Origin of the sequence: Microbispora sp. NPDC049125, assembly GCF_040802045.1 — a bacterium.
Taxonomy (GTDB): Bacteria; Actinomycetota; Actinomycetes; order Streptosporangiales; family Streptosporangiaceae; genus Microbispora.
This window is the reverse complement of the sequence record NZ_JBEZDW010000006.1, coordinates 120,075-230,544: the sequence shown is the minus strand read 5'-3', so window position 1 is coordinate 230,544 and position 110,470 is coordinate 120,075. Positions and strand designations below refer to the sequence as shown.

At 70.5% G+C, this 110,470-nt stretch carries 113 protein-coding genes, 1 tRNA gene and 1 pseudogene (2 of these 115 only partly in view); 49 read left to right on the top strand and 66 right to left on the bottom strand.

All coding sequences use genetic code 11. The annotated features are described in order from the left end of the window. From AB0B72_RS10225 to AB0B72_RS10210, 4 genes are all read left to right on the top strand, one after another. Positions 1-185, top strand: partial view of a response regulator transcription factor gene (locus AB0B72_RS10225; RefSeq protein WP_367738281.1) — the 3' portion only. The gene continues 514 nt to the left of window position 1, outside the view; the window shows 185 of its 699 coding nt (coding positions 515-699); its start codon lies beyond the left edge, outside the window; its stop codon occupies positions 183-185. Next, on the top strand, positions 185-1,570 hold the full coding sequence (locus tag AB0B72_RS10220; protein WP_367738280.1) for an ATP-binding protein: 1,386 nt from the start codon (positions 185-187) through the stop codon (positions 1,568-1,570). Before AB0B72_RS10225 ends, AB0B72_RS10220 begins: the two co-directional genes overlap by 1 nt. A gap of 44 nt (positions 1,571-1,614) precedes the next feature. After that, a complete protein-coding gene (locus AB0B72_RS10215; RefSeq protein ID WP_367738279.1) occupies positions 1,615-3,489 on the top strand; it encodes an acyl-CoA dehydrogenase family protein in 1,875 nt (624 codons plus the stop codon). A 339-nt stretch (positions 3,490-3,828) separates the two neighbouring features. Further along, on the top strand, positions 3,829-3,981 hold the full coding sequence (locus tag AB0B72_RS10210; protein ID WP_367738278.1) for a hypothetical protein: 153 nt from the start codon (positions 3,829-3,831) through the stop codon (positions 3,979-3,981). Between the two features lie 65 nt (positions 3,982-4,046). On the opposite strand, the gene AB0B72_RS10205 is transcribed toward AB0B72_RS10210, so the two are convergent. From AB0B72_RS10205 to AB0B72_RS10185, 5 genes are all read right to left on the bottom strand, one after another. Beyond that, positions 4,047-5,192, bottom strand: a complete 1,146-nt coding sequence (locus AB0B72_RS10205; protein WP_367738277.1) for an acetyl-CoA C-acetyltransferase — start codon at positions 5,190-5,192, stop codon at positions 4,047-4,049. A gap of 92 nt (positions 5,193-5,284) precedes the next feature. After that, positions 5,285-6,376: a hypothetical protein gene (locus AB0B72_RS10200; RefSeq protein ID WP_367738276.1), complete on the bottom strand. Its 1,092-nt coding sequence runs from the start codon at positions 6,374-6,376 to the stop codon at positions 5,285-5,287. Between the two features lie 86 nt (positions 6,377-6,462). After that, on the bottom strand, positions 6,463-7,287 hold the full coding sequence (locus AB0B72_RS10195) for a class F sortase (RefSeq protein ID WP_367738275.1): 825 nt from the start codon (positions 7,285-7,287) through the stop codon (positions 6,463-6,465). A gap of 80 nt (positions 7,288-7,367) precedes the next feature. Beyond that, a complete protein-coding gene (locus AB0B72_RS10190; protein ID WP_367738274.1) occupies positions 7,368-8,279 on the bottom strand; it encodes a hypothetical protein in 912 nt (303 codons plus the stop codon). Positions 8,280-8,396: 117 nt separating this feature from the next. Continuing rightward, positions 8,397-9,626, bottom strand: a complete 1,230-nt coding sequence (locus AB0B72_RS10185) for a hypothetical protein (RefSeq protein ID WP_367738273.1) — start codon at positions 9,624-9,626, stop codon at positions 8,397-8,399. Positions 9,627-9,773: 147 nt separating this feature from the next. On the opposite strand from AB0B72_RS10185, the gene AB0B72_RS10180 reads away from it, so the two are divergent. Further along, the gene (locus AB0B72_RS10180) at positions 9,774-10,649 is read left to right on the top strand and encodes a hypothetical protein (RefSeq protein ID WP_367738272.1); all 876 of its coding nucleotides are present in this window, start codon (positions 9,774-9,776) and stop codon (positions 10,647-10,649) included. A 71-nt stretch (positions 10,650-10,720) separates the two neighbouring features. On the opposite strand, the gene AB0B72_RS10175 is transcribed toward AB0B72_RS10180, so the two are convergent. Continuing rightward, positions 10,721-11,752, bottom strand: a complete 1,032-nt coding sequence (locus AB0B72_RS10175; RefSeq protein ID WP_367738271.1) for a class F sortase — start codon at positions 11,750-11,752, stop codon at positions 10,721-10,723. Between the two features lie 14 nt (positions 11,753-11,766). Beyond that, entirely contained in the window at positions 11,767-13,116 is a 1,350-nt protein-coding gene (locus AB0B72_RS10170) for a hypothetical protein (RefSeq protein ID WP_367738270.1), read from the bottom strand. 262 nt (positions 13,117-13,378) lie between these two features. Here AB0B72_RS10170 and AB0B72_RS10165 point away from each other — a divergent pair, with 262 nt between their 5' ends. The 3 genes from AB0B72_RS10165 to AB0B72_RS10155 all read left to right on the top strand — a co-directional run bounded on the left by AB0B72_RS10165 (position 13,379) and on the right by AB0B72_RS10155 (position 15,809). Continuing rightward, the gene (locus AB0B72_RS10165; RefSeq protein WP_367738269.1) at positions 13,379-14,524 is read left to right on the top strand and encodes an acyl-CoA dehydrogenase family protein; all 1,146 of its coding nucleotides are present in this window, start codon (positions 13,379-13,381) and stop codon (positions 14,522-14,524) included. 61 nt (positions 14,525-14,585) lie between these two features. Next, entirely contained in the window at positions 14,586-15,389 is an 804-nt protein-coding gene (locus tag AB0B72_RS10160; protein WP_367738268.1) for an alpha/beta fold hydrolase, read from the top strand. A gap of 225 nt (positions 15,390-15,614) precedes the next feature. Next, complete coding sequence (locus AB0B72_RS10155; protein WP_367738267.1) at positions 15,615-15,809, top strand: hypothetical protein; 195 nt, start codon at positions 15,615-15,617, stop codon at positions 15,807-15,809. A gap of 60 nt (positions 15,810-15,869) precedes the next feature. Here the strand turns inward: AB0B72_RS10155 and AB0B72_RS10150 are convergent, their stop codons facing one another. The 3 genes from AB0B72_RS10150 to AB0B72_RS10140 form a co-directional block, all read right to left on the bottom strand. Further along, on the bottom strand, positions 15,870-16,712 hold the full coding sequence (locus AB0B72_RS10150; RefSeq protein WP_367738266.1) for an alpha/beta fold hydrolase: 843 nt from the start codon (positions 16,710-16,712) through the stop codon (positions 15,870-15,872). A 69-nt stretch (positions 16,713-16,781) separates the two neighbouring features. Continuing rightward, complete coding sequence (locus AB0B72_RS10145; protein ID WP_367738265.1) at positions 16,782-19,007, bottom strand: SpoIIE family protein phosphatase; 2,226 nt, start codon at positions 19,005-19,007, stop codon at positions 16,782-16,784. A gap of 119 nt (positions 19,008-19,126) precedes the next feature. Then, the gene (locus tag AB0B72_RS10140; protein WP_367738264.1) at positions 19,127-19,831 is read right to left on the bottom strand and encodes a metal-dependent transcriptional regulator; all 705 of its coding nucleotides are present in this window, start codon (positions 19,829-19,831) and stop codon (positions 19,127-19,129) included. A 79-nt stretch (positions 19,832-19,910) separates the two neighbouring features. Between AB0B72_RS10140 and AB0B72_RS10135 the strand changes: the two genes are divergently transcribed. Continuing rightward, a complete protein-coding gene (locus AB0B72_RS10135) occupies positions 19,911-20,522 on the top strand; it encodes a UdgX family uracil-DNA binding protein (RefSeq protein ID WP_367738263.1) in 612 nt (203 codons plus the stop codon). Positions 20,523-20,575: 53 nt separating this feature from the next. Here the strand turns inward: AB0B72_RS10135 and pdxH are convergent, their stop codons facing one another. Then, on the bottom strand, positions 20,576-21,220 hold the full coding sequence (gene pdxH, locus AB0B72_RS10130; protein WP_367738262.1) for a pyridoxamine 5'-phosphate oxidase: 645 nt from the start codon (positions 21,218-21,220) through the stop codon (positions 20,576-20,578). A gap of 171 nt (positions 21,221-21,391) precedes the next feature. On the opposite strand from pdxH, the gene AB0B72_RS10125 reads away from it, so the two are divergent. Beyond that, on the top strand, positions 21,392-22,498 hold the full coding sequence (locus tag AB0B72_RS10125; protein ID WP_367738261.1) for a citrate synthase 2: 1,107 nt from the start codon (positions 21,392-21,394) through the stop codon (positions 22,496-22,498). Between the two features lie 75 nt (positions 22,499-22,573). On the opposite strand, the gene AB0B72_RS10120 is transcribed toward AB0B72_RS10125, so the two are convergent. Continuing rightward, the gene (locus AB0B72_RS10120) at positions 22,574-25,231 is read right to left on the bottom strand and encodes an ABC transporter substrate-binding protein (protein ID WP_367738260.1); all 2,658 of its coding nucleotides are present in this window, start codon (positions 25,229-25,231) and stop codon (positions 22,574-22,576) included. A 177-nt stretch (positions 25,232-25,408) separates the two neighbouring features. After that, entirely contained in the window at positions 25,409-26,026 is a 618-nt protein-coding gene (locus AB0B72_RS10115) for a LysE family translocator (RefSeq protein ID WP_367738259.1), read from the bottom strand. Between the two features lie 229 nt (positions 26,027-26,255). On the opposite strand from AB0B72_RS10115, the gene serC reads away from it, so the two are divergent. After that, on the top strand, positions 26,256-27,368 hold the full coding sequence (gene serC / locus AB0B72_RS10110; RefSeq protein WP_367738258.1) for a phosphoserine transaminase: 1,113 nt from the start codon (positions 26,256-26,258) through the stop codon (positions 27,366-27,368). A 75-nt stretch (positions 27,369-27,443) separates the two neighbouring features. Here the strand turns inward: serC and AB0B72_RS10105 are convergent, their stop codons facing one another. From AB0B72_RS10105 to AB0B72_RS10070, 8 genes are all read right to left on the bottom strand, one after another. Beyond that, positions 27,444-28,076, bottom strand: coding sequence for a rhomboid family intramembrane serine protease (locus tag AB0B72_RS10105; RefSeq protein ID WP_367738257.1), 633 nt, complete (start codon positions 28,074-28,076; stop codon positions 27,444-27,446). A gap of 133 nt (positions 28,077-28,209) precedes the next feature. After that, positions 28,210-28,989 (bottom strand): crotonase/enoyl-CoA hydratase family protein, encoded by a 780-nt coding sequence (locus AB0B72_RS10100; protein WP_367738256.1) that lies wholly within the window; start codon positions 28,987-28,989, stop codon positions 28,210-28,212. Positions 28,990-29,005: 16 nt separating this feature from the next. Continuing rightward, on the bottom strand, positions 29,006-29,785 hold the full coding sequence (locus AB0B72_RS10095) for an SDR family NAD(P)-dependent oxidoreductase (protein WP_367738255.1): 780 nt from the start codon (positions 29,783-29,785) through the stop codon (positions 29,006-29,008). Between the two features lie 33 nt (positions 29,786-29,818). After that, entirely contained in the window at positions 29,819-30,163 is a 345-nt protein-coding gene (locus AB0B72_RS10090; protein WP_367738254.1) for an STAS domain-containing protein, read from the bottom strand. Positions 30,164-30,201: 38 nt separating this feature from the next. Beyond that, positions 30,202-30,972 carry an energy-coupling factor ABC transporter ATP-binding protein gene (locus AB0B72_RS10085; protein ID WP_367738253.1) on the bottom strand — a complete coding sequence of 257 codons (771 nt, stop codon included), beginning with the start codon at positions 30,970-30,972 and terminating at the stop codon, positions 30,202-30,204. Further along, positions 30,969-31,730, bottom strand: a complete 762-nt coding sequence (gene cbiQ / locus AB0B72_RS10080) for a cobalt ECF transporter T component CbiQ (RefSeq protein WP_367738252.1) — start codon at positions 31,728-31,730, stop codon at positions 30,969-30,971. Before cbiQ ends, AB0B72_RS10085 begins: the two co-directional genes overlap by 4 nt. A gap of 22 nt (positions 31,731-31,752) precedes the next feature. Further along, the gene (locus AB0B72_RS10075) at positions 31,753-32,784 is read right to left on the bottom strand and encodes an energy-coupling factor ABC transporter permease (RefSeq protein WP_367738251.1); all 1,032 of its coding nucleotides are present in this window, start codon (positions 32,782-32,784) and stop codon (positions 31,753-31,755) included. 148 nt (positions 32,785-32,932) lie between these two features. Then, positions 32,933-34,759 (bottom strand): glycosyltransferase family 2 protein, encoded by a 1,827-nt coding sequence (locus AB0B72_RS10070; RefSeq protein WP_367738250.1) that lies wholly within the window; start codon positions 34,757-34,759, stop codon positions 32,933-32,935. Between the two features lie 302 nt (positions 34,760-35,061). On the opposite strand from AB0B72_RS10070, the gene AB0B72_RS10065 reads away from it, so the two are divergent. Further along, the gene (locus AB0B72_RS10065) at positions 35,062-35,922 is read left to right on the top strand and encodes a hypothetical protein (RefSeq protein ID WP_367738249.1); all 861 of its coding nucleotides are present in this window, start codon (positions 35,062-35,064) and stop codon (positions 35,920-35,922) included. A 7-nt stretch (positions 35,923-35,929) separates the two neighbouring features. Here the strand turns inward: AB0B72_RS10065 and AB0B72_RS10060 are convergent, their stop codons facing one another. The 3 genes from AB0B72_RS10060 to AB0B72_RS10050 all read right to left on the bottom strand — a co-directional run bounded on the left by AB0B72_RS10060 (position 35,930) and on the right by AB0B72_RS10050 (position 38,214). After that, positions 35,930-36,190, bottom strand: coding sequence for a hypothetical protein (locus AB0B72_RS10060; RefSeq protein ID WP_367738248.1), 261 nt, complete (start codon positions 36,188-36,190; stop codon positions 35,930-35,932). Between the two features lie 20 nt (positions 36,191-36,210). Continuing rightward, on the bottom strand, positions 36,211-37,041 hold the full coding sequence (locus AB0B72_RS10055; protein ID WP_367738247.1) for a hypothetical protein: 831 nt from the start codon (positions 37,039-37,041) through the stop codon (positions 36,211-36,213). Positions 37,042-37,287: 246 nt separating this feature from the next. Beyond that, positions 37,288-38,214 (bottom strand): S8 family serine peptidase, encoded by a 927-nt coding sequence (locus AB0B72_RS10050; RefSeq protein WP_367738246.1) that lies wholly within the window; start codon positions 38,212-38,214, stop codon positions 37,288-37,290. Between the two features lie 214 nt (positions 38,215-38,428). On the opposite strand from AB0B72_RS10050, the gene AB0B72_RS10045 reads away from it, so the two are divergent. From AB0B72_RS10045 to AB0B72_RS10035, 3 genes are all read left to right on the top strand, one after another. Next, positions 38,429-38,860 carry a hypothetical protein gene (locus AB0B72_RS10045; RefSeq protein WP_367738245.1) on the top strand — a complete coding sequence of 144 codons (432 nt, stop codon included), beginning with the start codon at positions 38,429-38,431 and terminating at the stop codon, positions 38,858-38,860. Positions 38,861-38,916: 56 nt separating this feature from the next. Next, positions 38,917-39,135, top strand: coding sequence for an EF-hand domain-containing protein (locus AB0B72_RS10040; RefSeq protein WP_367738244.1), 219 nt, complete (start codon positions 38,917-38,919; stop codon positions 39,133-39,135). A 147-nt stretch (positions 39,136-39,282) separates the two neighbouring features. Continuing rightward, positions 39,283-39,762 carry an AAA family ATPase gene (locus AB0B72_RS10035; RefSeq protein WP_367738243.1) on the top strand — a complete coding sequence of 160 codons (480 nt, stop codon included), beginning with the start codon at positions 39,283-39,285 and terminating at the stop codon, positions 39,760-39,762. Positions 39,763-39,864: 102 nt separating this feature from the next. Here AB0B72_RS10035 and AB0B72_RS10030 read toward each other — a convergent pair whose 3' ends face one another. Beyond that, a complete protein-coding gene (locus tag AB0B72_RS10030) occupies positions 39,865-40,368 on the bottom strand; it encodes a DUF5709 domain-containing protein (RefSeq protein WP_367738242.1) in 504 nt (167 codons plus the stop codon). Between the two features lie 65 nt (positions 40,369-40,433). Continuing rightward, entirely contained in the window at positions 40,434-41,456 is a 1,023-nt protein-coding gene (locus tag AB0B72_RS10025; RefSeq protein WP_367738241.1) for a helix-turn-helix transcriptional regulator, read from the bottom strand. A 44-nt stretch (positions 41,457-41,500) separates the two neighbouring features. Between AB0B72_RS10025 and AB0B72_RS10020 the strand changes: the two genes are divergently transcribed. Together AB0B72_RS10020 and AB0B72_RS10015 are read left to right on the top strand one after the other, a co-directional pair. Continuing rightward, positions 41,501-41,974 carry a hypothetical protein gene (locus AB0B72_RS10020; protein ID WP_367738240.1) on the top strand — a complete coding sequence of 158 codons (474 nt, stop codon included), beginning with the start codon at positions 41,501-41,503 and terminating at the stop codon, positions 41,972-41,974. Continuing rightward, entirely contained in the window at positions 41,971-42,420 is a 450-nt protein-coding gene (locus AB0B72_RS10015) for a hypothetical protein (RefSeq protein ID WP_367738239.1), read from the top strand. The genes AB0B72_RS10020 and AB0B72_RS10015 overlap by 4 nt, the downstream gene beginning before the upstream one ends. Before the next feature lie 4 nt (positions 42,421-42,424). On the opposite strand, the gene AB0B72_RS10010 is transcribed toward AB0B72_RS10015, so the two are convergent. From AB0B72_RS10010 to nthB, 4 genes are read right to left on the bottom strand one after another with little or no spacing between them, the layout of a single operon-like run. Further along, positions 42,425-43,126 carry a GntR family transcriptional regulator gene (locus tag AB0B72_RS10010; RefSeq protein WP_367738238.1) on the bottom strand — a complete coding sequence of 234 codons (702 nt, stop codon included), beginning with the start codon at positions 43,124-43,126 and terminating at the stop codon, positions 42,425-42,427. A gap of 57 nt (positions 43,127-43,183) precedes the next feature. Next, positions 43,184-43,552, bottom strand: a complete 369-nt coding sequence (locus AB0B72_RS10005; RefSeq protein ID WP_367738237.1) for a nitrile hydratase accessory protein — start codon at positions 43,550-43,552, stop codon at positions 43,184-43,186. After that, the gene (gene nthA / locus AB0B72_RS10000) at positions 43,549-44,139 is read right to left on the bottom strand and encodes a nitrile hydratase subunit alpha (RefSeq protein WP_367738236.1); all 591 of its coding nucleotides are present in this window, start codon (positions 44,137-44,139) and stop codon (positions 43,549-43,551) included. The genes AB0B72_RS10005 and nthA overlap by 4 nt, the downstream gene beginning before the upstream one ends. After that, complete coding sequence (gene nthB / locus AB0B72_RS09995) at positions 44,136-44,801, bottom strand: nitrile hydratase subunit beta (protein WP_367738235.1); 666 nt, start codon at positions 44,799-44,801, stop codon at positions 44,136-44,138. The genes nthA and nthB overlap by 4 nt, the downstream gene beginning before the upstream one ends. A gap of 187 nt (positions 44,802-44,988) precedes the next feature. Here nthB and AB0B72_RS09990 point away from each other — a divergent pair, with 187 nt between their 5' ends. From AB0B72_RS09990 to AB0B72_RS09975, 4 genes are all read left to right on the top strand, one after another. Beyond that, positions 44,989-45,399: a VOC family protein gene (locus AB0B72_RS09990; RefSeq protein ID WP_367738234.1), complete on the top strand. Its 411-nt coding sequence runs from the start codon at positions 44,989-44,991 to the stop codon at positions 45,397-45,399. 72 nt (positions 45,400-45,471) lie between these two features. Next, positions 45,472-45,936 (top strand): helix-turn-helix transcriptional regulator, encoded by a 465-nt coding sequence (locus tag AB0B72_RS09985; protein ID WP_367738233.1) that lies wholly within the window; start codon positions 45,472-45,474, stop codon positions 45,934-45,936. 5 nt (positions 45,937-45,941) lie between these two features. Beyond that, entirely contained in the window at positions 45,942-46,565 is a 624-nt protein-coding gene (locus AB0B72_RS09980) for a glyoxalase (RefSeq protein ID WP_367738232.1), read from the top strand. 563 nt (positions 46,566-47,128) lie between these two features. After that, complete coding sequence (locus AB0B72_RS09975; RefSeq protein ID WP_367738231.1) at positions 47,129-50,749, top strand: LamG-like jellyroll fold domain-containing protein; 3,621 nt, start codon at positions 47,129-47,131, stop codon at positions 50,747-50,749. A 227-nt stretch (positions 50,750-50,976) separates the two neighbouring features. Here the strand turns inward: AB0B72_RS09975 and AB0B72_RS09970 are convergent, their stop codons facing one another. The 4 genes from AB0B72_RS09970 to AB0B72_RS09955 all read right to left on the bottom strand — a co-directional run bounded on the left by AB0B72_RS09970 (position 50,977) and on the right by AB0B72_RS09955 (position 53,426). After that, on the bottom strand, positions 50,977-51,213 hold the full coding sequence (locus AB0B72_RS09970) for an antibiotic biosynthesis monooxygenase (RefSeq protein WP_367738230.1): 237 nt from the start codon (positions 51,211-51,213) through the stop codon (positions 50,977-50,979). A gap of 111 nt (positions 51,214-51,324) precedes the next feature. Then, entirely contained in the window at positions 51,325-51,891 is a 567-nt protein-coding gene (locus AB0B72_RS09965) for a hypothetical protein (RefSeq protein ID WP_367738229.1), read from the bottom strand. A 206-nt stretch (positions 51,892-52,097) separates the two neighbouring features. Beyond that, positions 52,098-52,400 carry an antibiotic biosynthesis monooxygenase gene (locus AB0B72_RS09960; protein WP_367738228.1) on the bottom strand — a complete coding sequence of 101 codons (303 nt, stop codon included), beginning with the start codon at positions 52,398-52,400 and terminating at the stop codon, positions 52,098-52,100. Between the two features lie 147 nt (positions 52,401-52,547). Further along, the gene (locus tag AB0B72_RS09955) at positions 52,548-53,426 is read right to left on the bottom strand and encodes an aldo/keto reductase (protein WP_367738227.1); all 879 of its coding nucleotides are present in this window, start codon (positions 53,424-53,426) and stop codon (positions 52,548-52,550) included. Between the two features lie 95 nt (positions 53,427-53,521). On the opposite strand from AB0B72_RS09955, the gene AB0B72_RS09950 reads away from it, so the two are divergent. Both AB0B72_RS09950 and AB0B72_RS09945 read left to right on the top strand, forming a co-directional pair. After that, positions 53,522-54,103 carry a TetR/AcrR family transcriptional regulator gene (locus AB0B72_RS09950; protein WP_367738226.1) on the top strand — a complete coding sequence of 194 codons (582 nt, stop codon included), beginning with the start codon at positions 53,522-53,524 and terminating at the stop codon, positions 54,101-54,103. A 128-nt stretch (positions 54,104-54,231) separates the two neighbouring features. After that, positions 54,232-55,488 carry an endo-1,4-beta-xylanase gene (locus tag AB0B72_RS09945; protein ID WP_367738225.1) on the top strand — a complete coding sequence of 419 codons (1,257 nt, stop codon included), beginning with the start codon at positions 54,232-54,234 and terminating at the stop codon, positions 55,486-55,488. 104 nt (positions 55,489-55,592) lie between these two features. Here the strand turns inward: AB0B72_RS09945 and AB0B72_RS09940 are convergent, their stop codons facing one another. Then, the gene (locus AB0B72_RS09940) at positions 55,593-56,027 is read right to left on the bottom strand and encodes a nitroreductase/quinone reductase family protein (protein WP_367738224.1); all 435 of its coding nucleotides are present in this window, start codon (positions 56,025-56,027) and stop codon (positions 55,593-55,595) included. 555 nt (positions 56,028-56,582) lie between these two features. On the opposite strand from AB0B72_RS09940, the gene AB0B72_RS09935 reads away from it, so the two are divergent. The 5 genes from AB0B72_RS09935 to AB0B72_RS09915 all read left to right on the top strand — a co-directional run bounded on the left by AB0B72_RS09935 (position 56,583) and on the right by AB0B72_RS09915 (position 61,046). Next, positions 56,583-57,122 carry a hypothetical protein gene (locus AB0B72_RS09935; RefSeq protein ID WP_367738223.1) on the top strand — a complete coding sequence of 180 codons (540 nt, stop codon included), beginning with the start codon at positions 56,583-56,585 and terminating at the stop codon, positions 57,120-57,122. A 442-nt stretch (positions 57,123-57,564) separates the two neighbouring features. Continuing rightward, the gene (locus AB0B72_RS09930) at positions 57,565-58,035 is read left to right on the top strand and encodes a DinB family protein (protein ID WP_367738222.1); all 471 of its coding nucleotides are present in this window, start codon (positions 57,565-57,567) and stop codon (positions 58,033-58,035) included. A gap of 163 nt (positions 58,036-58,198) precedes the next feature. Further along, positions 58,199-59,350 (top strand): hypothetical protein, encoded by a 1,152-nt coding sequence (locus AB0B72_RS09925; protein WP_367738221.1) that lies wholly within the window; start codon positions 58,199-58,201, stop codon positions 59,348-59,350. A 335-nt stretch (positions 59,351-59,685) separates the two neighbouring features. After that, positions 59,686-60,318, top strand: coding sequence for a hypothetical protein (locus AB0B72_RS09920; RefSeq protein WP_367738220.1), 633 nt, complete (start codon positions 59,686-59,688; stop codon positions 60,316-60,318). 527 nt (positions 60,319-60,845) lie between these two features. Then, the gene (locus tag AB0B72_RS09915) at positions 60,846-61,046 is read left to right on the top strand and encodes an alpha/beta hydrolase (protein WP_367738371.1); all 201 of its coding nucleotides are present in this window, start codon (positions 60,846-60,848) and stop codon (positions 61,044-61,046) included. A gap of 27 nt (positions 61,047-61,073) precedes the next feature. Here AB0B72_RS09915 and AB0B72_RS09910 read toward each other — a convergent pair whose 3' ends face one another. From AB0B72_RS09910 to AB0B72_RS09895, 4 genes are all read right to left on the bottom strand, one after another. Next, positions 61,074-62,345, bottom strand: coding sequence for a serine hydrolase domain-containing protein (locus AB0B72_RS09910; RefSeq protein WP_367738219.1), 1,272 nt, complete (start codon positions 62,343-62,345; stop codon positions 61,074-61,076). 524 nt (positions 62,346-62,869) lie between these two features. Beyond that, positions 62,870-63,232, bottom strand: a complete 363-nt coding sequence (locus AB0B72_RS09905; protein ID WP_367738218.1) for a hypothetical protein — start codon at positions 63,230-63,232, stop codon at positions 62,870-62,872. Between the two features lie 304 nt (positions 63,233-63,536). Next, positions 63,537-64,808 (bottom strand): ISAs1 family transposase, encoded by a 1,272-nt coding sequence (locus tag AB0B72_RS09900; RefSeq protein WP_367738217.1) that lies wholly within the window; start codon positions 64,806-64,808, stop codon positions 63,537-63,539. A 693-nt stretch (positions 64,809-65,501) separates the two neighbouring features. Next, positions 65,502-66,380, bottom strand: coding sequence for an SDR family NAD(P)-dependent oxidoreductase (locus AB0B72_RS09895; RefSeq protein ID WP_367738216.1), 879 nt, complete (start codon positions 66,378-66,380; stop codon positions 65,502-65,504). Positions 66,381-66,645: 265 nt separating this feature from the next. Between AB0B72_RS09895 and AB0B72_RS09890 the strand changes: the two genes are divergently transcribed. Further along, positions 66,646-67,044 carry an ArsR/SmtB family transcription factor gene (locus AB0B72_RS09890; RefSeq protein WP_367738215.1) on the top strand — a complete coding sequence of 133 codons (399 nt, stop codon included), beginning with the start codon at positions 66,646-66,648 and terminating at the stop codon, positions 67,042-67,044. A gap of 241 nt (positions 67,045-67,285) precedes the next feature. Here AB0B72_RS09890 and AB0B72_RS09885 read toward each other — a convergent pair. Beyond that, positions 67,286-68,792, bottom strand: a pseudogene (locus tag AB0B72_RS09885) (ISL3 family transposase). A 144-nt stretch (positions 68,793-68,936) separates the two neighbouring features. On the opposite strand from AB0B72_RS09885, the gene AB0B72_RS09880 reads away from it, so the two are divergent. Continuing rightward, positions 68,937-69,062: a hypothetical protein gene (locus AB0B72_RS09880; RefSeq protein WP_367738214.1), complete on the top strand. Its 126-nt coding sequence runs from the start codon at positions 68,937-68,939 to the stop codon at positions 69,060-69,062. A gap of 74 nt (positions 69,063-69,136) precedes the next feature. On the opposite strand, the gene AB0B72_RS09875 is transcribed toward AB0B72_RS09880, so the two are convergent. The 4 genes from AB0B72_RS09875 to AB0B72_RS09860 all read right to left on the bottom strand — a co-directional run bounded on the left by AB0B72_RS09875 (position 69,137) and on the right by AB0B72_RS09860 (position 72,225). Beyond that, positions 69,137-69,212 (bottom strand) — tRNA-Thr (locus tag AB0B72_RS09875). Between the two features lie 50 nt (positions 69,213-69,262). Beyond that, positions 69,263-70,219, bottom strand: a complete 957-nt coding sequence (gene rlmB, locus AB0B72_RS09870) for a 23S rRNA (guanosine(2251)-2'-O)-methyltransferase RlmB (RefSeq protein WP_367738213.1) — start codon at positions 70,217-70,219, stop codon at positions 69,263-69,265. Positions 70,220-70,241: 22 nt separating this feature from the next. After that, positions 70,242-71,636 carry a cysteine--tRNA ligase gene (gene cysS, locus AB0B72_RS09865; RefSeq protein WP_367738212.1) on the bottom strand — a complete coding sequence of 465 codons (1,395 nt, stop codon included), beginning with the start codon at positions 71,634-71,636 and terminating at the stop codon, positions 70,242-70,244. 127 nt (positions 71,637-71,763) lie between these two features. Then, the gene (locus AB0B72_RS09860; RefSeq protein WP_367738211.1) at positions 71,764-72,225 is read right to left on the bottom strand and encodes a PPOX class F420-dependent oxidoreductase; all 462 of its coding nucleotides are present in this window, start codon (positions 72,223-72,225) and stop codon (positions 71,764-71,766) included. Between the two features lie 73 nt (positions 72,226-72,298). On the opposite strand from AB0B72_RS09860, the gene AB0B72_RS09855 reads away from it, so the two are divergent. Next, entirely contained in the window at positions 72,299-74,227 is a 1,929-nt protein-coding gene (locus tag AB0B72_RS09855) for a DUF2637 domain-containing protein (protein ID WP_367738210.1), read from the top strand. Positions 74,228-74,381: 154 nt separating this feature from the next. On the opposite strand, the gene AB0B72_RS09850 is transcribed toward AB0B72_RS09855, so the two are convergent. From AB0B72_RS09850 to AB0B72_RS09840, 3 genes are all read right to left on the bottom strand, one after another. Continuing rightward, complete coding sequence (locus AB0B72_RS09850; RefSeq protein ID WP_367738209.1) at positions 74,382-74,651, bottom strand: GlsB/YeaQ/YmgE family stress response membrane protein; 270 nt, start codon at positions 74,649-74,651, stop codon at positions 74,382-74,384. 193 nt (positions 74,652-74,844) lie between these two features. Continuing rightward, positions 74,845-75,303: a 2-C-methyl-D-erythritol 2,4-cyclodiphosphate synthase gene (gene ispF, locus AB0B72_RS09845; RefSeq protein WP_367738208.1), complete on the bottom strand. Its 459-nt coding sequence runs from the start codon at positions 75,301-75,303 to the stop codon at positions 74,845-74,847. Between the two features lie 17 nt (positions 75,304-75,320). Then, positions 75,321-75,803, bottom strand: coding sequence for a CarD family transcriptional regulator (locus tag AB0B72_RS09840; RefSeq protein WP_012887713.1), 483 nt, complete (start codon positions 75,801-75,803; stop codon positions 75,321-75,323). A 263-nt stretch (positions 75,804-76,066) separates the two neighbouring features. Between AB0B72_RS09840 and AB0B72_RS09835 the strand changes: the two genes are divergently transcribed. Continuing rightward, positions 76,067-76,708 (top strand): copper chaperone PCu(A)C, encoded by a 642-nt coding sequence (locus AB0B72_RS09835; protein WP_367738207.1) that lies wholly within the window; start codon positions 76,067-76,069, stop codon positions 76,706-76,708. 98 nt (positions 76,709-76,806) lie between these two features. Here AB0B72_RS09835 and AB0B72_RS09830 read toward each other — a convergent pair whose 3' ends face one another. Further along, entirely contained in the window at positions 76,807-77,496 is a 690-nt protein-coding gene (locus AB0B72_RS09830) for a response regulator (protein ID WP_367738206.1), read from the bottom strand. Next, a complete protein-coding gene (locus AB0B72_RS09825; protein ID WP_367738370.1) occupies positions 77,493-78,602 on the bottom strand; it encodes a sensor histidine kinase in 1,110 nt (369 codons plus the stop codon). The genes AB0B72_RS09830 and AB0B72_RS09825 overlap by 4 nt, the downstream gene beginning before the upstream one ends. A 184-nt stretch (positions 78,603-78,786) precedes the next feature. Between AB0B72_RS09825 and phoU the strand changes: the two genes are divergently transcribed. Continuing rightward, complete coding sequence (gene phoU / locus AB0B72_RS09820) at positions 78,787-79,446, top strand: phosphate signaling complex protein PhoU (RefSeq protein ID WP_367738205.1); 660 nt, start codon at positions 78,787-78,789, stop codon at positions 79,444-79,446. 170 nt (positions 79,447-79,616) lie between these two features. On the opposite strand, the gene AB0B72_RS09815 is transcribed toward phoU, so the two are convergent. From AB0B72_RS09815 to mshA, 3 genes are read right to left on the bottom strand one after another with little or no spacing between them, the layout of a single operon-like run. Beyond that, positions 79,617-80,360 carry a phosphoglyceromutase gene (locus tag AB0B72_RS09815; protein WP_367738204.1) on the bottom strand — a complete coding sequence of 248 codons (744 nt, stop codon included), beginning with the start codon at positions 80,358-80,360 and terminating at the stop codon, positions 79,617-79,619. A gap of 50 nt (positions 80,361-80,410) precedes the next feature. Further along, positions 80,411-80,896 carry a YbjN domain-containing protein gene (locus AB0B72_RS09810; RefSeq protein ID WP_367738203.1) on the bottom strand — a complete coding sequence of 162 codons (486 nt, stop codon included), beginning with the start codon at positions 80,894-80,896 and terminating at the stop codon, positions 80,411-80,413. A gap of 9 nt (positions 80,897-80,905) precedes the next feature. Then, positions 80,906-82,189, bottom strand: coding sequence for a D-inositol-3-phosphate glycosyltransferase (mshA, locus tag AB0B72_RS09805; RefSeq protein WP_367738202.1), 1,284 nt, complete (start codon positions 82,187-82,189; stop codon positions 80,906-80,908). A gap of 128 nt (positions 82,190-82,317) precedes the next feature. On the opposite strand from mshA, the gene AB0B72_RS09800 reads away from it, so the two are divergent. From AB0B72_RS09800 to AB0B72_RS09790, 3 genes are read left to right on the top strand one after another with little or no spacing between them, the layout of a single operon-like run. After that, the gene (locus AB0B72_RS09800) at positions 82,318-83,067 is read left to right on the top strand and encodes an SDR family NAD(P)-dependent oxidoreductase (protein WP_367738201.1); all 750 of its coding nucleotides are present in this window, start codon (positions 82,318-82,320) and stop codon (positions 83,065-83,067) included. A 43-nt stretch (positions 83,068-83,110) separates the two neighbouring features. Beyond that, on the top strand, positions 83,111-83,947 hold the full coding sequence (locus tag AB0B72_RS09795) for a class I SAM-dependent methyltransferase (protein WP_367738200.1): 837 nt from the start codon (positions 83,111-83,113) through the stop codon (positions 83,945-83,947). A gap of 28 nt (positions 83,948-83,975) precedes the next feature. Continuing rightward, positions 83,976-84,515: an N-acetyltransferase family protein gene (locus AB0B72_RS09790; protein WP_367738199.1), complete on the top strand. Its 540-nt coding sequence runs from the start codon at positions 83,976-83,978 to the stop codon at positions 84,513-84,515. Positions 84,516-84,542: 27 nt separating this feature from the next. Here the strand turns inward: AB0B72_RS09790 and AB0B72_RS09785 are convergent, their stop codons facing one another. After that, on the bottom strand, positions 84,543-85,058 hold the full coding sequence (locus AB0B72_RS09785; RefSeq protein ID WP_367738198.1) for an O-acetyl-ADP-ribose deacetylase: 516 nt from the start codon (positions 85,056-85,058) through the stop codon (positions 84,543-84,545). 51 nt (positions 85,059-85,109) lie between these two features. On the opposite strand from AB0B72_RS09785, the gene AB0B72_RS09780 reads away from it, so the two are divergent. The 5 genes from AB0B72_RS09780 (at position 85,110) to AB0B72_RS09760 (ending at position 87,763) form a co-directional block, all read left to right on the top strand. After that, the gene (locus AB0B72_RS09780; RefSeq protein ID WP_367738197.1) at positions 85,110-85,466 is read left to right on the top strand and encodes a BlaI/MecI/CopY family transcriptional regulator; all 357 of its coding nucleotides are present in this window, start codon (positions 85,110-85,112) and stop codon (positions 85,464-85,466) included. Continuing rightward, on the top strand, positions 85,463-86,377 hold the full coding sequence (locus AB0B72_RS09775) for a M56 family metallopeptidase (protein ID WP_367738196.1): 915 nt from the start codon (positions 85,463-85,465) through the stop codon (positions 86,375-86,377). The genes AB0B72_RS09780 and AB0B72_RS09775 overlap by 4 nt, the downstream gene beginning before the upstream one ends. Before the next feature lie 67 nt (positions 86,378-86,444). Next, entirely contained in the window at positions 86,445-86,879 is a 435-nt protein-coding gene (locus AB0B72_RS09770) for a helix-turn-helix domain-containing protein (protein ID WP_367738195.1), read from the top strand. A gap of 3 nt (positions 86,880-86,882) precedes the next feature. Further along, on the top strand, positions 86,883-87,248 hold the full coding sequence (locus AB0B72_RS09765; RefSeq protein ID WP_367738194.1) for a hypothetical protein: 366 nt from the start codon (positions 86,883-86,885) through the stop codon (positions 87,246-87,248). A 173-nt stretch (positions 87,249-87,421) separates the two neighbouring features. Continuing rightward, complete coding sequence (locus AB0B72_RS09760) at positions 87,422-87,763, top strand: DUF2516 family protein (RefSeq protein WP_367738193.1); 342 nt, start codon at positions 87,422-87,424, stop codon at positions 87,761-87,763. A 65-nt stretch (positions 87,764-87,828) separates the two neighbouring features. Here the strand turns inward: AB0B72_RS09760 and AB0B72_RS09755 are convergent, their stop codons facing one another. Further along, on the bottom strand, positions 87,829-88,794 hold the full coding sequence (locus AB0B72_RS09755) for a magnesium transporter CorA family protein (protein WP_367738192.1): 966 nt from the start codon (positions 88,792-88,794) through the stop codon (positions 87,829-87,831). A gap of 61 nt (positions 88,795-88,855) precedes the next feature. Here AB0B72_RS09755 and AB0B72_RS09750 point away from each other — a divergent pair, with 61 nt between their 5' ends. Beyond that, complete coding sequence (locus AB0B72_RS09750) at positions 88,856-90,457, top strand: DUF2207 domain-containing protein (RefSeq protein ID WP_367738191.1); 1,602 nt, start codon at positions 88,856-88,858, stop codon at positions 90,455-90,457. A gap of 33 nt (positions 90,458-90,490) precedes the next feature. On the opposite strand, the gene AB0B72_RS09745 is transcribed toward AB0B72_RS09750, so the two are convergent. Beyond that, the gene (locus tag AB0B72_RS09745; protein WP_367738190.1) at positions 90,491-91,432 is read right to left on the bottom strand and encodes an asparaginase; all 942 of its coding nucleotides are present in this window, start codon (positions 91,430-91,432) and stop codon (positions 90,491-90,493) included. Positions 91,433-91,477: 45 nt separating this feature from the next. On the opposite strand from AB0B72_RS09745, the gene dtd reads away from it, so the two are divergent. Further along, positions 91,478-91,903 (top strand): D-aminoacyl-tRNA deacylase, encoded by a 426-nt coding sequence (dtd, locus tag AB0B72_RS09740; protein WP_367738189.1) that lies wholly within the window; start codon positions 91,478-91,480, stop codon positions 91,901-91,903. A 210-nt stretch (positions 91,904-92,113) separates the two neighbouring features. Here the strand turns inward: dtd and AB0B72_RS09735 are convergent, their stop codons facing one another. The 5 genes from AB0B72_RS09735 to AB0B72_RS09715 form a co-directional block, all read right to left on the bottom strand. Beyond that, positions 92,114-93,172 (bottom strand): folate-binding protein YgfZ, encoded by a 1,059-nt coding sequence (locus AB0B72_RS09735; protein WP_367738188.1) that lies wholly within the window; start codon positions 93,170-93,172, stop codon positions 92,114-92,116. Between the two features lie 77 nt (positions 93,173-93,249). Beyond that, entirely contained in the window at positions 93,250-93,660 is a 411-nt protein-coding gene (locus tag AB0B72_RS09730; protein WP_367738187.1) for a Fur family transcriptional regulator, read from the bottom strand. 413 nt (positions 93,661-94,073) lie between these two features. After that, a complete protein-coding gene (locus AB0B72_RS09725; protein ID WP_367738186.1) occupies positions 94,074-95,363 on the bottom strand; it encodes an FAD-dependent oxidoreductase in 1,290 nt (429 codons plus the stop codon). Further along, the gene (locus AB0B72_RS09720) at positions 95,360-95,911 is read right to left on the bottom strand and encodes a TetR/AcrR family transcriptional regulator (RefSeq protein ID WP_367738185.1); all 552 of its coding nucleotides are present in this window, start codon (positions 95,909-95,911) and stop codon (positions 95,360-95,362) included. Before AB0B72_RS09720 ends, AB0B72_RS09725 begins: the two co-directional genes overlap by 4 nt. Before the next feature lie 401 nt (positions 95,912-96,312). Further along, complete coding sequence (locus tag AB0B72_RS09715) at positions 96,313-96,810, bottom strand: FABP family protein (protein WP_367738184.1); 498 nt, start codon at positions 96,808-96,810, stop codon at positions 96,313-96,315. A 138-nt stretch (positions 96,811-96,948) separates the two neighbouring features. Between AB0B72_RS09715 and AB0B72_RS09710 the strand changes: the two genes are divergently transcribed. Then, the gene (locus tag AB0B72_RS09710; RefSeq protein ID WP_367738183.1) at positions 96,949-97,311 is read left to right on the top strand and encodes a DsrE family protein; all 363 of its coding nucleotides are present in this window, start codon (positions 96,949-96,951) and stop codon (positions 97,309-97,311) included. A 41-nt stretch (positions 97,312-97,352) separates the two neighbouring features. After that, positions 97,353-98,171, top strand: a complete 819-nt coding sequence (locus AB0B72_RS09705; protein WP_367738182.1) for a hypothetical protein — start codon at positions 97,353-97,355, stop codon at positions 98,169-98,171. Positions 98,172-98,214: 43 nt separating this feature from the next. Here the strand turns inward: AB0B72_RS09705 and AB0B72_RS09700 are convergent, their stop codons facing one another. After that, a complete protein-coding gene (locus AB0B72_RS09700; RefSeq protein ID WP_367738181.1) occupies positions 98,215-98,928 on the bottom strand; it encodes a type 1 glutamine amidotransferase in 714 nt (237 codons plus the stop codon). After that, positions 98,918-100,192, bottom strand: a complete 1,275-nt coding sequence (locus tag AB0B72_RS09695; RefSeq protein ID WP_367738180.1) for a MurT ligase domain-containing protein — start codon at positions 100,190-100,192, stop codon at positions 98,918-98,920. The genes AB0B72_RS09700 and AB0B72_RS09695 overlap by 11 nt, the downstream gene beginning before the upstream one ends. Before the next feature lie 80 nt (positions 100,193-100,272). Between AB0B72_RS09695 and AB0B72_RS09690 the strand changes: the two genes are divergently transcribed. After that, positions 100,273-101,193, top strand: a complete 921-nt coding sequence (locus AB0B72_RS09690; RefSeq protein ID WP_367738179.1) for a phosphotransferase family protein — start codon at positions 100,273-100,275, stop codon at positions 101,191-101,193. An 11-nt stretch (positions 101,194-101,204) separates the two neighbouring features. Here the strand turns inward: AB0B72_RS09690 and AB0B72_RS09685 are convergent, their stop codons facing one another. After that, positions 101,205-104,348, bottom strand: coding sequence for an ATP-binding protein (locus tag AB0B72_RS09685; protein WP_367738178.1), 3,144 nt, complete (start codon positions 104,346-104,348; stop codon positions 101,205-101,207). 96 nt (positions 104,349-104,444) lie between these two features. Continuing rightward, positions 104,445-106,361, bottom strand: coding sequence for a hypothetical protein (locus tag AB0B72_RS09680; RefSeq protein WP_367738177.1), 1,917 nt, complete (start codon positions 106,359-106,361; stop codon positions 104,445-104,447). A 144-nt stretch (positions 106,362-106,505) separates the two neighbouring features. On the opposite strand from AB0B72_RS09680, the gene AB0B72_RS09675 reads away from it, so the two are divergent. From AB0B72_RS09675 to AB0B72_RS09665, 3 genes are read left to right on the top strand one after another with little or no spacing between them, the layout of a single operon-like run. Then, the gene (locus AB0B72_RS09675) at positions 106,506-107,159 is read left to right on the top strand and encodes a hypothetical protein (RefSeq protein ID WP_367738176.1); all 654 of its coding nucleotides are present in this window, start codon (positions 106,506-106,508) and stop codon (positions 107,157-107,159) included. After that, on the top strand, positions 107,159-107,836 hold the full coding sequence (locus tag AB0B72_RS09670; RefSeq protein WP_367738175.1) for a DUF4352 domain-containing protein: 678 nt from the start codon (positions 107,159-107,161) through the stop codon (positions 107,834-107,836). Before AB0B72_RS09675 ends, AB0B72_RS09670 begins: the two co-directional genes overlap by 1 nt. After that, a complete protein-coding gene (locus AB0B72_RS09665; RefSeq protein WP_367738174.1) occupies positions 107,833-108,741 on the top strand; it encodes a hypothetical protein in 909 nt (302 codons plus the stop codon). The genes AB0B72_RS09670 and AB0B72_RS09665 overlap by 4 nt, the downstream gene beginning before the upstream one ends. On the opposite strand, the gene AB0B72_RS09660 is transcribed toward AB0B72_RS09665, so the two are convergent. Then, positions 108,683-110,026, bottom strand: a complete 1,344-nt coding sequence (locus AB0B72_RS09660) for a hypothetical protein (RefSeq protein WP_367738173.1) — start codon at positions 110,024-110,026, stop codon at positions 108,683-108,685. The two genes, AB0B72_RS09665 and AB0B72_RS09660, sit on opposite strands and share 59 nt — an antisense overlap. 63 nt (positions 110,027-110,089) lie before the next feature. Continuing rightward, positions 110,090-110,470, bottom strand: the 3' portion of a protein-coding gene (locus AB0B72_RS09655) for a type II toxin-antitoxin system VapC family toxin (protein WP_367738172.1). It continues 45 nt past the right edge of the window; only the last 381 of its 426 coding nucleotides appear in the window; the start codon falls outside the window, past its right edge — the gene reads right to left on this strand; the stop codon is at positions 110,090-110,092.

The window sequence follows — 110,470 nt, the reverse complement described above, 5'->3', positions numbered from 1 at the left end:
CGCACGCGGGCCTGGTGCTGACCAAGCGGCAGCTCCTCGACGAGGTGTGGGGCTACGGCGGCTCGTCGCAGGTCCTGGAGACCTACATCTCGTACCTGCGCCGCAAGCTCGACCCGCTCGGGCCGCCCCTCATCCACACGCAACGCGGGATCGGGTACGCCCTGCGGCCTCCGCAGAGCTCCTGATGTCGCTGCGGACCCGCCTGCTCGCCGGACTGCTGGCGGTCAGCGCCGCCCTGCTGGTCGTGCTGTCCATCGTGAGCGTCATCGTCCTGAGAGGGCATCTGCTCACCCGGCTCGAAGGCCAGGTGACGGCGGCCACGACCACGGCCGCCAAGCGCTACATCGGGGAGGAGCCGCTCTCCCAGGCCCTCACCGGATCGACCTACGCCGTCGCCGCGTACAACCTCACGACCCTGCGCGCCCGGCTGGTCAGCGGCGACGCGGCCGAGGCGGAGGCCGTTCCTCCGCTGGTCGAGGCGTTGGGCAAGGACAGACTGCTCGCGTACGCGGCGAAGACGCACACGTTCGAGCTGGATCCCACCGGCGGGTACGACATGGTGGCGGCCTCGGCGGTGACCCGGAGCGGCCAGCGGGTCCTCGTCGTGGCGGTCCCGCTGGACGCGGTGGAGGACCCGGTCCGCCACCTCGTGCTGAGCGAGCTCGTGACCGGCGGTGCGCTGATCCTGGTCCTGGCCGCGGGCGGGCGGATGCTGATCGCCAGCGGGCTCGCCCCCCTGGAGAAGATGGCGACGACGGCGCACGGGGTGGCCGAGGGGGGCGACATGTCGGCCCGGATGCCGGAGGGGACCTCCGAGATCGGGCGGCTCGGAGCCGCGGTCAACCTCATGCTGGACCGGATCGCCCAGGCGTTCCGCGACCGCCGTGCGTCGGAGGACCGCGTACGGCGTTTCGCCGCGGACGCCTCGCACGAGCTGCGCACCCCGCTGTCGACCATCAGCGGCTACGCCGAGCTCTACCGTGCGGGGGCGATCCCCGCGGAGGACATGCCGAAGGTCATGGGCCGCATCGAGGCCGAGGCGAACCGGATGGGCCGCCTGGTGACCGAGATGCTGGAGCTGGCCCGCCTCGACCGCGGCGCCGCCCTCGAACGCACCGAGACCGATCTGGCGGAGATGGCGCGGGAGGTCGCGGCCGACTCGGTGGCGCTCGACCCGGGGCATCCCGTGACCGTGAACGCCCCGCCCTCGCTGGTCACGGCCGTCGACGAGGCGCGGATCCGGCAGGTCCTGGTCAACCTGCTCGGCAACGTGCGGGCGCACACCCCGGAGGGGACGCCGGCGACCATCCGGCTGGCCGAGAGCGCGGACGTGGTGACGATCGAGGTCGCCGACGCGGGCCCGGGGATGACGCGGGAGAGGGTGGCCCGCGCCTTCGACCGGTTCGAGCGGGGCGAGGAGCAGCTCTCCGGCGGCGCCGGGCTCGGCCTGTCCATCGTCAAGGCGATCGCGGAGGCGCACGGCGGGCGTTGCCGGATCGAGTCCTCCCCCGGCGAGGGAACGGCGGTTCGCGTCGAGCTTCCCGCGATGCAAGAGGCTACTGGCGGGTAGGTATCCGGGTGGAGCGTTGAGCACACCGCCGGAGGAGGTCGCCGATGACCGATTACGCCAGGGCCCGAGAGGTCGCGGAGCAGGCCCGCGAGACCGAGTGGACCCGCCCCAGCTTCGCCAAGCAGCTCTTCCTGGGCGACTTCAGGCTCGACCTGGTCCACCCTGCGCCCAAGCTGAGCGAGGAGGAGATCAAGAAGGGCGACGACTTCATCCGGGGCCTGCGCAGGTTCCTCCAGGACAAGGTCGATCCCGCGCTCATCGAGCGCACAGCCCGCGTGCCTGACGAGGTGATCAAGGGGCTCGGGGCGATCGGCGCCTTCGGCATGACCATCGAGGAGGAGTTCGGCGGGCTCGGGCTGAGCCACCTCTACTACAGCAGGGCCCTGCAACTGGTCGCGTCGTACTGCCCCGCGTTGAGCGCACTGCTTTCCGCGCACCAGTCCATCGGTGTGCCGCAGCCGCTGCGGCTGTTCGGGACCCCCGAGCAGAAGCGGCGCTTCCTCCCCCGCTGCGCGGGCGGCGAGATCTCCGCCTTCCTGCTGACCGAGCCCGACGTCGGCTCCGACCCCGCGCGTCTCGGCACGACCGCCGTCCGCGACGGGGACTCCTACGTCATCGACGGCGTCAAGCTGTGGACGACCAACGGCGTCGTCGCCGGCCTGCTCGTGGTCATGGCCCGGACGGGCTCGAAGATCTCGGCGTTCGTCGTGGAGGCCGACTCGCCGGGCATCACCGTCGAACGGCGCAACGCGTTCATGGGCCTGCGCGGCATCGAGAACGGCGTCACCCGCTTCCACCAGGTGCGCGTCCCGGCGGACAACCTCATCGGCCGCGAGGGCCAAGGGCTGAAGATCGCGCTGACCACGCTGAACACCGGGCGCCTCTCCCTGCCCGCCACCTGCGCGGGAGCGGCCAAGTGGGCGACGAAGATCGCCCGCGAGTGGGGCGGCGAGCGGGTCCAGTGGGGGCGCCCCATCGGCACGCACGAGGCCGTGGCCCGCAAGATCGCCTTCATCGCGTCCACGGCGTACGCCCTGGAGTCGGTGGTCGACCTCGCGAGCCGCCTGGCCGACGACGAGGGCAGCGACATCCGCATCGAGGCCGCTCTCGCCAAGCTGTACGGGTCGGAGATGGCCTGGCAGGTCGCCGACGAGCTGGTCCAGCTCCGCGGCGGGCGCGGATACGAGACCGCGGAGTCGCTGCACGCCCGGGGCGAGCGGGGCGTGCCCGCCGAGCAGGTGCTGCGCGACCTGCGGATCAACCGCATCTTCGAGGGCTCGACGGAGATCATGCACCTGCTGATCGCCCGCGAGGCGGTGGACGCCCACCTGTCGGTCGCCGGTGAGCTCATCGACCCCAAGGCCGACCTCAAGGCCAAGGGCCGGGCGGTCACCCGGGCGGGCGGGTTCTACGCCCGGTGGCTGCCGGGCCTGCTCGCCGGCCCGGGGCAGCTGCCCGGGTCCTACTCCGAGTTCGGGCCGCTCGCCCAGCACCTGCGCTACGTCGAGCGGACCAGCCGCAGGCTCGCCAGGTCCACGTTCTACGGCATGTCCCGCTGGCAGGGCAAGCTGGAGCACCGGCAGGGGTTCCTCTCCCGGATCGTGGACATCGGCGCCGAGCTCTTCGCGATCACCGCCGTCTGCGTGCGCGCCCAGGAGGACGCGGCCGAGCTGGGGCGCAGGCCGTACGAGCTGGCGGACACCTTCTGCCACCAGGCCCGGCTGCGGGCCGAGGCGCTGTTCGACCGGCTGTGGGACAACACCGACTCCCGGGACGTACGGCTCGCGCGGCGGGTGCTCGACGGGCGGTACGGGTTCCTGGAGGAGGGTGTGCTCGACCCCTCGCTGGAGGGGCCGTGGATCGCGTCGCAGCGGCCGGGGCCGTCGCAGTTCGAGGACGTCCACCGGCGAGTCGGCTGACGGACGGGACGGACCGCCCCGGCAGGTGCGGGGCGGTCCGTCGTGTCCGGCGACGTCGTCTGCCGCCCTGACGCAGCTCGGAGCCCCGCGTAATGGACGATTCGGGGCGAACGGGGAAACAGGCGGCGAAAAACCTGTTGGGCGGAGCGTGCCGGCCCTGCTAAGGTCGCGGCATGTGGAATCTGTAATGACGACCGCTGACCGGCCGCGCTGCGTTTCCGCCGGTCAGCCGATCCTCTGGATCGGTCGCACCTCAGCTTTCTGGCCTGTCCCATCCCGACGCGGCAGCTGAGTGACGGCACATCGGTGCCGCGTACCCTTTTCGTCAAGGAGATCCATATGCGTACTCGTGCGTCCGGCAAGCGCGGCAACGATCAGCCGCGCACCCCTCAGCCGCAGCGCGGCTTCCCTCCGGCCCCGCGCAAGGTGGCCGCCCCGCCGACGCCGCCCCGGCCCATGCGTCAGCCGCGCCAGCTTCCCCGGCCCAAGTAGACCGGCAGGGCGGAAATGACTGAGGGCACCCCGGAGACCCGGGGTGCCCTCGGCGTCCGTCTCGGTCAGAGACGCTCGATGATCGTGACGTTGGCCTGGCCGCCGCCCTCGCACATCGTCTGCAGGCCGTACCGCCCGCCGGTCCGCTCCAGCTCGTGCAGCAGCTTGGTCATCAGGATCGCGCCGGTGCCCCCGAGCGGGTGGCCCAGGGCGATCGCGCCGCCGTTCGGGTTGGTCCGCTCGGGATCGGCGCCGAGCTCGCGCGTCCAGGCCAGCGGCACCGGCGCGAACGCCTCGTTGATCTCGACCACGTCGATGTCCTGAATGCCGAGCCCGGCACGCTTGAGCGCCTTGCGGGTGGCCGGGATGGGCGCCGTCAGCATGTAGACCGGGTCGTCGCCCACGAGCGACAGCGTGACGATCCGCGCCCGCGGCGTCAGCCCGTGGTCGCGTACGGCCTGCTCGGAGGCGATGAGCACCGCGCCGGAGCCGTCGGAGATCTGCGACGAGGTGGCGGCGGTGATGCGGCCGCCCTCCCGCAGGGTCTTGAGCTCCCCCAGCTTCTCCAGCGTGCTGTCCGGCCGGGGGCCCTCGTCGTCCTCCACGCCGTTGATCGGGGCGATCTGGTCGCGGAAGTAGCCGTTCGCGACGGCCTTGGCGGCCCGCTGGTGGCTCTCGTAGGCGTACCGGTCCAGCTCGTCGCGCGTGAGGCCCCACTTGTCGCACATCAACTCGGCGCCGCGGAACTGGGAGATCTCCTGCGTGCCGTACCGCTCGACCCACTTGTCGCCGAACGGGAACGGCATGCCCTTCTCCAGGGCGGCCGTGATGCTCGACCCCATCGTGACGATGGACATCGACTCGACGCCCGCCGCGACCACCAGGTCCTGCGTGCCCGACAGCACTCCCTGCGCGGCGAAGTGGACGGCCTGCTGTGAGGAGCCGCACTGCCGGTCGATCGTGACGCCGGGGACGCTCTCCGGCAGGCCGGCGCTGAGCCAGGCGTTGCGGGCGATGTCCATCGACTGCGGGCCGAACTGCATGACGCAGCCCATGATCACGTCGTCCACCGCCGCGGGGTCGACGCCGGTGCGCTCGACGAGCGCGGAGAGAGTGTGGGCGGCCAGGTCCGTCGGGTGGACGGTGGAGAGCCCGCCCTTCTTCTTGCCGACGGGCGTGCGGACCGCCCCGACGATGTACGCCTCAGCCACAGTGCCTCCATAAGAAACCGAGCATTGTTCGGTTACTCAGAGGCTACATCAGAACTCTCGTCTTCGGCGGCTCAGGGGCGAGGGTGGCGGGCTCAGGCGTACCTCCCGGGAAGGACGTCCGCGGGCTCGGCGAGCTGGAAGTATCCGCCGTCGCCGGCGATGCCCTGGAGCCGCTGCGCGAGAGCCATGGCCAGCGTCCCGCGCTCCAGGAGCTCCTGCCCGGTGGCGGGAGCCGTACGGCCCGGCAGCGGCGTCCCGTCCTCCGCCTGGCCGCCTGTCTCGTCCTCGGCGCGGTCGTCCGCCTGCTCCCCCGGCTGGTCCTGTGCCTGGTGCTCGGCGGAGGTCCGGGCCCGCGTCTCGGGCTCCAGCCCGAGCGCGCCTTCAGGCTCACCTTCGAGCCGGTCTTCGGCCTGGGGCTCGGTCGCGTCCTCGGGCAGCGTGGCGATCCGCTCTTCGGCCCGCTCGTCACCGGCGACCGCCGGGTCTTGTGCGCCCTCTCCCGAGTCGGCGGCCACCGCCTCGGCCGCCTGGGTCTCCACGGGAGAGATCCTCGCGACGGCGATCTCCGTGAGGTACGGCCAGCGGGCCCGCGCGACGGGCGGGATGCTGTGCCCCTCCTCGACGGTGACCATGAGGTCGGCCCCCGCGTACACGTCGGCCACCCTGCCGCGGTTCACCGGGACGTGCACGATGCCGTCCACCAGCTCGCCGTCCGGCCATCCGCCGGTGCCGGCGGCGGGACGGAGCAGCTCCGCCAGCACCGGGAGCACCTCTTCCGGAGAGGGGGCGGACGGCAGGTAGACGACGGGGTCGCGCCGCCCGTCCTCGGCCGGGTCGATCGGCTCGCCCTGGCACAGGGACCAGCCGCCCAGCCGGTAGGCGAGCCCTTCGGCGATGCTCTTGTCGAAGAAGTCCACCGGAAGCGGCCCGTCCGCCGCGACGCGGCAGGCCCACAGCCGCTCCTCGCCCTCCACGCCGAGCTTGGCCAGCAGGTCTCCGGTCAGCTCCATGGGTGGATGGATCCGGGAGCCGCCCACGACGACGTCGTCGTGGTCGGCCCGGGCGTCCGGGTCGGCGAGCTGCGCGATCGCCAGCAGCGTCTTCGGGTCCGGCCGCGCGGGCAGCAACGCCGTCGGTCCCGTACGCAAGCGGCCTGGCAGCAGGAGATTCGAGAACCAGCCCACGGGCCCTCCTCATGATCGGTCGAAGAGACGATAGCCTCACAGACCGCCGGCCACGACCCCTTCGGGGACTCCGCCGGTGCTCAGGATCAGCGGTTCGCGAGGTGCGTGCCGATCATCGTCGCGTAAACGATGACATTGTCCACATAATGACCGGTCGCCCGGTTGTAGGTGCCCCCGCACGTGATCAGGCGCAGCTCGGCGTTGGCCGCCGGGCCGTACACGCGGTTGGTGGGAAAGGTCGTCTTGTTGGCCTGCTCGATCCCGCCCACCTGGAAGACGGCCACGGTGCCGTCCATCCGGACGACCTCGAACTTGTCTCCGTACCGCAGCTCGTGCAGGCGGCTGAAGACCGCGCTGCGTGTCGTGGTGTCCTTGTGGCCCAGCATGACCGCGGGGCCGGCCTCGCCGGGGGTGGGGCCGCCGCGGTACCACCCCACGAGGTTGTGGTTGTTGATCGGCGGCGTCTCGATCGCCCCGAACCGGTCCGTGCCGACCGACTTGATCGGGGCGTTGACGCCGATCTTGGAGATGATCAGGCGCTTGGGCGTGGAGGGCTGCATCGGCGGCGCCGGAGGCGCAGGCGGAGCGGGAGGCGGTGCCGTGGCGGCCGCCTGCGTCAGCGGCTGTCCCGGGCCGCCCGGGCCCACGGTGGGGGGCAGCCCTCCTTGGGCGCCCAGTGCGAGCACCGAACGGCCCGAAGGCTCGTACTCTTCGGGGGAGCTCGCCATGAAGACGAATCCGATGACCACTGTGACCAGGCCGACCACAGCCGCGAGGATCAGCACCCCCCGAAGGGCCTGGGTGCCGCCTGGCCGGGGTTTCTCCGGCTCCGGCGGGGGCTGCTGCGCCTGCGGCAGCATGACCGGCTGGTAGATCGGCTGGCCGTACACCGGCTGGGGATAGCCCTGCATCCTCGGATCGAAGGGTCCGTAGGGCGGGCCGGGCTGCCCCGGAGGGAACTGTCCAGGCGGCGGCGTGGTCATGGCCGGTCCTAGTGCCGCACCGGCCGGCGCCGGGCCCGGATCATGAGACCACCGGTCGCCGCGGCGAGCATGAGCCCGGTGCCGGTGAGCACCAGTACCCGCCCGTCGGGCCCGATCTCACCGCCGCCGCCCGTCGCGGCGCCTCCGCCCGGCGTATGGGTGACCTGTCCGTTCCTGGTCTTACTCGGTTTGGCGGTGACCGTCTCGTAGACCGTCCGCGTCGGCCGCGGCGTGGAGGCCGTCGGCGTCGGCGTCGTGCTCGCCGAGTTGCTCGCCGACGCGCTCCCTGAGGCCGCGACGGGGATCGTGGCCGCCGCGGGGGTGGCGCCGGTGGCGATCTGACACGTGTAGAGCAGCGCGGGCGTCCCCGTCCCGGTCGCCGTCGAGTCGACGAGGTTCAGCGTGAAGTCCTTCGCCGTCAGGACGATGGACGTGGCACCGGTGGACGGCGTGACTGTGATCGTTGCGACCGGAAGCGGGGGAAGCGAAGCGCCTGCCGTCATGCTCGCCACCGGCGCGGTAGCCGTCGGAGTGCCCATGGCCGGAGTGCTCGCCGTGGTGGGGCTGACGCTGGCCACCACGGAGGGCACGAGCTGAAGCGCCTTGCCCGTGCCGATGGCACTCGGCGCGGGAAGGGGGGCCGTCGCGGGCGCCGCGATCGTCAGCGTGGCGGTGAACGCGGTGCCCACGGTGGCGGTGGCGACCGGCCCCGTCAGCGTGACGGTGAAGGCGCCGGTGTAGGCGGTCGCGGTGCTTCCGGACCCCGGCGTGCACGTGTAGCTCACGGTCTTCGTGTCCGCGCTCGCACCGACCGCGCACAGGCCGCCGAGGAGGACACCCGCGCTGACCGCTCCGGCCGCGGCGGCCCTTCTGGCGATACGGCCGCGCGCGTTGGACTTCAGCACTGGCTTCTCTCCCATTCAGAATCTCCGCAGTAACAGGCGTACCAGCATCCCAGCATACGGTCACGCTCAGGTAGAGATCCTATGGACAAAGCACCCACCCCGCACCACTTCGCCTTTTGTCTTGCCATCACGTCACCCGCCGGTCCGCGACGCGCCCGGCCGGAAGCGGCGTAGCAGCAGGCCTCCGGAGGCGGACGCGGCCATCAGCGCGATGCCGCCCAGCACCAGGAGCCTGCCGTCGGGGCCCACCTCTCCCCCGCCGCCGGTCTGCGCGCCGCCCAGGGGAGTCAGGGAGACCTCGGCGGTCACCGTGTTCGACACCGTATGCGAGACCGTGTTCGACACCGTAGCGGAGACGGTGGTGGTGACGGTCTCGGTGACCGACGCGGTCGCCGTCTCCGTGGACGTGCCTGTCGAGGTGTCGGTCGCTGTGGGAGAGCCGGAGTCGGTGGGCGTCTGCTCAGGGGTATGGGAACCCGACGCGAGCACGGTCATCGCGATGGAGGCCCGCGACGCGGACGGCGGGAGCGTGCAGGTGTAGAGGTCCGGCGTGACGGTGGCCCCCTGTGTCACCAGCCGCATGGTGAAGTCGCCCGCCGCGATCCCGACGGTGCCCTCCACCGTGGGCGTCAGCGTGACGACCAGGTCCGGGATCGGTGACAGCGTGGCTCCGGACGTCAAAGGGCTCGCCATCGTCGCCGTCCCGGCAGGCGTCAGCGTGATCGCGCCGCCGGGTGTCGCGGAGACGCCGGTCGCGGAGTCGGTGACCGACGGGGACGTCGACTCGCTCTCCCCAAGCGTGGACGGCTCCGAGGGGCCGTCCGTGAACGGCGGCGTCGATGTCTCGGAGGTGCCGTCGCTCGGCGTCGGCGTCGGCGTGTCGGAGGTGCCGTCGCTCGGCGTCGGCGTGGGTGTGTCGGAGGTGCCGTCGCTCGGCGTCGGCGTGGGCGTGTCGGAGATGCCGTCGCTCGGCGTCGGCGTCGGTGTCCCCGTCTCTCCGGTGAGGGGTGCTCCGGTGACCTCCATCAGCCCCTCGGCGACGAGGACGTCGCTCGTGGCGATGCCCGTCGGCGCGACCAGGGCCTGGCCGTCGCCGCTGGGAGAAGCGGCGGCCATCTGCCAGGTGACCTGGACGGCCTGACCGGCGGCCGGACCGGCGGGAGCGCGCAGCACCACGTCGACCGGGTACGTCGCGGAGCCCGTGCGGCCCAGGGCCGTACAGGAGTACATGACGGTGCTCGTCGAGTCCAACGCCAGCACCGGCCACGCCACCAGGGCGGACGCCACCGCGGCACCCGCCGCCGCGGCTCTCGATGCGATGCGGTGCCGGGCACTGCGGTGCCGGGCACTGAGCTTGGGCACGGCTTGTCTCCCCATCACGGCCGTCGCGATCACGTGGGCCCCAGTCTTCCAGGAGTTGACCGTCGTCTTCGCCCAAAGGCCGCATATGTCAGGAAACGCTCAGGAACCTCCCACGTTTCGGCGGTGTAAGGAGAACCGGAGGTGTATATGAAACGACTATTCGCGATGCTCGGCGCGGCCGTCGCCATGTCCGTGGCGGCACTTATGACGGTGCTGGCAACGGCGCTCGTGACTGTGCTCGCCACGGCCTCGCCCGCGTCCGCCGGCGCGTGGGCGGTGACGGAGCTCGACCCGCTGCCGCCCGCGGTGAAGCCCGACATCGGTTACACGATCGGCTACTGGGTGCTGCAGCACGGGACGCATCCGATCTACGGGTCCTCCGTGGAGCCGGTCGTGACCGGGCTGCGGCTGACCGGGGAGAACGGGAAGAGGCTCACGTACGAGGGCACGTCCCTCCCCGAGCCCGGCCATTACGCGGTCACCGTCAAGGTGCCCGCGGGCCGCTGGCACGTGGAGAGCCTTCAGGGGGAGTTCGCGCCGTACGACATCGGGACGCTGGCCGTGCCCGGCGGGCTGACGCTGTCGCCGCCGATGTTCCCGCCGCCGGAGGGCATCGATGTGACGGACTACTGGGGTGCGGTGAAGCCGCCGGGCTTCCCGTGGAAGGCGGTGAACGTGGTCCCGGGCCCGACGCCGGCCATGACCGTGGCACCGGCCCGGCCGGCCGCCATGGCGCCGGCGACGGCCACGGCGGCGGCGAGCCCCGCCGCGCGCGCCGCGGTGCCCGCCGAGGTCGGCTCCTCACCCTTGCGACAGCCGTACATGCTGGTGCTCGCCGTCGTGGCGGGGGTCGCGGGCACGCTGCTCGCCCAGCGCTTTTCCGCGGCGCGCGTACGGCGAGGACCCGGCGGCCATCCGGCAGGCGGCGCGGACGAGGCGGGCGGGACCACCGGCCCGGCGGAGCCCGACGATGTGATCACCCTCGGCGGGGGACGTAAGCACGGAGGACTGAGGCCGGGGTGACCGAGACCGGGGTGACCTGAGCCGGCGGGCGGCGCCGTGGGGGAAGGCGTCGCCCGTGAACGCTCAGCCAGTCACTTGCCCTTGGTCGAGGTGAGCGTCGCGTAGACGACGATGTTGTCGGTGTAGCTGTGCCGCTTGGCGTTGAAGACGCCGCCGCAGGTGATCAGGCGGAGCGAGGCGGTGACCGTGTTGCCGTAGACCCGCTTCGTCGGGAACGTCGACTTGCCGACCTGCTCGATGCCGTCCACCGTGAAGATCGCCGTCTTGCCGTCGGCGCGCAGCACGGCGATCTTGTTGCCGCGCTTCAGCTCGCGCAGCCGGCTGAACACCGCGGAGCCCTTCTTGGTGTTGACGTGGCCGAGGATGATCGCGGGGCCCTGGTCGCCGGGAGCCGGGCCCAGGCGGTACCAGCCGGTGAGGCTGGGCCGGCTCAGCGGAGGCGCCTGGATCTCCCCGGACTTCTCCACGCCGACCTGGCCCACCGACGCGTACACCCCGATGGCCGGGATCCGGATCTTCACCGGCCGGCCGGGGACCTTGGCGGGGGCCTTCGGAGCCTTCGAGGAGGACGACAGCGGCGACGACGAGGACGAAGCGGTGGTGGTCGTGAGCGCGAGCGGGGGGAACGGCTGGAGCACCGGGTCCGGCGGCGGGGCCGTCGGGGCGGCCGCCGTAAGGGGCACGCCGGGGCCGCCCGGGCCGACGGTCGGCGGGAGGTAGGCCGCCATCCGGTCGGCGTTCTGCACGTTCACCTGTCCAGGCAGGGGCTCCTGGGGGTCGGACGCGGGAGGGGACAGCACGGCGAGCATGCCGACCATGATGGCCACGATCCCGCCGAAGGACCCGCCGATCAGGAGTGTCGCCAGGACGGGCTGCGGCATGGGCCGTCTCTTGCGCTGCGCGCCTGCGGGGCTAACGGCGCTCGCGGCCGTGGAACCGCTCGCGGGCGTGGAACCACTCGCGAGCGTGGCGCCGCTCGCGGAACCACCGGCGCCCGAGGGAGTGCCGGCGGTCGCGGGGATGCCGTCGGGCATGCCGTTCGCGGGGGTGCCGTCGGGCATGCCGTTCTCTGGCGTGCCGCCTGGGCCGGGAGTTGAGCTCATCGTCGTCGTCCCCCTCAGACGGTCGGCCGGTCGCCGGAGTGCGCCGCCCTGCGCCTCAGCAGTGTCAGACCGCTGAACACGCCGATCACCAGCAGGACGCTGCCTGAGCCGACGAGCAGCGGCCCGGACGCGGACATGCGCTCCGGTGCCTCACCGGTCTGCGCCCCGCCCTTGGGCGTCACCTTCACCTGCGCAACGGTCGGCGTCGCGGTCAGCGTCACCGTCGTCGTCGCCGTGGGCGTGGGGCTGCCCTGGACGTACACCGTGACCACAGGCGTGTGCGAGGGCGTCGGGGTCGGGGTTCCGGAGCCGGTCGGCGTCGCGCTGCCCGTCCCCGTGCCGGTCGGCGTCACGGACGGCGTGCCGCTGGGAGAGCCGTCAGGCGAGCCGGACGGGCTGGTCGGCGGAGTGCTGCCGCCGCCGACGGTCACGCGGATCGCGGTGGGCTTCTTCACCGGCTTGCACACCGCCCGGAGCTGCTTCGGCGGGTTGAGCAGCTCCTCGGTGACGGCGCGGAAGCCGTCCACCATGGCCCACTTGCCGTCGAGCTTCTTCACCGTCAGCTTGTGCGGCCCGTACGGCAGGCCGCGCATGCCCCAGAGCGTGTGGTTGCCCTGGTTGGCCACCACCACGGGGGTGCCGTCGGCGTTCTTGGACGCGTCGGCCGTGGCCGGGATGCCGGCCTTGCCGTCGATGTCGAAGTGCACCTGGCCGGCCCGGTAGTCCTGCTCGCTGATGAAGTCGACGCCTGTGCCGGTGAAGGCGAACGTCGTCTCCGCACCCACGACCTCGCTGGCGTGGACGTCCCGCCCGAGGTCGTTGAAGTTCAGGTCGCGGTCGTTGTAGTCGGTCCAGTCCGTGCCGACGTACGAGACCGCGGTGTTGTCGTCGTTGACGACCGTCTCCGACGCCGGCGGGGTGAAGTCGACCACGAGCTTCTGCGGGATGATCTCGATCGTCCCGGCCTCGGTGGTGGACACGGCACCGGAGATCAGCTCGGGCAGCGCCAGGGGGCCGCCGTCGGCGAGCAGCTCCTGGTCCTTGGAGCCGAGCGAGTCGAGCTGCCCGTTCCACATCGCGCCGTTGACCCCGACCGTGCCGGTCGCCGACAGCCGCGCGCCGGGCTGGAGGAGCTCGGGCGACAGGAACCGGGTGCCGTCCCGGTAGGCGACGCCCCACCGGACGTCAAGCGGCTGGCCGACGCCGAGCGCCGTCTGCAGGGTGAGCGTCACCTTGAGGTTCACCGGGGTGGGCGCCACGCTTCCGGCGGCTCCGGTGCACGAATAGTTCAGGTCGACCGCGACGGTCTCCGCCCTCGCCGTCGTCAGCGGAAGCGTGAGGAGCATCCCTCCGGCAACGCTCACCGCGGCGGCGAGAATCCCGCGCCGCCCCGATCTCCACCGAACCACCGCACGCTCCGATCGCGAAGCCTTACCCCACAGGCACATACACCAAACCGAAGCCTGATCTTAGAGGGAACAGGTGGCACCAAAGGGGCAGATACCACGATGGTGGCGGAGTTGTGACCGAGCGAGGCCGATGCCCAGGCCAGGGGCGATCGACCCGGCATCCACCAGAATCGTATTCTGGTCGCGGCAGCCATCTCTGACCCGGAAGGCGTACCCGATGCGGCGAGACCTCTTCGACGAGGAACACGACCTCTTCCGCGAGACCGTCAGGGAGTTCCTGGCTCGCGAGGTCGCGCCCCACCACGGCCAGTGGGAGAAGGACGGCATCGTCCCCCGCGAGGTGTGGAAGAAGGCCGGTGAGCTGGGCATGTTCGGCTTCTCCGTCCCCGAGGAGTACGGCGGGGCGGGCATCACCGACTTCCGCTACAACACCGTCATCGTCGAGGAGATCATCCGGATCGGCGCGAACGGCCTCGGCTTCTCGCTGCACAACGACATCATGGCGCCGTACCTGGTGGACCTGACCGACGACGAGCAGAAGCGCCGCTGGCTGCCGGGCTTCGCGTCGGGCGAGCTGATCACCGCCATCGCGGTGACCGAGCCGGGGGCCGGCAGCGACCTGCAGGGGGTGCGCACCACGGCCGTCCGCGAGGGCGACCACTACGTCGTCAACGGGCAGAAGACCTTCATCACCAACGGGATCAACTCCGACCTCGTCGTGGTCGTGGCCAAGACCGACCCGGCGGCGGGGGCGCGCGGCATCACGCTGCTCGTGGCCGAGCGCGGCATGGAGGGCTTCACCCGCGGCCGCAACCTGGAGAAGGTCGGCATGCACGCCCAGGACACCGCCGAGCTCTTCTTCGACAACGTCCGCGTGCCCGTGGCCAACCGGCTCGGCCCCGAGGAGGGCCAGGGCTTCGTCCAGCTCATGAACAACCTGCCGCAGGAGCGGCTGTCCATCGCCGTCGCCGCCGTGGCGGCGGCCGAGTCGGTGCTGGAGATGACCATCGAGTACTGCCGCAACCGCACGGCGTTCGGCCGGAGCATCGGGCAGTTCCAGAACACCCGGTTCGTCCTCGCGGAGCTGGCCACCGAGGTCGACATCGCCCGCCTCTTCGTGGACAGGTGCGTCCTCGCACTGAACGCCGGGGAGCTGACGGCCGTCGACGCCGCCAAGGCGAAGTGGTGGACGACCGAGCTGCAGAACAAGGTCATCGACCGGTGCGTCCAGCTTCACGGCGGCTACGGTTACATGCTGGAGTATCCGGTGGCGAAGGCCTGGCTCGACAGCCGCGTGCAGACGATCTACGGCGGTACCACCGAGATCATGAAAGAGATCATCGGCCGGTCGTTCGGCTTCTGAGCCGCCGTCGGACGCCGGCCGCCCCGCCTTCGTCCCCCACTCTTGTTTCAGGAGGCCGCGCATGAGTCGTGTCACGTCGGAGGACGGCACGCCGATCGCGTACGAACGTCTCGGAAACGGGCCGGCCGTGATCCTGGTCGGCGGCGGAGGCGCCGTCGACCGTTCGGAGAACTCACCGCTCGCCGTGGCGCTGGGCGAGCACTTCACCGTCTACAACTTCGACCGGCGCGGCCGCGGCGAGAGCGGCGACACCCAGCCGTACGCTGTCGAGCGCGAGTTCGAGGACATCGCGGCGCTCATCGAGCACGCGGGCGGGCCGGCCCACCTGTACGGCGTGTCCTCCGGCGGCGCCCTGGTGCTGGAGGCGGCGGCGGCCGGGCTGCCGATCGACGAGATCGGCGTGTACGAGGTGCCCTACGACGTCTCGCCCGGCGTCCAGGAGCGGCACCGCGAGTACACCGAGAAGCTCGGCGCACTGCTCGCCCAAGATCGCCTGGACGACGCCTTCGAGCTGTTCATGCGGCTGGCGGGCTCCTCCGACGACGACGTCCGGGGAGCGCGGAGCTCGCCGATGTGGCCCGAGCTGATCGCCAACGCCCGCACGCTGGCCTACGACGCGGCGTGCCTGAACGACGGCAGCCCGCCGGTCGACCGGCTCGCGAAGGTGAGCCAGCCGGTGCTGGTGGCCACCGGCGGCATGCCCGACCCCAACATGGGCGGCCTGGCCCCCGGCTTCTTCGACCACGCCGCGGACGCCGTCGCCGAGGTCCTGCCCCGCGCCGAGCGCGTCGTCATCGAGAGCCAGGGCCACGTGGCCGACCCCAAGGCGGTCGTCCCGGTGCTCAAGCGCTTCTTCGAGTCCTGAGCTGCCCGCGCCCGGGGCCGCTCTCCCCTTGCCACGGCACCGGCCGGTGCCGCGCGGCACGCCGTGCCCGTACGGGGGACGGTCCTCCCTTGGCCCCGCACCGGCCGGCGCCGGGGGCGGGCACTCCGGCGCCGCGCGCCGGGGACGTCGCGGGCGCATACTGGTCTGCGGAGGCTCCCGGCGGCGCCTCCGGCCGCCGGGCGGACCCTCACCGGGCGGGCAGGCATGCAGGCATCCGGCTCCGAGGCGGTGGCGATGGACAACGGCGGGCTGGTCCTGCTGGTCTTCCTGGCGTTCCTGTTCGCGTGGGGGCTGAACCGCGTCCGCAGGATGCTCCGATTCGGCCCCGTCGCCTACACCGGCGTCATGATCGTCTTCGTTGTCGTCATGCTGGCCGTTTACACCCAAACCCAGCGCTGACGCACCCACGCCGTGCGGGGCGGCGCACGCGACTCTGCCGCTCAGACGACGGAGCCAGGCTCAGGCGGCGGAGCTGCCGGTCAGGAGCACACCGGCCACCAGTTCCGGCGCGTCGCTCATGGGGATGTGGCCGCAACCTCGCAGGATCTTGACCCGCTGCTCCGACCATCTCGCCGCCCGGACGGCCTGGCGGCGGAGCAGGATGCGGTCGTGCTCGCCCCACGCGATCGTGATCGGCACCTTCGGACGGCCCGGAGGCCCCGTCTCCCTGAACGACGCGAGGGTCTCGTCGAATCCGGGCGCGTCGCGGAGGGCGTACGCCGCCGCCAGCAGCGCCTCGGGCGTCATGCGGGAGGGCTTGGCCACGAGCATCCTCGCCGACACCTTCCCTCCGAATGACTCCACCGCCGCCCTGACCAGGCTGGAGGTCACGGCCGACCTCCGCCCCGTCGTCGGCGCTGTGCCCCCACCGGCCGCCTCGGGACGCGCGTCGGGCAGCGCCCTGGTCATTCCGCGAATGACACGCAGCACCCCGCGGGCGTACGCCGCCTCGGGCCCGAACCAGAAGCCGGCCGGCGACAGCGCGACAGCCGTGCGGACGCCGCCGCGTGCGGCCAGCGTGAGCGCGACGTAGCCGCCCAGGGAGCTGCCGGCGACGTGCGGGTCGCGCAGCCCCAGCTCCGCGCAGAACGTCTCGATCGCGTCCGCGAGGGTCTCGGCGTTGTACGGCGTCCCGGCCGGCAGCGGTGGCGAGGCTCCGAAGCCGGGAAAGTCGACCGCGATGACGTCGCGGGTCCCGGCGAGCAGGCCGAGGACGGGCTCCCAGGCCTGCCAGTGATGGCCGATGCCGTGCAGCAGCACCAGAGGCGGCCCCGCCCCGCGCCGTTGGTAGGCCAGTTCCATGCTCACGAGTTAAGCACCCGCGCCGGCCTCTGTCCCGGACGCCGCCCCAGGCCTTTCCGGGGCACCGGCCTAGCGGCCGCCGATGGGGATCTCGAACCAGACGGCCTTGCCCTCGCGGGTCGGGCGGGAGCCCCAGCGCCGGGCGAGCTGGTCGACCAGGTAGAGCCCGCGCCCGCCCTCGTCGTTCTCCCCGGCGCTGCGGATGCGCGGCAGGCGCAGGTCCTGGTCGAAGACCTCGACCCAGATCGACTCCTTGCCCCGGCGCAGCCTCAGGGTGAACTCCTTGTCGCCGGCGATCTCCTCTTCGAAGCCGGGCACGTCCCACGACTCGTCGAACGGCAGCGGAGGCCCGTCGAGGGCCAGCTCGCGGCGCGGCACGCTCGCGCTGGCCGCGTGCAGGACGACGTTGGTGACCACCTCGGAGACGAGGAGGCAGGCGAGCTCGGCACGCTCGTCGGGCACCTGCCAGCCGGCGAACGCCTCGGAGGCCATCCGCCTCGCCTCGCTCACCATGATCGGCTGTGCGGGGAAGGTGCGTTCCTCCAGCTCCAGCTCGGTCCCGACCGACCGGACCACCAGGATCGCCATGTCGTCGTCGATCTCCCCCGGGACCGCGACGGTCGCGAAGTCCGCGATGCGTTCGACCGGATCGTTGGAGATCTTGGCGAGCTTCTCGCAGAGGACTCCCAGCGTCTCGTCGTCGCTGGGCGCCGCACCCTCCGCGTCACGCGGGGGGCGGCGGTCGACGAGGCCGTCGGTGTAGAGGAGCAGGGTCGCGCCCGGCGGCAGGACCCGCGTCTCCTCCTTGTAGACCAGGTCGGCGTGCATGCCCGACGCGCGGACCCCAAGGGGCTGGCCCACCTCGTGGATGTCCAGCTCGGTCACGTTGCCGTCGACGATCAGCAGCGGCGGGGCGTGGCCGGCGTTGGCGAAGGACAGCTGACGCGACCACGCGTCGTACACCATGTACTGGCAGGTGACGATCGGCGGGTTGGTGATGTCGGCGCCGAAGTCGTCGCGTTCGGGGGCCGCGACCACCCTGGTCCACTCGTCGAGCCTGGCCAGGATGTCGGCGGGCGGCTTGTCGTCCTGCGCGAACGCCCTGAGCGCGGCCCGGAGCTGCCCCATGACGGCGGCGGCCTTGGCGCCCCTGCCCTCGACGTCGCCGATCACGATGCCGACGCGACCGGCGGACAGCGGGATCACGTCGTACCAGTCGCCGCCCACCTGCGTCTGGATGCCCTGGCCGTGTGAGGCGAGCGGGGCGGCCGGGTAGTAGCGGACGGCGATCTCCAGGCCGTCGAGCGACGGGAGCTCGCGCGGCAGCAGATGCTTCTGGAACGACTCGGCGGTGTGCCGCTCCTCCTCGAAGAGCAGCGCGTTGTCCACGGCGAGCGCGACCCGCGTGGCGATGGCGCCGACGAAGTCGCGGTCGAAGGTGTCGTAGTGGGGCGAGCGCCGGTCGGTGAGGTTCGACATGCCGAGGTACATGAGGCCGAGGGTCTCCCCGCGCACGCACAGCGGGGCCACGATCGCGGAGGTCATCCCCACCTCGCCGCAGACGCGGGCCGCGCCCTCGCTGGGGGCCGGGTAGCTCACCTGGGAGAAGTCCTCGACCAGGATCGTCTCCTGGCGGCGCAGGGCGGTGTCGGCGTAGTGGCCGGAGGGGTACCTGATCTCGGCGCCGACGGGCTTCCAGGTGTCCGGCGGGGGCGTCCAGCCGTGCACGTGGGTGGAGACCTTCCGCACCAGGCGGTCGCTCTCGACGAGCTCGATGAAGCAGTGGTCGGCGAACTGGGGGACCAGCATCTCCGCGACCCGGTTGAGCGTCTCCTCCATGTAGAGGGAGCCTGCGAGCCGCTCGCCGATGCGCTCCAGCAGGCCGAACCGGTCCTTCTCGCGCTCGTTGCTGCGCATCGCCTCACGAGCGGTGATCACGATGCCGGTGACGGACCCGGAGGGATGCCGCAGCGGCACGGCCTGCGCCCGCACGTAGATCACGCTGCCGTCGCCGCGTACGACGTCGAACGTGCCCTCCCACACCCCGCCCCGGAGCACGTGCTTGGCGAGGTCGACGGCGAGCGGGTGGTCCTTCTCCATGATCCCGAGGGACATCAGGGACTCCCTGCCCGACGGGACGCCCACCCTGCCGAACAGCTGCTCGGCGAAGGGATTCCAGTACAGGACGTTGCTGAAGCGGTCGGTGACGACCACCGCCATCTCGGCGTGATCGAGGACCGAACCGGCGGTCAGATGATCGTCGGCGTCCTGGGACAGATCTCCCCAGCGTCTCATTCCACGACCACCCCGCTGCTTGGCTGCTTCGCTATGCCGGGCACGGGCGCTCCTGCAAGGGCTTGGTCGCGGGAAACGAGGGACTCCCTATGGGATTCAACCAGGCACAACTCTTTCCGTCATCGTCTGGTGACAAAAACGTGAGCGGCGACGTCGCGCGAAAGCTCCACGACCGTGCTCCCCGCCCCACCATCACCTGTCACCCGTACACCGTCGTCGCTCGCCGCGAGCGTCACCTCGCGTCCGGGTTGTATCCCAACTTGCTTGAGTTTAAGCATCAGGGCCGGATCGCTTTGCACTTGTTCGCTGATTCGGCGCACTACAACGGGGATCTGCACCGGCCCGGCGACCGCCACCATAGGCAACACCATCTCATCCTTGGTCATACCGGACTGCGTCACCCCCAGCTCCGCGAGCCCCGGAATCGGGTTGCCGTGCGGGCACACCTGAGGGTTGTCGAGGAGGCCGACGAGCCGGGTCTCCACCGACTCCGACATCACGTGCTCCCAGCGGCACGCCTCGATGTGCACCTCTTCCCACGGCATGCCGATCACCTGGGTCAGCAGGCACTCCGCGAGCCGGTGCTTGCGCATCACCCTGATCGCGAGCGTCCGGCCGAGATCGGTCATGCTGAGATGCCGGTCCCCCTCCACCTTGACCAGGCCGTCCCGCTCCATCCGGGCCACCGTCTGGCTGACCGTCGGGCCGCTCTGCTGCAACCGCTCGGCGATGCGAGCGCGGAGCGGCACGATGCCTTCCTCCTCGAGCTCGAAGATCGTGCGGAGATACATCTCCGTCGTGTCGATCAGGCCGTGTGCGGTCAAGGCTCCTCCAGTCCTCGTGGTTCGAGGCTACGACCTCCCCGGGTGTTCGCAGCCGACCTTATTGGGGAAGCGACCCAGCATGGGAAACATCGGAGCAGAGCGATTCCTTCCGGACGAGGTGAGCCTGTCCTCACTCCGGGAAGCCGCAGCTCACTGCGAGGGATGCGATCTCTTCCGCGAGGCCACCCAGACCGTGTTCGGGGACGGCGTTCCCGATGCCCGTTTCATGCTCGTCGGCGAGCAGCCGGGCGATCAGGAGGACCTGCGGGGAGCTCCGTTCGTCGGACCGGCGGGCAGGATGCTCGACCGGGCGCTGGAGGAGGCCGGGATCGACCGCGAGGCGGTCTACGTCACCAACGCCGTGAAGCACTTCAAGTTCGAGCCGCGCGGCAGGCGCAGGATCCACCAGAAGCCCTCGGCCGGCGAGATCGACGCGTGCCGTCCCTGGCTGGAGGCGGAGATGCGGCTGGTGGACCCCGCCGTGACGGTGGTGCTGGGCGCCACCGCCGCCCGCGCCCTGCTCGGCCCCTCGTTCAAGGTGACGCGGCACCGGGGCGAGCCGGTCCCCCGGCACGACGGCGCCTTCTACGTGGCGACCGTCCATCCGTCGGCGATCCTGCGGGCGCCCGACCGGGACGCGGCGTACGCCGGCTTCCTGGCCGACCTCAAGGTCGCGGCCGCGCTGCCCTGACGCCGGCGGCGGGCGGCGGAGCACCGGGGCACCGGAGCGCCGGGCCGGGCGGATCAGGGCGCGAGGCGCTCCATCACCCAGGAGCCGCCGCTCCTCCGGTACCGGAGCCGGTCGTGCATGCGGTCGGTCTGGCCCTGCCAGAACTCCACCTCCGACGGGATTACCCGCAGCCCGCCCCAGAAGTCAGGCAGCGGCGGGTCGTCGGGCCAGCGGCGGGCCAGTTCCTGGTAGCGGGCCTCCAGATGCTCCCGCGACGGCACCACGGCCGACTGCCGCGAGGCCCACGCGCCGATGCGGGAGCCGTACGGGCGGGAGTGGAAGTAGGCGGCGCTGTCCTCGCGCGGGATCCGTACGACCGGGCCCTCGACGCGGACCTGACGCCTGATGGGGTGCCAGGGGAACAGCAGGCAGGCGCGCGGGTTCTCGGTGAGGTCGCGGCCCTTGCGCGACTCGTAGTTCGTGAAGAACACGAACCCCCGCTCGTCGAAGCCCTTGAGCAGGACGGTGCGCGCCGACGGCCGGCCGCCGCCCGAGGACGTTGCGACGATCATGGCGTTGGGTTCGGGCAGCCCCGCGGCCACGGCGTCGGCGAACCACAGCGTGAACTGCCCCACGGGATCGCCGGCCATGTCCGATTCGAGGAGGGGCTCACCTTCGTAGCTGTGTCGGAGCCCGGGTAGTTGCGAAGCGCTGTCCACGGAACGGTATTGTTGCGCGCTCGGTTGATGTTCCGCGCGGTGGCCCCTACCAGGGAGAACGGCGTGAGGGAGGGCCGGGGGCAGGGCACTGCGTCCTTGAGGGTTAAATTGACCCGCCGGTATCTCGACATCAAGGCTCTGGGACTTCACAAGAGAGGGAGGCGGCCGAGAATGTCCGACTTCAAACCCGGCCTCGAAGGCGTGGTCGCGTTCGAGACCGAGATCGCGGAACCGGACAAAGAAGGGGGCGCCCTTCGGTATCGGGGCGTCGACATCGAAGAGCTCGTCGGCCACGTCTCCTATGGACACGTATGGGGCCTGCTCGTCGACAACACGTTCCAGCCGGGCCTGCCGCCTGCGGAGCCGTACCCCGTTCCTGTCCATTCCGGCGACATCCGTGTAGACGTGCAGAGCGCGCTGGCCATGCTGGCGCCCGCGTACGGCTTCCGGCCGCTGCTCGACATCGACGACGACCAGGCCCGCGACGATCTCGCACGCGCCTCGGTGACCGCCCTGTCGTTCGTGGCCCAGTCGGCTCGCGGGCTGGGTCTGCCCATGGTGCCGCAGAAGCGCGTCGACGAGGCCGAGAGCATCGTCGAGCGGTTCATGATCCGGTGGCGCGGTGAGCCGGACCCCCGGCACGTCAAGGCCATCGACGCGTACTGGACCTCCGCCGCCGAGCACGGCATGAACGCCTCCACGTTCACCGCGCGTGTGATCGCCTCGACCGGCGCGGACGTGGCCGCGGCCCTGTCCGGGGCCGTGGGCGCGATGTCCGGCCCGCTGCACGGCGGCGCCCCCGCGCGCGTGCTGCACATGATCGAGGGCGTCGAGCAGATGGGTGACGCCCGCAAGTACGTCCAGAGCGAGCTCGACAAGGGCCAGCGCCTCATGGGCTTCGGCCACCGGGTCTACCGGGCCGAGGACCCGCGCGCCCGCGTTCTCCGCCGTACAGCCAAGGAGCTGGGCGCGCCCCGCTACGAGGTGGCCGCCGCGCTGGAGACGGCCGCGCTGGAGGAGCTGCACGCCCGCAAGCCCGACCGCGTCCTCGCGACCAACGTGGAGTACTGGGCCGCGGTCATCCTCGACTTCGCCGAGGTGCCCTCCCACATGTTCACCTCGCTGTTCACCTGCGCCCGGACCGCCGGTTGGGCCGCCCACATCCTGGAGCAGAAGCGCACGGGCAGGCTCGTCCGCCCCAGCGCGACCTACGTGGGCCCCAGCCAGCGCTCGGTCAACGAGGTGCCCGGCTCGCAAGAGGTCGTCGGCAAGGTCTGAACCACCCCGTGAAGGGCCCGGCGGTCTCCGGCTCGGAGGCCGCCGCACCCTTTTCAGGCGGCCCTTTCGCGCCGTTCAGGGGGTGGCCTGCTCAGAGGGCACGTCGGGGAGGTCCTTGCAGAGCGGGTCCCTCGCCCTCGGCTCGTCGACCCTCAGGCGCCCGCAGCGGACCAGGACCGTGGAACCGCCCGCGCCCGTCCCGTTCACCTTCATGATCGTGACAGCCTTGTCCGCGGGATCGTGCGCCTCGGTGCCGGCGAAGTCGATCACCCCGCTGGATCCGTTCCACGCGGAGCGCCCGGAGGTGAGGGCGAGCCGGTAGAGGATGTCTCCCCTGCTGGGCAGCCTGCCCTGATAGGCCCGGTTCGCGGCGTAGTAGAACAGGCTCACCGCGTCGTAGGTGAGGATGAGGTTGTCCTCGACCGCGTGCGCGTTCCCGCCCGCGAGCAGGCTCTGGACGAATCTCGTCGGCGCCGTGGCACCGTCGCGCCACAGCTCCCGTCCGGCCAGCGCCGCGTAGTGGACCTCGACCCGTTTGAGGTCGCCGATCTCGCGTCCGTGGTCGGCGACCACCTTGATGACGTCGTCGCCGGCGAGCACCTTGACCGTCCCGTGCCCGCAGTCGTCGCCCTCGACCGAGCTGAGGAAGCCGAGGAACTCCGGCGCCCGGCCCGCGTAGAGGATGAGGTCGGGCTTGCGGCGGCACGCGAGCGACGCCGCCTCCGCGATCCCGCCGCCGCGCACGCTGTAGTAGACGGGCTCGTGCAGCCGGATCCCCTCCTCGCGCAACGCCTTGCCGTAGTCGTCGGCGAGGTTGTTCGTGTACCGGTCGCCGGACGACTGGTCCTGGATGATCACCGCCGACGGTCCTTCGACGTCCGCGAGGAGTCTGCGGCGGGCGAACCTCGCCGCCAGGACGGCCTCCCGGTAGTTCGTCGGGCTGAGGTGGAAGTAGTACGGGGACGGGCGGCCGTACGCGGTGGTCCCGCCGTTGACCTCGGCCGGGTCGTCCCTGACGTATCCGAGGCGGTCGGCGGTCGCCGTGGTGGCGAGCATCGGGATCTTGGCCGCGTGCAGCGTCCGTATGGCCTCTTCGACGCCCGTGACGCTCCTCTGGAAGCCGATCACGCCGAGCACGTGGGGATCCTCGGCCGCCAGCCCGCTGATCAGCTCCGCCGTCCGCCCCGCCCGCGAGAATTGGTCACCCGCGTTGGCGACCAGGACTTCGAGACGGGGCGTGTTCGAGACCGAGCGCTGGTAGGCCTCCACCGCCGTCAGCTCGGACACGGCCGCGGACAGCCGGTCGTCGTCGGGCTGGGCGTTCCTGATCGAGTACTCGCCGAACAGGACCACGCTCACGTACGGGCCGGAGTCCCTGGCGACGGCGTTGTTTCCGTCGATCTTGCGGATCAGGTCGTCGATCGAGCGGCCGAACAGGCTCTCGGGGCCGTGCCCCGCGGTGTTGACGACGCCCACGCACTCCCCGCCGACGTGCTCGGCCCAGGGCAGGCCGCCGCAATGGGCGTTCCTGTCCTGCTGGTTGCGGGCCAGCCACATGATGGGGCCGATGACCAGCAGCGCCATCACGCACCAGTAGCCGATCGCCCGCGTCCGGGTGGCGAGCAGCCGGGGCCGGTAATCCTCGTCCACGGGGCGGGTGGACGCGCTGACCAGGAGCCGCAGCGGCGGCACCCGCCGCCGCACCGTCGTCCGCCAGTCGCCGATCAGCGACGGGAGCTCCGCCAGCCTGCCCGCGATGACCGGCCGCGGAGTCGTCGCGACGCTCTCGGGGACGGCGGCCAGGACCAGGACCGGCGGGAGGAGCCCGGTCTCCTCGGTGGTCTCCTCCAGGATCCGCAGGAACCTCTCGACGGCCCCGCCGGGCTGCGTCGCGTCCAGGGCCAGCAACCCGTACAGCCCCCGCCCCCAGCTCGGCCACGGAATGATCCACTTCTGGTACGCCTGGCGGAGGTCCTGGCACATCGCGTGGACGAGTAGCCGCTCGACGTCCTCCTCGCTCGCGCTGGCCAGCCGGAGCGCGTATTTCGGCAGGCGTTCGAAGCGCTTCCTCGCCAGGTACGGCTGCCGCCTGAACCAGCCGTTGAAGAACGATCCCCGGATGGAGAGCATGGCCTGGGCGCCGGTGCCGGCCATGGCGACGAGCACCCCGAGCGCCCACGGGAGGAGGCTGACCAGGTCCGACGCCCCGCCCGCCCACCAGGCGGCCAGGGTTCCCACCGGCACCCATGTGGTGGCGGCCCGGCCGACGAAGTCGGCGACCGTCCTGCGTCCCCTGTCTCCGCCGTACCTGCCCCTGCGCCACTGCTTGAGCCGCTCCTTGAACTCGTCATAGCCCGCGCGCGACTGCGGATCAGGCGGCCACGCCCCGGCGGCGGGCTCGACGGCCGGCCGCTCGTCGCGCTGGCGGCGCGCCCACAGGGCGAACTGGACGAGGGGAAAGCGAGGTGGGGGCAGGAAGGAGCCGCCCACCGGCCTGCCGAGCTGCCCCCGCTCCCCCGCGAGGGCCGTGACGAGATCGCGGACCGACGCGTGCTGCGCCGCCGGCACCGAGGCGTGCGTGAGACAGTCCTCGAACGGCGCCGCCAGCCGCCGTACCGACTCGAAGGCGTCGTGATCGTGCCCGATGACGAACACGAGGGGAAGCGGCCGATCGGGCAGCCAGAAGAACGGCCGCCGCACCAGCCCCTCGACGACACCGTGCAGGTCGGCCACGAGGCTGCCTCCCAGGGGGGACGGGATTCGCGCGCACGGACGGCGTGATCGCGAGACGGGAAACCATGATGTCCCACCACCGGACCACGGGTCCACAACGGCCGGTGGCGCGGAAAAGCGCATTCCCCCGGCGTGCGGATCCCGGCCGCCTGCGATCGGGACCGCGCGAAGGAGAGGTCAGTTGACGACCAGGCGAACGCCCAGGCAGAGGAGGACGACACCGGTCACCTGTTCCAGGCGGCGGCGGACGGCGGACCGTTCGAATACCCATCGGACCTTGCTGAGCAGCAGTGACAGCAGCGTGTACCACAGGCTGCTGGACGCGGCCCAGACCAGGGCATAGGCCGCCGCCCGGCCCCAGGACCACTCTCCGGCGGAGACGAACTGGGGCAGCAGCGCGAGCGCGAACACCGCCACCTTGGGGTTGGTCAGGCAGGTGAGCAGGCCGACGGCGTACGCGCCCAGGGGGCGCGGCGGGGGCGTGTGCGTCCCCGGGTCCCGATCGCGGCGCGTGCGCGCCCGCAGGAGCGTGCGCAGGCCGATCAGGACGAGCAGCGCCGCGCCGGCGACGCGGACCGCGTCGAACATGCCGGGGCTGGCCGCGATCAGCGCGGACAGGCCCAGCACGGCGGACGCGAGCCATGCCAGGAGGCCGGTCGCCACCCCGAGAATCGACATGAAAGCGATCCGGCGCCCCCCATGCAGGGTCTGGCGGATCACCAGTGCGGACGCCGGGCCCGGCGAGATCGCGAGCAGAATCGTCGCACCGGCGAATACCAGTAATCGCTCCGACATGAGGCCATGGTAAACAGGCACCCTGGTCAAATGAATGATCCCGGAAAAGGCGATCGTGAACGTGGGCGACTTATCGCCGATAAGCTGGAAACCGATAAACATCCCCACACGACGTCCACGTCCTCGACTCCCAGGCCGAGGACGGCCGACCGGAGACGGGCCCCGTCGTACGGTCTCAAAATGCGGACCCAGGCCGTACCACCCGGTAGACGTAACTACTCTTGGTGGGGTGGCTGACATCGTGATTCCCACTGACATCAAGCCCGCCGACGGCCGGTTCGGCTGCGGGCCCTCGAAGGTCCGCCCCGCGCAGCTGGCGGCTCTCGCCGACGCCGGAGCGAGCGTGATGGGCACGTCCCACCGCCAGAAGCCGGTAAAGAACCTGGTCGGCCGGGTCCGTGCGGGTCTCGCGGACCTGTTCTCGCTGCCCGAGGGGTACGAGGTCGTGCTCGGCAACGGCGGCACGACCGCGTTCTGGGACATCGCCTCCTTCGGGCTCATCCGGGAGCGTTCGCAGCACCTGCACTTCGGCGAGTTCTCCTCCAAGTTCGCGACCGTGGCCGCCAAGGCGCCCTGGCTGGGCGACCCGACGGTGATCAAGTCCGAGCCGGGCAGCCACCCGCTGCCGGTGGCCGAGGACGGCGTGGACGTCTACGCGCTCACCCACAACGAGACCTCGACCGGCGTCGCCATGCCGATCAAGCGGGTGGGCGGCGACGACTCGCTCGTGCTGGTCGACGCCACCAGCGGCGCGGGCGGCCTGCCCGTGTCGGCGGAGGAGTTCGACGTCTACTACTTCGCCCCGCAGAAGAGCTTCGCCTCCGACGGCGGCCTGTGGCTCGCGCTCTTCTCGCCCAGGGCGCTGGCCCGGGTGTCGGAGATCGCGGACAGCGGGCGGTTCGTCCCCGAGTTCTTCAGCCTGCCGACGGCGATCGACAACTCGTCGAAGGACCAGACCTACAACACCCCGGCCGTCGCGACGCTCTTCCTGCTGGCCGACCAGCTCGACTGGATGAACGGCCAGGGCGGCCTGGCGTGGACCACGGCCCGCTCCGCGGAGTCGGCGGCCCGCCTGTACACCTGGGCGGACAAGACGTCCTACACCACGCCGTTCGTCGCCGACCCGGCCCAGCGCTCCAACGTCGTGGGGACCATCGACTTCGACGACTCGGTCGACGCCGCCGCCGTCGCGAAGGTGCTGCGGGCCAACGGCATCGTCGACACCGAGCCGTACCGCAAGCTCGGCCGCAACCAGCTCAGGATCGCGATGTTCCCGGCCATCGACCCCGCCGACATCGAGGCGCTGACGGTCTGCGTGGACTACGTGGTCGAGCGCCTCTGATCCCATCCCCGCCGTACGGCCGCGCGGCTCTGTCCTGGCCCGCGCCGTACGGCCGCTTCGAGACGGATGCGCGGTTCAGACGGCGGACGGCACGCGACGGCGGCGGCGCAGCAGCCAGGCGCCGAGGACGCCGCCGATGAGGCCGAACAGGTGGCCCTGCCAGGAGATGCCCGGCTGGGAGGGCAGGGCCCCCCACAGGATCGAGTAGTACAGCACGGCGACCACCACGCCGAGCAGGATGTCGAAGGCCCGGCGGTCGAACAGACCCCGGGCCACGACATAACCGAAATATCCGAAAACGAGGCCGCTCGCGCCGATCGTCAGCGTGTTGGGCGGGCTGGTGAACCACACCCCCAGCCCGCTGATCAAGATGATCACGAGGCTCGCCCCGAGGAACCGGCCGATCCCCCTGATCGCGGCGAGGAAGCCGAGGATGAGCAGCGGCACCGAGTTGGCCATGAGGTGCGGGAACCCGGCGTGCAGGAACGGGGCGAACAGGATCCCGGGCAGGCCGTCCGTCTCGTGGGCCACGATCCCGTACCGGTCCAGCCGGCCGTCCTCGATGTAGTCGACGACCTCGACCGCCCACATGGCCGACACGAGGATGACCATCAGGATCGCGCTGCCCAGGGCGCCGCCCAGCAGCCTGGTCGTGCGGTCCTTCATCGACCGGCCCGCCGGGAGCGGCCCGGTCTCGGAATCGTTCATGGCTTTACGGTACGCAGTCCCGGTCACGAATGAGCGGACTGCCCCGTCTGCGGCCGATCATGCGGGATTCGCCCGCCGCGCCGTATTCGCACGTCGCGGGTGGCGGCGCCCCGTACGAACGCCGCCGTGAGCGCTACTGTCCCGACCAGTTCGGCGGCCGCTTCTCGGCGAAGGCCGCCGCGCCCTCCATCGCGTCCTTCGAGACGAAGACCGGCCCGGCGATCTCGCCCTGCTTGGCGAACATCTCCTCCCGCGACCAGTCGGCCGACTCGACCACGATCCTCTTGGTCGCGGCGACCGCCAGCGGCGCGTTGGCCGCGATCTTGCGGGCAAGCTCGATCGCGCCGTCGAGCGCCGCGCCGGCCGGCGTGACCCGGTTGACCAGCCCCAGCTCGTAGAGCCGCGACGCCGGGTAGTGGTCGCCGGTCAGGGCGATCTCCATCGCCACGTGGTACGGGATCCGGCGGGGCAGCCGCATGACGCCGCCCGCCCCCGCCACCAGGCCCCGCTTGGGCTCCGGCAGGCCGAACTTGGCGTCCTCGGACGCCACGATGATGTCGCAGGACAGGGCGAGCTCGAAGCCGCCGGCCAGCGCGTACCCCTCGACGGCCGCGAGGAGGGGCTTGCGCGGCGGCGCCTCGGTGACGCCGCCGAACCCGCGTCCCTCGACGACCGGGAGGTCGCCGGTGAGGAAGCCCTTGAGGTCCATGCCGGCGGAGAACGTGCCGCCCGCCCCGGTGAGGACGATCGCCGCCACGTCGCGGCGCCCGTCCAGGTCGTCGAGGGCCGCGGCGATCCCGCGCGCCACGGCGCCGTTCACGGCGTTCCTGGCCCGCGGGCGGTTGATGGTGATGACGGCCACTCCGCCGTCGGCCTCTACGAGTACGTCTTCCGCTTCCAATGAGCCGGACACCTGTGCTCCTTCGCGGTTACTTGGGCTGGAAGCGGATGCCGCCGTCGAAGCGGATGACCTCGCCGTTCATGTAGTCGTTCTCGATGAGCGCCCGGACCAGGTGGGCGAACTCGGAGGCCTTGCCGAGCCGCTTCGGGAACGCCACCGGCTGGATGAGCTTGGCCTTGAACTCGTCGGCGTTCTTGTCGCCGATCGTGCCGTAGATCGGGGTGTCGATGATGCCGGGGGCGATGGTGAGGACGCGCACGCCGATCGCGGCGAGATCGCGGGCGGCGGGCAGGGTCATGCCGATGATGCCGCCCTTGGACGCGGAGTACGCCACCTGGCCGGTCTGGCCCTCGATGCCGGCGACCGAGGCGGTGTTGACGACGACGCCGCGGGCGCCGTCGGCGTCGGCGGGCTCCGTCTTCGCCATGGCCGCCGCGCCGATGCGCATCAGGTTGAAGGTGCCGATCAGGTTGACCTCGATGACCTTGCGGTAGGACGCGAGGTCGTGCGGCGACCCGTCGCGCCCCACGGTCCGGGAGGCCCATCCGATGCCCGCGCTGCTGATCACGGCGCGCAACGGCCGGCCGGTGGCGACCGCGGCGTCCACGGCCGCCTGCACCGACCCCTCGTCCGCCACGTCGGTGTGCGCGAAGACGCCGCCGACCTCGTCGGCCAGCGCCTTGCCGCGCTCGGCGTTCAGGTCGGCGATGACCACGGTGGCGCCGATGCGGGCCAGCTCGCGGGCCGTGGCCTCACCGAGGCCACTGGCGCCGCCCGAGATGATTGCTGCTGCTCCGTTCAGATCCATAGCCGGACCCTAACGCGCCAACCGAATGAAGTTCTACTCAGGGTGGCCCAAAATTGCGGCATCGACGTCCGGGTAGACCTTGATCCTCCGGTCGAGGCCGGTGGTGCGCAGGATGCGGGCCACCGGAGGCTGCGGCGAGGCGAGGCGGACGCCCCCGCCCTCGCTGGTGGCCAGCCGCCACGCCTCGATCAGCACACTCAGGCCGCTGGAGTCCATGAACGACAGCGCGGTGAGGTCGAGCACGAGCGTCGGCCCGTCGTTCTGGATGGCGTCCCGGACCTCGTCGCGCAGGAACGGAGCCGTGAAAAGGTCGAGCTCGCCCTCCACAGCCACGACGACCGCACCCGAGAGCGACTGGCGTGCGAGCCGCAGCTTCATCCTTGAACCTCCTCCGGAGGCCCCACTTTACTTCTGTGTCAGTGGGGGTGAGCCGGCACGGCGAAGCCGTACGGGAGTTCCAGGCGGTGCGCCGAGAGCAGGTCGCCGTCCGACAGCAGCGCCGCGGTCGGCCCGTCCGCCGCGATCACCCCGCCGGAAAGGATCATCGCGCGCTCGCACAGCTCCAGGGCGTACGGCAGGTCGTGGGTCACCATGAGCACCGTGACGTCGAGATCGCGCAGGATGCCGGCGAGCTCACGCCGCGACGCGGGGTCCAGGTTGGAGGACGGCTCGTCGAGCACGACGATCTCCGGCTCCATCGCCAGGACGGTCGCCACCGCGACCCGGCGCCGCTGGCCGAACGACAGGTGGTGCGGCGGCCGGTCGATCGCGTCGATCATGCCGACCTTGTCGAGCGCGTCCCGCACCCGCCGGTCGAGCTCCTCGCCCTTCAGGCCGAGGTTGGCCGGCCCGAAGGCCACGTCCTCGCGGACGGTCGGCATGAAGAGCTGGTCGTCCGGGTCCTGGAAGACGAGACCCACCCGGCGGCGGATCTCCCGCAGCGTGTCCTTGCGCACCGGCAGCCCGGCCACCTCGACCGAGCCGTGCCCGGCGGTCAGGATGCCGTTGAGGTGCATGACCAGCGTGGTCTTCCCCGCGCCGTTCGGGCCGAGCAGGGCGACCCGCTCCCCCCTGCCGATCGTCAGGTCCACGCCGAACAGCGCCTGCGTGCCGTCGGGATAGGCGTACGCCAGGCCGCTCACCTTGAGGCTGTCGGGAAGGCTGACGGGAAGGGGGACGGCGGTCATGGGAGGCTCCACGCCACCAAGGCTGCCACGAATGCCAGGCCGGGCAGCAGGGCGGCCACCCCCCAGTCGCGCCGGGAGGCGGAAAGGTCCCGGATCGACGGCATCTCGCCCGTGTAGCCGCGGCTCAGCATCGCGAGATGCACTCGCTCCCCCCGCTCGTACGACCGGATGAACAGCGCGCCCGCCGACTTGGCCAGCACCGGAGCCTGGCGCAGGTCCCTGGCCACGAAGCCGCGCGACTCACGGGCGACCCGCATCCGGCGCATCTGGTCGCCGATCACGTCCATGTAGCGGAGCATGAAGGTCGCGATCTGGACGAGCAGCCGCGGCAGCCGCAGCCGCTCGGCGCCGAGAAGCATCATCCGGGGCTCGGTGGTGGCGGCGAGCAGGATCGAGGCGGCCACGCCGAGGGTCGCCTTGGCCAGGATGTTCCACGCCGCCCACAGCCCGGGGACGCTCAGCGACACGCCCAGCGCTTCGATCCGCTCGCCGGTGCCGATGAGCGGGATGGCCACGGCGAACAGCACGAACGGCACCTCGATGACCATGCGGCGGGCCACGAACGCCGCGGGCACCCGTGCGGCCGCCGCGACGGCGCCCAGAAGCAGGGCGTACACGCCGAACGCCCAGAAGCACTCGCGCGGCGTGGCGACGACCGCCACGGCGAAGGAGACGACGGCGACGAGCTTGCACTGCGGCGGCAGCCGGTGGACGAGCGTCTCCCCCGGCCGGTAGAGCTGGTGGTGGCCGCCGCTCATTCCGGTCGCCCGCCCGGGAGGCTCATGCGATCGCCCTGTCCTGGTGCCTGCGGCGGCGCCGTACGGCGTAGAAGACCGCTCCGCCGGCCACGACGGTCAGCCCCACGCCTGCGACCCCGGCGAGGCCATTCGACAGCCGCTGGTCGTCGACGCCCTTGACGCCGTACCCGGCGAGGGGCGCGTCCTCCAGGTGGTGCGGCCCGGCGTTCGCGCTCAGTCCCTTGTCGGCGGCCACCTTCTCCAGGCCGTCGGGGGCACTGGAGGCGTAGAAGGAGACGAAGCCCGCGAGGAGGACCGCGACGAGCGCGCCCCCCACGAGCACCGGCCGCAGACCGGCGCGCACGGGGGCGGGCTCCTGCTCCCCGACCTCGACCTCGCCGTCCGCCGTGCGGAGCACCAGCCGCCTCGCCAGGCCCCGCGCGCCGTACACCAGGTCCGGCCGGACGGCCAGCACGCTGCTCACCGTGACGGCGGTGATCAGCCCCTCGCCGAGGCCGATCAGCAGGTGGACGCCGCCCATCGCCACGGCCACCGAGGAGACCTCGATCGGCGCGGTGCCGCCGAGCCAGAACAGCGCCGTGAAGACCAGCGCGGCTGCGGGCACCGACACCAGCGCGGCCACGAACGACCCCGCGACCACCGCCCGGCGGCTGCCGGGGGCGGCCCGGGTGACCGTCCGGAAGACGGCCCACCCGACGACCGTGGTCACGATCGCCATCAGGGAGATGTTGACTCCGAGGGCGGTCAGCCCGCCGTCGGCGAAGAAGAACCCCTGCACGAGCAGCACCACGGCGACGCAGAGCACCGCCGTGTAGGGCCCGACGAGTATCGCGGCGAGCGCCCCTCCCAGGAGGTGGCCGCTCGTGCCGGCGGCGACCGGGAAGTTCAGCATCTGGACCGCGAAGATGAACGCGGCGACCAGGCCGGCCATCGGGGCGGTCCGGTCGTCCAGCTCGCGCCGGGCGCCGCGCAGGCACACGGCCACACCCGCGGCGGCGAAGACTCCGGCGCCGACGGAAACGGGGACGTCGAAGAATCCGTCGGGTACGTGCACGCTGACCCTCTCCGAGATGGACCGATCTGTCCTCCACTTTAAGACATAAAGTTGTTGTTGCAACTCATTCGCATTAGTGCGACCGGGGGTGCTCAAGGCCGGTTCACAGGCCCCTGGACCAGGGCATGGTCGTCCGCGGCGACGGTCCTCAGCGGTGGCGCAAGGTGCGCAGCATCCGGCGGATCACCGTGAGCGGCGTGCAGACGCGTACCGACGTGCTCAGCCGGCGGTTGACGGCGGTCGCGTACGGCCGGACCGTCCACTGCACCGGGCCGCGCCACCAGCGCAGCGGCCGCTCCAGCTCCTCCGGGCCGCCGACCTTGACCGGGAAGCGTACGGGCGGCCCGCCGAGATCCAGCTCCAGGTAGGCGTCCCAGGTGCCGGGCCGGAAGCCGCCCGTCTCCGTCAGGAAGGTCGCCGGGCCGGTGGCCCGCACCTCCTCCGGCCGTTCCCGCCCCGACGCGCGCTCCCGCCAGACCAGGCGCCGTACGGCCGCGGCTGCGGGGGCGCCGGCCACCTCCACACGGCCCTCCACGCGCAGGCGCCTGCCGGCCCACCCGGTGCGCGTGAGCCGTACCGAGCCGGGAACCCGCGCCGCGTGGCCGCCGGCGTCGATGGCGAGATGGCCCCGTGACCGGGTGAGGAAGGGAACGATCAGGACGCCGTCCTGGAGCCGGGGCGCCGGGGCCGCCACCCCCGGGCCGCGCTCGGAGCCGAGCCGCGCCGTCCTGCGGACGCCGGCGCAGTCGACGGCCGCGTGGACGTCCCAGACGCCCGGCGGGAGCGCGGCCACGTCGACCAGGGCGGTGAACAGGTGGCCCGCACGGGTCACCGGAGGGCGCAGCTCGTCGCGGGAGGTGCGCTCGCGCAGCACCAGGCCCGCCTCACCCTCCGGTGCCGGCCCGGCGGGAGGGCCGGGGTTGTCCGCAGGCCCGAGCAGGGCGGCGCGTCCGCTGATCACGAGGTGACCGCCCCGCCACTCGACGCCGGTCAGGTGGTGGCGGAGGACGGCCGTCTCCACGCGCGCGAGCCGTACGAGACGGTCGTGGTCCTCCAGCGAGGCGAGCCGCGCCCGGCCGGCCTCGCCGAGCAGGTCGCGTACGCCTGGGGTGAGCCACTGGGCGCAGATGTCGGAGACCTCGACGGCGATCTTCTCCCGGTCCGCCTCCGCCACGGCGAGGAAGGGGGCGCCGAGCTGCGCGAGGACGTCGCGGCGCAGATGCCGCAGGAGCAGGCGGTCGCGCAGCGGGCCCGGGGGGATGTGCCGTGCCATGAGCTCGATGGGGACGCGGGCGGCGTGCAGCCAGGCGAGCGGGTCGAGCCCCGCCTCCGCCGCGCCGTCCCGATGGCCTCCCGCGTGGTAGCAGTCGTGGTCGGCGACCACCGAGATCACCCGGGCGTGGCAGTACGCGTGGACGCAGAAGGCCGGGTCCTCCCCGGCCCGGAGAGTCTCGTCGAACCGGATGCGGTGCCGCTCCAGCATCTCGCGGCGGAAGAGCTTGAAGCAGGACAGCTCGTCGTAGACGGCGCCCGCCGATAACGCCACCCGTTCGGCGTTCTCCCGGAAGACGTCGTGCGGCGCCGGACCGGCTCCCGCGATCCTGCCGAGGACGATGTCGGAGCCGTTCCGGTCGGCGGCCGCGACCATCCGCGGCAGGGCGCCGGGCCCGAGGTGGCCGTCGGCGTCGCAGAAGTAGACGTACCGGCCCATAGCCTCCGCCAGCCCCCTGTTGCGCGCGCCGCCCGGCGTGCTCGGGTGGTCCAGGCGGATCACCGTGATCAGGCGCGGATGGCAGGCCGCGTACAGCTCGGCGAGCTGCGCCGTGCCGTCGCGTGAGCCGCCGTCCACCACGATGATCTGCGTCGCGACCTGCTGCACGAGCAGCGAGGTGACGCACCGGTCAAGGTGCGCGCGGCAATCGTACGTGGGCACGATGACGCTGACGTCGACCCCCCGGTCGCTCCCCGTGTTCATCGCCCATCATTATGTGACCGCCCGTGCCGCCCGCCGCGCTCGCCGCGCGGGCGCGGCGCGAACGATCCCGCGGTGCGTGGGTTCAGGCCGCCTGACGTCGATTTACGGAAACTCCGGCATTTTCGTATGACGCGTCAATGACGGCTGCGACCTCCGAGACGCATCATTCAGAGTCAGCTTGCCTTTCTTTTCCGGAAGGGCAGGCATGATGAGCGTCGGCACTTATGGTCTCCCCCGCGAAAGCTAGTTCCGAAAGGGACAAAATCCGCATGCTTGCGCCCGAATTCCGGGAAATGAGGAATATGGCGGCCACGCGCATCGCCAGGCGCCCGCGCGGAGCCGTGGTGGCGGTGGTCGCCGGTGTGGGCGCATTCCTGCCGTTCGTCACGGTGCCGCCGGCCGCCGGCTCGGCCGTCCGGCCGGTGGCCCAGCCGAGGGCGGTGACCGTTCGAGCGGGGGACGTCCGGGTGGCGGCCACGAGCCTGTCCGGCCCGGCCGTGGCGCATCTCCCCGATGGCGGCCCCTTCGGCCAGGCTCTCCTCCTCCGGCCGGTGCCTGACGACCCTCCGGATCCCGGCTCGGTGGACCCGGACGACTCCGCCGGCCCTGGCGGCCCCTCGGGTGACGGGGACGGCGGCCCGGGCGACATGCCTCCGTACGGGAACGGCGGGCCGTCCCCGAGCCCCTGCCGCCCGAAGACGTTCTTCCGCATCGATTCGTACACGGCGCGCAACATCTTCCTTCCCGGCACCCATTACGTCGACGGCCCCGGCGGCACAGTGAAGGTGTGGGTGAAGGAATGGCACCTCGTACGGACCATCGTGCGGCTGGAGAAGGAGGTCGAGCACGAGTATTCGGTCGACGATCTGATCGTCCGGCTGCGCAGGAAAATCGGCCACGAGGTCGAGGAGGAGAACGCCGTCGAGACGGGTCACGAGTACACGGTGACCGTCAAGAAGGACAAGTGGGGGCACCTGCGCTATCGGGTGTTCGGCTACCGGGTCGGCTTCCAGCTGTGGAGACGGCAGGCGGACTGCGGCGTGCGGTTCCTCACCCACGGGACCGCCATCGTGCCGACGAGCTGGGAGGGCTGGAAGTTCTGGGAGACCGACGACGTGGACGGCAAGAGCGACGACGACGACGATGACGACGACCACAGGTGACCGGCGTTCAGGGCCGGAAGCACTGGCAGGTGAGATCCCCTCCGGTCGAGTCGCACTGCGCGCCGGGGCCGCAGACGTTCGTGCCGAACATGTCGATGCAGTCGGGCAGGCCCGCGCAGGCGCACGACTGCGAGTCGCAGGTGAACATCAATTCCTGCGCGGGCCGCAGCAGCGCCGGCCCGGCGCCTGAGCCGGCGCCGGAGAAGCCGGCGTAGGAGTGCTTCGATCGATAGCAGGACGCGTCGGCGGTGAATCCGGGAAGGATCATGTTCATGCCTCTCTGTGAGATCAGCGCTGGTAGTACGGGGAGAGCTTGGTCACCAGGAAGGGGAACTCCTCTGTCACGTCCACCCGGACGAACCATCTGTCCGTGACGTCCGTTCGCCGGTGGGTGTAGGAGAGGACGACGTCGATGATCTTCCGGACCCCGCTCAGCCGGGACGGGTGGACGTCGACGGCGGTCAGCGAGGCGTTGTCGGCGTGCGCGGCGGCGGTCCGGGCGTAGATGGCGGGATACCGGACGGCCAGGTAGTTGAGCGCCCGATGCTCGTCGACGGCGCCGGCGTTGTCGGCGATCTGCAGGATCCGGTCCAGCACCTCGGCCGCCGCGCTCCGGAACCGCCCGTCGTCGGCTTCCGGGATGTCGTCGGGGCGCGGGATGGCGTCGAGCAGGGCGTCCCGGCCGAAGGAGTAGAGCTGATCGAACGCCACGACCGGAACGACCAGGCCGTTGCACGCCTCCGGCGGCGCGAGCGCGCCCCGCGTTCCGATCACCACATCCAGGTCGGCCGGGTGGGGCGCGGGCCGGACGGCTTCCACCAGCAGCTCGAAGTCGGCGGGGTCGCGGGGCGTCAGCAGGTAGGTCTCCATCCCCTCGATGACGAAGACCCAGCACAGCTGACGTGCCAGATAGCGGTTGGCCCGGATGGAAAGGGCCGCGTGGAGAGCCTCGCGATCGGTGAGGCCGGCGGCCTCTGCCCGCCCGACGCTCTGGGCGAGCTCCTTCTCGATGGCGGGGCTGGGGAAGCGCGGTTCGACGCGGCCCAGCGCGTAGACGAAGGAAGAAGAGGGTTGGGCGGGCGGGGGCGGGCTCGCGGTGGGGACGACGGTCTGCTCCATGGGGGTCTCCGTTCGAGGTGGGGCCGCCGTCACCGGCGTCCGGTGAAAACGACCCAGCGGTTGAGCGTCTCCGCCCGCCTGAGACATGAACCGCACGGCCGGACGCCCGCCAGCGACGTGGCCCGCTTGATCACGTCTCCAAGGCCGACGTCCGCGTCGGATATGAAGCCAGGCAGCCGGAGCCGGTGCGGAGCCGGCCGCTCATCACGCTCGGGTTCGCGTTCAGGCTCTCGCTCAGGCTTCCGCTCAGGCTCTCGCTCGGCTGAGCTCATGGTGATCCCTCCCTGTCAGTGCCGACAGCGCTTCGTACGCCCCTGAGGCGTTGAGTGACGGCGGCGCCACCTGCCTGCGCCGGCCGGTGGTGGACGAGACCAGCGCATGCCTGACCTCCGCCGCCGTCGCACCGGGAAACTCCGACCACAGCAGGGCGGCCGTGCCGGTGACGAAGGGCGCGGCGACGCTGCTGCCCGTCATGACGGCGCCGGACCCGCCCTCCGGCGCGAGGCTGTGCACGCCCTCGCCCGGCGCCGCGAGCCCGCGGGCGCCTGTCGCGCGTCCCAGGTTCGAGTGCGCCCGCGGCGCGCCGTCCCGGCCGTACGCCACGACGGGGACGACCCAGGGATGGCGGGTGAGGGCCGACCCGGCCATAGCACCGTCGTTGCCGGCGGCCGCGACCACGATCACCCCTCGCCGCGCGGCATGCGTCAGCGCCTCCTCAAGCTCGCGGACGCCGTCGGCGGGGCCCGGCTCGAAGGCGGCGCTCACGTTGAGGATCCGCGCCCCGGCGTCGACGCACTCCACGATCGCCGTCGCAAGCGCCCCGGAAGTGGCGCCCGGCTCTCCCGTCGGCCCCTCCGCGAAATCTCCCGACGCGCCCTCCGTGAAGACCGGGCGGACGAGCAGGGTGCACCCGGGAGCGATGGCCGGCGCCGGGGCGCCGCGCCGGGCGGCCAGGACGCCTGCGACGAAGGTGCCGTGCCTGCAGGACGCGCTCGCCCTGCTCCGGCAGGCCCCCGCGACCTCCGGGATCAGCTCGACTCTCGTGGCGGCGAGATCGGGGTGATCAAGCGCGACGGGGCCGTCGAGGAGCCCCACCATCACATCCGGGCCGCCGGCGGTCCGGGCCATGAGGGCGCCCAGCCCCACCGTCTCAAGAGGGTCTGTGACGACCATGGCACCCTCCCTTTCCCGGTTTCCCCCAGCCTGGGCCGGTTCGCCCCGGCGGGCATGAGTACACCCCTACTCAACCCGGATCCCGTACGACCGAGACGGCCTCGGCGCGCGGGGCCTGTGGCCCTTACGAAAGGGGCCGGAGGTCGCGTGAAACCGGCCCGGGTGCTAGAACGGTCGAGACATTGGGGGCAGCTTCGGCCGAAGGGACACACACATGCCGGGGCGCTCTGGTCGTACCGACGTTCTCCTCGTGATCGTCGCCGTGGGGCTCACTCTCCTGTCGTTCACCTTCATCCTCGTCAACCAGGTGTCGTACGCCTCGACGGCGGACACCGTCTCCAGCGTCACGATGGCCTTCAGCGCCGTCCTGTCGTCGGTCGCCGCTCTCATCTCCGCCGTGGCGGCGTGGCGAGCCGGCAGGCGGGCCAAGGAGGGGACGCCGGTGACCGGCACCGTGGTCGCGCCCGGTCAGCCGAGGGTCGACGAGCTGCTGGCCCGCCAGGAGCTGATGAACGAGAACATGCTCAAGACGCTGGAGAACCTCATCCTGCACACCACCCTGCTGGCGGAGAGGGTGTCGGACCTGCAGAAGGACTCACCCCGGGCATCGGGCCGTGGTGAGGAGACTCCCGGAACGGCCAACTAACTGGGGATTGGTCATAGATTGTCGCTGTTGACGCAATCTTCGGAAGGCAGGTCACTGTGGCGGACGAACTCACCCAGGAGCGGCTGGCGGATCTGAGGCGCGAATTCGCCTCGATCGACGGAGACGGCGACGGCTTCATCTCCGAGACGGAGCTGCGTGCGCACTTCCCCGACCTGCCCGTCGAGGCGATCGGCGAGCTGGACCGCGTGGCCGACGTGGACGCCGACGGCCGGTTCTCCTTCGAGGAGTTCGTCCGCCTGACCGGCCGCGACTGACGGGGATCGCGAAGGCCCCCGGGCGTAGCCGGCTGGGTTTCCGTCTTCCCCGAGTCACGGGGAGTACGGAAACCCATCACCGGCGGATCGCCGACATGGGTGACACGAAGCCGGCCGGGATCAGGGCGAGCCGGTAGTCTCGGGCCGATGGCGAAGATCTTGGTCACCGGGATGTCGGGCACCGGCAAGTCCACGGCGTTGGAGGCGCTGGCAGCCCGGGGCCATCGCGTCGTCGACACCGACACCGACCAGTGGAGCCACTGGGTGACCCTGCCGGACGGATCCACTGATTGGGTGTGGCGCGAGTCGGCCGTCAGCGACCTGCTCGCCGACCACCGTGAGGGCGCCCTCTTCGTGGCCGGCTGCAAGTCCAATCAGGGTCGGTTCCACCCGCGATTCGACCACGTCGTACTGCTCAGCGCTCCCGCCGAGATCATGCTTGCCCGCATCGCGGCGCGAACCGGCAACCCCTTCGGCAAGCGCCCAGAGGAACGTGAGGCCATCCTGCGCGACCTGGCCCACGTGGAGCCGTTGCTCAGGGCTGCCTCCACTGCCGAGATCGACGCTTCCGCGCCGATCGACGAGGTCGTCCGGCAGCTTGAGGAACTGGCGAAAACGACGCCGTGATCACGCGTCGCAGGCACAGGCGCTCCCCCTGCTCCAGGCCCTGCGGAACCAGGCTCGGCACGCCGGCCGCCTGGGCGGCCGGAGGAGCCCGACCGCGCCTGCTCAGCGGTCGCGGGAGCCGGAGCCGGAGTCGCGGGCCTGGTCGGCGGAGAGGTTGGCGATGGCCTCGGCCAGATCCTCGTCCAGGGGGTCGTCGAGCTCGGCGGCCCGGTCGGCGTCCTCGTCGGTGAGGTGGACGGCGGCCTCCTCCGCGCTCGCGGCGCCGCCGTCGATGCCCACGTCGTGGCCGAACAGCTCTCCCGACCTGTCGCCGTCCTCGCCGACCAGCCTGCCGCTGCGCGGCTCCTCGGCGTCCCACCGCCCGGCGAGCAGGGCCGGGTCCGGTTCCGGCTCCTCCTCGCTCAGGAGCTGGTCGAGGGACTCGCCCTCGGCGGCCTCGGCGGCGGTCGTGCCGAACCTCTGCCCCGCCGACCAGTTCTCCGCCGCGGTCAGCCCGGTGTCGAGCGGGTCGTCGTCGAGATCGTCGGTCAGCAGCGAGTCCGAGGGCTCCAACACCCCGTCGTCTTCAAGCTCGACCTCGTCGAAATCGTCGTTTTCGTTAGCCATCTGGAAAGCCCTCTCAATGCGCTGATCAGCGTGCCGGTCCCGCCCGGCTGTGACGACCCATCATGTCAATCGCCGGCGTCCCGCCGGATATCCCCCTTCCCGGGAAGGCGCACCGGTGGAGGGTAGAGAGCGGCCAGGGCGTGAGCGGTCGTCGCCAGCTTCAGCCGCAGCTCGGCGGGCTCGACGACCTCGACCTCCGCCCCGAGCTTGAGGAACTCCGTCTGCGCGTGCGTCAGCGATTCGATCGGCACGGTGGCGGTGATCCACCCCAGGTCGTCCGGAACTCCGGCGGTCTCGGCCACGGCACTGACCACGGCCGAGCTGCCCAGGTCGGACAGCCGTTCGCGTCCTTCAGGCGACAGCCGGATCACCGCGTGGCCCTGGAACAGCCGGAGGCGGAAGTCCGCCAGGTGCTCGCGCCAGAATCCGGCCAGATCGAAGCCGTCCGGGCGCTCGAAGGTCTCCTCGCTCACCCGCAGGTCGAGGATCTGGTTGACCCGGTAGGTCCGCATCGCGCCGTCGCACCTGGCCACGAGATACCACTTCCCGGCCTTGAGAACCAGCCCGTACGGCTCCAGTGTGCGCTTGACCTCGCACGGCGCGGCCCACCGCCGGTAGAGCACGTGGATGACACGCTTGTTCCAGGCCGCTCCCGCCACGGCGGGGAGGTTGGGCACCTGGTCCCCGTCGTGGTACCAGCCGGGTGCGTCGAGGTGGAAGTGCTCCCGGATGGACCTCGATCCCTCTCTCAGGGCGGGCGGGAGAGCGGCCTCGATCTTGAGCTCGGCCGTGGCCGCCAGCGCGCCGAGACCGAGCTCGGCGGCCGGCCCCGGCATTCCCGCCAGGAAGAGCGCCTGAGCCTCCTGGGCGGTCAGCCCGGTGAGCCGGGTCCTGAACCCGTCGAGGAGCCGGTAGCCCCCCTCGTGCCCGGCTTCGCCGTACAGGGGGATGCCCGCGGTGTGCAGGGACTCGACGTCGCGGTAGATGGTGCGGACGCTGACCTCCAGCTCGTCCGCGAGTTGCCGGGCCGTCAGCCGCCCGCGGGACTGGAGCAGCAGAAGGATGGACAACAGCCGGGATGCTCGCACACCACTGACACTACGTGTCAGCGGACCGCCCCTAAGGTCCGATCATGGCGTTCATCGAGAAGAACATGAGGCCGCTCGACCCCATAGCCGTCGGCGGCCGTCCCTATAAGCGCTACCACGTCGACCGGCCCGGCCATCAGATCGAGCCCGAGGTCGAGAAGGCGGCCTACGAGTTCCTGCCGAAGATCGTCCCGGCGCCCGCCGGCGACGCCCCAGCGGGCTGGATCGTCCTCCACCGGGGCGGGGACACCGGCGCCTACCTGCTCGTCTACACCTGGGTCTGGGACAACGTCGTCGAGGTGCACACGGCCGCCGCGGGCCAGCCCGCCATCGGCTGCTCCGACGAGGACCCCACGCACTTCGTCCCCGAGACACGGCCGTGGGCCGGGTGCGTGTGGGAGCTGCCCTCCCTGGAGTACGAGCGGGCCGCCTGGGTCCGCCACATGTTCGTCCCCGACGTCCCCGATCTCGACGGCTATCTCGCCGACACCCGCCCGGAAGGCATGGTAGGTCTGTGAACGACTTCGACTTCTTCATCGGTGAATGGAACGTCGTCAATCGAAGGCTCGTGAAGCGGGGCGTCGGCTCCACCGAGTGGGACGAGTTCCCCGGGAGGTCCGTCGCGCACGGCATGTTCGGCGGCGCCGGGCACTTCGACGAGATCACCTTCCCGACCAAGGACTTCGACGGCGCGACGGTGCGCGTCTACAACCGCGAGCGGGACGAGTGGTCCATCCACTGGATCAACAGCAAGCTGGGCCTCGACCCGGTCCCGGTCGTCGGCCGGTTCGTCGACGGGGTCGGCACGTTCTTCTCCGACGACACCGACGACGGCCGCCCGATCCGCGTCCGGTTCACCTGGACCCACGCCCCCGGCTCCTGCCGCTGGGCGCAGGCATTCTCCTACGACGGCGAGCAGTCCTGGGAGACCAACTGGATCATGGAGTTCACCCGGGCCGCCTGATCCCTCAGGTGGCGTGCTGTGGAGCCACTTCCTTCGTGCGCGCCAGCTTCGTGACAGAGCGCTTGACATGTGCCCTGGTCAGCCGCTCGGCCAGGACGGCGTCGCCCGACTCGACGGCGGCGAGGATCTCCTCGTGCTCGCCGAACTCCTCCCGCCACGTCGGCCAGTGCCGCCACAGTACGGCCACCGTCCCGAGGGCGGTGAGATCCTGCAGGTTGTCCAGCTGCGTGGTGACCAGCTCGTTGTCGCAGTCCGAGTAGAGCGCACGGTGAAAGCGGCGGTTGGCCAGGCTCAGCGCCGTCGGGTCGTCTCCCGGCAGCAGCTCGCGGGCCTCATCGAGAGCCAGCCGGGCGGTCGCCGCGGTCGCCGGGCGGCGCAGCCGGGTGGATCCCGCCACGGCCCACGGCTCCAGGAGCAGCCGCACCTCCTGCGCCTTGCGCAGGTCGGCCGCGTCCAGGACGCGCACGCTGACCCCGCGGTTGGGGCTGATCACGACGAGCCCTGTCGAGGCCAGCCCGATCAGGGCCTCCCGTACCGGCGTCTTGGACACCCCGAGCTGCTCGGCGAGCCGGCGCTCCACAAGCGTCTCGCCGGGCTTGATACGGCCGGACAGGATGGCTGCGCGAATCGCGTCGGAGACCAGGTCGGTGCGCGTGGTCGATCGCGCGACCGGCCGCAGGACCGGCTCCTCTGACGTGTTGTACACCGGTATATCGTCCCCCACCTCGCCGATCCCGGTCACCGGAGTGTCAGCGGGGTGCCGTCAGTGGGGATGGCCGTGGTCGTCGAGGTGGTCGTCGCGGTGGTCGTCGCCCGGGGCGCGCCCGGCCAGGGTCCGCGCGCGTACGGTGACGTCGGCGGCGGACACGGCTCCCTCCCCCGCGAGCACATCCTCCAGGGCGCCGAGCCAGTGCCGGTAGTAGCTCCAGCGCTCACCCCCGGCCTGTGCGTTCTCCCAGGCCGCGATCCGGGCGATCAGTGCGGCCTGGAACCGCGGCCAGGTGAACACGCCCCCTTCGTACAGGGCGACGGCCATGCCGAAGGCGCGGCTCTCCCACGGCTCGGCGAAGACCAGCTCACCGTTGGAGCGGGGCGGCGCGGCCGGGCCCTCGGCGTCCAGCGGGGCGGTCATGGCGCCTTGACCTTGGCCACGCCGACCATCGCGTCCCGGGTCACCAGCGGCGCCAGCTCCTCCTCGGACAGGTGCCCGGTGCCCGCCGGGCGTTCGGGCAGAACCAGCCAGCGCACTTCGCTGGTGGAGTCGTGGACGACGATCCGCACGTCGCCGGCGAGGTCGAGCCCCATCTCGGACAGGACCGCGCGCGGCTCCTTGACCATGCGCGACCGGTAGGCCGGGTCCTTGTACCAGCTCGGCGGCAGGCCGAGCACCGGCCACGGGTAACACGAGCACAGGGTGCAGACCACCACGTTGTGGACGGCCGGAGTGTTCTCCACGACGACGATGTGCTCGCCCTGCCGCCCCGAGAAGCCCAGCTCCTTGATGGCGGCGGTGCCGTCGTCGAGGAGCCGCCGCCGGTACCGCGGGTCGGTCCAGGCCTTGGCGACGACCTTGGCGCCGTTGAGCGGGCCCACGTTGGTCTCGTATTCCGCGATGATCCCGTCCATCACGTCCGGGTCGATCAGGCCCCGTTCGGTGAGCAGTTGCTCGAGCGCCTCGGTGCGCACCGCCGGTGGAAGGCGTTCCTCCGATTCGGTCATGAGGCCGTCTCCAGATAGCTTTCGTACAGCTCCGCGGTGACCGCGAAGGGCTCGGCGCCGGCGCCCCACAACTCTCGCGAGTCGAACCGCACCGAGTAGACGTACTGCGGGTTCTCGCCCCGGAAGTGCGCGTGGGTGTCCGGCAGCACCGCGGCGGGCTGGACGCACTCGACGACTCCGGCATGCCCCCGCACGTAACGCGGCAACCGGGTGTGCCCGGGCGGCGACATGTCCTTGGCACGTACGCGCTCGCCGACGGCGAAGGCCGGCGGGACGTCCACAGTGCGTAGCGAACCCGCGGCGGTCGGCGTGTATTCGGGCTTCGCGGGTTCGGGGGTCGGCGGCTCCTCGACGTGTCCGCCGCTCAGATTGCGGGCGCGGGCGTCGATCGCGGACGGCGCGATGATGGCGCTGTCGGTGAGCATCAGCTCCGCGGCGTTGAGCCAGCGGCCGAAGTAGCCGTCGTCGAGGTAGGCGGCCCGGTCCAGGCGCTCCTGCGCATGCCGGAACGCGTCCACGTTGCGCCCGGACACCGGGATCGACAGCAGCGTCAGCGCGAAGGCCCGGCCCTGCCAGGGCTCCCCGAAAACCGGTTCGTCGGCTCTCGGCGGATGAGCGGGGCCCCACCCCTCGGTGCCCCCCATATCGGCGATCCCGTCCATGGAACCACCCCTGATACGTCTGCGATAACGGACATATGTCCCTAAAGTGTACGCTCTGGCGCCGAAGGGCGGCCGGGCAAGATCATTCCGCTCGACGCCGGACGCGATCGTCCGAGGCGAAACAGGCGGCCGCAGCGATCAGGAATCGAGAAGCCCCGGTTACCGGGCCGCGGCTAACGTGACAGCCATGGGCATCACCATTCACACGACCGTCCTCCCCCATGACGACCCGGACGCCTCCGTGGCCTTCTACCGCGACGTCCTCGGCTTCGAGGTCCGCAGCGACGTCGGACACGGCAAGATGCGCTGGATCGCCGTCGGCCCCCCTGAGCAGCCCGGCACGTCCATCCTCCTGGCGCCGCCGGCCGCCGACCCGGGGGTCACCGAGGACGAGCGCCGCACCATCGTCGAGATGATGGCCAAGGGCACCTACGGCTGGATCCTGCTGGCCACTCCGGACCTCGACGCCACCTTCGAGAAGCTGCTGGCCGGCGACGCCGAGGTCGTCCAGGAGCCGACCGAGCAGCCGTACGGCGTCCGCGACTGCGCCTTCCGCGACCCCGCGGGCAACCTGATCCGCATCCAGCAGCTTCGCTGAGCCGTTCGCCGATCGACTCGGCCCGGACGGCCGGCGTCGAGGTGCTCGCGAACATCGACGAAAGGGCCTCTCATGTGTCATCCCGCGTGGAAGCGCGCACTCACCGCGGCGCACCGCCTGAACGACCTCGCCCGACTGCGCCGCGTCCGCGACCGGATCGACCGGGAGTACGCGCAGCCACTGAACGTCGAGGCGCTCGCCCGCGGCGCGAACATGTCAGCCGGGCACCTCAGCCGCCAGTTCCGGCTCGCGTACGGCGAGTCGCCGTACGCCTATCTGATGACGCGGCGAATCGAGCGCGCGATGGCGCTGCTGCGTCGTGGCGACCTCAGTGTCACCGAGGTGTGCTTCGCGGTCGGCTGCTCGTCGCCGGGCACGTTCAGCACCCGCTTCACCGAGCTGGTCGGCATGTCGCCCAGCGCCTACCAGCGCCGGACGGCGGGCGCCGCGGCGGGGATGCCGTCGTGCGTGACGAAACAGGCCACCAGACCGGTCAGGAACCGAGAAGCGCCGGCGCTCCAGCCGTACCTGGCGTGAACGCTATGACTTCCATCGAATCCGTCACCCTTGAGGTGGCCGACCTCACGGCCGCCGACCGCTTCTACACCGCCTTCGGTTTGAGCGATCACGTGCGCCTGCGGGCCTCGGAGGCGCCGACGGCAGGCTTCCGCGGGTTCACGCTGTCGCTCACGGTGTCGCAGCCGGCCACCGTCGACGGCTTCGTCGGCGCCGCCCTCGACGCCGGTGCCACACCGCTGAAGCCCGCCGCGAAGTCGTTCTGGGGCTACGGCGGCGTCGTACAGGCGCCGGACGGGACGATCTGGAAGGTCGCGACGTCCGCGAAGAAGGACACCGGCCCGGACACCCGGCGAATCGACGAGATGGTGCTCCTGCTGGGGGCCGCGGACGTGGCCGCGAGCAAGCGGTTCTACGTCGACCGCGGTCTCGCCGTGGCGAAGAGCTTCGGCCGCAAGTACGTCGAGTTCGCCACGCCGTCGAGTCCCGTCAAGCTGGCGCTATACGGGCGCCGTGCCCTTGCCAAGGATGCGGGCGTGCCTGTCGACGGCACCGGATCGCACCGGCTCGTGCTCGGCGGCGACACCGGGCCTTTCACCGACCCGGACGGGTTCACCTGGGAGGCCGCGTCGCTGACGCCCGCATCCTGATCGGGATCGGACGCGATCATCACCATGCTCGCCTGCGCCGGCAGTCGCCTGGCGCAGGCACAGCGAGCGTCCCGCGCTTCGGCGGCATGAATCAGGCACCACCGGCGTGACGAGTGAGGCGCTTCGGCGGCACGAGTAAGACACCGCCGGCGTGGCTGCGGCCGCCGGCACCGCCAGACTCACACCGGCCATGGGCCGGAGCCTCTTACCCTGATCTGACCTGCGCCGACAGACATCGCGATCTTGATCGAATCGATTCGTGCACATCGATCAGGCGAACATCGGCCTGGTTCGACGGACGGGTCAACGAGAAGGCGCGTCACACTGCCGAAAACGGCTCCGGACCCAAGAGCCCTCCGCGCTCCGGCGACCCGCTCAGGGCCCGGGGCCGTATGACCGCTTTACGGCGAAGATGTATCACATTTATGGCGAGGACGTTTTACCGACGTTTCGGCTCTTGACCATCCGCCACGGCACGCCTATCGTCCAGTCGAACCGATTCGCCGAATCGATTCGACGTTAGTCCCGCACCCCCCGAACGGGAAAGGCGCATGGTCACACCCTTGTCTCGGCGGACACGCAGACTCGTGCCGCACGCCGTCCTCGCCTCCGCACTCACGCTGACAGCGATCCCGCTGGCCGCCTTACCGGCGCTCAGCGCGACCCAAGACGCTCCCGGCCTCGTTCTGCACTACGACTTCGAGGGCGACCTGGCGAGCGGCGTCGTCGCCGACCGCTCCCCTTCCGGCCTCGACGGAACCCTGATCAACCCCGCCTCGGCCACCACCGCCACCGGCGCCGACGGCTCGCAGGCGCTGTCACTGCCCGGCGGCGCGAACGGCTCGGCCACCGCGCCGTACGTGAGGATCCCGAACGGCCTGTTCCGGGACCGTCACGCCATGACGATCTCCACCTGGCTGAAGTGGGCGGGCGGCGCCGACTTCCAGTGGGTCTACAACCTCGGCAAGGACGCCGGGACCGCCACGTTCGTCACCCCGTCCTTCGCCGGCGACGCCACCACGAGATCGTCGATCAAACCGGTCAACGGCAACACCGAAGTCGGCGTGCCGGGAACGCAGAAGCTGCCCGCCGGCCAATGGGTCAACCTCGCCACCACCATCGACGGCAAGACGATCACCTACTACGTCAACGGCGCCGAAATCGGCCACGCCGCAGCCCAGATCGATCTTGCCGCGGTGATGCACGCCGACGGCAACACGACCTCCGGCTTCCTCGGCAAGCCGTTCTGGAGCGGGCACCCGTTCCTGGCCGGTGCGCTGGACGACTTCCGCGTCTACGACTCCGCGATGAACGCCGAGCAGGTCGCCGAGCTGGCCGGCGACCACCTGGCCACCCTCACCAAGGTCGACCAGACCTCCTTCGAGGTCACCACCTATACGGACATCGCTCCGACCTTGCCGGCGACGGTCGGCGCCCAGTTCTCCGACGGCATCCGCCGCGGCGTTCCGGTCACCTGGGAGCCCATCGACCCGGCGCAGTACGCCAAGGCCGGCCAGTTCACCGTCAAGGGCACCGCGCACGGCGCCACGGTCGAGGCGACGGTGCACGTGGTGGCCAACAACCTGACCATCGACCTCGGCGCCGAGACGGGCGCCTTCCACGGCGGCGCGTCCGGCACCCTGTACGGGGTGTACGGCGAGGGTGTGCCGACCCACAACCTCATCGAGGGCATGAAGCTGCGCACGGTCGCCACCAAGGCCCAGGACGGTCCGCAACACCCAGGTGCGGACGCCCTGGAGGTGGTCAAGCCGCTGGCGGACAGCACCGACGGCGACGTGTACATCTACATGACCGACATCTACCGCGGCTTCCCCTACGAGTGGCCTGGCAGCACCCCCGAGGCGAGGCTCAACGACTTCAAGGTCAAAATCGGCAAGCAGGTCGACCAGGTCCTCAAGCTCGACCCGAAATATCAAGACAACATCGTCTTCGTGCCGTTCAACGAGCCCGAGGGCAACATGTTCGGCACCGGCACATGGAGCTACAACAAGATCAGCTGGCTCAGCGACCCGCAGTACTACTTCAAGGCCTGGGACGACGTATACGCCCTGATCAAGGGCAAGATGCCGCACGCCAGAATCGCGGGACCCAACACCAGCGCGCTCTACGACCAGCTGAAGGGCTACCTCCAGCACACGCTGACAGCGGGCACCGTTCCGGACGTGATGACCTGGCACGAGCTGAGTGAACCCGCCCGTATCCGCACCAACGTCGCCAAATACCGCCAGTGGGAACAGGCCGCGTTCAAGGGCACCGCGTACGAGGGCAAGCAGCTGCCGATCAACCTCGACGAGTACGCCTTCAACTACCACACCTCGGTACCGGGTCAGATGATCCAGTGGGCCTCGGCCATCGAGGAGTCGAAGGTCGACGCCGACATCGCGTACTGGAACATCGACGGCAACCTGTCCGACTCGGCCGTGCAGGCCAACCGCGCCAATGGTCAGTGGTGGCTGCTCCACGCCTACGGCCAGATGAGCGGCAACACGGTCAAGGTGACCCCGCCGCGAGTGAACGTCAGCTACACCCTCCAGGGCGTCGCCACACTCGACAAGGCGAAGGCGCAGGCCCGTGCCCTGTTCGGCGGCACGTCCGGGACGGCCGGAATCCAGTTCGACCACGTCGAGGCCGGCCTGTTCGGCGACACTGTGCACGCCCTCATCCGGGAGATCCCGTGGACCGGCCAGATCGGCGACTCCGCGCAGCCCCAGGTCGTCGCCGAGCTCGACCAGCAGGTGAAGAACGGCTCGGTGGCCTTCGACTTCGGTGACGCCCTGCCCAAGCTCAAGGAGTCCTCGGCGTACGAGATCATCCTCACCCCGGGACGCAACGCCACCTCCACCGCCAAGGCGACCAAGCTCTGGCAGGTCACGTACGAGGCCGAAAACGCCGATCACACCGGCGCCGGCTACAGCCGGAACGGCCCCGAAGGGACTCCGGCCGACGTCAGCAAGTTCTACACCTCCGGCACCTACGACGTCAGCGGGCTGCGTACCGGCTCCGATGTGACGCTGAACTTCAAGGTGTCGGTCCCGCAGGACGGCTCGTACGATCTGTCGGTCTTCGCGAACTCCCTGAACACCTACGCCGCGGTTCAGGAACACGGCCCGACCAACGTCTTCCTGCGGGTCGACGGCGGCGCCGAGCAGGAGCTACAGCTTCCGCTGGGTTACAAGTGGGTGGTCTGGGACCACACCGACACGAAGGTCACGTTGTCCAAGGGCGATCACACGATCACCCTGGCCGCCAAGAGCCTTGACGGCACGCGCACGACCAAGGGGGACGCGATCGTCGACAAGATCGACCTCTCCCTCGCCAACCCGGCGGCCGGCGAGACGATCTACGAGGGCGAGTACGCCACCCTCGACGGCGGCCGCCCCGACTACACCCGCAAGAAGGTCTCCGGCTCCGGCCTGGCCGCGATCGCCAAGGACCAGACCGCCACCTTCTGGGTCTACTCCGCCGACGACGGCGAATCCGCCCTCAACGTGGACACCTTCGGCGGAGGCAGGGCCTGGCTGGATGTCAATGGCCGGCGGATCACCGGCGTCAACGCCTCCGCCAAGCTCAAGGTGTTCCTCTCCGGCGGCATTAACAAGATCACCCTCACTGGTCAGTCCGGCAAACTCCTGGTGGACCGCCTCCGCGTTCAGAACACCGACGGCACCCTCAAGTCCACCTGGTACGAGGCCGAGGCCGCCCGCATCGCCGGCACCGCGAAAATCGCCGACTATCCCCTGGCCGGCGGCGGCAAGGCCGTCACCGACATCGGCGGCGCCCCCGGCAATGCCAACACCCTCACCTTCGATGTCACCGCTCCCAAGAACGGCACGTACGCCCTGACCGTCAGGTATTCCAACCCGGAACAATCCCCCGCGTCCCACTACAACCCCGACCCGCTGGCCCGCCACGCCGAGATCTCCGTAAACGGCGCGCCACCCCAGCGGGCGTGGTTCCCGCACTCCTTCCACGCCGACAACTTCTGGGAGCAGACCATCCCGGTCCAGCTCACGAAGGGGGCCAACACCGTCGCCTTCGCCTCCCACGAACTGCCGAGCTTCGACGGTGACACCTACATCTCCGACACCTTCCCCGACATCCTGCTCCGATCGAAGTACGCCCCGATCGTGGACAAGATCGCGGTAACGCCGATCACCAAGTGACACAACCGGGTGGGGCCGCCGGCCCCACCCGGTCTCACGTAAACGCACGGATGCCCGCGACCGGGGGCTGGGATCAGCACCGGCATCGCGACCTACGGACCCGCCGCCACGCCGCGGGCCATCGGCCCGGCCGCCCGCGACAGCGGTTACACCCTCCGTCCGTCGTCATCGCCGTCGACGGGGTCGAGCGAATGTCCAGACGTGTGGATCAGGTCTGATCGCGTCGGTCACGGCCGGAGATCCACTGCGACCTCGTGGTGAGTGACGCGTTCGTCCCACCGGGTCAGAGCGCGGCGGGCCGCCTCCTCGACGACGGCCTGCTCAGGGTCCTGTCCGGCGAAGACGCGTACGTCGTCCATGCTCGTGAAGAAGGTGATCGAGGTGAACATCACTTCGTCGCCATCGTCATGACGGAGCAGGCGGGCGCCGTGGAAGCCGGCGATGTGCTGAAGGTGCTCGGCCACTTCGGATTCGTAGTGGTGCTGGTATACGTCGGCTGTCGCCGTCGAGGCCCATCCTCGCCATATCCGCGCGATCATACGCTCCACCCGCTCCTTCCTTGTCTGAAGATCAGCTTATGCCGGATCCAGGATCTCGAAGCGTTCGACCATGGCGGTGAACAGCGGGTCGTCCTCTTCGAGCATGAAGGAGCCGAAGCCGAGGGTGAACCGCGCGTTGTCGCGTGCGACGAGGTAGTAGTGACGCACGGACCAGACCCGGCCGGCGTCGTGCTTCGCGCAGTCCAGTCGGGCGCCTGCGCGGCCGGCGATCTCGGCGCCGGCGATCTGGAAGTCGCCGAATCCCAGGCCCTCCAGTCGCGCCTGGACGCTTTCCGCCATCTCGGCCGGGGTCCATTCCGGCGGGGTCGGCGCGCGGTAGACGGTGAAGTTGTGCCGCCGGTCAGCGGGGTCTCCGAACCGAGCGGTCTCCCACGGGCTGACCTTCATGTTCGGCGGCGACTCGTCCCAGCCCTGCGGGACGTGGACGGCGTAGCCGAACACCGGCTTCTCGATGCGCTGCCACTGCATCAGGTGCTCCTGTGCGTCGATGCGTCGCAGGACCCTCAGAGCAGCGGCGTAGGACTCGCCGGTACGGCGGGCGCGTTCACGGACACGGCGCTTGAAGTGCTTGTTCGCTGTCATCAGGCCCTCGACAACCACGAAGCTCAACCCCCGGCGAGGAGCCCGTGGCGGGCGGATGACCAGCGATCCGAGGAGACCAGTCCCCTTTGCCTCCACCGAGCGGCCCTGCCGGGAGGGCCGAAGAAGGTTGGGCGGTGAATCGACGCCCGGCCCAAACGCTAGCATCCCGCGGTCGTCGCCCGTCCCGGCTCAGCCGGGCGGAATGGTCACAGCCCGTCCTCGCCCTCGATCGTGGTGCCTTCCTCGGCGGACACCACGTGGTCGATGGCTTCGAAGAAGGCCTTGATCCCGGGAAGATTCGCGCCCTTGGCCCGTGAGCTCGCGAAGTCCTCAGCGGTCTGCCAGTGCACGATGTCCAGCCATTGGTCGCCGGGCAGGCGGACCAGGCGGGCGCCCAGGAAGCCGGAACGGTCGGCCCGGAAGTCGGCGAGCATCGCCGGTCGCGCGGCGAGCAGCCGTTCCACGTGCTCGGGTGCCACATGGAACCGGGTCAGTTCTACGGTGATCATCGCGTCTCCTCCGCGTGAACAGGCGAAATCGAGAATATAAGCAGGCCGTCGGCACGCCGGCAGAGCCGGGGGGCGCCGCGAGGTGATCACGGCTCCCAGTCCATCCACTGACGGGGGAACGGCGACGAGCCGCAGGCGCCTTTCGACTCAGGCGGCCGCGTCCTGGGCCAGCGCGTCGAAGGCCGTCATCGCTTCCCTGTCCAGCTCGATCCGGGCGACCGCGACGTTGTCGGCCAGGTGCGCGAGGTCGCGGGTGCCGGGGATCAGCAGCGTGGCCGGGCTGTGCCCGAGCAGCCAGGCCAGCCCCGCCTGAGCCGGGGTGATGCCGAGGCGCTGGGCGTGCGCGATGACCACCGAGTTGTCGGTGACATTGGGCAGCTGGTCGAAAGCCGATCCGAGCGGGCAGTACGGCACCCAGGCGACGCCCTGCTCGGCGCACTCGATCAGCACGTCCTCCTGTCCACGCGTGATGACGTTGTAGAGGTTCTGCACGCAGACGACGCCGGCCGGAAGCGCCTGCCGCAGCTGCGCGAGGCTGACGTGGCTCAGGCCGATGCCGCCGATCTTGCCTTCGTCGCGCATCGCGATCAGCTCACCCAGCTGGCTGTCCAGGTCGACCACCTGGTCGCCGGCGGCGATGATACCCGGCGGCATGTCGGCCCGGCGAAGATTGACCACCGCGAGGTGTTCGGTGCCGAGGGCGCGCAGGTTCTCCTCGACCGACGCCCGCAGTTCCTCCGGCTTCTGGGCGGCGACCAGCCGCTCGGCCGGATGGGTGACGGCGCCGACCTTGGTGACGATCCGCAGGTGGTCGGCGTACGGATGCAGAGCCGTTCTGATCAGGTCGTTGACCGGGCCGTAGAACTGGGCCGTGTCGATGTGGTCGACGCCGAGTTCGACCGCGCGGCGCAGAACCTTGACGGCATCGGCGGCGTCGCCGCGGTTCAGCTGCATGGCGCCGAAGCCGGCGCGCAGGACATCGTGATCGCCGAGCTTTCCGTACGCGTACGCATGCGACGTGGTCATGGTCGTGGCCCTCCGGATATGATGGCCATAAGCGGAACCGATTCCGCTTGGTCCGGTTCGACCATAGCAGAAGCGGAACCGATTCCGTTTGTGAGGTGATTCCTGTTTCCGAGTTCGAGCGACGCCCCGGCGCGCGCAGGGACGCGCAGCGCAACCGGCAGCGCATCATCGACGCCGCCACCCGCGCCCTCACCACCGGCCCGGATCCGGTCAAGATGGAGACCATCGCCCACGAGGCGGGAGTCGGCGTCGGCACGCTCTACCGCAACTTCCCGTCCCGCGAAGCCCTGGTCGAGGAGGTCTACCGCAGCCAGCTCACCCGTCTCTGCGCCATGGCCGCGCAACTGGTGGCCGACCATCCGCCGGCCGACGCCATGCGCGAATGGATGCGCCGCTACCAGGACTTCGTCGCCACCAAACACGGCATGGCAGAGGCCCTGCGCGCGGTGATCGCCAGCGGTGCGATCAGCTCAGGCCAGACCCGCGAGCACATCGACGGCGCAATCGCCACCATCCTCGACGCCGGCCGAAGGGACGGCAGCCTGCGTGCCGACGTCCCACCGGCCGACGTCTCCGCCAGCATGGCCGGCATCATGCTGACCGCAGCCGACGTCGACCAGGCCACCCGGATGCTGCAACTCCTCGTCGACGGCCTGCTCGCGCGCGCCTCCTCCTGAGAGCCGCCTCGGGGAATCGAACCCCAGAGGCGTTCCGCCGCGGGACCGCCGTGCGGTCACGAAATGACGGCGTCCCCGGCGGCTGTCTCCCGGCATCTGCCGGGACAGGTCCCGTCACAATGGCGGGCATGACGTCACACCCCTCCACCCCCGATCCGTCCCTCAAGCACCGAATCGCCGACGCCACGCTCACCATCACGGCGGGCGGAGCGCCCCTCGCCGGACGGGAGGTGGTCGTCGCACAGCGCGACCACCGTTTCCTGTTCGGCTGCACCGGCGGCGACCTCGTCCCGCCGAGGGCGGACGGAGGCGGCTCGCCCGACGATCCCGCCGTCCCCCAGGACGAACGGCTCGCCGGCCGCTTCCTCGACCTGTTCAACTTCACCACGCTGCCCTTCTACTGGGGCTGGTTCGAGCCCGAGCGTGGCAAGCCGGAGACCGAGCGGACGCTGAAGCTCGCGCACTGGTTCCGGGACCGGGGGCTCCTGGTGAAGGGTCACCCGCTGGCCTGGCACACCGTGAGCGCCGACTGGCTGATGGACCTGCCGAACGACGAGATCGCCCGCGAGCAGGTCGCCCGGATCAAGCGCGAGATGACCGACTTCGCCGGGGTCATCGACATGTGGGACGTCATCAACGAGGTCGTCATCATGCCGATCTTCGACAAGTACGACAACGGCATCACCCGGATCTGCCGGGAGATGGGCCGCATCCCGATGATCAGGATGGTCTTCGAGGCGGCGCGGGAGGCCGACCCGACGGCGACGCTGCTGCTGAACGACTTCGACATGTCGGCCGCGTACGAGTGCCTGATCGAGGGCGTCCTCGAGGCGGGCATCCGGATCGACGCGCTCGGGCTGCAGAGCCACATGCACCAGGGCTACTGGGGGGAGGAGAAGACCCTCGCCGTGATCGACCGCTTCGCCCGGTACGGGCTGCCCATCCACTTCACCGAGACGACGATCGTGTCCGGGCACCTCATGCCGGAGGAGATCGTCGACCTGAACGACTACCAGATCCCCGAATGGCCGTCGACGACGGAGGGCGAGGCCCGGCAGGCCGACGAGATCTCCCGCCACTACCGGACGCTGCTGTCGCACCCGGCCGTGGAGGCGTCCACCTACTGGGGCTTCCAGGACGGAGGGTGGCTCGGCGCCCCGGGCGGCTTCGTCCGTGCCGACGGCACGCCGAAACCGGCGTACGAAGCGCTGCACTCACTGATCAAGGGCGAGTGGTGGCTCCCGCCCACGACGCTGGTCACCGACGACGACGGCCGCGTCCGGTTCAGCGGGTTCCTCGGCGACTACGAGGTGTCCGCGGCCGGGAGGTCGGCGGCCTTCACGCTGGGCACGGCGGGCGAGGCCGCCGCCGAGGCGACCCTGTAACCGCTGTCACCCTTACCCGATGTGGACGCCGTGGCGAGCCCCGCCTGGGGCGCGGGCCGCCACCGTCATGGGCTGAGACCCCAGTCTTCAGCGATCGAGCCTCTCTAGTTGATCCGGAAGACGGGAAAGCCCGGAGCGATCGCCTGCACCTGTTCCTCGGACGCGCTCGCGTCGACTCCCTCGAAGAACCTTCCGACCTCCCAGCCCCAGCGCTTCAGGTACGCCCGGAGAATGGCCGGCTTCTCGTCGTCGGACAGTTCGGTGGCGGTGAACGTTTCGATGCGGCGGCCCACGTGCAGTTCGCCGGTTCCGGCGACACGCAGGTTGCGGACCCACTGGGTGATGCCTCGGGGTGCGACCAGGTAGCGGGAGCCGTTCAGGGTCAGCAGGTTCACCGGCGTGGTGCGCCATTCGCCGCTGGACCGGCCGCGGACGTACAGGATGCGGGAGCCCCAGAAGCTGATCCCGAGCCGGGTCAGCCCCGCAACCGTACGGTTGAACAGGTGATCCATGCTGGTCGGTTCGATGTAGCGGGTCATCGCAGGCTCCTCATCAGATGGTTCCGAGAGCACTGCTCTCGCTTGACGACAAGCATGCTCGGAGATCTACTCACAGTCAAGAGCGGTGCTCTCTGATTTGTGCGCCGATCTCACCGGCCATGGCCCGCCGGAGTGCCCCAGACCTTCGGCGTCCCGGGTTGACGTCCTGCGGGCTGGAGCGTGGGGAGGCGCGGCCGGTTTGGGGGCCATATCGCTTCCCCGGAGACCAAGGACTTCACAGGCCGAGAACTTCGGCGAACGACCACGTGAACTCATGCTTGACGCCCAGCCAGTCGGCCATCATGTGAACCACTGAAGTGGCTGCGTATTGACGGGGTCATGGCCGATAGCCCTATCGACGGTAAAAAGCCGATTCCGCCAGCGGACCGGCGTGTTGTTCGGAGAGTGCTGCGCATTTCGCGCGTCCCGACACACCGAGGCCGAGAGGTCCTGCCTGGATTAGGCCACAGGCAGATAACAGGCCCACCAGCTGTCAGCCTCTGGGGTAATGTGCCTGTCTTGTCACAGTAAACACCTCTCCCTCAGGAACCTCACATGTATGAAAATTCACCGTCGCCTAAGGACGGTCTCGTTCCCGGGATCATCGTCGGCCTCGTCGTCGCCGTCCTTGGAGCGGGCCTCTATGCGGCGTTCATCGACGTCACCGGATACGAACTCAGCATCGCCACCATCGGTATCGGCGTCCTCGTCGGCCTGGCCATCATGGCCTTCAAACCGACCAGCCCGGTCCTTCCCGCGATCGCGGGCATTTACTCGTTCGCGGGTGCCGTTCTCGGCACCATCGCGGGAGATGTGGCTTTGCTCGTCAAGACCGCAGAAGAGCAGGGCGCCACGTTGAGCTACGGGGACGCCTTCACGCTGCTCAGCAATCATTTCAGCGAGATCGTCGACTTCAAGAGCGTGATCATCTGGGTTGTCGGTGCGGCCTTCGGCTTCTCGTTCGTGAACAAGCGCGTCAAGGCGGCCCAGCAGAGCGCCGCACCGGCGCAGGCCACCTCAGCCCCGGGCGTCGAGGGCGCCTCCGAAGGAGTGCCCACGCTCGCGGAGCCCCCCGCCCCGGACCGCAGCGCCTGACACGGTCCGGCAAGGAGGAAAGTCACCCGATCGGCGGTGTCATCGCGGCGCGCGGTCTGTGCCTGCTGAGCCGCGGTCACCAACTCGATCGAGCGGCCCATGACCTGGGTGTACCGACCACAGAGGTTGCGTACCGGATGTTCTCGTAAATGGGTGAGGGCCTTCGGGTTCGGTGTGGATGGCGACATCTGCACCAAGACCCGGAAGGCCCTCATGCCGCACCGTAATGCGCCGCCGACCGAGCTGGGACGTTGAAGCGCTCCGGCTCACGCCCCGCCGATCCCACCCTCTCCATGGCCGTCGTCAGCGACCGCGTCAGCACGATCACCTATCGCGGATGCTCTGCAGGGCGAGGAAGCTCTGCAGGGCGAGGAAGACGGACACCGTCATAGCACGGCCGAGCCGTAAGGTTGCGACCATGCTCGAATCGCAACGCGAACGTGTGCCGCTCAACGACGGCGGCGAGCTGGACACGGCATTGGCTTTTCTGTCGTTCGCCCGGTCCTGTGTGCTGAAAAAGGTCGACGGCTTGGACGAGGAGCAGTTGCGGCGACGTCTGGTCGTGTCGGACACGACGCTGCTGGGGCTGGTTCAGCACCTGACCGACGCCGAGCGCTACTGGTTCGGGTACACGCTGGCTGGCGATTCGCGGTACGCCGATGTCGACTTCGGCATGCTTGTCGCACCGGACCGGGGCGCGGATCAGGTCATCGCCGGCTACCGGGCGGCCATCGCCGAGAGCGACGCGCACATCCGTGCGGCCGACGGCCTCGACGTCCGCACCTCACACCCCGTGACCGACGAGCCCCTTACGCTTCGCTGGGTGCTCGCCCACATGACCAGCGAAACCGTCCGGCACGCCGGTCACGCCGACATCCTGCGAGAACTCATCGACGGCGTGACCGGCCGTTGATCGGTCCTGGAGGTCTCATGGGCTCTGGAATGCTCACCGTCCCTGAGGACCACGGCTCAGCGGCGTCTCCCCCGCTCAGATGGTGGTTGCGGATCGGTGGAGGGTCATCCTTTAAGGCGGTGCGCCTTCCCTCCGCAGCGTTCCACCCGAAGGAGACGACGACGTGGCCGGTTGGTCGGCAATGGCAGGTACGCACCAGTTCGTCGTGCCTGATGACACTCAGGCCAAGGCGCTGGGGCAAGCGTTGGCAGCTCATGGGTTCGCCCGAGTCACTGCACGGCCGTCGCCTCAAGGCGGCTGGAGGATAACCGCCTTCGACGAGGGACCGTATCCTGTCGATCACATGGGCCACCGCATGATCGAAGCAGTTGGCCGTGCCGCTGCCGCCATTGCCCGGCAACACGGTGGATACCCCGAAGGCGGAAGCCGCTGCGACGTCAGCATGCTGCCCCTTCTCCGCGACGCCGATGCTCCGATCGTCTGCACCAACCCGGGCGCACGCCCCCCGATCCCCGCCATCACGGTCGTTACCGCGCCACCACCAGCTCCCCTGGCGTTGACCCCTGACACCGCCCAGGACGTGCCCATCGACCTGTCCGGGCTGGACGACATCCCATGGGCCGACCTGGAACACGCCCACGGTTCCGCCGAGGACATCCCCGAACTCCTGCGTGCACTGGCAGACCCGTTCGGTGACTGGGACCAAACCCTCGACGAACTGTTCGGCGACGACCTGCTCCACCAGGGATCCTGCTATTCGGCTACCGCGCCCGCGTTGCCGTTCCTCTCCCGAATGATCACCTCCGGGGCCCTGCCTGCCAAGCAGCGACTCGACCTCTACGTGTGGCTGCTCATCGCGGCCGGCCGATGGGCCGACAGCCTGCTCGAGGACGCCGATCGTGCCGTGGCCCAGGACCGCCGGCCTGAACCCGCGGCATGGACCGAGCTTGTCAACCTCGCCGTCGGCGAGCAACTGCCGGCCCTGCTGTCTCGTTGGGAAACCGAGCCTTCCGCGGTGAGATTCGTGCTGGCCTGCCTGGCCGGGCTGTATCCCCATCATGGACGGCAGCTCAGCGACCGGATCACCCTCATGGCGCAGGAGTTCCACCGCACTCAACCAGGCGCGTACTTACTGCTGGCCGAAGCGCTCGTTCACGCCGACGACGACCGGGCGCGTGTTGCCGCGGCGGACATCGTCGCCTGGGAAACCCACCATGACCCCGGTTGGCTGGACGCCGCCGGCGTCACCATCGCGGTCAAAGCAGGCCATGTCCTCGCCGAAGGAGCACTTCGCGCCCTCAGCACCGTCGAATGACGCGATCGTCCGACGCCTTGGGTTAACGGTTTTCAAGAGCACTACGTCTATCTCGTGCCCTCTGCGTTGATCGCAAGGGCCTTTGACCCTGGAGCCGCCTTGGCGAATCGAATCCCAGACCTTCTGTATACAAGGTTCCCAAACGATCTCCAGCGGGGTTCAAGTCAGTTCACGGCACTGCTCGGCGCCACCGTGACTGTTCAGACCCGTACGGCCCGATCCGGCATCGTCCATTCCGGTGGCTCCCACAATGGCTTCGCCACAGTCGCCTGATCTGCCCCTATCTCTCGATCTGCGGATTGGAGCACGAAGATCTGCTTTGGAATGATGGCCGTGTGGTCACGCTGACGCCGGTCATTGAGGTCTGCCCGTTCGAGGTTCCTAGCCTGTGGCCGATCGCAGACCTTGATGGCCATGTCCCTCTTTCCGATCGTCTGGCTCCAGGTGAGGTCGGGACGCTCATGCACGTGATCACGGTCTATAACCTCGGGCCATCAGAAGGGTGGCGCGAAGGGGCTACCCCCGCCGATCTCGCCGAAGAGCTTCTGAGTATGGACGGACTCATTGCCCCCGGAGGGCTCCAGGTGCACGACAGCGCCGTCCGCCTTACGATCAGTCCGTCGTGTTGCGCGGGGCTTGAGGACTGGAGAGGGTGGACGGCGCTGCTCCAGGGTGATCAACCGTTTCTGGGGCACGACCCATCCCCTTGGGTGGAGATCCTCGGCGACAAGTTCCGGGTCTGGCCGGACGACAGACCGGAGCAACTGGCCCAAGACCGCTGCATCGATATTCCGGCAAATGCGATTCCGAGTTTGCTCCAGGTCGTCCAACGTGACCTGCTCGGTTTCATGCGTGCGGCGGAGATATGGGCTCTGGAGGTCGTCCCTCAGCACGCGCCGGCCCTGGTGGAGCGCCTCGACGAATACTTCGATATCCGCTCGGCGCTGAGGATCTCCCCGGAAGACTGATCACGTCCACAGCCGGAGGAATAAGTGTCGAATGAGAAGTGGAGGATACTTCTCCGGCTCTCCAGGGCTTTGACCTGCTGAGCCAGGCGTCCGAGATTAGCCGAGATCATCCCGTGCATATCCCGCAAACCTACCGATCGGCTGCCTGATGTCTGGCTCGCTTCCGTAGCCGACGTTCGTACTGGCCCGAATACGACCTCTGTCCATAGCTGTCCATCCCGAACGCAAGGCCCTGTTCACGAGGGGTTCGTCGGCGCCGAGATTCTCTCGACGTCTACGCCCGTCCAGGGCTGTTGTCAGCATCGGCGTTAGCAAGATCTGAATCCATCGATACGACGATCAACTCCGCTATTCCGATGGCAAGTGGCTACGGACCGCAGGGCCGGCAAGCCCGAGGACCGGAAGCCGCGCGGCAGACGCTTTTCAGTCCCGACCACATCTGGATGTACTCCGACCCTGGATGCAGTCACCGGCAGAAAGCATTCGAGCAAATACCGAGAAGGGCGTACGTTTAACGGCACTCACCGATACCCCCGGCCGGGTTCTCCTCGTATCGCTTCCCTGCCTGCGCCCCGACACGCCTCGCCGCCCAGTTGTGCACCGGTGTGCTGCTGACGCTGAACGGCGAGGGGCGCGGCGCGTACGGTCAGAACGCCTGCATCGGCAACGCGGTCAACGGCTACCTCCTCGACGGGAAGGTGCCGCCCGGCCGCACGCGCTGCGGCTGATCGATGCGGCTGATCGATGCGGCGGGGTCAGAGGCCGTAGGACGGGAACAGGTCGGTCGTCGGCCAGGAGGTCACCGAGTTGGCCGCCGTGTGCATCAGGTCATCGAGTGTGGCGTCGTACTCCAGGCCCGAGGAGTCGTCGCGCTGGTCGAACAGCACCACCCAGCTCAGGTCGTCGTACCGCCGGACCATGAGCGTGGTGGTGCCGGCGATCGACCCGTTGTGCCAGGTGCTACGTCCGCCGTTGACGGCGCGGACCATCCAGCCCATGCCGTAGTACGGGCTGTCCCAGGCGGTATTGGGCGGCGGGGCGAACATCGCGTCGAGGCTCGCCTGGGTGAGCAGGCCGGGGCTGTCGAAGATCGTGGTGAACCTCGCCATGTCGACGGCCGTGGAGAGCCAGGCGCCGTGCGCGGCCATGTTCTCGAGGTTGAACACCCCGTACGGCGCCGGCACCGGCGGCGTCGACGCGTCGGTGTTGTACAGCACGGTCGTCCCGCTGTACTGCGAGTAGTAGGGGACCTCCGAGGGCTGCTGCAGGCTCTGCGCCGTGCGGCCCTGCACCATCCGGGTGATCTTCACGGGGGAGAGCACGGACTGCTGGACGTAGGTCGCGTACGGGAGACCGGTGACCTTCTCGATGACCTTGCCGAGCAGCAGGTAGCCGTAGTTCGAGTAGGCGAACTCGCTCCCCGGGTAGAAGTCCAGCGTGCGCCTCGAGGTGTAGTTCATGATGTTCGCCTGCGTCACGGGCAGCGCCACTCCGAGCGTGTTCGCGATGTCGAAGTCCGAGAACATCGGGTCGGGCAGGGCGTAGGGCGTCTCCGGGGTCCAGACCTTCCAGCCGCCCCGGTGCTGCAGCAGGTTGAGCACGGTGACCTTACCGAGACGGGAGTCGGCGGCCGTGCTGAGCCCCAGCATCGGCGCCACCTTGGCCGACAGGCTGAGCCTGCCGTCCTGGACGAGCTTCATGATGGCGGTGGCGGTGACCGGCTTGCTGAGGCTGGCCAGGCGGAACAGCGACGTCGGCTGGGCCAGGACCGGGCCCGACGTGTAGTTGTATCCCTGCGCGAACACCAGCTTGCCCTGCCGTACCACAGCGAGCGAACCGTACGGAATTTTCCGGTCCTGCATGTAGCCGCGCAGATAGCCGTCGAAGGGCGACGACGAACTCGAGCCGGTGACCGTCCAGGTGAGAGGACTGTCGGCCGCGATCGCCGGGCGAGCGGGCAGTGCGGGCAGTGCGGCGGCTCCCACGGTGCCCGCGAGCAGGCGTAGCGAGTCCCTGCGAGTCAGCATTACTCGATCCCCATCTTCGTTGGATGACTATGGATGGCTAGTTGGATGGCTATAAGAGTGAAGATCCCGCTTGGATGTGACATCCGCGTTTGATCGGGGGCACGGTGGCGCGGCCGGACGGCCGGCGGCTTCCGGCGGCCGGGAATGCCGTGAGGCCGCCCGGAGCGCAGTCCAGCAGGCGGGCCTGCTCGCGGAGCCGCTCGGCGATCGTGGCGATGTTCACGCGAATCCGAGTGGGACTGTCGGCACGGCTGGCGGTCCAGTAATAAGGTCCTCACCTCGCCCGAGGAGTAGACGGCGGGCCCCAGCGGTGATCGTCACGGCCTCAGCCCGCGGGGCCCGCCTCCGTCGGTGCGGCGTACGGGGGGACACCTGCGCGGTGAGCTCGCGCACGCGATCGTCCGCCGCGTTCACCGCGGCCCATGTGAGCCGCAGTGTCCGGCCCCGCACCTCGAATGGGCGACGGCCGGACGCCGGTGGCGACCTGAAAGGCCGTCCTCGATAAGCATCGAACTGAATCCGTACTAGTAGTAGATGTACAGCCAGTACAGATACTGCTCGGTGAACGGAAAATAGGCATAGCGGCACTGGTACGGGTAACCCTCGCGCTGATATTGCTGGCCGGCATCCACGCAGTCATATTTGGCGGCATAAAGGCTTCCGGTGAATTTCCATGCGCCCGCGGCGCCTTGAGCGGTCCGGACCTGACGGTTCTGATGACTCGTCGTCTTCACCGCCGCGACCTCGGTACCGGACTGCGCGGTGCCGGGTGCGGTGGCGATGGACCGACGATCCTGAGCGTGGGCGGGAGCCGTCGCGATGGCCGTGGTGGTCATGACGGTGCCGGAGATGAGAAGCGCCGCGACTGCGGCGGAGACCTTCTTCAACGTCCCCCCTAAGGGCGGTGAGGTGACGCACGAGCCGATTGCCGTGCCGCACATTCGACGGCCGTGCAGGCGACGTTCGGACACGATCCCGGTGTGACGTGCGTCATACCGCGTCCTTCACACGCGCGGGATGTCAGCGGCCCACCGGTAGTCCTCGGCGGCCATCATGCCGATCCGCCGCGCTCCCTGAGAGGCGGAGCCGGCCCCGGAGTTGAGGAACCGGCGGACAACCGTTATCGAGGAGAAACGGACAAATTCTGCCCCAGGCGCAGGGCCTCGGCAAAGTCGGTTGAGCTTCGTTTGATCAGGTGATCCCGAGAATGGCGAGGGGTCGTGTGGCGTCTCGGGCGAGGCGGCGGATGGCTTTGGCGATGTTGTTGGTGCCGGTCAGGCGCAGAGCGCTGATGGCGAGGTTTCGCAGGGTGGCCATGGCGCGGGGTGCGTTGCCGGTGCGGACTTGGGAGTGGTCTTCGCCGTAGGTGACGTCGCGGACCCAGTGCAGCTTGTTCTCGATGGTCCGGTGGCTGCGGATCCAGGTGGCCAGATCGGCGGGGCCGGCCTGGAAGACGGGCAGGCTGGTGATGGCGTAGACGGTGACGGTCCGCCACTTACGTCCTGCCGCGATGCCTCGGACCTGGCGTTTGACCTGGATCGCTTGAACAGCGTGGGGGAACCGCAGCCCGGCTGTCACACTGACGACCTTCAGCGTGCGTCGTTCCTCACGGCCGTGAGCACGGTCGTTGCTGCGGTGATGGATGTGGACCTGGCGCCATGGCAGCTTGGTGAGGTGGCGGTGCAGCGAGGGCTGGTTCCTCTTCACGATCAGCAGGTAGTGCGCGTCCTTCTCCGTGACGAGAAACTCGGCGTGATCGCGCTGGGTATGGAGGGCGTCTGCGGTGATCAGACATCCGGCCAAATCCACGCCCTGCAGGAGAGGGCGGAACCGGGTGATCTCATTGGTCTTGTCGTCGACGTCGGTCTGCGCCAGCACGATGGCGGTGGCGTGGTCGACCGCGGCCAGCAGGTGCACCGCATCGCCGTCGCCGTCGCCGTGCCCGTCACGGGCACGATGCCGGCGGGCGCCGCGCAAGGTCTTACCGTCCACGGCGATCGCTTGGCGAGGTCGCCGACCGCTGGGCTTGTCCTGGGGAGCGCGTGTGCGTGAGCGGTCGATGATCCACGCCGAGATGGCCGCGTCCAACGCGTCGGCGTCCACCACGGTCAGCGCCCGCCGCACGGTGGCCTCGTGCGGCGGGCGGTATCTGCCGGTCAAGGCGTCGCGGCGGACTCCGGGCAGGGCGAGGACCTGCTGCGGAGCATCGGCCGCCCACTCGGCGACGGCTGTGAACGATCGTGCTCCGGCCACCACCGCCACAGCGGCGATGGCTAGCAACGAGCACCACGCATGCCGGATCCCTCGACGATCGCGAGGATCGGGCACCGAGGCCAGGTGATCGAGCAGGCTCACACCGTCGGCCGACTCCACCAGCGACGGATCCACCGGCAGATCGACGAGTTGGCTCAGGGCAGGGGTGATCGGCAATGATGACGGGGCAGGCACGGTCTTCCTGATCATTTGGCGTCGAGAACCTCATGATCGCCCAGATCGTGCCTGTCCGCATGTCGGCAACCGGTCGCCTCCCGCCTACGGCAACCCTCACCAAGCCGAGCCCTAACCGAACATAACGTCACTATGCCGAGGCCCTGTTAGGTGTGGGGAGGCTGATCGTTGTCTCTCACATCTCGGAGAGCCCGATGTCGATGCAGGCAGGTTACGGCAAGCCGCGCAATCGAGCGTTGGCTCTGGGAGCCTTCCTGGTGGCCGGTGTGGGCGTGAGGATCCTGGGGCGACGCAAGGAGGGCCTGTCTCCTGGGCTGGGCGGGATGGTGGGCGGCCCGAGGGCGCGCAGGAAGCGCGCCCGGGCCCCTGTGGCCGCCCGCCGGCGAGCTCGCTGCCTGCCTGCACCCGCTCTCCGGCGGCCGCGGCCCGCGCCTCGCGGCCCTCGGCGTCAACCCGCTCGACGCGCCGCCCGGCACGGAACATCTGGACCGCGCGCCCGGCCCGGGCCCGGAACACCTGCGCACCGCTCGCCCATCGGGACGGAACACTCGTGCAGCGCGAGCGCTGGAGGGCGGAACACCTCGACCGCGCGCCCGGAACGGTCGAGTACAGGGCCCGCCGCGGTAAGGCGGTCGCCTGCCCTGGCGGAACACCGCCCACCGTGCCGAACGCCGCAGCCGGTGGCGGCGCTGTGCTTCTGTTCGCGGGTCAGATGCTGCGGTGGTTGCGCACAGCGGATTCGAGCTGAGACAGCTGGGGCCCGAGCGCGGCGTCGACGGCGAGCGGATCACTGGCGTGCAGCCGCTGCATGGCTCGCCGGGTGGACAGGCTGGTGTTGATCTCGTGCTCGCCGCGGCCAAGCGCGTCGAGCAGGTCGGTCACCACCTCTTCGACCGGGCGGCGGCCGAAACCCAGGTCCTCCCCCGCGGCCGAGCTGTCCATCATCGCCGTGGCTGTGGCCCCGGGGTACCAGGTGGCGACGTGCACGCCGGCGCCGTGAAGCTCCCGGCGCAGCGCGTGACCAAACGCGGCCAGGCCCGCCTTGGTCGCTGCGTAGGTCGCGTAAAAGGGCAGCGGGAGCAGTGCCATGCCGCTGGCGATACCCAGCACGATGCTGTCGCGCCGCCGACCGAGGCCGCCCAGGTCGGCGGAGCGCTCGGATTGGGCGGCCGCGCGCAGATCGGGCAGCAAGGCGCGCGTGAGCAGGATCGGCGCGGTCAAGTTGAGACCCACCATCGCCGACACATCCGCTACATCGCACTCTTCGAGTCGGCCCGCGCGCACGTTGCCGGCATTGTTGATCAATAAATCGACCTTGCCCAGCACCGTGCGCGCAGTGTCGGCGACCTTTTCCTCGGCCCCCTCGGCGGTGATGTCGGCGGCCAGCACTTCGGCTGCGCCGCCGGCCCGCGCCACCGCCGAGGCGGTCTCCCGCAACGCCTGCTCGCGGCGCCCCACCAGCAGCAACCGGGCGCCGCGCCGGCCGAACTGTTCGGCCAGCGCGCGGCCGATCCCACTCCCCGCCCCGGTGATCACGCCAAACCGGTCGGCCATGTCAATGGGCAGCGGTGTTTCGGTCTGGGTCATCTGCGCTCCTCCTTGGCATTGTGCGGGCTCGTTTTCACTTCTGGTCGGAGCCCGGGAAAACGTCAGCTAGTCGCCGGCTACGGCCGCTGCCTGGCACACCGCGAATCGGGATCAGTAACCCGCCCCGTCGGCCACCTGATAGGCGACCGCCGCCGGCGGCGTGCAGGCGGCTGAGCAACAGCAGCCCCCCAGCCGTCACATGTTCGGGTAGCCAGAACATAGCATATGTTCGGACTATGCGAACATGTTGGGTTACCATGACGGTGTGGCAAGCCGAACAGCAACTGATCTTGTGCATCCCGATCGAGAGGAACTGGTCTTTGCTCGCGTCATGGGGGCGCTCAGTGATCCGGTGCGCCTCGGTGTGGTCGCTCGCCTGGCAGAGGCCGGACCCGATGGCGAGCTGGCGTGCGGGACCATTACCACGCCGGTGAGCAAGTCCACCCAGAGCGCTCATTTCAAGATCCTCCGAGAGGCCGGGGTGATACATCAGCGAGACCAGGGAACCCGGCGCCTGAACCGGCTACGCCGAGACGACCTCGACGCTCGCTTCCCGGGCCTGCTTGACCTCGCCATCGCACATGGACGCGACGTGCTCGCCGGGTGGGCGTGCCAGCCATACCCGACCGAAAAAACCGGTCCGGTTCACAACAGCCAAAGATGACGTAAGTCGACCCGTTAATGCGCGGTCTTAACGGGAGCCTCGTTGCTGTTCTTACCGCTGGACGCTTATCCCGATCGACCGCTTCGCCGACTAGAAGCCGTGTTACTCGGTAGCACTGATCAAGCTCCAGGACCTGTCACCGCTGTGCCAGACGCTGATCAGCTCGGGACGTCCAGGACGTTTCACGGGAGTGTCAAGAAAAGGGGTCTGTCCCGTAATCAGTGGTGGCGCTCAGTGATGTTCAGTGCAGGAGAATGCGGTGGCGCAGGAGGTCGAACCCAGCGCGGCCATGCATTTGCCGCATGATTCTCTTCGTTCGAGTGTTGACGCCTTCGGTTCGGCCGTTGTGATGGGGCAAGGTGAGGCCGGCGTTCACGGCCTCGCGGTCGAGTTCGAGCCCGTTGGCGAAGCCGTGCAGGTGGGGCAGGTTGGCGGCCCGGGCGTCGGCGAGCCAGGCGGCGAGCTTGGTGTCGTTTCCTGCGGCCGGGGACAGGAGTTCGGCGAAGTCACGGACCAGGCGGGCGAGGTCGGCCAGTTCGGGGCAGGCACCCACGAGTTCCTGCAGCAACGTGGTATCGGCCTCGCGCAGCCTGCCGGGGCGGGTGAGCAGGAGCCGAGCCAGACGGCGTGGTGTGACCACGGGCCGATCGCCCTCGGCCCGGCCTTGAGTGAGGTAGCGGTAGAGCAGGTTGAGGCTGCCCGTGTACCCGAGTTCGGTGATCTCGCGGAACAGCTGGAGGACCGGGACGGCCGGGTCGGCGGCGCGCCGCTGGCGCAGATGATCGCGGGAAGGATCGACGAGGGTGGGCCGGTAGCGCGGAGCGCGGCGCAGGGCCTCCGGCTCACGGGTCCGGGCATAGCGCTTGACGGTATTGAGGGACAGATTGAGACGGCGTGCGCACTCCAGCAGGCCAACGCCCGCTTCCCGCAGGTCGTGGATCTGCTGCCAGCGCTCTCGGGTGGTCTGCTCCCGCACGCCGGCGGGCCGGGCCGGGTTGACCGTGGCCCAGCAGGAGCTGTGAGAGCGGACCTCGGCGAGGGTCTTGTCGCACAGGTTCTTCCACAGGTGCCACCTGTCGCTGACCTGTACCGCGTCGGGCAACGCCCTGCGGATCGCCTCGCCGTATGCACCCGACCCGTCCCGGCAGACGATCTCCACGCCGGGGTGGGCACGCAGCCACGCCTCAAGGGCGTCGGCGCCACGGCCGGGGAGAACGTCGATGCGCTGGCCGGTGTCGGCGTCAGTCAGGATGGTGGCGTATCGGTGGCGGCGCTTGAGAGCAAAGTCATCGACCCCGAGCACTCGCGGGACCCGCGATGGCGGCAGCGGCAACCGCATGAGCAGCCGCAGTGCAGTGGACCTCGACACCGCGACGTCCAGCGCCTGGGACAGACGAGCGCCCGCCCGGCCCGCGAGCTCGCTGACCACCGCTCCCAGCTGGCCGGTGAGCCTGGTGGTGCGCCGCTGGTAGCGCTCCAGCAGTCCCGGCACCTGTTCCCGGAACGTCTGCCGTGGGCACCCCAGCGCCGGGCAGACCAGGCGCCGTGCTCTCACCGACACCACCACTTTTCGCCCATCGACCGGGAGGTCCGTGACCGTCCCGGCCGCAAAAGCCGTGCACACGCGCCGTCGGGCCTCCGCACACCGGGCACGGCACAGGCTCATCCCGAGTGCGGGCCATGACCCGAATGAGGTCGTCCTCGTCTTCCACGTCCTCGATGACCAGGTCAGACAGCCCCGAGAACACCACACTCACCAGATCGTTGATCTTCGGCACGCCTCAGACTGGCAGGCGATCACTCAGCGCCACCACCGATTACGGGACAGACCCCTTATTTTCGTACAGTCCCCCTGCGCCTCGCTCCTGGCCGCTCTCGACGTTCATCCTCGCGTGGCGATGCGCATCCTCCGCCATTCACAGATCTCGTTGACGATGAACGTCTATACGCAGATCCCGTCATCCGCCACCCGGAAGGCGCTCGACCGGCTGAGCCAGAGCCTCGACGGTGGCGACTGAGGACGTTGCTGTTCTCGGCTGCTGTACGGAGATCGAAAAGGCCCCCTGCGATGATCGCAAGGGGCCTTTGACCTTGGAGCCGCCTTGGGGAATCGAACCCCAGACCTTCTGTTTACAAGACAGATGCTCTGCCGATTGAGCTAAGGCGGCCTATCTGTGAGCAAGTTTAGTGGCCCGGGGGCCGTACCGTCACGGCGGAATCACCGGCGGCGTTGACGGGCGACCTCGTAGAGCGCGATCCCCGCGGCGACGCCCGCGTTGAGCGACTCGGCGGCGGCGTTCATCGGGATGCGGGCGATCTGGTCGCATGTCTCCCGCACGAGGCGCGACAGGCCCTTGCCCTCCGAGCCGACGACCACGACGAGCGGCTCGGTGGCCAACTCGATGTCGCCGACGTCCACCGAGGCGGTGCCGTCCAGGCCGATCACGAACAGGCCGTCCTCACGGTACGCCTGGAGCGCCTGGGTGAGGTTGGTCGCCCTCGCCACCGGGAGGGTGGCCAGCGTGCCCGCCGAGGTCTTCCACGCGCCCGCGTTGACACCGGCCGAGCGGCGCGACGGCACGAGGAGCCCATGGGCGCCGAACGCGGTCGCCGAACGGGCGATGGCCCCGAGATTGCGCGCGTCGGTCACCCCGTCGAGCGCGACGATCAGAGGAACCTCCGCGGCGTCCCGCGCCCGCTCCACGAGCTGCTCCGGGTGCGCGTAGTCGTACGGGGGGACCTGCAGGCCGATGCCCTGGTGATTGCTGCTCTCGGTGAGCCGGTCGAGCCGTTCACGGCTCACCTCCAGCAGCGCGATGCCACGGTCGGCCGCCATCTTGATGGCTTCCTTGACCCGGTCGTCGCTGTCGATCCGATGCGCGACGTACACGGCCGTCGCCGGCACACCGGCCCGCAGAGCCTCGACGACGGGATTGCGCCCGCCGATGACCTCGGGAGCGTCCTCCTTGCGCGTACGGCTCGGCGCACGCGCGGGACGCCCACCGGAGGCACTCTCGCGCTCGATGCGCTCCGCACGTGCCTTGTCCTTGTACCAGTGCCGCATGTGCGCGGGTGGCGTCGCCCCCCGGCCCTCCAGGGAGCGCTTGACCTTGCCACCGGTACCCCTGGTGGGGCCCTGCTTCTTCGACGGCTTCCCTGAAGCCTTACCCGCCATGGTCTCTAGCGTAGAGGCACGCCTACCGTGCCAGCTCCCAACGCGGGCCCTGCGGGGTGTCCTCGACCATCACGCCGGCCGCGGCGAGCTGCTCGCGGATGGCGTCGGCGGCAGCGTAGTCCTTGCGGAGGCGGGCCGCCTGCCGCTGCTCCAGCGCCACGGCGACCAGAGCGTCCACCACCTCGCGTAGGCCCGAGTCGCCGGTCTGCCGCCACTGCTCCGACCTCGGGTCGAGGCCGAGCACGTCGAGCATGTTCTGCGTCTCGGCGAGCAGCCGGGCGACCTGCTCCTTGTTGCCCTGGGCCAGCGCCACGTTGCCCTCGCGGACCACCTCGTGGATCACGGCGAGCGCCTGGGAGACGTTGAGATCGTCGTCCAGCGCGTCCACGAACGCCTGCGGCAGCGGGGCCGCCGCGTCCACGTCGTGGATCACCTCGGCCGCCCGCGTGACGAAGCCCTCGATCCGCCGGTAGCCGGCGGCGGCCTCCTGGAGCGCCTCGTCGGAGTAGTCGATCGCCGAACGGTAGTGGGCGGCGACCAGGTAGTAACGCAGCTCGACCGGCCGGACCTTCTGCAGCATGTCGGGGATCAGCAGCGAGTTCCCCAGGGACTTGCTCATCTTCTCGCCGCCGAGCTGGAGCATGCCGTTGTGCAGCCAGTAGCGCGCGAAGCCGTCGCCCGCCGCCTGCGACTGGGCGATCTCGTTCTCGTGGTGCGGGAAGATCAGGTCGACGCCGCCGCCGTGGATGTCGAAGGTGCCGCCGAGATATTTGGTGGCCATCGCCGAGCACTCCAGGTGCCAGCCGGGACGGCCGCGGCCCCAGGGCGTCGGCCACGTCGGCTCGCCCGGCTTGGCGCCCTTCCACAGGGCGAAGTCGCGCGGGTCACGCTTGAGCGAGTCGGTGTCGGTGTCGCCCGCCGCCCGCATGTTCTCCAGCCGCTGGTTGGAGAGCTTGCCGTACCGGTCGGCGTAGGAGACGACGTCGAAGTAGACGTCGCCGCCGGCGGCGTAGGCGTGTCCCTTGTCCATCAGCCGCCGCATCAGCTCGACCATCTCCGGCACGTGGCCCATGGCCCGCGGCTCGACGGTCGGCGGCAGGCAGCCCAGCTGGTCGTACGCCCAGGTGAAGGCACGCTGGTTGCGCTCGGCGACGACGAACCAGGGGACGCCCTCGGTGGCGGCGACCTTGATGATCTTGTCGTCGAGGTCGGTGACGTTGCGGCAGAACGTGACGTCGTAGCCCTCTCGCGTCAGCCATCGGCGGAGGACGTCGAAGTTCAGCCCGGACCTGATGTGGCCGATGTGCGGCGGAGCCTGGACGGTGGCGCCACACAGGTACATCGAGACCCGGCCGGGCTCGACCGGTACGAATTCACGGACCGTACGCGTACTGGTGTCGTAGAGGTGCAGGCTCACGACGCAAGGCTAACGCCTAACGGCACAGCACAGGCCTCATTGGGTGCCGGTGAGGACGTCGGCGCGCCATTCCCCGCCACCAGACGACACATACGACACATATGTCCGGCTTAAACGCTGAAAGCACTCAGTAGACAAGCACCTTTGCCGGAGTAATGCGCACGATCACACGCTCGCTGTCCGGGTTCGGCTCCTTCCACGTCTCGCCCGTGTACTTCACCGACAGCTCCCGAATGAGCGTGCCCTCGGGGTCGTCCTCCATCGTGACAGTGCCCCGGACCTCGATGTACCGGTACGGGTCGGACGGATCGATCACGACGATCGTCACACGGGGATCCCTCACCATGTTCCGGTGCTTGCGGCGGCCCTTGAGGGTCGAGAACACGATGTCGTCACCGTCGGTCCTCACCCAGACGACCGAGGCCTGCGGGGCACCGTCGGGGTTGATGCTCGCGATTGTGGCGAAGTTCGTCCCGTCGAAGAGATCACGCACGGCGTCCGGCAGCATCGGTTCCTCCTTGGCGCGGCTTATGTACCAGCCGATGATGCCATCCCGGCGCCTTGCGCAGATCATCGCGTCCGCCGGCACGGCTGATCCGGTACGGCACTCGCGCCGCGGCGACGATCGATTCGGCGGGCCGATTCTGTAGGCTCGAAACGCCATGGACGTGACTCCCCCCGGCGCGGCAGGCACGGCCTCCCGCCCGTCCCGATCTACGCCACCCGGAATCCCACTGATACTGCGCCGCCTCGCGATCGGCCTCGCCGGTCTCGCTCTAGCGGTGCTGGCCGGCGTGGCCTGCGCTCTCTCATTCGACGACCTGCGCTCCCTGGCCATCGCCGGGGGCGCGAAGCCTCGTCTCGCCTACATGTACCCGACGGCGTTCGACGTCCTTCTGGTCGTCGCGCTTTTCAGCGTGCCGCTGCTGCGCGGCGGGCGCCTCGCGGCCCGCCTGCAGGCGGGCTTCGTGCTGCTCCTGATGCTGGCGTCGGTCGCCGCCGCCACCGTCGTGACGGCCACGCGCACGGTGATCGACCCCCAGCGGACGGCGGTCACCGTGGCCCTGCTTCCCTGGGTGCTGCTGGTCATCGGGCTCTGGCTGTTACTGATCCTCATGAAACACGCCAGGGCGGGGCGCGCCGACCTCGACGACGACGGCGATGACGACGAGCTCGTGCCCTTCAGGGGCGAGCGGCAACGCGGCCGTCACGAGGCGCAGGAGCCCACGGCGCCCTATCGGGCGGTCGCAGAAAGGCCCGCCGCCCACGCCGAGCACACCATGCCGCACCCGCACCCCCAGCCCCACCCCGTGCCCGCGGAGCACACCCTGCACTCCGTGCCGCCCCTGCTCGCGTTGCCGGAGGCGGTCGCGCCGCCCGACTACGTGCCGCCACCGCCGGTGAGCCCGGTCGCCGAGACCGTCGCCCCGCCCGAGTACGCCCCGCCCCTGCCGGTCATGCAGCCGGAGCACACGTCGCCACTGGAGACGCATACGGCCGGCAGGCCCGGCGACGAGGACACGGAGCCGGAACACCCCAGGCCGGAGAGCGCCGAGTGGGACAGCGGCGGATTCGAAGGTCCCGGCCATGACAGCGCCTGGTCGAAGAGCTCTGGGGCGGAGGAGCCTCGGCCCGAGGAAGCGGGCGACGACCGATCCCCCCACCAGCCCGTTCCCGCCCCTCACACCCCTCCTCCGGCTCCTGCGGTGTCATCGACGGACGAGACCGCCGACCACCCGGCCATGCCTCTCGTGCCGCCTACAGCGGCTCCCCGAACGCCCCCCATCCCCGATCCACCGTCGGCACCCGAGTCGAGCCAGGCCGTCACGCCCGCACCGGCTGGCGTACCCGAATACGGCACGGCTTCAGAATCCGTCGCCGCGGCCGAACCGGCCACGACACCTGAAACGCACCGTATGACGGAACCGGCCGCGACACCTGAGCCGTCCGGTACGGCGGAGCCGGTGGAGGCCGCGACCACGGGCCCCGGCTCGCCCGAGCCCACAGATACGCCGCCCGCTCCCCGGCGGCTGAAGCGGGACCGGCCCGTCCGCTGGGGCGATCTCGTACGGCCCCACGCGGGCGATGTGCTCGTGCACCCCCGTCCGTCATCCCCCGGCCGGCAGGCACCCGACCAGACACCCGAACAAGCGCCGGGCCAGCCATCGGGTCAGGCACCGGCGCAGGCACCGGGCCGCACACCGGCACCGGAAGGAGCCGCGGCCTCGCCACCCGATGACCTGGTGGGCGAAGCGGCGGCCGACCCCATCGCGCACCCCGTGGCCGAGCCGGTGAACCCCCCGGCGGACACCCCATTGGAGCGCGAGCAGGTCACCCGCGTCGCACCTCGGAGCCTGACGGAGCCGGAGCCGGATGAAGCGGGGATCGACACCCAGCCGCTCCGCCAGATCCACGACGCCCCCGACCCGGCGCACGCCGCCGATCTCGCCGAGCACGAGGAGCAGCACAGGAACCGGCGCAAGCCCTACGAGCCCGAGGGCGGGTCCGCGGAGGACGGGGAGAGTGAAGGCGAGGTGCCCCTCGCACCACCTTCCGGCCGCATGCGCAGCACCCCCCGTCCACCCGCCTGACCGCACCACCACCCCGGCCGGTCTCCGGCTGGATCCAGGCGGGAAGTACGAGGGCCAACGGGAACGACGAAGGGCCCGTCCGGTACGCGACCGGACGGGCCCTTCGTGGTTCTCCAGCGGGGGGCGGCGTTCCAGGGCTCACCCCCACCGGGTGTTACACGCGCGACCGACCGCGGATGCCGGCGACGATGCCGACGCCTACGACCGCCAGCACCAGCTGCATGACCAGTTCGATCCAGTCGATGCCCTTCGTGGTCTCCACGCCCATGACCTGAGCGAGAGCGGTGCCGATCAGCGCGGCGACGATGCCGACGACGATCGTGAGGATCCAGCCGATCGGCTGGCGGCCCGGCAGGAGCAGGCGGCCCAGGGCGCCGACGACCGCACCGATGACGATGGCACCAAGAATGGACTCGATTGTCATATCGACCTCCCGTTGAGGGTGACCCTTTCACTCTCGGAGGGTGAGTTACCCCATGGGAGGGAAATATGCGTCCAGCAAACAAAAAAGAGGGCGACGGCTCTTCTCCGCGCCAGGTTCGGAGCCGTCGCCCGCCGTACTAGTACGACGCCGCGCGCACCATTCCGGTTGGCATGTCCCGATTGGAGCGGATACTTCAGGCTGGGAAGACGATGGCGGTCGCGATGGCCGCGACGCCCTCGCCCCTGCCGGTGAGCCCGAGCCCATCGGTCGTCGTGGCGCTGACGCTCACGGGAGCCCCGGCGGCGGCCTCAAGGGCCTTCTGCGCCTCTGTACGGCGTGGTGCCATCTTGGGGCGGTTTCCAATGATCTGAACCGCCAGGTTGCCGATCTCGAAGCCGGCGGCCCGCACCCGTCGCGCCGTCTCCTCAAGGAGGACGGCCCCGGAGGCCCCGGCCCAGCGGGGGTCGTCGGTGCCGAACAGCCCGCCGATGTCACCCAGCCCGGCGGCGGACAACAGGGCGTCACAGCACGCGTGGGCCGCGGCGTCGCCGTCCGAGTGGCCCGCCAGCCCGGTCTCACCGGGCCAGTGCAGCCCGGCCAGGTTGAGCTCTCTGCCAGACGCGAAAGGGTGGACATCGACCCCGACGCCCACCCTTGGCGATACCGCGCTCAGGAGTTCAGAACCTCGTCGAGCAGGGCCTCGGCCTTGTCCTCGTTGGTCTTCTCGGCGAGAGCGAGCTCGCTGACCAGGATCTGCCGTGCCTTGGCCAGCATCCGCTTCTCACCGGCGGACAGCCCGCGCTCCTTGTCGCGACGCCACAGGTCGCGGACGACCTCGGCCACCTTGTTGACGTCGCCGGACGCCAGCTTCTCAAGGTTGGCCTTGTAGCGGCGGGACCAGTTGGTGGGCTCCTCCGTGTGCGGCATGCGCAACACGTCGAAAACGCGCTCAAGTCCTTCTTGGCCGACCACGTCGCGGACACCGACGAGCTCGGCATTATCTGCTGGTACCTGTACAGTGAGGTCGCCCTTGTCGACCTTCAGCACCAAGTAGGTTCTTTCCTCACCCTTGATGGTTCGGGTCGTGATGGCCTCGATCCGAGCAGCCCCATGGTGGGGGTAGACGACAGTGTCGCCGACCTGGAAAGTCATGTGACGAGTACCCCTTCCGCTGTACTCCAGAGTACCACGCGGTTCCGGCCTCCCGGAACAGTGAAAGGAACATAACTGCAGGTCAAAGCCTCGTTTTGGGACTTGACAACTGGTCGACCCTGTGGATCGCCACTACCGGCATAGGGGGTGACCTGCACCGCAGCGACTCCCCGCCGCGCCGGGGAGCGGCCACCGGACCGGACGGCCGCGCCGATAAGGTGAATGCTGCCCCATACACGTGCGTACCAAGGAGACTTCGAACCGTGACCAGCAGCAGCCGTCGCAGGGCGATCGCCGTTGCCGCGTTTCTCGCCGCCATCCCTGCCATGGCCGCGTGTGGCGCCGGTTTCGACGCCAATACCAACAAGCCGTACTCGCCGAACGAGGCCGGCGTGCTCGTCCAGAACAGCGGCTCCGCGATCAGCTACGGCAAGAACGGTGTGATGATCCCGCAGGCGTTCATCCTCGGGCCCGACTCCGGCAGCCAGATCGCCGCCGGAGGCTCGGCGCCGCTCTATCTGACGATCCTGAACAAGGCGGACACGGCCGACGCCCTCACGGGCATCACGACCAACCAGCAGCAGGCCGCTTCGGTCAAGGTGCCCGGCCCGATCCAGCTCACTCCCGGCACGTACGCCAAGACTCCCGGCGTCACCGTCGACGGAGTCAAGCAGGCGCTGCTGGGAGGCGAGACCCTGCAGCTCACGCTCCAGTTCAAGAACGCCGGCGACATCACGATCGCGGTGCCGGTGATCGCCCGCAGCCGGGAGTTCGCCACGCTGCCCGCCGCGACGCAGCCGGCGCCGACCCCCAGCACCCCGCTGACCGGCGCCTCCCCCAGCTCCCCGGTCGCCCCCGCGTCCAGCGCCGGGCCGTCCATGTCGCCGAGCCCTCAGACGTCCTGAGACGCGCTCGTGGGCACGGCGCCTCATGAGTTCCACGCGGAGAACCCCCGCTCGTACGACCGGCGCGTACGGGCGGGGGTTCTCTCACGTGCGGGGCGTCACTCCTCGGCGGGGTCGAACTTGTAGCCCAGACCGCGGACGGTGAGGATGCAGCGGGGGTTGGACGGGTCGGCCTCCACCTTCGCCCGCAGCCGCTTCACGTGGACGTCGAGGGTCTTGGTGTCGCCGACGTAGTCGGCCCCCCAGACGCGGTCGATGAGCTGGCCACGGGTCAGCACGCGGCCGGCGTTGCGCAGCAGCACCTCCAGCAGCTCGAACTCCTTCAGCGGGAGCTGCACCTGCAGTCCGCGCACGGCCACGATGTGGCGGTCCACGTCCATGCGCACCGGGCCGGCGGCGAGGATCGCCGACTCCAGCTCCTCGACGTCGCCCTGCCGCCGCAGGACGGCGCGGATGCGGGCCACCAGCTCCCGGGAGGAGAACGGCTTGGTCACGTAGTCGTCTGCCCCGAGCTCCAGGCCCACCACCTTGTCGATCTCACTGTCCTTGGCGGTCAGCATGATCACGGGCACCTTGGACCGCTGACGCAGCGAGCGGCACACCTCGGTCCCCGACAGGCCGGGAAGCATCAGGTCCAGCAGCACCAGGTCGGCGCCGTTGCGGTCGAAGGTGTCCAGAGCCTCAGGCCCGGTGGCCGCCACGGCGACCTCGAACCCCTCCTTCCGGAGCATGTACGACAGGGCGTCGGAGAACGACTCCTCATCCTCCACGACGAGTACCCGAGTCACTTAGCGGCCTCCATAGGAGTGGTTGTACGTGGCACTACGACCGCCTGACCGCCGAACGCGGGCAGGCGAAGGGTGAAGGTCGAGCCCGAGCCTTCCTTGCTCCACACCGTGACGTCGCCGCCGTGGACGGCGGCCACGTGCTTGACTATCGCGAGCCCCAGCCCGGTCCCGCCGGTGGCCCGCGACCGGGCGGCGTCCACCCGGAAGAACCGCTCGAAGATGCGCTCCTGGGCGTTCTCCGGGATGCCGATGCCCTGGTCGCTGACGCTGACCTCGACCGCGCTGCCGGCCGGGCGCGCGCTCACGACCACACGGGTGTGCTCGGGGCTGTAGGCGACCGCGTTGTCGATGAGGTTGCGCAGCGCGGTGACCAGCAGCTCGTCGTCGCCCCAGATCTTCAGGCCCTCGGTGCCGCCGGCGACGAGCGTGATGTCCTTTGCCGACGCCTTGGTGTTACACCGGTCGATCGCCTCGTGGACGGCCTCGTCGATCGGCACGGGAGCGGGCGCGGGGACCGGCTCGGCGCCCTGGATCCGGGACAAGGTGATCAGGTCCTGGACGAGGTACGTCAGGCGGGCGGCTTCATGCTGCATGCGGCCCGCGAAACGCGTCACCGCCTCCGGGTCGTCGGCCGCGTCCTGGATCGTCTCGGCGAGCAGGCTGAGCGCGCCCACCGGCGTCTTCAGCTCGTGGCTGACGTTCGCGACGAAATCCCTGCGCACGGCCTCCACCCGGCGGTGCTCCGTCTGGTCCTCCGCCAGGACGAGCACCTGACCGTGGGAGCCGAGAGGCGCCACCCGCACCGCGAACGTCGTCGACTCCTGGCCGAACTTGCGGCCGGCCATCTCGATCTCGCTTTCACGGATCTCGCCGTCCCTGCGCACCTTGCGAGCGATGGCGAGCAGCTCGGCCGGCACCAGCGAATCCCCGCGCACCAGACCGAAGGCGCGGGCCGCCGAGCTCGCGCGCAGCACCCTGTCCTCGCGGTCGAGCACTACCGCCGAGGACGGGAGGACCGCGAGGACCGAGGCCACTCCCGCCGGCAGGCTGTCATCCACAGGCTCCGGCATCGGCTTCCTGTCCCCCTGCCGACGTATGGTGAGCATGACGAAGGTGCCAAGGACGAATCCGCCCATCGCCGCCAGGCTCGCCAGCAACTCGTTCACACTTCGAATGCTAGGCGGGGTTTCGTGTCATCCCACCTGCGGGACCAGGCCGGACCGGGTCTTTCCGGAAAAGTTCATTCGGCGGTCGGAGTTCGTTCATGAATACGCGCGTAGCGTGGCCGCCATGCGCGACGCCTATCACAGTGAGTTGGAAGCCCTCACCGACCGTCTGGTGGAAATGACCCGCCTGGTGCGGTCGGCCATGTCGAGAGGCACCACCGCCCTCCTCGACGCCGACTTGCAACTCGCGGAGAGCGTGATCTCCCAGGACGCCGAAGTCGACCGGATCTACAACGAGGTCGAGGCCTCGATCTACGAGCTGATGGCCAGGCAGCAGCCCGTCGCCGTCGACCTGCGAACCGTTGTGACGGCATTGCGGATGGCCGCCGATCTGGAGCGCATGGGCGACCTCGCCGAGCACATCGCCAAGATCGCACGGATGCGGCACCCGGAGTCGGCGATCCCCGCCGAGCTGCGCGACACCATCGTGCAAATGGGCTCCATCGCCGAGAACCTGATCACCAAGACCGGCAGCTGCATCGCGTCACGCGACGTCGAGCTGGCCAAGGAGCTCGAAGACGACGACGACGAGATGGACCGGCTGCACCGGCGGCTGTTCCGGGTCCTGCTGTCCAAGGACTGGAGCCACGGCATCGAGGCCGCCATCGACATCACGCTGACCGGCCGCTACTACGAGCGCTACGCCGACCACGCCGTGCGCGTCGCCCGCGACGTCGTCTACCTGGTGACCGGCACCCGCGAAGAGGACGTCCCCGTCGTCTGACACAGCCGTCAGGGGCCGAGAAAGCCCCGGTCCTCGGGGGGCCGGGGCTTTCTGCTTTTAATGGCGCTCGCTCCGCTCGCGCGGGCTCGGAGCGCCCTTGAGGCCCTCGCGTGACCGTGCTCGCCGTACACCCCGGGGCTTGCCCGGGGTGGTCACGCCAAAAAGCGGGGTTACTTCTTGCCCTGGTTGGCGACGGCCTCGATGGCGGCAGCGGCGGCCTCGGGGTCGAGGTAGGCGGCCGGGCCGGCCGGGCGGAAGTCCGCGTCGAGCTCGTAGCGCAGCGGGATGCCGGTGGGGATGTTCAGCCCGGCGATGTCCGCGTCGCTGATGCCCTCCAGGTGCTTCACCAGGGCGCGCAGGGAGTTGCCGTGCGCCACCACCAGCACCGTGCGTCCGGCGGCCAGGTCCGGCACGATCTCGTCGTACCAGTACGGCAGCATCCGGTCGACGACGTCCTTCAGGCACTCCGTCCGCGGGAGAAGCTCGGCCGGGAGCAGGCCGTAGCGGTCGTCGCCGGCCTGGGAGAACTCGTCGTCGTCCGCGATGGGCGGCGGCGGCACGTCGTACGACCGGCGCCACAGCATGAACTGCTCGTCGCCGAACTCCGCGCGCGTCTGCGCCTTGTCCTTGCCCTGCAGCGCGCCGTAGTGACGCTCGTTGAGCCGCCAGGAGCGCCGCACCGGCAGCCAGAGCAGGTCGGCCGCCTCAAGCGCGAGGTTGGCCGTCTTGATCGCCCGGGTCAGCACCGAGGTGTGCACCACGTCGGGCCGGATACCCGCCTCGTGGAGCAGCTCCCCGCCCCGCCTGGCCTCCTGTTCGCCGGTCGGCGAAAGGGTCACGTCCACCCATCCGGTGAACAGGCCCTTGACATTCCACTCGCTCTCGCCGTGCCTCAGCAGCACCAAAGTCGCCATGCGGGCAATCCTAACGGCGAACCCTTGCGCCCACCTTTACCAGCGGATGTCTACGAATCGACGACTCGGGCGAAGGGCCGCAGGTTGGCCAGCGACTCGCCCCGCTTGACCCGCCACTCCCACTCGCGCCGGATGGAGGAGGCGAACCCGAGCTCCAGGGCCCGGTCGAACGACTCGTCCGAGTAGGTGAGCACGCAGCCCAGCACCCGGTCGATCTCGTCCTCGGTGACCGCGTCGAGCGGCAGCCGCCCGACGAGGTGGACGTCGCCGACGGGGTCGACGGCGAAGTGAACGCCGTACATCGAGCCGTTCTTGAGCAGCAGCCACTTGTAGAACTCGGCGTGGTTCTCGTCGGGCTGGCGGCAGAAGAACGCCTCGACGTTCAGCGCCTGGTCGCCGATGACGAGCCACGTGAGCGTGGCGAGCTTGTGCTGCCCGGGCAGCTTCACCAGGAACGCCCCCGGCTTGGGCCGCTCGTAGGACAGCTCGGCGGACTCCAGCGCTGACTGGATCACGCCTTCCAGGTCGGCTCTCATGAGTCCACCCTACGAGTTGACCGCGATGGGGGTCCGGTGCAGCTGGGACATGGCTCCCGCGTAGACCTCCACCAGCCGGGCGGCCGTCGCCGACCAGCCGAAGCCGGTGGCGTGCAGCAGCGCGTTGGACGCCAGCGTGCCGAGCCACCTCGGGCGGTCGACGAGCCCGCCGAGGGCCCGCGCCCAGTCGTGCGGGTCGTGGCCGTCGACCAGCACGCCGGAGACGCCGTCCTTGACGGCCGTGCGCAGCCCGCCCACGGACGCGGCGACGACCGGTGTGCCGCACGCCTGCGACTCCAGGGCGACCAGCCCGAACGACTCGTTGTACGAGGGGACGACGGTGACGTCCGCCGCCCGGTACCAGTCGGCCAGTTCGTCCTGCGGCGCCGGAGGCGCGAGCCGTACGACGTCGGAGATGCCGAGCTCGGCGGCGAGGTCGGTGAGGAGCGAGGGACGGGCGAGCCCGTTGCCGCTCGGCCCGCCCACGCACGCGACGACGAGCCGGGGCCGCAGCTCCGGGTTGTCCACCAGCATGCGGGCGGCCGCCTTGAGGAGCACGTCGGGGGCCTTGAGCGGCTGGATGCGGCCGACGAACAGCAGCACGTGCGCGTCCTGCGGCAGCCCGAGGCGGTGCCGTGCCGCGCCCTTGGAGGCGGGCTGGAACACGGCCAGATTCACGCCGGGATTGACCACGGCCACGCGCTCCGGAGGCGCCTTGTAGAGCTGGATCAGCTCGTCGGCCTCGGCGGAGGTGTTGGCGACGAGGCGGTCGGCGATCTCCACGACCTGCTCCTCGCCGAGCACCCGGACGGCCGGCTCGGGCTTGTCGCCGTCGGCGAGCAGCAGGTTCTTCACCTTCGCCATGGTGTGCATCGTGTGCACGAGCGGGACGCCCCAGCGCTCCTTGGCCAGCCATCCGACCTGGCCGGACAGCCAGTAGTGCGAATGGATGACGTCGTAGCGGCCGGGGTCGTACATCGCCTCGGTCCGCAGGACGCCCGACAGGAAGCCGCACAGCTGCCCCGGCAGGTCGGCGCGGGCCAGCTCCTCGTACGGCCCGGCGGTGACATGCCGGACGAGAACGCCTGGCGACAGCTCCGCCACCGGCGGCAGGTCCCGGGCGGTCCGCCGCGTGAAGATCTCCACCTCGATGCCGAGGGCCGCGAGCCGCTTGGCGACCTCCAGGATGTAGACGTTCATCCCTCCCGCGTCACCGGTCCCCGGCTGGTCGAGCGGGGACGTGTGCACGCTGATCGTCGCGACTCGGCTGATCCGACGCCGGCTGAGCGCCACCCGAACCACCTCCGAAGGCCTTATAACCAGAACAATCTTCACAAGATTCCCGCACCCTGGTGAGCACTCCGCCGCCGCATCCTTGAGAAGATGTGGCCGCCCATGCCCCCCAGGGAGGAAGGAGCACGATGACCAAGATCGCGGTGGTGACCGGAGCGAGCAGCGGCATCGGCGAGGCGACGGCCCGCCGGCTCGCGGCCGAGGGGTACGACGTCGTGGCGGCGGCCCGGCGGCGCGATCGGCTGGACAAACTCGCCGCGGAGGTGCCCTCGATCCGCCCCGTCACGCTCGACGTCACCTCTCAGGAGTCCGTGGACGCGCTTGCCTCCGAGCTCGACCGTTGCGACGTGCTGGTCAACAACGCCGGCGGCGCCGTGGGCCTGGAGCCCGTCGCGGCAGGCAGGGTCGAAGACTGGCAGGTCATGTACGACGTGAACGTGCTCGGCGCGCTCCGGATGACCCGGGCCCTGCTGCCCCGGCTGATCGAGTCGGGCGACGGCGTGCTGGTGATGCTCACGTCGGTCGCCGGGCTCGTCTCCTACGAGGGCGGCGGCGGCTACTGCGCCGCCAAGCACGCCCAGACCTCGATGACCGAGACCCTGCGGCTGGAGCTGTGCGGCGAACCCGTGCGGATCATCGAGGTCGCCCCGGGGATGGTGCGGACCGAGGAGTTCGCGCTGACCCGCTTCCGCGGGGACGCCGAGCAGGCCGCCAAGGTCTACGAGGGCGTGCCCGGCCCGCTGACCGCCGACGACGTCGCCGACGTGATCACCTTCGCCGTCACCCGGCCGTCGCACGTCAACATCGACCGCCTGGTGATCCGGCCGCGTGCCCAGGCGGCCCAGCACAAGGTCCACCGGGTGACGCCCGCCGGTTGAGCTCAGAGGGTTGAGCGCAAGAGAGCGGTGAGGCGCGCCGAGCGTGAGCCGTACGCATGAGAGCAGTGAGGCCCGGCGCACGACGGCGCCGGGCCGCCGGCCCATCGGGGAGATCACCCGGGGGACGACGGGGCACAACCGGCTGCGCCGCTCCGACCGGTGGATCGCCGCCGTACACGGCCCCCTGCTGCGCTCCGCAGGCGCACCCCTGGTGGCTGACCTCGGCTACGGTGCCTCCCCCGTCACCACGCACGAGCTGTTCGCCCGGCTGCGCCGCGTCTGCCCGGCCGTCGAGATGGTGGGAGTGGAGATCGACCCGGCGCGGGTCGCCGCCGCCCTGCCGTACGAGCGGGAGGGCCTCTCCTTCGTGCGGGGCGGCTTCGAGCTCCCGGTCTCCCGGCCGCCGCTGGTCGTGCGGGCGTTCAACGTGCTGCGCCAGTACGGCGAGGCCGACGCCTGGCGGCACTGGGACACGCTCCGCGCGGGCATCCACCCCTCCGGGGTGATCGTCGAGGGCACCTGCTCGGAGATCGGCCACCGGGCGGCGTGGGTGACGCTCGGCGCCGGCGGCCCCCGGACGCTGACCTTCGCGGCCCGGTTCACCGGCTTCGTCCGGCCCTCCGACCTGGCCGAGCGGCTGCCCAAGACGCTCATCCACCGCAACGTCCCCGGCGAGCGGGTCCACGCCTTCCTGTCCGACTGGGACCGCGCGTGGGCGACCTGCGCCCCCTTCGCCGCGTACGGCTCCCGCCAGCGCTGGATCAGGGCGGCGGAACTGCTGGCCGCGGACTGGCCGGTCACGACCTCCCCGCCCACCGGCGGCCCGTCCCGGTGGCGTCTCGGCGAGCTGACCCTGCCCTGGGACGCCGTCGCTCCTTGATCGTCACCGGATTGGTAACGTCGGGATCATGCGTTTCGTCCTCGACCCCGCGATGACGCCCGAGCTCTTCGAGGACCTTCTCGACTGCTGGACCGACGTGAGCAACGCGGGCGGCGCCGTGGGGTTCGTGCCGCCCGTGACGCCCGAGGACATCAGGCCGACGGCGGAGAAGGCGTTCGCCGGCACCCGGAGCGGCCTTCCGGGGGGCGGCGACCCGTCCGCCCTGGACGTCCTGCTCGTCGGGCTCGACGAGGACGGCGGGGTCGCCGCCTGGCTCATCCTCGCCGACAGCCAGTCGGGCCTGCGGGCCCACTGGAGGTGGGTCCTGCGCGTCATGGTCCACCCCAAGCACCAGGGGAAGGGCTACGGGAGGGCGCTGCTGCTGGCCGCCGACGACGCCGCCCGGTCGCTCGGCCTGGAGGCTCTGCAGCTCACCTGCCGCGGCGGCACGGGAGTCGACGCCTTCTACGCGTCCGCCGGCTACCGCGAGGTCGGCCGGGTCCCCCGGTCGATCAGGGTCGCGCCGGGCGACGACCGGGACGAGATCTACATGATCAAATGGCTGTGAGGCGGGCTGTCATCCTTGGCCGAATGCTTATCCCATATCCCGCAGGGCGTCTTCGAACACCGCATAGGCTGCGGAGTTGAACAGCACGAACCGGACCTCCTCGACCGCCGTCCCCGCTTGCCGCACCGTCGTCAGGGCGATGCGGGCGGCGTCGGCCATCGGCCACCGGTAGACCCCGGTGGAGATCGCCGGGAAGGCCACCGTGGCGGCTCCCAGCGAGCCCGCCACCGCCAGCGACTCCCGATAACAGGAGGCGAGCAGATGGGAACGATCCTCGCTTCGCGAGAACACGGGCCCGACCGTGTGGATCACCCATCGGGCGGGCAGCCGCCCGGCCGTGGTCGCGACCGCCTGCCCGGCGGGCAGCCCGCCGCCGTAGCGCGAGGCGCGCAGTGCCCGGCACTCGGCCAGGATCTCCGGGCCGCCCTTGCGGTGGATCGCGCCGTCGACGCCGCCGCCGCCCAGCAGGGACGAGTTGGCCGCGTTGACCACGGCGTCCACCCGCTGCTCGGTGATGTCACCCTCGACAAGCTCGATCTTCATGGAGTCTCCCTCTCTACAGAACGTAGTACTACTGCGGGTAGGCTGGATGGCGTGAAGGGACTTGGCGAGCTCGAACGCACCATCATGGACATTCTCTGGGCGGAGAACGCCCCGCGGACGGCCCGGGAGGTCGGCCGCCTCATCGAGGATCGCGACCTCGCGCCGACGACTGTGATGACCGTCCTCGACCGGCTCTCCCGCAAGGGATTCCTCACCCGCACGCGCGACGGGCGGGCCTGGCGGTACGAGCCCGCCGCGAGCCGCGACGCGTACGTGGCCGAGCTGATGCTCGGGGCGCTCGACCTGACCGGCGACCGCGACGCGGCGCTGACCCGTTTCGCCCAGGCCGTCTCCGGGCCTGAGGCCGAAATTCTCCGCAAAGCCCTCACGGAGCTGGAGGAGGAGTGATCGCGGCGGCCGTCCTGGCGGCACTCGCCGCGACGTGCGCCGTCGCCGCCTGGCGGCTGACCCTCGCGCGCTGGACCTCGCGCGCCCCCCGCACGGCCATCCTGCTGTGGCAGGCCCTCGGGCTGACCTGGGGACTGGCCTTCACGGGAGCACTTCTCGCCTACGCTCTGCAGCCGTACCGGCAAGGGGTGATCTTCGGCCTGGCGACGTTCGCCGCCGCCCTCGACCACGGCCTGCGTGAGCCGTACGACGTGATCAGGCTGGGTGCGCTGGTGACCGGGCTGAGCCTGCTGCTGGTGCTGATGGCGCTGCCGCTCGCGGCCGGGGCGCAGACGCTGCGCGCCCGGCACCGGCACCGCGCGCTGCTCGCGCTGATCGCCCGCGACGAGCCTGCCGTCCCTGGCGTCCGCGTGGTGGACTTCCCCGCGGCCGCCGCCTACTGCGTGCCGGGGCTCAGGTCCCAGGTCGTGATAAGCGACGGGACGATCAGCCTGCTGTCCCCCGGCGAGCTCGAGGCGGTGCTGGCCCACGAGAGCGCGCACGTGCGGGAGCGGCACGACCTCGTGCTGCTGCCGTTCGCGGCGCTGCGCCGGGCGCTGCCCTGGTCGAAGCTCGTCCGCGACGCCCAGTCGTCCGTCGAGCTGCTGGTGGAGATGGCGGCCGACGACCGTGCCCGCCGTCAGTGCTGCCCGCGGCGGCTCGCGACGGCCCTGCTGCGGTTCGGCAGCGCGGCCGCGCTCCCCACCCCGCAGGGGGCGCTCGGCGCCTCCGCCGCGGCGAACGTCATGGCCCGGGTGGACCGGCTCGTACGGCCGGAGGGGGCCATCCCGGCCGGCCACCGCTTCCTGATCCTGACCGGGTCGGTCCTGCTGGCGGCCTCGGCCCCTCTGCTGTGGCTCATTCCACACTGATTCTTGGTGCTAGCTTGAGTTAACGGGCTAGCTTGCAATTGCAAGCAGCGTGAGGCAGACTGAAGGCATGGAACTGCCGAAGGTCGGCTCGCTCGGCGAGTACATCCGCCAGCAGCGGCAGCAGGCGCAGATCTCTCTGCGCCAGCTCGCCGCGCAGGCCGGGGTGTCCAACCCCTATCTCAGCCAAGTGGAGCGGGGCCTGCGCAAGCCGAGCGCGGAGATCCTCAACCAGATCGCCAAGGGGCTGCACATCTCGGCCCAGGCGCTGTACGTCCAGGCGGGCCTCATGGAGGACCGCGAGCCGCACAGCGACGTCCTGACCGCGATCCGGGCCGACGTCACACTCACCGGGCGGCAGCGCCAGGTGCTCATCGACATCTACGAGTCGTTCCGCAAGGAGAACCGGGCCGAGGACGCCCAGCCGGCGCAATCGGCTGAGCCTCTCGAAGACGGCCCGGCTCTCCCGCGAAACGGCGAGACACCGCAAGCCACGGAAGGATAGCTCATGCCCATCACCACCGAGGTCAAGAGGATCACGGAGTCCAAGCCGTTCTACGCCATCACCGGCGCCGGCGACTTCGCGGTCGAGAAGGCGCGCGCCGCCGCCGTCACCGTCCAGGGCAAGGCCGAGGCCGTCGCCAAGGACCTGCCGGAGAAGGCCCGCGTGTACGCGGACGCCGCCACCACGCGCATCAACCAGATGTACGAGGAGCTCGCGAGCCGTGGCCGCAAGGTCGTCAGCCGCGTCAGCGGCGAGGCCGCCCTGGAGCTGACCGAGGTCTCCGAGACCGCCGAGCCGGCGATCGCCGCCCAGACCACCGGCAGGCGCACGGCCACGCGGCCGCGGTCGACCACCACCACCCAGAACTGAGCCGGGCGCTGACCCCGTCCGGCCTGACTCCGGCGGCACGGCCGTTCCGTACGGCCCCCGCCCTCCGGCCCGTCTCCCGCGTCCCGGGAGGCGGGCCCTCACCGTTTGCGGCACTTGTCGGTCACGCGGACTAGTCTGGGGGCGTCAGCGACCATGACCGTCTGGGAGAGTCCATGTTCGGGCCCGTGAACAGCGTGCTGAGCCTCATCTTCTGGCTGATTTCCATCGGGGCCTTCGTCATGTCGGTATGGGCGCTGGTCCACGCGGCGCGCACCCCCGGGCGCGCGTTCCCCGCCGCGGGCAAGCAGACCAAGGTGCTCTGGCTGGTGATCCTCGGCTTCGCCACGCTGTTCACCTTCGCCGCCGCGGTCAACTACGCAGGCATGGGCACCTCGCTGCCCAGCATCTTCACGATCGCCGCGATCATCGCCGCCGGCATCTACCTGGCGGATGTGAAGCCCGCCGTCAACGAGAACCGCGGCGGCGGCGCCCAGGGTCCGTACGGCCCCTGGTGACCCTCGGCCGCCGCCGCCGGGGGGCGGTCGCAGGGAGTGGCGAGCGGGTGCTGAGCGGTCCGGCGTCAGAGCCAGTCGCGGGCCCGGAAGGCCCAGTAGAGCGTCCCGGACACGCCCACGATCAGCACCATGGACGTCCAGAACCCGAGCGGGTGGCCGTACCCCGGGAACGGGATGTTCTGCCCGTAGAAGCCGGTGATCAACGTCGGGACCGCGACGATGGCGGCCCAGCTCGTCACCTGCTTCATGACCATGTTGGCCCGGTTGCTCTGGATGTTGAGCTGGGTCTCACGAATGTTGCCGACCAGGTCCCGGAGGGAGTCGGTCCATTCGGTGGCGCGCAGCACCTGGTCGTAGACGTCCTGGAAGTACGGGGTTATCTCGCTGTCGGAGCCGTTGCGGCGTAACAGCGTGTTGACGGCCTCCCGCATCGGCATCACGACCCGGCGGAGCGTGACCAGGCTCTTGCGCAGCTCGAAGGCGAACCGCTGCTCGTCCCGCCCCACCACCTCGTCGCCGAACACCTTCTCCTCAAGCTTCTCGACCTGCTCGTCCATCGCCTCGACCGCGTCGAAGTGGCTGTCGACCACGTAGTCCAGCAGGCCGTGAAGCAGGTACATGACACCGTGCTTGGCAAGGCTCGGCGACTCGTCCCAGCGCCGGATCACCTCGTCGATCGCGAAGTCCTCCGTCTTCCGCACGGTCACCAGGGCGTTGGAGGTGATGAACGCGGCGGCGTCGGCGACGTCGACCTGGCCGGAGGAGGCGTCGAACCGTGCCGCGTAGACGTTCAGGAACATGTGGCTGTCGTAGACGTCGAGCTTGGGGCGCTGCCTGCGCTGCAACGCGTCCTCGACGGCCAGCCGGTGCAGCCCCAGCTCCTCGCTGATGGCGAGCAGGTCCTCCTCGGTCGGCGTGCACATGTCGAACCACACGACGGCCGAGGGATCCTTGACGTGCTCGGACACGTCGGCGACGGGAAAGCCCTCGGCTACGAGTTTCCCGTTGCGGTAAAGACGGGTGTGACCCATGACCGGCAAGCCTATTCGAGTGCGTGAGCCGGACAAGTCGGGACCGATAGGGTGCTGGCTCATGGCCGCTCTCGCTCGCCGGCTGGGACCGGCGATCCTGCTCGCCGTCCTCGCCGCCTCCCCCGCGTACGCGGACTCCTCGGGGATCATCACCAAGGACGACGTCGCCATGGAGCTCCGCAAGGACGGCGTGCTCCATGTCAAGGAGACCATCGCGCTCTCCGGTGGTGCCGTGGAGCGGACGCCGCTGACCCGGACCCGCTACGACGACGGCAACGACCGCGTCTACCGGATCTCGAACGTCAAGGGCGCCTCGTTCGACGGCACGACGATGACGATCAAATCGAGCGGCGTCGTCGAGTACGACGTGGCGGGCGCCGTCACCCCCCTCGGCGCAGGGCAGGAGCTGCGCTGGTTCGCCGTCGCCGGCCCGGTGCGCGACGCCACCGTCGTGGTCACCGGCCCCGGTCAGGTGCGGAACGTGTCGTGCTTCGCCGGCGAGCTCAGCGCGGCCGCGGCCTGCACCGCCGCCTCGGTGGACGAGGCCGGCACCACCGCCACCTTCGAGCAGCAGGGCCTCGGCCCGGGCCAGGCGCTCACCGTGGTCGTCGGCTACCCGAAGGACGCCACCGGAGGCGGGCCGATCCTGGAGCGCCGCTTCGAGCTGTCCAACGCGTTCGCGCTGAACGCCGTCACCGGCGGCTCGCTGGCGTTGCTCCTGCTCCTGCTGCTCGGCGGGGTGGGCCTGCTGTACTGGACCCGCGGCCGGGACGCCCGGATCGTCGAAAGCGAGTCCGGGGCGGTGAGCGGTCACCGCGACGGGCGCTTCACGCCACCGGACGGCGTGCGGCCGGGCCAGATCGGCACGCTCTTCGACGAGCAGGCCGACGTCGTGGACGTGACGGCGACCATCGTCGACCTCGCGGTGCGCGGCTACCTGCGGATCGACGAGCAGCCCCGTCAGGTGTACGACGCCCCGGACTGGCGGCTCGTCAAGCTGCCCAAGTCCTTCGCGGAGCTGCTCCCCTACGAGCGGGCCCTGTGCGACGCGATCTTCGATCGCCGGGACACCGTGCTGCTCTCCGAGCTCCACGGCTCGTTCGCGGCAGGCCTCACCCGGGTGCGGGACGCGCTCTACGAGGATGTGGTCGAGCAGGGCTGGTTCGCCAGGCGCCCGGACTCGGTCAGGTCCCGGTGGACCACCCTCGGCGTGCTGGTGATGGGGGCCGGCGTCGTGGCGACCGTGCTGCTCGCCTGGTTCACGACGTACGGCCTGCTGGGGCTCGCGGTCGTCCTCGCGGGCGCGGCGCTCGCCTTCGGCGGCCAGTACATGCCGGCCAAGACGGCCAAGGGCGCCGAGGCGCTGGCGCACACCCTCGGGTTCCGCGAGCACCTCGCCGCGGCCGAGGTCGACGACGTGCCACCGGGCCAGCGGGTCGAGCTGTTCTCCCGCTACCTGCCGTACGCCGTGATCTTCGACAGTGTGGACCGGTGGGCGCGTGTCGTGAGCGCGTTCGACGGCGCGGGCCGCCAGGCCGACCACCTGTACTGGTACCAGGGGCCGGCCGAGTGGGACCTGTCGAAGTTCGCCGATTCGATGCGGACGTTCACGATGACGGCGTCGGGCGCGATCTCCACCTCGCGCCAGTTCCGGTCGCTCTAGCGGCTCCTGGCCCGGCCCGGACGGGGGCCCCGGTCAGGCGGGGCGGACGCGGACCTCGCCGACCGGGACGCCGCCGCCGAACAGCGGCGCGGTCGCCAGGCCGTCCAGCTCGGGGGCGTCGAGGCCGGCCGCGCGGAGCGCGGCGACCGTGACCGGCATGCGGGCCCTGTCGCCGCCGTCCTCGATCTTCACGGCGCCGGCGCGCCCGTCGTCGAAGGCGAAGGCGTCGTAGGCCTCCGCGCCGGCCTTCACCATCAGGCCGGGGATCGCCCGCATCAGCACGGTCTCCGGCCGCAGGGTGCCGCTCGTCCACTCGGGATACGCGCGCATCGCGTCGGCGATGCGCCGCTCCGGAGTGCCCGGGGACGCGAGCGTGAACTGGCGGAAGGCGCGCACGACACCGGCCATCGAGACGAAGAACAGCGGGGCGCCGCAGCCGTCCACGCCGGTCGCCGCCACCCGCTCGCCGGTCAGCTCCTCGACCGTGTCGCGGATCGCGCGCTGGAGCGGATGCGCGGGGTGCACGTAGTCCTCGACCGGCCAGCCGTTCACGGCGCAGGTCGCGAGCATCGCCGAGTGCTTTCCCGAGCAGTTCATGTAGATGCGCGCGGGGGCGCCGTGCTCCCGGATGACCTGGTTCCGCGCGTCCATGTCGATCGGCAGGTCTTCGGGGCAGCGCAGGAGGGTCTCGTCCAGCCCGGCGCCCGCGAGGATCTTCCTGGCGCCGTCGACGTGGAACCGTTCGCCGCTGTGACTGGCGCAGGCCAGCGCGAGCAGCTCGTCGTCGAGGGGCAGGCCGGCGCGGACCATGCCGAGCGCCTGGAGGGGCTTCATCGACGAGCGGGGAGAGGTGAGGGCGATCGTGTCACCGTGCACCATCACCGGCGCCCCGCTCTCGTCGACCACGTGGACCCGTGCGCGGTGGACGGACTCCACGAAACCGGAGCGGACCACTTCGATGATGAGTTCGGACATGCCGGGCAGTCTATGAACAGCTCCGACGTGGCAGAATCCGGGGCCATGCGTGCGGTCGTTCAGCGGGTCAGCTCCGCGTCCGTGGTGGTCGAAGGTCAGGTCGTCGGCTCGATCGACGAGCCGGGCCTGCTCGTGCTCGTCGGCGTCACCCACGCCGACGGCCCGGCGGAGGCGGCGCGCCTCGCCGCCAAACTGTGGGGGCTGCGCGTCCTGCACGGCGAGAAGTCGTGCTCCGACGTGGACGCGCCGCTGCTCGTGATCAGCCAGTTCACCCTGTACGGCGACGCCCGCCGGGGCCGCCGGCCGACCTGGCAGGCGGCGGCGCCGGGGCCGGTGGCCGAGCCACTGGTGGAGGCCGTGATCGCCGAGCTCAGAGCGCTGGGCGCACGGGTCGAGACCGGCGTCTTCGGCGCCGACATGAAGGTGTCGCTCACCAACGACGGCCCCATCACCCTGGTCCTGGACGTCTGAGACCCCGGCGGCGCGGGTGGCGCCGCCGGAACCAGGATGACGGCGAGTGGTACCGGCCGGCGGCGCGGTGTGCCGGCTGCACGGTGACGCCGCCGGTGCCGGGTGACGCCGCCGGTGCCAGGTGACGCCGCCGGTGCCAGGTGACGGCGAGCGGTGCCAGGTGACGGCGAGCGGTGCCAGGTGACGGCGAGCGATGCCAGTCGGGCGGCGTCAGCGGATGCGGCGCCGCAGGGCGGGGTCGATCGTCACGTTGCGACCGGCGTCCGGCGGGACGACGACCTCCTGGGTCGCGGCGACACCCCCCGCGAGCAGGTCGATGTCCACCGGCACCGTCCGCTTGACCACCGCCAGCGCGATCGGACCCAGCTCGTGATGGCGGGCCGACGACCCGACGAAGCCGATCTGACCGGGCTCCGCGGCGCCCTCCACCGCCGCCTCCGGCTCGGCCTCGGAGGGGGTGCCGACCCCGAGCGTCACCGGGGCGCCGTGCGGGGGCAGGACGTCGACACTGCCGTCCAGGTGCAGGAAGACGAGGCGGCGCGGCGGGTGGCCGAGGTTGTGGACCCGGGCGACGGTCTCCTGGCCCCGGTAGCAGCCCTTGCTCAGGTGGACCGCCTCGCCGATCCAGCCGACCTCATGGGGGATCGTCTTGTGGTCGGTCTCGAAGCCGAGCCGGGGCACGTGGGCCTCGATGCGCAGCGCCTCGTAGGCCCAGAGCCCGGCCGGTGTGAGCCCCAGCTCGCCGGGAAGGCCCGCCAGCCGCTCGCGCGGCACCAGCAGGTCGCCGCCGACCGCGATGGAGCCCTCCGGGGGCGTGAGCCGTACGGGATCGGCTCCGGGGGCGGCCACCGACACCACGGCGTAGTCCGCGGTCACGTCGGCGACCTCGACGCGCAGCATGAAGCGCATCTTCTCCAGGAAGGCCACGAGCTCGGCGGACGTGCCCGGCTCGACGTGGGCCCACACCGCCTCCCCGTCGTCCACCAGCGTCAGGTGGTGCTCCACTCGGCCCTGCGGGTCGAGCAGCAGAGTCTGAGTGGGGGTGCCGGGCGCGAGCGGGTCGAGCTTCTGCGAGCTCAAGCTGTTGAGCCAGCTCAACCGGTCGGGGCCGGCGATCCGCACGACCTCCCGGTTGCCCCGGTCGACCAGCGCCTGCCCGCTCGCGAGCGCGCGCTGCTCGGCATAGGGATTGCCGTAGTGGGCCGGGACGGTGTCGTCCGGCGCCTGGCCGGCGACGGCGCCTGGTGTGTCCAGCAAAGGGCTGCGCATGCCCCCAAGGCTATTAGGTCCCCACGGCGTGCGCCCCTCGCGCCGTACCGGCTGTGGAAAACCTGCGGCGTACGGCGTCAGCGGCAGTCGCGGCACTGCCCGAAGACGGTGAGGTGGCGGACGTCGGTGGCGAAGCCCAGCTCGGAGTCGAGCGCCGCGACCAGGCCTGCGACCAGCTCGGGAGGCACTTCGGTGACCACCCCGCACTTGCGGCACACGAGGTGCACATGGTCGGCCTCGGAGGCGAGATGGTAGGTCGGCGCGCCGTGGCCGAGATGGGTGTGGGTGACCAGGCCGAGCTCTTCGAGCAGCTCAAGCGTGCGGTAGACGGTCGAGATGTTGACACCCCTGGCCGTCTGCTGCACCCGGGAGCAGATGTCCTCCGGGGTGGCGTGGCCCAGCTCGGTGACGGCCTCCAGCACCAGCTGGCGCTGCGGGGTGATCCGATAACCGCGGGCCCGCAGCTCCTCGTGCCATGTCTCGGCCATGAGCAGAGTTTATGAGCCGCGAGCGCGGTCCATCGAGCCCCGGCGCGAGCCGGCCGATTCGCTGGACGCTTAATTGATTGCCCGCCGCCTGATCGTTCGCATAGCGTGAAGGCACGCAGAAGGGAGGTGGTCCGAACAATGGTTGATCATTATTGGACTAGCGAGGTGGCTGTCCGCTAGGACGCGTCCATCTGGACCCTCCGTCTGGATGTCTGACGACGTCCCGGCGAATCCTCGACAGACACCGGAGCCCCGGGCGGCCGGCGGACGGAAGACGCATCGTCTCCGCCCATGGTCCAGTCGGCCCGTCTCCTCGGGAGACGGAGCACGCCCGGGGCTCTTCCATGTCCCCCCTCACCGCAGCCGTCACCTCAGGCAGGTGTGCCTCTGCGGCCCGAGGGCGCACGGTCGCCTCATGGCGCGGGGATCGACCCGGCCATCTCGCGCTCCCATTCGCGGGGGGCGCTGACCGCCGCCCAGCTACCGCCGAACGTCATGCGGCGCAGCGGCGCGGCCCTGTCGCAGAGACGGAACCAGTTGCGGCTGAAGAACGCGTCGAACAGGTTGCTCGACATTCCCTGCCGGAGGGTTTTCATCGCGAGGTCGACAGCCTGGAAGCCGTAATCGCGCATCTCGGCCTCGTACCCGCCGATCGCGTCGAGCAGGGGCAGCTCGCCCCGGGCGGCCTGCGACAGCCGGCGGGTGAGCAGAGCGGCGTCGCGCAGGGCGGTGTTGGCGCCGTTGCCGCCGGCCGGTGGCATGCCGTGCACGGCGTCACCGAGGACGGTGACCCGCGAAGGCGCCCAGGGCGCCGGGTGGCCGGAGGCCTGGAACGGGAACGCGCTCACGTCGTGGGGCGGGCACTGGTCGATGAGCCGGCGCAGCGCCGGGTGCCAGCCGGCGATCAGGCCGCCGATGTGAGCCTTGAGCTGGGCGCCGTCGAGGCGCTCAGGATGTGCGGGGAACCGGTCTTTGCGGGCGACGAAGGCGCACAGCAGGTAGTCGTCCCCGGCCGGCCGTTGACGTTCGAACACCGAGGTGAACAGGAAGCACGGCGCGACCGGAAGAACGAGGTTCATGCCCTGGCCGAGCCGTGCGGGCAGCCAGGCCCGGGTGTCATCGTTGAGCGGGAGCTTGAGTCCGACACCGACCGCGCCGGTGTCGCGGCGGGTGGCGGCGGGCAGGTACTGCGCGCGCAGGCGGGAGTTGATCCCGTCGGCGCCGACGAGGACGTCGCCGCCGGCCGAGGTGCCGTCGGCGAAATGCGCGGTGGGGCGGCCGTCCGCGGCCAGCTCATAGCGGTCGAAGGTCTTGCCGTAGTGGACATCGGCGCCGAGTCCGTCGAGCAGGATTCCACGCAGCGTGTGGCGATCGACCGGGTAGGACCGCTCGGCGGGGTCGAGGGTGTCCGGGTACATGATCTCGTCTTCGACGACGACCAGCTCGCACAAGTCGGTACCGAGGAAGCCGAAGCCGCCACCGGGGCGACCCGCGGTGTCCAGGAACGCCTGCCACCGTTGATCGGGCAGGCAGGCCCGCAGCGACCGGCTGCCCGCCGGGTTGATCGCGAGCCGGTATCGGTCCAGGCGGTCGTCACGATGCGCGTCCCGCTCGTATACGGCCACCCCGACCCCGTGCTTGCGAAGGCCTTGCGCGAGCGCGAGGCCGCCGATGCCGCCGCCGACGATGATTACATCGATCATGACGCGTCTCCCGACGAGAAGAGGTCGCACAGCTGCCTGACGACGGCCGCGGCCGTGTCGGGATGTAGGCGAATGCCTTTGAGAGTGGCGATCACCAGCTCCACGCTGGCGTCGACGTCGACCGACCAGGCCCGTTGCTCGTTGCCCTCTTCGAAGAGCGCCGAGAGTGCGGCTCGCCAGCCCTGCTCGTCGCGTCTGACGTCGACGGCCATCGTCGGGTCGCGGCGGGCACGCAGATCGAGCTCGTCCAGCACGACGAACAGCTCGGGCCGTTCCACGATCGCCGCGGCGATCGCGTCCAGGTGGTGCCGCAACCGGGCGGCGGGCTCCATGTCGGTGCGCATGGTGCCCTCGAGCTGGCTGGTGACGTGCTCGAGGACCGCGGCGATGAGATCTTCCTTTGTCGCGAAATAGTGGTGCAGCGTGGAATGGTCGATGCCCGCGCTCGCAGCGATCGGCCGCAGCCGGAAGCCCTCGAAGCCCCGCTCGGCGATCGCCGAAAACGCCGCACGGATCAGCGCCTGCCGGCGGTCCACATGATCAGCCATCCCATCCACCTACCGTTCAACCAACTGTTTGGTGGACAGTATCACAGCGGGACAGAGAAACCTCTGCCCGCTGCGTACGGCGCGTGAGATGGCGGCCAACGCCGCCAGGCATGCCTTGTGATGGCGCGACAGTGGGGCCGGGAAACACGCGCGCGGGCGCGAGCAGCGGCCGAACCCCCGAAGGGCCGTAGACGGTCGCGCCTCAGGCGTCGGGGCAATACTCCCCGAGAGGCCGTGGAGGGTCGCGCCTCAGGCGTCGGGGACGAAAGTCCGCGAGGACCCGCAGACGGTGCGGTGCGCCTCAGGCGTCGGGGACGAAAGCCCGCGAGGGCCCGCAGACGGTGCAGTGCGCCTCAGGCGTCGGGGACGATAGTCCGTGAAGGCCCGCAGAGGGCCTCGCGTCAGGCGTCGGGGACGAAGTCGGCGACCTTCTTCAGCTCCGCCGAGGCGTGCGACTGGAGGGGCTGGCCCATCGCCGCCATGTCGTAGGCGTACATCAGGCTGCCGTTGACGAGTCCGTAGAGCCGGCGGCCCGCGTTGTACTCCTTGGCGGTCGTCGTCCGGGCGACCACGTCCGTCTCCAGCTCGATCTTGTGGAAGACGACCTCTCCGACGTAGATCTCGACGATGCCGGTGGGATGCGCGAGACAGACCTCCAGCTGGCGCTCCGGCTGGATCCGCCAGTAGCCGGACTCGCTCGACAGGGGCCGGACCTTCGCGCCCTCGGCGTCCAGCAGCCAGGTGCGGCTCCGGTAGCTCAGGAACGGCTTGCCGTTGTGGCCGAACACCACTTCCTGGCCGAAGTTCGCGCTCTCCATCGTGGGATAGCCGATCACGCCGGCCCCCTCCCAGTGGCCCAGGAGGAAGGCGATCGGCTCAAGGTCGGGGTGTACGTCCATGGGCACGAGCTTAAAGGCCGCCGGACGGGGCTCCACCCCCTCCCCGGAAGGGCCGCGCTTCTAGGCATTAGCGCATCTTGTCCAACTTGTACGGCATGCAGCGCAGCGGGCGTATCGAGCGCCGACTAGGCTGCCACCATGGCACGATCACTTGTGATCAAGGTGACGGCGGGGGCCGACGCACCGGAGCGGTGCAGTCAGGCCTTCACCGTCGCGGCGGCCGCGCTGGCCAGCGGGGTCCCGGTCTCGCTCTGGCTGACCGGAGAGTCCGCGTGGTTCTCCCTGCCGGGCCGGGCGAAGGAGTTCGCCCTGGCGGAGGCGCCGCCGCTGGAGGACCTGCTGGAAGCCGTGCTCGCCGGGGGCAGGGTCACCCTGTGCACCCAGTGCGCGGCCCGCAGGGGCATCACCATCGACGACCTCATCGAGGGAGTCCGCATCGCGGGGGCGTCCACGTTCGTGGAGGAGATCCTGACCGAGGGCGTCCAGGCTCTCGTCTACTGATCCCGGCACCGCCACGACCATCGCATCGGGGAAGCACCACCATGAACATCCCGCCCGCACTGGCGGAGAGGTCCGAGGCCGAGGCGGTGTACGACTTCGTGGCGGGCGCTCCCGCCTCCGTACGGGCCGCCCTGGGCATCGACGCGCTGCGGATCGGGGGCGGCGTCGCGCTGTCGATGCGCGACGACCCCACCGAGTTCTGGAGCAAGGCGCTGGGGTTCGGCATCGACGAGCCGGTGACCGCGGATCTCATGGACGAGGTCTGCGCCTTCTACCGGTTCCACCGGACGCCGATCGCCACCTTCCAGCTGGCGCCCTCCGTGCTGCCCGAGGACTGGGCCGACATCTGCGCGCGGCTGAACCTGCGGGCCGGGTCGCCCTGGGTGAAGCTCGTGTGCGACGCGCAGGCCCCCGCCCCCACCACGGGGTGGCAGGAGACCCTGCGGGTGAGGCGCGTCGAGCCGGAACAGGCCGCCGCATGGGCGTCGGTGGTGCTCCGGGTCTTCGGGATGCCGGAGGAACACCTGTCGGAGATGGTGGCGTCCTCCGTCGGCCGGTCGGGCTGGCACTCGTACGGCGCGTGGGAGGGCGATGACCTGGTGGCGGCAGGGACCGTGTACGTGCGCCAGGACACCGCGCAGATGTTCGCCGGGTCCACCCTGCCGCACGCCCGCCGACGGGGCGCCCAGTCGGCGCTCCTCGCCGCACGCGCCGCCGCCGCCGGCGCCGCGGGATGCCGATGGCTGGTCGCGGAGACCGGCGCCGAGGCTCCCGGCGAGCACAACTCGTCGCTGCACAACATGCTGCGCGCCGGGTTCGAGGTCCTGTACGAACGCCAGAACTGGGTCTGGCGGCCCTGATCATCCCTGACCTGGGCCGCCGCCAATTAAGCGAGCGCCAGGGTCAGCCCGACTTGGGCAGCACGGCGGCCAGGCGCTCGTCGCGCAGCGCCTGGTACCAGCCGTCGTCGATCGCCGGGAGCGGGCCGGCGACCGAGCTCAGCAGCAGGTCGGCGAGGGCGGGGTTGCGGGCCAGCGCCGGGCCGTGGAGGTAGGTGCCGATGATCCGGCCCGCGTAGCAGCCCTCGGTGCCGTCGCCGTTGCCGGTGCCGACGATCGTGCGCGACAACGGCCGGACGCCGGGACCGAGCCGGGTGACGCCCATGTGGTTCTCGAAGCCGGTCAGCATGGGCAGCCCCAGCGCCGGGTCGACCTCGGCCGCCAGCTCGCCCACCGAACGGCGCTCGCCCCGGCCCGAGCTGATGTCGAGCAGCTCGATGCCGGGCACGGGCTGCCCCTCCTCGCCGCCGAACACCGAGCCCATGATCTGGTAGCCGGCGCACACCGCCAGCAGCGCCGCGCCCCGGTTGACGGCCGCGTGCAGGCCGCCGTCCTTGCGCAGCCGCTCGGCCCCGAGGATCTGCGGCCGGTCCTCGCCGCCGCCGATCAGGTAGATGTTCCCCTGCTCCGGCACCGGGTCGGAGGAGCGGACGTGGACCGTACGGGTCCGGAAGCCGCGTGCGCGGGCCCGCTGCTCCAGGACCAGGACGTTGCCCTGATCGCCGTAGGTGCTGAGCAGGTCCGGATAGATCCAGACGATTGACAATTCAGACTGCACGGCCGAACTCCGCTCGGATCTGCTGGAACGCGGTGTAGTTGGCGATGACGTCGATCCTGCCGGGCCGCAGGGCCGTCAGCGCCTGCTCGAACGACTCGCAGAGCTGGAACGGCACGCCCGCCACGGCGAGCCGCAGAGCCAGGTCGAGGCGGCGCTCCCCGGTCACGTACACCGGCCGGCCCGTGAGGATGCGGTAGTCCACATCCCACAGCCAGGAGGTGTCGCGGCCGTCCGGCCCCTGGGCGTTGACCGACAAGATGATCGGCAAAGCCGGGTCGGCGACGTCGAACGCCTCCAGCCAGCCCGCCGGGTTCTTCGACAGCAGCAGCCGCAGCACCCTGCCGTCGCGCTCCACCGTGGTGTAGCGCCCGGCCACCGAGGTGACGGTGCGCAGCCGGGGCAGCGCCCTTCCGGCGTCCAGGCCCAGCGCCTCCACGGTCGCCAGCGCCATCGCGGCGTTCGCCCGGTTCGCCTGGCCCGGGAGCTGCAGATCGAGCCGCCACCGCGCCCCGCGCGGGTCCACGACGTCCTCGCCGTCGAGCACCCAGTTGGGCTCGGGACGGTGGAAGGTGCACTCGCGGCAGGCCCAGCTCGCGTCGGTGACCTGGGTCACACCGCCGCCCTGCCCGATCGCGCCCGACCCGGCCCGGTCGAGGGGGCCGCCGCACTCGGGGCAGCACCAGGAGTCCTCACGCCAGCGCTGCCCGGCCGCGACCCAGGTGACCCGGGCGGCGGTGGACGCGCCCCACGTGACGAGCGGGTCGTCGCAGTTGGCGATGACGTGGGCGGGCCTGCCGTCGAGCGCGCGCCGCCACTTCTGCGCGAGCAGCCAGATCTCGGCCGCACGGTCCATCTGGTCGCGGCTGAGGTTCATCAGACAGACGATCCCGGCGCCGGTCGTGTCGAGCACCTCCGGGAGGTACTTCTCGTCGACCTCAAGCACGCCGTACGGCGCGTCCTTGGCCGACGACAGGGCCGACACGTGACCGGCGGGCATGTTCGCGCCGTACGCGTTGGTCGCCACGCCGCCGAGCTCCTGCAACGCCGAGGTGATCAGGCGGGTCGTCGTGGTCTTGCCGTTCGTGGCGCTGACCAGGACGACCTCACGGTCGGCCGCGAGCTTGCGCAGAAGGTCGGGCTCCAGCATGAGGCCGACCCTGCCGCCGATGACCGAACCGTCGCCGCGCCCGGTGGCCCTGGACAGCGTCGCGGCCGTACGGCCGAGGGCACTGGCGAGCTGCGCCCGCAACGGAAGCTGACTCATGCCCGCGATCCTAGCCGCGCGCGCCGCCCCGGACGGACGCCCGGCGCGTGAGCCGCCACGCGGCGACGTAGGGTCTCGGCGTGGAACCCCTGAGCCGCGACCGCGCCGGAGACGTCGGCGGCGTCGTCGCGACGCACCTGCCCGGCTACCTGATCGACACCGTGGTGCTCCTCGGCGAGGGGCAGGACAACGCCGCGTACGAGGTCAACGGCGAGCTGATCGTGCGATTCTCCAAGGAGCCCGACCCGCGGCGCCGGGCCGCGAACGTCAACGACGAGGCTCGCCTGCTCGCCACCGTCGCGGGCATCTCACCGCTTCCGGTCCCCGAGCCGGCCTTCACGGCCGCCGAGCAGGGCTGCCTTGCCTACTTCAAACTCCCGGGCCTGCCGCTGATCGACGTGCCTTCTTCGCGGCGATCGGCCCACGGCGCCTCGATCGCCGCCGCGCTCGGCGAGCTGCTCGCCGCGCTGCACAGCGTTTCGGCCGGCCCGACGGCCGACCTGGTGGCCGGCCTGGTGGGCACCGACGACGAGCCGAAGGCGCTGTGGCTGAGCGAGGCCGCGCAGCTCTACGCCGACCTCGCCCCACACGTGCCGGCGGCGCACCGCCCGGCCGTGGAGGCGTTCCTGGACGCGCCGCCGCCCGCTGACGGGCCCGCTCTGGCGTTCTCCCACAACGATCTGGGGATCGAGCACGTTCTCGTCGACCCGGTCACCTGGGCGGTGACGGGCGTCATCGACTGGAGCGACGCCGCCATCGTCGACCCGGCCTGCGACTTCGGCCTCCTCTACCGCGACCTCGGCCCGGACGCCGTCCGCGTGGCCCTGCGCGGCTACCCGGCCGACGTCCACGAGACGGAGGCGATCGTCGCGCGCGCGGCCTTCTACGCCAGGTGCGGCGTCTTCGAGGAGATGGCCTACGGGCTCGAGACAGGGCATCGCGAGTACTTCGACAAGAGCCTCGCCGCGCTGCGCTGGCTGTATCCGGCGCAGCCACGGTAGGCACCGCCGATTCAGCCGCCGAGCGGGTCGGGGAAGGACAGCTCGACGGGTGTCTCCCCGTCGAAGGGCAGGACGAAGCGGCGCGGCCACGACAGCACCGTCTCCAGCCAGCCCGCCCCCATCGTCTGCGCCACGTACTTGACCCGCTCGCGCGGCTCGACCCCGATCGCGACGGTGGTCACGTCGCGCTGGATGCCCTCGTGCTCGTCGTCGCCGAGGATGGCCCGCCACGCGAGCGCGCGGTTGCGGTCCACCTCCATCGACAGCGGGTGGTGGCGCAGCGCCTTGGCGCGGTGGCCGAGCAGCTCGGTCCGGACGCTCACGGCGACCGCGCCGTCGCCCGCCCCGGCGGGGGCCGATCCGTTCAACCCCTGGTGCGGGTACGGCCGGCCGGCCGGGTCGGTGCCGAACAGCGGATACTCCATGGCCGGGGCCGGGCTGCGCAGGTTGGGCGCCGGATGGCCGAACGGGAACAGCCTGTCCACCTCGTGCAGCCACCTCACCTGGGGGATGACCCACGCCTGGCCCGGCCGTTCGCCCGCCTGCATCGGCCGGTCGCCGTCCGCCGGGTCGACCTGACCGGCATCCGGCAGCCCGGAGCCGAGCAGCCCGGCGGCGACCTCCGCGGCCTTCTCCGTGAGTAACGCCGGGTCGAACCAGGTGCGCAGCGACCACGCGCGGCGGGACACGCCGCGCTCGGCCAGCGTGGCGAGCAGGCATTCGCGACGCTTGGGAGGCAGCTCCGCCCAGATGTCGGCGAGCACCCGCGGCACGCCGGGCAGCGACCGGTTCGTCACGAACGCGAGCACGACGGTGTCGGTCCAGATGCGCAGCCACGCCCATTCCGGCGCCACGGCGAGCAGGTCCGCCTCGCGCAGCTCGACCAGCGTGCACGCCTTCCCCGTACGGCATTCGCGTCCGCAGGCGGCCGAACGGCGGCCGCAGATCGGCGGCACCGGGCCCAGCGTGACGCGCTCGCGGTCCTCCCCCAGCGGCACCCGGATGCGCAGCGGCCGGTCCATGCCGTCGGCGAAGACCGCGGCGAAGCCGGGCTGGAGCGAGACGACCTGGCGCGACTGGTCCTCGCTCAGGTTCATCGCCGCGCCCACGAGATGCCGGTCGTCCTCGGCCGGAAGGCGGTGCACCACCTTGAGCGCGGTGTTCTTCACCACGTCGGAGACGAGCTTGGTCGGGATCTGCTCGGCCACCACGATGCCCTCGCCGTACGCCCTGATCTCGGCGAGCATCCCGGCGAGCAGCTCGACGGCGTGGGTGGAGGCGCGCTGGGAGCCGCGGTCCCGCAGCAGCCGGTGGGCCTCCTCGATCACGATGACGTGCCGCAGGCCGCCCGCGCCGTCCTCGTGCCGCAGCTCCTGCCGCGCGCGCATCCGCAGGTGCTCGACGATCCGGATGATGAGCGTGCCCATGAGGAACGCCTTGTCCTCGTCGTTGGCGACGTCCTCGATGGCGAGCACCACGTTGCGCTGGAGCAGGCCGCCGATGTCGGCCGGGTGGCCGCCCTCGAAGAACCTGCCCGCGCTTCCCACGCGCAGGCTGCGCAGCCGCAGGCTGATGAAGCCCTCGACGTCGGCCTGCACCTCGTTCCCGTAGCCGATCTCCTGGATCACTTCCAGCGCGTGCTGCTGGAGCTGCTCCAGCGTCGGGACGGCCGGCTGGACGGCGGCCCCGGGGATGCCCCCGCCCGTCACCACGTCCCAGCCGTTGGCCTCGTAGACGCGCTGCAGGGCGAGGGACATGATCTGCGGGAACGGCTCCTCGGCGTCGAAGGCCGCCATGAACAGGGCGCGCACCATGTCGATGTGCGCCTGCACGGGGTAGCCGGGCTCGGGCGCGAGCGGGTTGATGCTGATCGGCACGTTGTCCGGCGCCGACGGGTTGATCACGGTCAGCGGGGCGAGGTGCTCGACCCGGCCGGCCATCGCGGCGTACTCGGACTTGGCCGGCTCGATCGCGAGCCAGGGGATGCCGGCCTTGGTGAGCTGCTCCAGCAGGTGCCGTACGGTCTGGGACTTGCCCGAGCCGGTCGCCCCGGTGACGAACGCGTGCCGGTTCAGCGTGGCCAGCGGCACCCGGAACGTTCCGACCTCACGGTCCTGCCCGTCGACGATCGCGCCGAGGTCGATGAGCTCGGTGGAGCCCTCCACCTCGGCCTCGCTCGTCACGTCGAAGAAGCCGGCGTCGAGCACCCGGACACCCGGCACCTCCCGGCGCGGCAGTCCCGCGAGGGCCGCCAGCGCGCCCGCCGTCGCCGCGAACGGCGCCGCCGCGCCGTCGGCCGGATCCTGGAGGTTGACGGCCAGGGCCTCGGTGAAGCCGTACACCGACTCGGTGGCGGACTCCCCCGACGCCCCCGCCGCGCCCGACAGGGCCGGCAGGGACATGGCGCTGCGCAGCCGGTAGGGATGGTGGCTCATCTCGACCGAGCCGACGAGGACGGGAGCGATCTGCCGCAGCTCGTGCTGGTCGGCCGCGCCCGCGAGCACCCGGACGTTCCACAGCCCGGCCTCGCGGAAGGCGTCGAGCTCCTGCATCCTGCGCTCGGCGCGCTCGGCGTCGAACCGGGACCGCTCGGAGGCGTCGCCGTACTGCCGCAGGACGTTGAGCTGGGTGCGCAGGTGGGCGACCTCGGTGTCGAGCAGATCGGTCGGCTCGGCGACGACCACCCATCCGAACGGCCGGGACATCAGCGTGACCAGCGTCGACTCGAACAGCGTGGGCCGCTTCACCTCGTCGGGCTCGGGCTCGCGCCTGCCGTAGAGCGGCGGGGCCTGGCGGCCGGGGCACGGCGTCCAGACGAGGTCGGCCAGATCGGCCAGCCACTCCTCGCCGATCTCGACGCCCCGGGCGCCGCCGGGGAACAGCAGCGGCTGCGGGCCGGTGACCGGCGCCTCGGCCGACGTGGCGGCCCGCCTGGGCGGGCGGGGCGGTGTGAGCGGACCGGCGTTGGTGATCAGCTCCAGCGGCGCGCCCGAGCCCCGCGACAGCCAGCCGATGACGAACGGGCGGTTGCGCTGCGCGGCGGACAGGACCGCGGGGAGCACCGTGACGAAGTCCCACTCCGCGGACGAGCTGCGCGAGGGGGCGGTGATCGCCTGGATCCGGTACCACGGCCCGCTCAGGGGGAACGGCTGCATGAGACCCCTCACTAGACGACGAACAGGGAAGAGACTCTTGTAACGATCAGGTGCGCACACCCGTGTTGACGATGCCCTTACCGGACGCGGACGCTGTCATGGCCGCTTGCGCCAGTCCAGCCGGGGAGGCGGAGGGCCCAGGTTGGGAGGCGGCGCGTCCTCCTCGGGCTCGGGAGGAGCGGGCTCCTCGGTGCCCAGTGCGGCGCGCCGCACCTCCTCGAACTCCCCCAGAGTGGTCTTGGGGAACGTGAGGATGGCCGGGTTCGCGTCGGCGAGCCGCACCTGCCGCCCGTCGGCGGTGGCGTGCGTGACGATGACGGAGGTGGTCGGGAGCTGCTGGAGCTGGTGCGGCTCGACCAGGAACTCCCGCGACCGCTGGAGCACGCCCTCGGCGACGGCCGGGGCGTGCCTGCCCCATTCGGTCGACTCGGTGATGTCCTCCCTGAGGTCGCCGTCGCCCTTCTCCCCCGGCCCCGTACGGCCGCTCCCGACGGTCGAAGTATAGAAGCCGCTGGGCGCGTTGAGGGAGGAGCTGAACGTCTCGGTGAGCTGGGCGAGCTCCAGCCGGTGCTCGGTGCCGACGTGCTCGCTCGCCACACGGGCGTCCTCGGCGTTGCCCAGGCGCATGAAGGCGACGGCCGCGTGGCCCCGGCCCAGCCGCTCCTTCACCGTGGGGGTGAGGCTGCGGTAGGTCAGCACCAGGCCGGTGCGCGAGGTCTCACAGGCGTCCATGAGCCGGTCGAGCACGTCGCCGCGGAGCTTGTCCGCCCCCGCGACGATGATCGTGTGGTACCAGGGCCGCTCGCTCGCCGGCGACTGCCGCAGGATGTGGGTGAGCGCGGTCGCGACGTACGTGCCGAGGACGCGGTTGCCGAACACCCCGGCCTGCCGGTCCATGCTGACCACTCTCAGCCGCGCCGGCGGCAGCCGTACGGCCTCCGACCCGAGCGTCTCCAGCTTGCGTAACTGGGACTCCAGGGCCCAGGCCCGCTCGATGACGACGCGGTCGGCCACGCCGCGGCCGAACAGCGTGCCGATCCGTTCGAGCTGCGACGCGGTCAGCAGGCCGTACTTCATGTCGTCGCGCGGGTCGCCCACCTGCGCGAGGGCACGCAGGGCGGCGGTGACCTGGCTGATCGTGGCGTTCTCGCCGAGGACCTCCAGGACCCGCTCCAGGATCGCGTTGTCGAAGCCGATGTCGCGGCTGGTCTCCTCGCTGACGCTCACCACATGGGCGAGCACGTCGGCGAACGCCTCGGGCTTGAGCGTCGCCCCGAGGTCGAGCCGGGGCAGGTCGACGGGGAGCACCCAGACCAGGGGGTCGTCCCCGCCTCTGCGGGCCAGCTCGATGAGGTCCTTGGCGATCGCGCCCTCGGACAGGTCGAGGACGGTCAGGTGGCCGCCGCTGTAGAGACGGGTCGCGCCGATCAGTGTGACGAGGGCCGACCAGCCGGGCAGCGTGCCGCCCGCCACGTCGACCCGGTCGATCTCGTCGGGCACGGCCACGGCGTACCAGGTGAGCTGCTTGTCGAACTTGTTCTTCTTCTCGGCCCAGTCGCGGTATTTGGCGGCGTGCTCCTCCTGGGCCGTGACGATCTCCCGCTGCCTGCGGTCCAGCTCGCGCTGGGCCTTCTCGCGCCGCTTGTCGATCCGCTCGTTGACCGTACGGTCGCCCTGGTGGATCGCGTAGCCGCAGATCGCCGCCGCACCACCCGCCGCGACGAGGCCGAGGAGCACGAACGACCAGTTCAGCAGGCTTGTCACGCCGAGCACGAGGAAGCCGGCGGCTACCACCGCCATGAAGGCGCGGAAGATGCGGACCGGGCGGTTGAGCAGGTCCTTCTGGAGACGCTCGCGCTGCGCCCACCCGTCGTCGACCGGCGTCTGGGCGACGTCCTCCCGGGCCGGGCGCTTCGGCGGAGGCCCCGGATCCGGGTACAGCAGAGCGTATTGCCAGCCCAGGTAGATCCGATCCGCCTGAAGCTGGGCATGCTCGGGGTGCGGGTCGCCCACAGGCCCTCCATGTCCGCCTCGGTCACAGCGTAGGAGCTGAAGGCCCTGTGAGGGCGGGCTTCTCGCCATTCGGACGTATTTCACCACGGCGATGGGACGAATGCGGCGGATGGTGCACACGCGGTCGTACTACCATGCCTTGCCATGACGTCACCCCCCCGCGGCGCGCGCCGCCGACGCCCGGTCCTGGTCCCGGTCGCCTCCGCGCTCGCGGCGGCGGGCGTCGCCGTCACCGCCCTCTTCGGCGGCTTCGCGGAGGCCGCAGAAGAACCGCCGCCGAAGGCGGAGCCGGGCGAGGTGATCGATCAGGGCGAGTTCCGCACCCAGTTCATCAAGGCGATCGACACCACGGAGAAGGACGACTTCGGCGGGCCCAAGCGCTACCTGGAGCTGGTGCTGAAGGTCACCAACATGGGTGACGAGACCACCTCGGTCGGGATGCTGCCCAAGCCTGACGCCAAGGTCCCGTACCTGACCGGCTTCGCCCGCTCGCTCCTGCGGATCACGCCCGAGATCAAGACCAAGTACGGCCCGGAGGTGACGGTGCTGAGCTATGGGATCAAGAGCCAGCAACTCCATCCCGGGATCACCACCACGGTCGTGGTCAAGTTCGACCTGGAGCCGGCCGCCACCGCTCCGGAGAAGATCGACCTGGACGTGGGCTCGTTCGTCTGGGACAAGGTCGGAGCGCGGGACGAGACCTACTACTGGCAGCTCGTGGGCGAGGACAAGGGAGACACGTTCGTCCCCACCGTCGCCGCGCGGATCTCCCTCCCCGTACGGCAGGAGCGCGGGTGATGGCCGTGACGCACCCTCAGGCTTCCGTCACCACCCCCGCGACCCGGCAGCGGCCACCGGCCAGGCGGGGCGCCCTGCGCCGGATCGCGGCGGGAGTCGCCGGGCTCGGACTGGCGGCGGCGGCCGTCTACGCGCAGACCTTCGCCCCCTCGTTCGAGGAGCTTGGCGCATTCCTGACCTACAAGGGCGGCATCGGCCGGCCGGTGGAGACCGGCCGGTTCACGGTGAAGGTCACCTCGGTCGGCGCCGCCCGGGCGGTGGACACCACCGACTTCTCCAACAAGGTGAGCAAGGTGGGGACCAGCAACGTGTTCCTGCTCGTCAACATGGTCGCCACCACTCCCAGAGAGCCGATGCAGCTGGCCGCGCTCACTCCTCCGGTCCTGATGAGCGGGGACGGGCGCCGCTACAAGCCGACCGACAAGGTGGCCGAGAGCCTCACGATGTTCAACAAGTGGATCCAGCCGGGGCTCTGGTCGAGCGGCGTCCTCGTCTTCGAGGTGCCGAAGGATGCCGTGCGCGGTGCCCGTTTCGTATTCCGACCGCCTACCGGCGCCATCCCTGTGGACAGCTTCGCGCCGGAGGTGGAGATCGACTTGGGACTCTCAGGGGCGGCAGGCGACCGGCTCGTCTCCCAGGCCGAGGCCTTCCACTCACTGGTGCCCAAAACCTCATGAACGAGACGCCGATGGACGGCCCACCGCACCGCGACAGCCACGACGACGCCCGCGACTGGTTCGCGCCGCCGCCCGCCCAGCCCTCCGACATCACCCTCAGCGGGCCGCTGCCGGCGCCCGTGCACGCGCCGGCGCCCGGCCCCCTGCCCATCCCGGTGCCGGGTACGCTCCGCCCACCGCACGACATGCGGGTCTGGCCGCCGGCCCCGGAGACCGAGGATCGGTCGACGCAACCCTTCCCGGCCGTCCGCGAAAGCCGGCCCCTCCCCCCGCAACACCGGACGGCGCCGCCCGCACCCCCGGCTGCGGCTCCGGTAGCCGCTCAGGCACCGGCGAAGACGCCGCGCCGGCGAACCGCGCTGCTCGGCGCCGGGGCCGCGCTGTCCGTGGCGCTCGCCGTCGCGCTCCCGGGGTGGTTCGGCTACAGCGTCTATGAGTACGGGCAACCGAGAGACGTCGTCCACCTCGTGCCGCACGGTCAGGCCGGCGTGTGGCAGCACGTGTCGTGGCAGGTCACTCTGGACCGGATTCCCGATCCGACCGGCAAGCCCGCCGTCTCCGACCGTCAGTGGGTGAAGGTCGTGGCCACCCGGACGGCCCTCGACGGCGAGGGGGCGATCCGGCACGGCGCACCCGAAGTCCAGCTCACCGACCGGGCGGGACGCAAGTGGCGGACCGAGGAGCTCTCGAACGAGACCCCGCCCGAGGCGAAGGACAACAAGATCGGCACGCCGTTCCGGATGGAACTGGTGGGAGTGGTCCCGCCCTCCGTCGCCGACCAGGTCGAGGTCCTGCTCCGGCCGAACACCTATCGCGAGGTGCCCGAGCAGTCGGTGAGCGACATCTTCAAGGACGCGGTGAAGACGGAGGAGAAGCCGGACCAGGTGCTGAGGTTCCTGCGCTGAGCCGGAGCCGGTTCCGCGTGGCCGCCAGGTCGAAGGTCGCCGCGATCAGGCACATGGTCACCGTGGTGACGAGGAGATCCTTCACGAAGTCGACGGGCACATCGGTCACCAGCCAGAAGTACGGCTTGTCGCTCGCCATCAGGTAGCGGCCCGCCCTGCCGAGGTAGTCGCCGCCGATGCTCAGGCCGACGTAGCACAGCGCGAACAGCCCGAAGAGCGGCGCCCCGCCCCGACCGGTCAGCCGCAGCGAGTTCAGCAGCGGGATCCAGCGGCTCGTCCAGCCGTCGCTCAGCTTGGTGAGCGCCCGCCGCGTCAGGCTGTGCGTGCGCTCCAGATGCTCGGCGGCCAACTCCAGGCGGGTCCCGCGGATCGTGGTCCGGGTGTCGTCGGCGTACGCGCCGTACACGAGGATACCGACCGTCAGCCAGACGAGAGGGATCGCGAGTGCCTCGATCACGTGGGGCCAGGTCTCGCCCACCCACTCCCAGGCGGACTTCCAACCGGGGATGCCTTCGGCGGCCTTCGCCGTCAGGTCGTGCCACCCGGCCACCACCTTCCGCTGCCCCAGCCACTCGGAACGGGTCCCCACCGCGGCCCCCAGCGCGTTGATCCCGTAGAACACGAAGGCGAGCTCTCCGAACGTGGCGAGCATCCCGGAAAAGCGCCCGTTCCCGGCCTCATGGCGGCGGCCGAAGAAGGTTTTCACCACGTAGGCTACCGCCATCGTTACGACGGAGACCTTCACGTCGAGGCTGGTCAGCCCGGCCATCACGCCGCTGTCATCGCCGGTGAAGGCGTCGATCACGCCCCGGTCGGGCTGGCGCATCAGGTCGATGTTCGCGAAGTCCACCGCGTCCTGGGCAGCGAACCCCCAGGTCATGTAGAGACCGGCGAAGATCAGGGCCGTCCGGTTGAGGGCTCCCAGCAGGCTCTCCCGGCCGTCGTCGGTCTCCCGCCGCGCCTGGGTCTCCATGAGCGCGCCGCGTACGACGTACAGCATGCCCGCTGTCGTGGCCAGTGAGGTCATCACGACGAGCGTGAACAGGAACAGCACCACGATCAGCCGGGCCTGGTACCACGAACCGTGCGAGATGGTCGCCGCCACCAGGAGCAGGCCCCAGCGGATGACGCGTCCCAGGGAGAACCAGAGGATCAGCGGCAGCGCGCACCTCGCCGCTATGCGCAGCGCGTGCAGCGGCAGTGAGTACGGAGACAGCATCCAGGTGGCCCTGCCGGGGGCGGCGGCGGCCTGGCGGGGGGCGGCAAGCGCGGACGTTCCAGACACCTGCCGCATGGTATCGGTTATGGCCGCTTATCCGATGATGTGCCGACAACACCACCAGTGGTGTCAGGGCGTGAGGAGATCGACCGTCGGAAAGTAGCTGCGATAACGCGCCGCGTCTCTGGTGAGCAGGCGGTAATCCCGCACAGCCGCGTGCGCGCCGATGAAGAAGTCCGGGAGCGGGGACGTCTTCCCCCCTCCCCGTCTCCGGTAGGTGAGGAACGCCTTCCCGGCCAGGAATGCGGCTTCGAAGGGGATCTTCTCCCGCTCGAACTCCTCCGCGGGCAGAGCGTCGTCAAGGTCCTCGATTCTGGCGAAGCCGGTCGAGACCTCGGCGTAGACGATGGGATTGATGACCAGCCGTCCTCCGTCGAGCGCCTGGCCGAGAGCTCTCGCCGACCAGTCGGCCCGATCATCCGTCGCCACGTCCAGCAGAACGCATGAGTC

Excerpts from the sequence above, each read along its gene's own strand:
- AB0B72_RS10220 (WP_367738280.1), top strand. The coding sequence starts at position 185 with ATGTCGCTGCGGACCCGCCTGCTCGCCGGACTGCTGGCGGTCAGCGCC.
- AB0B72_RS10215 (WP_367738279.1), top strand. The coding sequence starts at position 1,615 with ATGACCGATTACGCCAGGGCCCGAGAGGTCGCGGAGCAGGCCCGCGAG.
- AB0B72_RS10210 (WP_367738278.1), top strand. The coding sequence starts at position 3,829 with ATGCGTACTCGTGCGTCCGGCAAGCGCGGCAACGATCAGCCGCGCACC.
- AB0B72_RS10195 (WP_367738275.1), bottom strand. The coding sequence starts at position 7,287 with ATGCAGGGCTATCCCCAGCCGGTGTACGGCCAGCCGATCTACCAGCCG.
- AB0B72_RS10190 (WP_367738274.1), bottom strand. The coding sequence starts at position 8,279 with ATGGGAGAGAAGCCAGTGCTGAAGTCCAACGCGCGCGGCCGTATCGCC.
- AB0B72_RS10180 (WP_367738272.1), top strand. The coding sequence starts at position 9,774 with ATGAAACGACTATTCGCGATGCTCGGCGCGGCCGTCGCCATGTCCGTG.
- AB0B72_RS10175 (WP_367738271.1), bottom strand. The coding sequence starts at position 11,752 with ATGAGCTCAACTCCCGGCCCAGGCGGCACGCCAGAGAACGGCATGCCC.
- AB0B72_RS10165 (WP_367738269.1), top strand. The coding sequence starts at position 13,379 with ATGCGGCGAGACCTCTTCGACGAGGAACACGACCTCTTCCGCGAGACC.
- AB0B72_RS10160 (WP_367738268.1), top strand. The coding sequence starts at position 14,586 with ATGAGTCGTGTCACGTCGGAGGACGGCACGCCGATCGCGTACGAACGT.
- AB0B72_RS10155 (WP_367738267.1), top strand. The coding sequence starts at position 15,615 with ATGCAGGCATCCGGCTCCGAGGCGGTGGCGATGGACAACGGCGGGCTG.
- AB0B72_RS10150 (WP_367738266.1), bottom strand. The coding sequence starts at position 16,712 with ATGGAACTGGCCTACCAACGGCGCGGGGCGGGGCCGCCTCTGGTGCTG.
- AB0B72_RS10145 (WP_367738265.1), bottom strand. The coding sequence starts at position 19,007 with ATGAGACGCTGGGGAGATCTGTCCCAGGACGCCGACGATCATCTGACC.
- AB0B72_RS10135 (WP_367738263.1), top strand. The coding sequence starts at position 19,911 with ATGGGAAACATCGGAGCAGAGCGATTCCTTCCGGACGAGGTGAGCCTG.
- AB0B72_RS10125 (WP_367738261.1), top strand. The coding sequence starts at position 21,392 with ATGTCCGACTTCAAACCCGGCCTCGAAGGCGTGGTCGCGTTCGAGACC.
- AB0B72_RS10115 (WP_367738259.1), bottom strand. The coding sequence starts at position 26,026 with ATGTCGGAGCGATTACTGGTATTCGCCGGTGCGACGATTCTGCTCGCG.
- AB0B72_RS10105 (WP_367738257.1), bottom strand. The coding sequence starts at position 28,076 with ATGAACGATTCCGAGACCGGGCCGCTCCCGGCGGGCCGGTCGATGAAG.
- AB0B72_RS10095 (WP_367738255.1), bottom strand. The coding sequence starts at position 29,785 with ATGGATCTGAACGGAGCAGCAGCAATCATCTCGGGCGGCGCCAGTGGC.
- AB0B72_RS10090 (WP_367738254.1), bottom strand. The coding sequence starts at position 30,163 with ATGAAGCTGCGGCTCGCACGCCAGTCGCTCTCGGGTGCGGTCGTCGTG.
- AB0B72_RS10085 (WP_367738253.1), bottom strand. The coding sequence starts at position 30,972 with ATGACCGCCGTCCCCCTTCCCGTCAGCCTTCCCGACAGCCTCAAGGTG.
- cbiQ (WP_367738252.1), bottom strand. The coding sequence starts at position 31,730 with ATGAGCGGCGGCCACCACCAGCTCTACCGGCCGGGGGAGACGCTCGTC.
- AB0B72_RS10070 (WP_367738250.1), bottom strand. The coding sequence starts at position 34,759 with ATGAACACGGGGAGCGACCGGGGGGTCGACGTCAGCGTCATCGTGCCC.
- AB0B72_RS10065 (WP_367738249.1), top strand. The coding sequence starts at position 35,062 with ATGGCGGCCACGCGCATCGCCAGGCGCCCGCGCGGAGCCGTGGTGGCG.
- AB0B72_RS10060 (WP_367738248.1), bottom strand. The coding sequence starts at position 36,190 with ATGATCCTTCCCGGATTCACCGCCGACGCGTCCTGCTATCGATCGAAG.
- AB0B72_RS10055 (WP_367738247.1), bottom strand. The coding sequence starts at position 37,041 with ATGGAGCAGACCGTCGTCCCCACCGCGAGCCCGCCCCCGCCCGCCCAA.
- AB0B72_RS10050 (WP_367738246.1), bottom strand. The coding sequence starts at position 38,214 with ATGGTCGTCACAGACCCTCTTGAGACGGTGGGGCTGGGCGCCCTCATG.
- AB0B72_RS10045 (WP_367738245.1), top strand. The coding sequence starts at position 38,429 with ATGCCGGGGCGCTCTGGTCGTACCGACGTTCTCCTCGTGATCGTCGCC.
- AB0B72_RS10035 (WP_367738243.1), top strand. The coding sequence starts at position 39,283 with ATGGCGAAGATCTTGGTCACCGGGATGTCGGGCACCGGCAAGTCCACG.
- AB0B72_RS10030 (WP_367738242.1), bottom strand. The coding sequence starts at position 40,368 with ATGGCTAACGAAAACGACGATTTCGACGAGGTCGAGCTTGAAGACGAC.
- AB0B72_RS10020 (WP_367738240.1), top strand. The coding sequence starts at position 41,501 with ATGGCGTTCATCGAGAAGAACATGAGGCCGCTCGACCCCATAGCCGTC.
- AB0B72_RS10005 (WP_367738237.1), bottom strand. The coding sequence starts at position 43,552 with ATGACCGCCCCGCTGGACGCCGAGGGCCCGGCCGCGCCGCCCCGCTCC.
- nthA (WP_367738236.1), bottom strand. The coding sequence starts at position 44,139 with ATGACCGAATCGGAGGAACGCCTTCCACCGGCGGTGCGCACCGAGGCG.
- nthB (WP_367738235.1), bottom strand. The coding sequence starts at position 44,801 with ATGGACGGGATCGCCGATATGGGGGGCACCGAGGGGTGGGGCCCCGCT.
- AB0B72_RS09990 (WP_367738234.1), top strand. The coding sequence starts at position 44,989 with ATGGGCATCACCATTCACACGACCGTCCTCCCCCATGACGACCCGGAC.
- AB0B72_RS09985 (WP_367738233.1), top strand. The coding sequence starts at position 45,472 with ATGTGTCATCCCGCGTGGAAGCGCGCACTCACCGCGGCGCACCGCCTG.
- AB0B72_RS09980 (WP_367738232.1), top strand. The coding sequence starts at position 45,942 with ATGACTTCCATCGAATCCGTCACCCTTGAGGTGGCCGACCTCACGGCC.
- AB0B72_RS09965 (WP_367738229.1), bottom strand. The coding sequence starts at position 51,891 with ATGACAGCGAACAAGCACTTCAAGCGCCGTGTCCGTGAACGCGCCCGC.
- AB0B72_RS09960 (WP_367738228.1), bottom strand. The coding sequence starts at position 52,400 with ATGATCACCGTAGAACTGACCCGGTTCCATGTGGCACCCGAGCACGTG.
- AB0B72_RS09955 (WP_367738227.1), bottom strand. The coding sequence starts at position 53,426 with ATGACCACGTCGCATGCGTACGCGTACGGAAAGCTCGGCGATCACGAT.
- AB0B72_RS09945 (WP_367738225.1), top strand. The coding sequence starts at position 54,232 with ATGACGTCACACCCCTCCACCCCCGATCCGTCCCTCAAGCACCGAATC.
- AB0B72_RS09940 (WP_367738224.1), bottom strand. The coding sequence starts at position 56,027 with ATGACCCGCTACATCGAACCGACCAGCATGGATCACCTGTTCAACCGT.
- AB0B72_RS09935 (WP_367738223.1), top strand. The coding sequence starts at position 56,583 with ATGTATGAAAATTCACCGTCGCCTAAGGACGGTCTCGTTCCCGGGATC.
- AB0B72_RS09910 (WP_367738219.1), bottom strand. The coding sequence starts at position 62,345 with ATGCTGACTCGCAGGGACTCGCTACGCCTGCTCGCGGGCACCGTGGGA.
- AB0B72_RS09900 (WP_367738217.1), bottom strand. The coding sequence starts at position 64,808 with ATGATCAGGAAGACCGTGCCTGCCCCGTCATCATTGCCGATCACCCCT.
- AB0B72_RS09895 (WP_367738216.1), bottom strand. The coding sequence starts at position 66,380 with ATGACCCAGACCGAAACACCGCTGCCCATTGACATGGCCGACCGGTTT.
- rlmB (WP_367738213.1), bottom strand. The coding sequence starts at position 70,219 with ATGGCGGGTAAGGCTTCAGGGAAGCCGTCGAAGAAGCAGGGCCCCACC.
- AB0B72_RS09855 (WP_367738210.1), top strand. The coding sequence starts at position 72,299 with ATGGACGTGACTCCCCCCGGCGCGGCAGGCACGGCCTCCCGCCCGTCC.
- AB0B72_RS09850 (WP_367738209.1), bottom strand. The coding sequence starts at position 74,651 with ATGACAATCGAGTCCATTCTTGGTGCCATCGTCATCGGTGCGGTCGTC.
- AB0B72_RS09840 (WP_012887713.1), bottom strand. The coding sequence starts at position 75,803 with ATGACTTTCCAGGTCGGCGACACTGTCGTCTACCCCCACCATGGGGCT.
- AB0B72_RS09825 (WP_367738370.1), bottom strand. The coding sequence starts at position 78,602 with ATGCTCACCATACGTCGGCAGGGGGACAGGAAGCCGATGCCGGAGCCT.
- phoU (WP_367738205.1), top strand. The coding sequence starts at position 78,787 with ATGCGCGACGCCTATCACAGTGAGTTGGAAGCCCTCACCGACCGTCTG.
- AB0B72_RS09815 (WP_367738204.1), bottom strand. The coding sequence starts at position 80,360 with ATGGCGACTTTGGTGCTGCTGAGGCACGGCGAGAGCGAGTGGAATGTC.
- AB0B72_RS09810 (WP_367738203.1), bottom strand. The coding sequence starts at position 80,896 with ATGAGAGCCGACCTGGAAGGCGTGATCCAGTCAGCGCTGGAGTCCGCC.
- AB0B72_RS09800 (WP_367738201.1), top strand. The coding sequence starts at position 82,318 with ATGACCAAGATCGCGGTGGTGACCGGAGCGAGCAGCGGCATCGGCGAG.
- AB0B72_RS09790 (WP_367738199.1), top strand. The coding sequence starts at position 83,976 with ATGCGTTTCGTCCTCGACCCCGCGATGACGCCCGAGCTCTTCGAGGAC.
- AB0B72_RS09785 (WP_367738198.1), bottom strand. The coding sequence starts at position 85,058 with ATGAAGATCGAGCTTGTCGAGGGTGACATCACCGAGCAGCGGGTGGAC.
- AB0B72_RS09770 (WP_367738195.1), top strand. The coding sequence starts at position 86,445 with ATGGAACTGCCGAAGGTCGGCTCGCTCGGCGAGTACATCCGCCAGCAG.
- AB0B72_RS09765 (WP_367738194.1), top strand. The coding sequence starts at position 86,883 with ATGCCCATCACCACCGAGGTCAAGAGGATCACGGAGTCCAAGCCGTTC.
- AB0B72_RS09760 (WP_367738193.1), top strand. The coding sequence starts at position 87,422 with ATGTTCGGGCCCGTGAACAGCGTGCTGAGCCTCATCTTCTGGCTGATT.
- AB0B72_RS09755 (WP_367738192.1), bottom strand. The coding sequence starts at position 88,794 with ATGGGTCACACCCGTCTTTACCGCAACGGGAAACTCGTAGCCGAGGGC.
- AB0B72_RS09750 (WP_367738191.1), top strand. The coding sequence starts at position 88,856 with ATGGCCGCTCTCGCTCGCCGGCTGGGACCGGCGATCCTGCTCGCCGTC.
- AB0B72_RS09745 (WP_367738190.1), bottom strand. The coding sequence starts at position 91,432 with ATGTCCGAACTCATCATCGAAGTGGTCCGCTCCGGTTTCGTGGAGTCC.
- dtd (WP_367738189.1), top strand. The coding sequence starts at position 91,478 with ATGCGTGCGGTCGTTCAGCGGGTCAGCTCCGCGTCCGTGGTGGTCGAA.
- AB0B72_RS09735 (WP_367738188.1), bottom strand. The coding sequence starts at position 93,172 with ATGCGCAGCCCTTTGCTGGACACACCAGGCGCCGTCGCCGGCCAGGCG.
- AB0B72_RS09730 (WP_367738187.1), bottom strand. The coding sequence starts at position 93,660 with ATGGCCGAGACATGGCACGAGGAGCTGCGGGCCCGCGGTTATCGGATC.
- AB0B72_RS09725 (WP_367738186.1), bottom strand. The coding sequence starts at position 95,363 with ATGATCGATGTAATCATCGTCGGCGGCGGCATCGGCGGCCTCGCGCTC.
- AB0B72_RS09720 (WP_367738185.1), bottom strand. The coding sequence starts at position 95,911 with ATGGCTGATCATGTGGACCGCCGGCAGGCGCTGATCCGTGCGGCGTTT.
- AB0B72_RS09715 (WP_367738184.1), bottom strand. The coding sequence starts at position 96,810 with ATGGACGTACACCCCGACCTTGAGCCGATCGCCTTCCTCCTGGGCCAC.
- AB0B72_RS09710 (WP_367738183.1), top strand. The coding sequence starts at position 96,949 with ATGGCACGATCACTTGTGATCAAGGTGACGGCGGGGGCCGACGCACCG.
- AB0B72_RS09705 (WP_367738182.1), top strand. The coding sequence starts at position 97,353 with ATGAACATCCCGCCCGCACTGGCGGAGAGGTCCGAGGCCGAGGCGGTG.
- AB0B72_RS09695 (WP_367738180.1), bottom strand. The coding sequence starts at position 100,192 with ATGAGTCAGCTTCCGTTGCGGGCGCAGCTCGCCAGTGCCCTCGGCCGT.
- AB0B72_RS09685 (WP_367738178.1), bottom strand. The coding sequence starts at position 104,348 with ATGCAGCCGTTCCCCCTGAGCGGGCCGTGGTACCGGATCCAGGCGATC.
- AB0B72_RS09675 (WP_367738176.1), top strand. The coding sequence starts at position 106,506 with ATGACGTCACCCCCCCGCGGCGCGCGCCGCCGACGCCCGGTCCTGGTC.
- AB0B72_RS09670 (WP_367738175.1), top strand. The coding sequence starts at position 107,159 with ATGGCCGTGACGCACCCTCAGGCTTCCGTCACCACCCCCGCGACCCGG.
- AB0B72_RS09665 (WP_367738174.1), top strand. The coding sequence starts at position 107,833 with ATGAACGAGACGCCGATGGACGGCCCACCGCACCGCGACAGCCACGAC.